This is a genomic window from Verrucosispora sioxanthis, from assembly GCF_010560025.1.
Taxonomy (GTDB): domain Bacteria; phylum Actinomycetota; class Actinomycetes; order Mycobacteriales; family Micromonosporaceae; genus Micromonospora; species Micromonospora palythoicola.
Genome location: NZ_SAIY01000005.1, coordinates 113,824 through 229,166 on the forward strand (window position 1 = coordinate 113,824; position 115,343 = coordinate 229,166).

The window sequence follows — 115,343 nt, forward strand, 5'->3', positions numbered from 1 at the left end:
CGGCTCCGACAGCAGGACGTCGAGCAGCATCTCCGGATCGCGCTGCTGGGTGGCGTCCGCGATGTAGAACCCGCCGCCTGCCCCGAGCAGGCCGAAGATGTCGAACACGGAAAGGTCGAAGTCCAGCGAGGTGACGCAGAGACTCACGTCGTCGGGGCCGAAGTCGAAGGTCCGGTAGCACCAGTTCAACAGGTTGTGCACCGGCCGGTGGGCCACCGTGACACCCTTGGGCTTCCCGGTGCTTCCCGAGGTGAAGATGATGTACGCCGTGTTGTCGGCACTCGCCACCGGCTCGGGGTTGATCTCGCCGTCGAGCGACAGGGCCAGGCCGGCCCGGCCGACGTCGAGGAGTTCCACGCCATCCGGTGGCGTCCACCTGTTGGTGTCCTCGGTGGTCAGCACCAGCGTCGCGGACGCGTCGGCCAGCATGCCGGCGACCCGGTCGGAGGGCAGGGTCGAGCCGATGGGCAGGTACGCTCCCCCGGCCTTGAGCACCCCGAGGACGGCGGCGACCATGAGCGGGCCGCGCCGCACGGCCACGCCCACCACGGTCTCCGGCCGCACGCCGCGGCGCTTGAGGGTCCAGGCGATCCGGTTGGCCTGCCGGTTCAGCTCGCGGTAGGTCATGGTGCCGCCCGACCAGCGCACAGCGATCGCGTCGGGACGCGCGGCGGCCTGCCGCTCGAACGGCAGGTGGATCGGTCCCGGGCAGGGAAAGCTGCGGTCGGTGTCGTTCCAGCGGTAAAGGATCTTCTCGCGTTCGCCGGCGTCGACCGTCCGCTCGCCGCGCGTCGCCGGCATCGCGGGTACGTCGAGGACACCGACGCCGAGGTCCGGGCTCTCCACCACCTGCTCCAGCACGCGCAGGTACCGTCCCGCGATCGCCTCGACGGTGGCGGGATCGAACAGGTCGGTGGCGTATTCCAGGTCGACGGTCACCGACCTGCGCGAATGGTTCGGCATCAGGTTGACGAACAGGTCGAACTTTGCCGTGCCGGTGGCGACCGGCTCCATCGAGGCCGTGACGCCGGGCAGGTCGAGTTCCTGGCGGACGCTGTTCTGCCAGGCGAGGGTGACCTGGAACAGGGGGTGATGCGCGACTGAGCGCCCGGGTCGCAGCAGCTCCACCAGCCGCTCGAACGGCAGGTCCTGGTGGTCGTACGCGGCGATGGCCTTCTGCCGGACCTGTTCCAGGACCTGCGCGAACGAGTCGCCGGTGCTCACCCCCACCCGCAGCACCCAGGTGTTGACGAAGAAGCCCACGAGGTTCTCGAGGGCCTGGTCGGTGCGGCCCGCGATCGGCGAGCCGAGCGTGATGTCGCGGTCGCCGCCGAGGCGGTGCAGCAGGACCACCAGCGCGGTCTGAAAGACCATGGGCACCGTCACGTTGTACGACTGGGCGAGGCGCTCGACCTTCTCGAACAGCGCCGCGGAGATCTCGAATCCGTGGTTGTCGCCGCGATAGCTGGCCCGGGCGGGGCGCGGCCGGTCGACGGGCAGCGCGACCGGCCGGGAGACGCCGTCCAGTTCCTTCCGCCAGTAGCGCAGCTGGGTCGAGAAGACGCTGTCCGGGTCGGACTCGTCGCCCAGCAGCTCACGCTGCCAGAGCGCGTAGTCGGAGTACTGCACCGGCAGCTCGTCCCAGGTGGGCGTCACCCCGGCCAGCCGGGCGCGGTAGGCGGCCGAGAGGTCCCGGGTGAAGGGGCCGAGCGAGCCGCCGTCGCCGGCGATGTGGTGGATCACCACCGCGAGCAGGGCCACGTCCGGCTCGGGACGCAGCAGGTACGCCCGGATCGGCAGGTCCACCGACAAATCGAAGCCCTCGCGGACCGACGCGGCGACGATGCTGTCCACCTGCTGGGGGGACACCCATCCCCAGTCGGTCCAGGGCAGGCTCAGCTCGGCCGGCTCGATGATCCGTTGCAGCGGCTGCCCGTCGAGCTCGTCGTAGACGGTACGCAGAATCTCGTGCCGGGACAGGACGTCCATGAACGCAGCCCGCAGCCCGTCTCGGTCGATCTGTCCGCGCATCCGGATCAGGATCGGGATGTTGTAGGTCGCGGTCTGGCCCTCGAACCGATTGATGAACCACATTCGTTGTTGCGCATACGAGACGGGCGCCATTCTCTGTTACCTTTCGGTCATCCTGCGCAGAGGCTTCCGGACGGAGGTCGACAGACCGCTCCACCGCCGGGCGAGTTCGGCGACTGTCGGTGCGGCGAAGATGGTGCGGATCGGGACCTCGACCCCCAGGTCGGACCGCAGCCGAGCGGCAAGCCGGGTGGCCAGCAGCGAGTGCCCGCCGAGCGCGAAGAAGTCGTCGTCGACGCCGACCCGCTCCGCGCCGAGGACTTCGGCGAAGATCCCGCAGAGGGCTACCTCCCGGGCGGATTCCGGCGCCCGGTACTTCGCGCTGCTCGCCTCGGGTCGGGGCAGTCGCGAACGGTCCAGCTTTCCGTTCGCCGTCAACGGAATGGCGGGCAGGGTGACCACCGCCGACGGGACCATGTAGTCGGGCAGCTGCTCCCGCACGAACTGCTGCAACTCCCGGGTCGGCGGGGTCTCGGCATCCTCGGCGACGACCACGTACCCGACGAGCCGCTTGTCGTCGGGCTGGTCCTCCCGGACCATCACGACGGCCTCGCGGACCGCGGGATGCCGGGTCAGGGCGTGTTCGACGTCGCCCGGCTCGATCCGGAATCCCCGGAGTTTGATCTGGAAGTCGGCCCGGCCGAGGAACTCGATCTTCCCGCTCTCCGACCAGCGAGCCAGGTCCCCGGTGCGGTACATCCGGGCACCCTGAGGGCCGAACGGGTTGGCCACGAAGCGGCAGGCGGTCAGCCCCGGTTGCCGGTGATAGCCGCGGGCCAGGCCGTCCCCTGCGATCCACAGGTCTCCACCGACCCCGGGTGGGACGGGCCGCAGTGCCGAGTCCAGGATCAGGACCTGGGTGTTGGCGATGGGCGTACCGATCGACGGCGGCTTGCAGGTCGCGACGTCCGCAAGGGTCGACCAGACGGTCGTCTCGGTCGGCCCGTACAGGTTGATCACCTGTGCGGCGTGCGCGCAGAGGCCCTCGGCGAGCGGCCGGGGCAGTGCCTCGCCGCCGGTCAGGACGCGTACGCCGGACAGGCGACGCACGTCGTGCGTCGCGAGCATCTGCCACAGCGCCGGGGTCGCCTGCATGACGGTGACGCCGGTCTGCTCGACGAGGTCCAGCATGGCCGGTGGATTCGCGACGTGCTCCCGGTTGGCGAGCACCACGCGCGCCCCGGTCGTGAGCGGCAGAAACAGCTCGAGCGCCGCGATATCGAAGGCGATCGTGGTGACGGCGGCGAAGCGGTCCTGCGCCGACAGGCGCAGCGTTCGCTGCATGCTGGCCAGAAAGTTGGTCAGGGCGTCGTGGCCGATGACCACGCCCTTCGGCTTGCCGGTCGAGCCGGAGGTGTAGATGGTGTAGGCGGCCTGGCCGGGCGCGACGGCGATCGCGGGGGCCTGTGCCGGGTAGCGCGACAGGTCGGTCCGGTCCAGCAGGTTCTCGTCCAGCACCAGCGTGGCCGCACAGTCGTCGATCACGGACCGCACCCGCGCGGCGGGATAGTCGGGATCCACGGGTACGTAGCACCCGCCGGCGTGCCAGACCGCCAGCAGCGCGGCCACCAGGTCCGCCGAGCGGGGCAGCAGGACCACGACCCGGTTCTCGGCGCCGATTCCCTGCGCGATCAGCCAGTGCGCCATCCGGTTGGCCCGCTCGCTCAACTCGGCGTAGGTGAGGTGCTGCTCCCCCACCACGACAGCCACCGCGTCCGGTGTCGCTGCCGCCTGCCGGGCGAACTGCTCGGGCACGAACTCGGGCGGCACCTCCAGCGCGGTGGCGTTCCAGTCGTGCACCACCAGCTGCCGCTCGGCCTCGGAGAGCACGTCGATGGCGGCGATGCGAGTCCGCGGGTCGGCCGCGAACTGCCGCAACACCCGGGCGAAACGGTCCGCGATCGCCTGCACGGTGCTCGGTGCAAGCGCGTCGGGGTGGTACTGGAGGGTCAGGCTCAACAGCGGATCCGCCGCCGCGAGCACGGTCAGCGGGTAGTGCGTCGGCGCGAACGGCCGGATGCCGGTGACGGTCAGTTCCGCCGACGCGCTGGCCTTCGACAACGCCGCCCGGTCCACCGGGAACGACTCGAAGATGACGATGGTGTCGAAAAGGGTGCTGAGTCCGGTCGCCCGCTGGATGTCGCCGAGCCCGACGTGGTAGTGATCCAACGTCCTGGCCTGGGCATCCTGTACCGCCTGGAGCATGCCTTCGAGGCTGTCGGCGGGCGCGCACCGTACCCGCACCGGCACGGTGTTGGTGAACATCCCGACGACCGTGTGCGCGCCCGGCAGTTCGGGCGGGCGTACGGTGACGGAGCTGCCGAAGAGGACGTCGGCGTTTCCGGTGAGCTGGGCGAGCACGACCGCCCAGGCGCCCTGCACGAGGACGTTCGGTGTGATGCCGCAATCCGCGGCCCGACGCACTGCGGATGCCGCCTCCTGGCGGGTGAGCAGGACGTCGACCTGGCCGATCTCGGTGCTCGTCCCAGCCTGCTCGGCGGGGGCGAACCCCGATGCCAGGAGCGTGGGCTGCGTCGCGTCGGCCAGTTCCTCGGTCCAGGCCGCGAGCGCCTCGTCCGCGTTCTGCCGCGCGTGCCAGCGCAGGAACTCGCGATAGCCGTGCTCGACCAGTTCCAGCGCGTCGGCCCCGCCGGCGTACAGGTGCATCAGCTGTTGTTCGATGAGCGGCAGCGACCAGCCGTCGAACAGCACGTGATGTGCGGTCAGCGCGAGTTCGGCCTGGGTCGGGGTGAGGGTGATGAGGCTGAACCGCAGCAGCGGTGCGCTGTCGTGGCGGAACTGGGCCTCCCGTTCCTCGGCCAGGATCCGGGCCAGTCGCTCCTCGGCCTGCGGTTGACCGGTGAGGTCGACGTGCGCGAAGGGCACCTCGACGCCGTCCACGACCACCTGCACCGGCTCGCCGGTGGACTTGGTCAGGAAGGCCACCCGCAGGTTGGGGTGCCGGTTCAGCAGGGTCTGTGCCGCGCCACGAAGACGCGCCGGATCCACCGGTCCCTTGATCCGGAAGACGAACTGGGTCTGGTACGACGCGGCGGCGCTGTCGCCCAGCAGGCTGTGGTAGAGCAGCCCGTGCTGGAGCGGAGTCAGCGGCCACACGTCGTCGACCCGCCCGAAACGGCTCTGCCAGTCGTCCAGGTCCTGCTGCCGCACCCGCACCAACGGCACGTCGGATGGGGTCAGGCCGCTCGCGCCCGTGGCCGCCTGTGCTCGGATGCCACGCAGCGCGGCCTGCCAGTCGTCGGCGAGGCGCCGGACCTCGTCGGTGGCGAGCACCCCGGTGGCGAACGTGAACAGCGCCTGTAGCTGTTCGCCGTGGTCGGTGTCGACGACCAGGGAGTTCAGTTCGAGTGCGGAGATCAGCGGCATGTCCGGATCCGGTGCCGCCACGAGTCCGGCGGATTCCGGCGCGGACGTCCACGCCATCTCCCGGCCCGCCCGGGAACGGTCGAAGGAGAACCGACCGAGGTAGTTGAAGCCGACCTCGTCGGCGGGGTGGTCGCGGAGCATAGCCCCGGTCGCCTGGTTGAGGTACCGCAGCAGCGAGTAGCCGATGCCCCGATCGGGCAGGACGCGCCGGCTTTCCTTGACCCGCCGGAGTGCCTCCGCGGCGGCCGGGCCACCGTTGATCGCGTCGGTGAGGTCGAGGCCGGACAGGTCGAACCGGACCGGGTGGACCGTGGTGAACCAGCCCACCGTACGGGTCAGGTCGGTGCCGGGAACGAGTTCCTCCTGACGTCCGTGCCCTTCCAGCCGGACGACTCCGGCCCTGTTGTGCCGACGGCTGGCCAACGCGAGCGCAAGGGCGGTGAGCAGCACATCGTCGACACCGCACCGGAAGGTGGCCGGCACCGAGGTGAGCAGGGCCCTGCTGAGTTCGGCGGGAACCTCGACCCGCAGCGTCTGCGCCGTCCTGGTCAGGTCGACCGCCGGATCGAGGGGTCGGGCACCCAGCGGATCGCCGGAGGGTGCGAGGATGCCGCGCCAGAGTTCCAGCTCGGCCACGCGCTCGGGCCGTACCGCTTCGGCCGCGAGTTCGTCCAGCCAGGACCGGAGCGAGGTGCCCACCGGGGCCAGTGCCGGCGTACGCCCGGATCGGATCTGTGCCGCGGCCTCGGCGAGGTCCGGGACGAGCACCCGCCACGACATTCCGTCCACGACCAGGTGGTGGGCGGCGATGAGCAGTCTCCCGGGTGCACCGCCCGGCGGCGCGAACCAGACCATGCGGATCACCTGCCCAGCCGAGGCGCTGAGCTGACCGACCGCCTTCGCGGCCTCGTCCGCCAGTAACGCCGGCCACGAGGGCCCGCTCCAGTCACCGGAACAGGGCACCCGCCGGATGAGCTTGTCGACGTCCACCGATCCCGGCGGCTGGATCAGCAGCTGACCGTCGGCCAGCCGGGAGCGCAGCACCTCGTGCCGGTCCAGGACCGCTCGGACCGCTCCGGTGAGCAGGTCGGGGCTCATCTCCGCCGGCAGCGTCAGCACCAGCCACTGGGCCAGCCGGTCCAGGCCCGGTCCACGTTCGGCGAAGAGCCGCGCCATCGGCGGAAGTGGATCGGGCCGGCGTCGCCGCGTCCGCCGTCGCCCTCGGCCGCAGCGGCGACCGCTGGTTCGTCGGCCGGCGCCGCCACGGCCGCCAGGGCGGCGACGGTGCGGCATTCGAAGACGGTACGCGCGGTGAGCGCGAGGCCGCCGGCACGGGCGAGGGCCACCACCCGCATCGCCGAGATGCTGTCGCCGCCCAGGGCGAAGAAGTCGTCGTCCAGACCGATGCGGCCGGCGCCCAGCACCTCGGCGAAGGCGTCCGCGAGGAGGCGTTCCTCGGCGGTCCGGGCCACCCGGTGGGCTCGTCGGGTGGCCTGGGGTTCGGGCAGCGCGGCGTGGTCCCGCTTGCCGTCGGCCGTGAGCGGCAGCCGGTCCAGTACGACGATGGTGGCGGGTACGAGGTGTTCGGGCAGCCGGGCAGCGACGAACCGCCGCAGCTCGACCACGTCCAGCCCGGCGCTGAAGTCCACGTCCAGACCGGCCGCACCCATCCGCCCGCCGGTCACGGGTACCACGTAGGCGATCAGCTGGGCGGCGCGGTCGGGGCCGTCGGGCCGCGCGATCACGGCGGCCTGGTCCACTCCCGGATGGGCGATCAGAACTGCTTCGATCTCGAAGAACGCGGCCCAGAAGCCGCGTATCCGCACCCGCTGGTCGGCGCTGCCGGCGTGCTCGAGTTCCCCGTCGTCGGTCCAGCGCGCCAGGTCACCGGTGCGGTACATGCGGGTGCCGGCGGGGCCGAACGGGCACGCGACGAAGTGGTCCGCGGTCGCGGCCGGGCGGTGCAGGTAGCCGCGGGCCAGACCCACGCCGGTGACGTACACCTCGCCGACCACTCCCGGCGGCGTCAGCTGGAGTTGGCTGTCCAGCACGTAGACGCCGGCGTTCGAGATCGGTCGTCCGAGCGGTACCGTGGGCGAGCCGGGTCGGTAGTCGGACGACGTGACGACCGGCATCGCCTCGATGGGCCCGTAGAGACTGTGCACCGGGACGTCGCAGCTCTCGTGGAACCGGGCCGCCAGGTCGGCCGGGAGCACTTCCCCGCTGCACATGACGTGCCGCAGACCCTTGCCGGCGGTGACAACGGCTTCGTCGCGGACCAGCTCGGCGAGCACGGACGGGACGACGTGCACGGTGGTGACACCCGTCCGCCGGATCATCGCCGCGAGCGCGGTCGCGTCCCCGTGGACGTCCTGGGTCGACATGACGACGGTGGCACCGGCGATCAGCGGCCAGAAGATCTCCCACCCGGAGGCATTGAGGGATGCCGGGGCCTTGTGCAGCACCCGGTCGGTGTCGTTCAACCGGTATCGCTGCTGCATCCAGAGCAGCTCGTTGACGAGAGCGGCGTGCGTCACCACGACGCCGGCCGTCGGACCGAATGGCCCCGACCGGTACCGCAGGTACGCGGCGTGCTCGCCGGTACCGCCAGCCTGCGACGTGGCCGCCGGTGACGCTGCGGTCGTCCGCTCGATGACGCTGGCCTCCCAGCGTGGCTGCGCTCCGTGCAGGGGCGTGATGGCCAGTCCGTCGGTCCCGGCGACCGTGAGCAGCAGCGTCGGCCGGGCGTCGCCGAGCATGAACTCCACGCGCTCCGCCGGAGAGTCCGGATCTATGGGCAGGTAGGCGGCGCCGGCCTTGAGGACCGCGCACAACGCGACCGCCAGTCCGATCGACCGGGGCACGGCGACCGCCACGAGACGTTCCGGTCCCGCGCCGCACTCGGCGAGTCTGCGGGCCAGGGCGTCGGACCTCGCGGCCAGCTCCCGGTAGGTCAGTACGGCGTTCTCGTGCACGACGGCGGCCGCATCCGGTGTGGCCAGCGCCTGCATGTCGAGCAGCACGGGCACCGTCACGCCGGCCAGCTCGACTACCGGACCGGCACAGCGGTCGAGGAGCGCGACTCTTTCCTGCTCCCCGATGGCGCTGATGTCACGGACCCGCGCCCGTGGGTCGGTCAGGGCCGCCCGGACGAAGGTCACGAACCTCTCGGCCAGCCCGGCGATGTCCTCGTGGGTGTACAGCCGTCCGGGCGCGTCGAAGCGGATGTACAGGTCGCTGTCCGGGCCACCGTCCACGTAGGTGGAGATACGGACCTCGTCGGGTAGCCCGAACGTGCCGCCCGCGAACCGTCCGACGGCGCCGGCGAGGTCGAGTTCCCGGAGGAAGGGAATGACGTTGACGACGGGGCCGAACGGGCTGCGTACGTCGCCCGCGTGACCGGCCGCGCGCTTGATCAGGGAGACGTTGTACTCGGCGTACCGCAGCACCCGCAGACGCTCGAGACGCACCGACTTCGCCAGGTCGACGAAGTCGCCTGCCGCCGGCACCTCGATCGCCAGCGGCAGGGCGTTCGAGTACAGGCCGCAGGCCTGTTTGATCTCGCCCCTGCGGTAGTTGACGGTGAAGGAGAGCATCGGTTTGGGCGTGTTGCAGAGGCGGTGGAGGAAGGCGGTGGCCGCCGAGGTGAGCAGGTCCGGGACGCTCGTTTCGGTCGAATCGGCAGCCGCCCGCCATCGGGCGACCTCGCTCGCCGCCACGCTGGCGGTGTAGCTGGCGACGCCCAGCGGTGCGGTCAGACCGTCCCAGAACCCGACGCTCGCCGTACGGGTCGCGCCCGCCCGCATCCCGGTCGGCAGGCGGGCAGCCGTGCCGCCAGCCGTGACGTAATCACGCCAGAACCGCGCCGCGTCCGTGAACCTTTCGGACGACCGGTACGTCGCCTCCCGTTCGCCGGCGATCTCGGCGGGCGTGTCCGGCCGGTCCGGCACAGGGGAATCGGCGCGCAGGGCGCGGTAGATCTCCGCGACGCGCTGGGAGAGCAGGGTGAACACGCCGAACGCGTCGGTCAGGATGTGATGCATGATCAGGCACAGCAGATGATGCCCGTCGCCCAGCCGGACCGTTCCGATCCGGAACAGCGCATCCGCACCGAGGTCGAACGGGCGGCGAATCTGTTCGGTGAGAAAATCCCTGGCCGCGGCCGCAGGGTCGGCGGCGTCGCTCGCGTCAATGCGGAAGGGCTCCCACGCGTCCGGCTTCCGGGGGACGATCCGCAGCTCATCGCTCTCCCGCCGGAAGTTCACCAGGAGTGCGCTCGTCTCGCCCAGGGCGGTCCGCAACGCGTCCTCGAGATCAGGCAGGTGCAGCTCGCCCCGCACATCCCAAATGGTCGTGGTGCTGTTCGGCACCTCAGGTGCAAGATTCTGTTCCAGCCACATTGCCTCCTGCGCCGACGAAACACCGCCGTAACCCATCCAGACTCCCGAATAAGTAACTCTCGATCGTCACTGACTCGCGGCGGAGCGCAGTTGGGTCCTCCCGTACGCAGCTCCCCAGCCACGGCCGGCGGAAGCCGCCGTCGTTCGTGAGCCCCACACTATGAACGGGTTGTTGAATCCTCAAACGGCCTGAAAGATGTCGGCCAGAACCAACCCGGGGGCCAGCAACCGTTGCACCACCAGCTATGTCTGACCAATTTCTTTCACGAATTACCTGAGTGACGCCAGAACGACGACCATCCAGTGCAAAGCGGAAACCAATCGGAAGGACGGATCGATGAGCTGGATGCGGAAGAAGGGCTGGATACGCACGCTGACCACGGTCGAGGAGCCCACCGGGCGCCTGGTGTGTTTTCCGCACTCAGGAGGCTCGGCGACCGCCTTCAGCGACTGGGCGAACGCGATGCCACCAGGGGTCGAACTCGTGGCCGTCCAGTACCCCGGACGCGGTGACCGGTTCGCCGAGCACCTCGTGGACGACGTGGCCGAGATGGCCGGGCACATCGTGGTGGAGTTGCTTGAGCTGCCCTGCCGCGACCAGGTGCTGTTCGGGCACAGCCTGGGCGCCATGGTGGCGTACGAGACCGCGATGTTGCTGCGGGATATGAGGGTGGAACCGAGGAGGCTCTGCGCCTCGGCCTGCCTCCCACCCGGCCAGATGAAGAATCGGGACGTTCACCTGAAGCCCGATGACGAGTTCTGGGCGGCCATCTGCGCTCTGGGCGGCATCGACCCCCGGGTCGCCGAGATCGCGGAGCTACGGGAGTTGTTCATGCCGACGCTGCGCTCGGACCTGCGCGCGCACGCCAACTACCGGCCCGGCTCCGGAACCACGCCGCTGTCGTGCCCGGTGAGTTGTTATCACGGCGTCGGCGACCCGCTGGTGGACGAGTCGAGGCTGACGGAGTGGGCGGACGTCACCACAGGCGAGTTCCGGCTGACGGTGCGACCAGGCGGCCACTTCCATGTGTCCATCGATGTCGACGGGCTGGTCTCGGACATCATGGGCCGGGAGTGGGCGTGAGCAACTTCCCTGATGGCCCTCGATCACCGGTGGGCTGCCCTGCTCGACCAGTCGGCCGAGCAGGGCAGGCACCTGTGCCACGTGACGGGCGGTGGGCCGGCCGCTACCGGTGATCATGGAGTCGGTCGTCTGAGGCCAGGCCCTGGCAGATGGCCGCGGCCAGCTCCGCCGGTCGGCCGAGGAGCAGGTTGTGGCCCCCCGCCAGCGACACGACCCGAAACGGCCCGATGGTGAGGGTCGACCAGGCATCGATGTGGACCGGGTCGATGGTGTGGTCGTCGCGACCGTAGATGGCCACCGTCGGCGCGGCGACAGCCTCGACGGGCCCACCCCCGAACAGGTCCAACTCGTAGGTCTCGACGAGCTCGTAATCGGCGCGTACGGCGGGCTCGTAGATGTCGAGCAGTTCCTCGTTGGCAATGATCTCGGGCGGCAGGTACCCGTCGGTCACGACCTGCTTGAGGAACTCCTGTCGCGGCAGTTCCCAGGTGGGCGCACGCCGAACGCTGCCGGGCGCCGGATGCGAGGAGACGGCGAGTCCCCGCAGCTGGGCGGGGTCCATGCGGCGCGCCACCTCGTAGGCGATCGCCGAGCCGGAGCAGTGGCCGTACAGCACCACCGGCCGCCCCTGGGCATGGCGGAGCAGTTCGCCGGCGAGTTCGTCGGCAAGCCGGGACATGATCGTCACCACCGGGTCGCCGAGCCGGGACTCCCGTCCCGGCAGGCGCACGCCGAACGTGTCGAACGCGTCGCCGAGTTCGACACAGAGACTGCGCACGGTGGCCACCCCGCCGCCGGCGTGCGGAATGGCGTACAAGGCACACTCCTTGAGCCGGCTGCGCGAGACCTCTACGAACCACCGATTCTTCGTTCTCGTTCCCATGCACGTGAGGATTGCCGCGCCGACGCCCATGAGCGCCAACCCTGACTGACCTCTGAAAGATCCGCAGACAACGGCGGACCACCGCGGTGAGACTGGCACCGGCCGGGCACGGTCGGGGACCGGGCGGCACCGGCCGGCAGTTGCAGAGGCAGGGCACCGGGAGAGGACCGGAAGCGAGTGGTGAACGACATCGGATCGGCCGAGGTGGCGAACCCGGATCGCGACGGCAACGACGGCTCGGCGCGAGGGTTGCTGCGCGCCCACGTACGGGCCGGGTGGGCAGCCGCACTCCAACACGAACGGTTCGACAACGACGACGACTTCTTCGCCATCGGCGGGCACTCCCTGCTGATCGCCGAGATCATGGCCGGGCTCGGTGCGCTGGCCGGGACCCGCTTGTCGCTCAAGCTCTTCTTCGACCATCCGACAGTCAACGAGCTGACCGACGCGCTGGCGGCCCACGAGGCGTTCGGGTCGCTGGCCCGATGAGCGCCCCGCCAGCCCTGTCTCCGGGCGTGCCCTGGAGCGTATGGAACCAGACCGCACGACACTTCCGCGCCGACGTCACGATCCCCGATCTGCTCGCTGAGGCCGCCGAACGGCACCCGGACCGCCCGGCGATCGTGACCTCCGACAAGCAGGTCCTGACCCACCGGGAGCTGCACCGGCGCGCCAACCGCCTGGCGCGGCTGCTGCGCGATCTCGGCGTGGGACGGGGCGACACCGTGGCGCTCTTCGGCGAGCGTGACGCACCGGCCCTCGTCGGGCTGCTGGCCGTGCTCAAGTGCGGTGCCGCCTACGTACCGATCGATCCGTCGTGGCCCGCCCGCCGGGTGGTCGGGCTGCTCGACCAGCTCGACGTGGCCGCGGTGCTGACCGACCGCACCCACCTGCGCTCCATGCAGGAGCTTCGGTGGCAGGTGCGCTCGCTGCGCCACGTGCTCTGCCCCGACATCGCCGAGGAGTTCTCGTGGTCGGCCACCTTCCGGCCCGACCTCGTGGTGAACTTCTTCGACTTCGTGTCGAGCGCCCCCGACCAGCTTGAGGCCGCCGGCTTCAACATGCGCCGTTCGGAGCGTCCCTTCGACGAGAACGATGTGCAGCAGTACCGCGACCATGTGGCTGCCTTCGCCTTCGCCGCGACGGCCGCGGCACGACCCTCGATCCTCGAGATCGGGTCCGGGTCCGGTCTGATCGTCGAAGCCCTGGCCCCGCGCGCGTCGCGCTACGTCGCCGTCGACCCCTCACCGGTGTCCGTGAAGCGCAGCCAGGAGGGCGGGTTCCGCGCCGGCGGCGAGGTCGACGGCGTAGTGTGCTTCGCCCACGAGGTAGCCGAGCGGGTCCAGGGTCCGTTCGACGTCATCCTGCTGGCCAGCACCGTGCAGTTCCTGCCGGACCTCGACTACCTGCTCAGCGTCCTCGGGTCGCTGCTCGGGCTGCTCGCCGACGACGGCGTCATCGTGCTCGCCGACCTGATCGACCCGGATCTCAGTGACTATCCCGGCATCCGGGTCGCACCGCACTTCATCGAACATCTCCCCGAGTTCCTGCCCGGGGTGAGCGGCGCCAGCGTCCACCGCCGCCAGGTCGAGACGTTCGCCGGCGAGCTGGCCCAGCGGTACGACGCCGTGATCCGCGTGGCGCCATCCGGCGATCGCCCGGCGTCGGGACGCGAGCCGCTGTGGACCGGCCATCACATCGAGCTGCGCCCGAGCGAGCCGCTCGCCACCGGCCCGACGGCCGACGACATCTGCTACACCATCTTCACTTCCGGCTCGACAGGCGCACCCAAGGGAGTCGTCGTCACCCACCGGTCGGCAGTGAACCTCATCGACTGGGTGAACCGCAGCTACCGGGTCGGGCCGACCGACCAGATCCTCTTTGTCACCTCGTTCTGCTTCGATCTCTCGGTCTACGACATCTTCGGGGTGCTGGCCGCCGGTGGGTCCGTACGGCTGGCGTCAGCGGCGGAACTGGACGAGCCGGACACCCTGGTGGACCTCCTCGAACAGGAGGAGATCACCATCTGGGACTCGGCACCCGCCGCCCTGGCCATGGTCATGCCCTTCGTCCAGGTCCGCGAGCCGGCCGGGCGTGGCACGCTCCGCCTGGTCCTCCTCAGCGGCGACTGGATTCCGGTGCCGCTGCCCGACCAGATCCGGGCCGCTTTCCCGAACGCCGAGGTGGTGGCCCTGGGCGGCGCGACGGAGTGCACCGTCTGGTCGAACCACTACCGGGTAGGCGACGTCGACCCCGGGTGGCCGAGCATTCCATACGGGAAGCCGATGCAGAACGCCCGCTACTACGTACTCGACCACGGCCTGCGGCCCTGCCCCTACGGCGCGGAGGGCGATCTGTACATCGCCGGTGAATGCGTCGCCCTGGGTTATGCCCGGTCCCCCGGCCTGACCGCCGCCAAATTCCTCCCCGACCCGTGGGCCCACCGCACCGGCGAGCGCATGTACCACACCGGTGACCGCGCCCGTTGGCTGCCAAGCGGCGACCTGGAGTTCCTGGGGCGCCTCGACGACCAGGTGAAGGTACGCGGCTACCGAATCGAGCTGGGCGAGGTGCAGAGCGCCCTCCTACAGTGTCCGGGCGTCCGGGCCGCCTCGGTGGTGGCTCCCTCGGGGCCGGGCGGACGGACGCTGGCCGCCTTCTACGTTCCGACGGCCGAGCCGCTTCCCAAGGCCGAGGTCGTCGGTGCCCTCCAGAGGATCCTGCCGTCGTACATGGTCCCCACGCGCATCGTCGCCCTCGACGAACTGCCCCTGACCAACACGGGGAAGGTCGACCGGGCGGCGCTGCTCAGCCGGCTCTGAACCCGCCTGTGGCTGAACCCGACCGGTCCCGAACCGAACCCCTCACCGAACCCCCGTCCCGTATCCGATGGAAAGGCATGGCGATGACGACAAGATCTACCGAACCGTCCCTATCCCCCCTGGTTCCGGGGCTCTCCCGACGCGGCCTGCTGATCGCCGCGGCCAGCACCGCAGCCGGCACCGCGGGCCTGTTGATCCTGCCCACCAAGGCCGAGGCCGCCACGGCGTCGCCCCGGCACGGTTCCCGCCCGGACGTCGTGGGCCCCTGGTTCGACGAGATGCTGGCGACCTTCGCGGCGGCACCGACGGCCGGGCTGCCCGAGCGGATGTGGGCGATGAGCTGGATTGCCGCGTGGGCGGCGCTCAGCGCACGGCGGGCGGCACCGGTGCGCGCACCAGGGCAGCGGGCGGTGTTCGAGGATGCCGCCACGGCAACGGCGGTGCACGGTGTGCTGAAGGCACTGGTCCCCGGCCAGGCGGACAAGCTCGACGGGGTGCTGGCCGACTCGCTGGCCGGCCTGGCCGCGAGCGAGGCCAAGAAGGCGGGCATCGCCGCCGGTCGGGAGGCCGCGGCGGCGATGGTCGCGGTGCGTACCGGTGACGGCCTCGACCTGGCGTCGGTGAACGTGCCCTTCACGCTGCCGCCCGAGGCACCGGGGGTCTACCGGCTCACGCCCGGGGCGACCCAGACGGTGGCGGCCGGTTACGGGCTGGCCCGCCCGTTCCTGCTCGGCCGGGCCGATCGGTTCCGCCCGCCACCACCGCCGGCCCTGGGCACCGCCCCTTACCGGCGGGCCCTGGACGAGGTACGCCGTCTCGGCGGGGAGGTCTCCGAGCGCACCGAGGCGCAGAGCGACCTGGCGTGGCTGGACCCCCTGTCGCAGTACGTGCCGGTGCTTCGCTTGCTGGTCGGCGATTCGGCCCGGTCCCGCAGGAGCAAGGTTCGGCTACTGGCGGCGCTCGGCGCGGTCATCGTCGATTCCAGCATCGCCACCTTCGACGCCAAGTACGCCCTCCTGCACTGGCGGCCGGTCACGGCCATCCGCGACGCCGACACCGACGGCGATCCCCGCACCGCCCCCGACCCCACCTGGAACTCGTTCCTGCCGACGCCGCCGCATCCCGAGTACCCCAGCGGCCACGCGGTCACCGCTGGGGCCGCCGAACAGGTGCTTTCGCAGCTGGTCGGACCCTGCACCCCGATGGCGTTCTCGATCACCTTCGCCCGCGGTGACGGCCGGGTGGTGACCCGCAACTACCGGCGTGGCACGCCGTGGTCGACGCTGACGAAGGAGAACATCGACGCCCGGGTCCTGGCGGGTGTCCACTTCCGCTACTCCGACGAGGTCGGCGCCGCGCTCGGCCGCCAGGTCGCCCGCTACGACCTGTACCTGTTGGCGCGCGGTGGCGTCGGACCGGTGCGGGTGACCTGGTGACGGGAGTCCGCACCCTGACGGTCGTCGCGATACTGGCACTGACGGCGACCGGCTGCTCGCATCAGGTGGAACCGGTCGCCGCGCCCGGCGACGTGCTGGGCGTCGCGACGCTTGCCAACACACAGACCACCCACGGCCTCATCGCGAACCCCCATCGCAGAGGCACCGGCAGCACGTCGTCCGGGCCGGGTGGCGCACCCGCCGAGGCGCTCAGCCGGTTCCACGACCTCGGGTCGCTCGCCGGACCCGGTACGCCGAGTGAGGCCACCGACCTCAACGACCGCGGCGACGTGGTCGGCGTGACGTCGCTCCCGGGCACCCAGACGGCCCACGCCTTCATCGCGAACCCGCGGCACAAGGGCGGCCACCTGATCGAAATCACGCCGTCGCAGGCGGGTAGCTCACGAGCGCAGGCGATCAACCGCTTCGGCGTCGTCGCTGGCACGCTCGGGCTGGGCATCGGGCCGCCGACGCCCGCGCCGGACGGCAGCCAGCCACTGCTTCAGCCTTTCGTCTGGGAAGCGCGCACCGGGCTCGACGTCCTGCCGCTGCCGCCCGGCGCGGGCGGTGCCCAGGCCGTCGACATCAACGACAAGGGCACGGTCCTCGTGGTCGGCACCAACGCCACGGGGGTCGGTCTTCCCGTGGGCTCGTACCTGTGGAACCCGGCCAGCCGCACGTACACCACGCTGCCGCCACCCACCACGTCGGTCACCGGACCGGTGGCCCTCGCGCACACGCTCGACGAGCGCGGCGGAGTGGCCGGTGGGCTGGTCACCCAGGTCGGCGAGCAGTCCTGGCACCACACGGCGGTGGTATGGCAGCCCGGCACCCTCGCCGTGCAGCAACTTCCCACCGGCGGCTCCGCCGACACGTATGCCACCGACCGCAACGAGAACGGGTTGATCGTCGGTTGGCGGATCAACGCACCCGGCCAGTCCACCACGGCCATCTACTGGCCCAGCGCGAACGCCCAACCGGTGGAGCTTCCCGGTCGGGTGGCGTACCGGGTCAACGACGCCGGCCAGATCGTCGGCATCCGCAACTTCACCGGCTCGTCGGCGTACCCGTTCAGCGCGGTTATGTGGGAGCCGCGCCGGGGACGCACGACCCGCCTCGGCGACAACGACCTGGGCTCGTACGTCATCGCGGTCAACGCCTCGGGCCGGTCCGCCGGCTTCGCGGTCGCGACGCGCAACGGAAACAACCACAACACCGCCGGTTGGTGGGACCCGCCCCGGCGTGGCGACTGCCCCAGGCACTGTAGCCCCAGGTAGCCGATGGATCCCCTTCGGGCGGTGCCGGTCCGGCACCGCCCGAAGGGGGTCTTTCCTGTGTGGCCGGAACGCTGGTTCGGTTCCTCGTCGGCGTCAGGGGCGCCCGGTGGGGATGGATTCGTTCGACGCCTGCACGACCAAGGCGAGCTCGGACAGGGTGGCCGCCTCGAACACCGCCCGGATCGGCACGGTGATTCCCCACTCGTCGCGGAGCCGTCCGGCGAGCCGGGTCGCCAGCACCGAGTGGCCGCCCAGTTTGAAGAAGTTGTCGCCCGGCCTGACGTCCGGCACCGCCAGAAGCTCCCTGACCAGCAGACATAGCCGGCTCTCCACCGAGGTCGGATCATCGCCGGGAGGACCGGCCGGGGCTGCTGCGTCGGGGTGCGCCGCCGACTCGGCGAGGTCCCGCAACGCCGCCCGGTCGATTTTGCCGTTGGCGGTGACCGGGAGCCGCTGTAGCACCTGCACCGATGACGGCACCATGTGTTCCGGCAGGGTCTCCGCCGAGTGTGCGCTCAGTTCGGCAGCCGAAACCCCGGCGCCGGCCACGGTGCTGACGAAGGCGGCCAGGCGGGCGCCCGCGAGGTCGCCGACCACGACCACGGCGGCGACATCCACCGCAGGGTGGGCCGCCAGCCGCGCCTCGACCTCGCCGAGCTCGACGCGGAAGCCACGGATCTTCACCTGGTCGTCGCCGCGGCTGGCGAAGACCAACTGCCCGTCCGCGCGGCGGTGGCCCCGGTCGCCGGAGCGGTACATCCGGCCGCCGGGTGGGCCGAAGGGGTCGAGCACGAACCGGCTCGCCGTCAGGCCCGGCCGGTTCAGGTAGCCGCGGGCTAGGCCGTTGCCGGCCAGGTACAGCTCGCCGTCGCGGCCGTTCGGAACCGGGCGCAGGCGCTCGTCGAGGACGTACACCCTGTTGCCCGACCACGGCGTACCGATGGTGATCTCGTCGGAGGTGGCGATGGGCCCGGCGATGGTCGACCCGACCGTGGTCTCGGTCGGCCCGTAGCCGTTGTACATCCGCCGTCCCGGCGCCCACTTGGCCACCAGCGCGCGGGTGCACGCATCGCCGGTCGACATCAGCGTGCCGCCGACGAGCACATCGTCGGGCTCGGTGACGCTCAGCGCGACCGGGGGCAGCACGGCGTGGGTGACCGCGTACCGGCGCAGGGTGTCGCGCAGCGGTTGGCCCGGGAGCAGTTCGTCGGCCGGGGCCATGATCAGTGTGGCACCGGACAGCAACGCCGCCGACCAGTCCCAGAACGCCGCGTCGAAGCTGACCGACGCCCACTGGAGCACGCGGTCGCCCGGCCGGGGCGCGATGGAAGCGGTCTGGGCGGCCACGATGTCGGCGACGCCGGTGTGGGTCACGGCGACGCCCTTGGGCGTACCCGTCGAGCCCGAGGTGTAGATGACGTACATCAGGTTGTCCGGGCGCAGCGGAGCGTTGCGACTCTCGTCGGTCAGCTGGTGATCTGGCCGCGACTCGATCTCCCGCGCCGTGTCGGGGTCGTCCACGACAAGTTCAGCGACCGGCACCCCGAGTTCCAGCGACACCTGCGCCATCCGGACCAGCAGCGTGGGCCGGGCGTCCTGCACCATGTACGCCAGTCGCTTGGCGGGGTACTGCGGGTCCAGCGGCAGGTAGGCGCCGCCGGCCTTGAGCACCGCCAGCAGCACTACCATCAGCTCGTCGCACTTCGGCATGGCCACCGCCACGGTGGTGTCGGGGCCGACGCCGCGCTCGACCAGCACCCGCGCCAACCGGTTTGCGCGGGCGTCGAGTTCGGCATAGCTGACGAGGCGGTCGCCGAAGATCACCGCCACGTGGTCGCCCGAGCGCGCAACAACGGACTCAAACAATTCCGCAACGGTGGGCACCTGCTCACTCCGTCCTCTCGGTACTGGGTACGAGGGCGCTGCACGGGGCCCGAACCTAGCTGCTCGCTCGCGCGCCGGTGCCCGGCCGCGAAAGGATTGCGACAGGGCAAGTGCCGCCACGGACGCTCCTTTCGCGTCCCTGTCGCCGTGCCGTCCGGGCCGCACGGCTTGGGTCACGCTGGGGCAATGGCGTCGAGACGCCGTGTCTGTTCAACTACCTCGACTCTGTTGGGTGGAAGCGATGCTCGATGGTTGTGTGCCCTGGCCCGAGGAACTTGCCGCGCTCTACCGCCGCGAGGGGTACTGGCAGGGACGGCCGCTGGGAGACCTGCTGACCGAGGCATGTGCCCGGCACGCCGACAAGACCGCACTCGTCTGCGGCGAGCGGCGGATGACCTACGCCGAGCTGTCGAGGGCTTCCGCGGACGTCGCGGGCGGGCTGTTGGACCTGGGCATCGAACCGTTGGACCGAGTCGTCGTCCAGCTGCCCAACGTGCCCGAGTTCGTGGTGGTGGTCTACGCGCTGCTGCGGATCGGCGCCATCCCCGTCATGGCCCTGCCGGGACACCGTAAGGTCGAGCTGACCCACCTGTGCGCACATTCGCAGGCGGTCGCTCTGGTCGTCGTCGACCAGGTCAAAGGCTTCGACCACCGCGCGCTGGCCCGCGAGGTACGGGCCGAGGTGCCCGCACTGAAGCATGTCGTGGTCGCCGGTGACGCCGAGGAGTTCACCGCGCTGGCGGACCTGTACCGGCGGGGGCGTGACCTGCCTGCCGTCGACCCCAGCGAACCCGCGCTGTTCCTGCTCTCCGGCGGCACGACCGGCCTGCCCAAGCTCATCCCACGCACGCACGACGACTACGCCTACAACATGCGCGCCACGGCTGATGCGCTGCGGTTCGGCGCGGAGGACGTGTACCTGGCGGTCAACCCGGTCGGCCACAATTCCGCGCTCGGGTGTCCCGGCGTCCTCGGCGCACTGCTGGTCGGCGGCACCGCAGTGCTCACCTCCAGCGTCCGGCCGGACGAGGTGTTCGAGCTGTTGGAGCGGGAGCGGGTGACGCTCACGACGCTCGTGCCGCCCGTGGTGCGGCTGTGGCTCGACGCCGCCCGCAAGTCGGACGTCCGGTTCCCCAACCTCATGCTCCAGGTGGGCAGCTCCAAGTTCGACCCCGCACGCGCCGCCGAGGTCCGGACCAGCCTCGGTGCCGTGCTGACACAGTGGTTCGGCGTCGGGGAAGGGCTGCTGACCTACACGCGCCTGGACGATCCGGAGGAGGTCGTTCTCGCCACCGAGGGACGTCCGCTGGCCGCGCACGACGAGATCCTCGTTGTCGACACCGACGGTCGGCCCGTACCCGATGGCGCCGAGGGCGAGCTGCTGGTGCGGGGTCCCTACACGATCCGCGGCTACTACCGCGCCGAGGAGCAGAACCGGCGCTCGTTCACCCCCGACGGCTACTTCCGCACCGGCGACATGGTCCGCCGGCGGCCGGACGGCAGCATCGTCGTGGTCGGGCGGATCAAGGACATCATCAACCGCGGCGGGGAGAAGGTACCCGCCGAGGAGATCGAGGAGCACCTTCTCACCCACGCCGCGATCCGCGACGCGGCGGTGGTCGGCGTGGCCGACCCGGTGCTGGGCGAGAAGACCGTCGCCTTCGTCATCCTCCGGGACGAGCCGATCAGTCCGGCGGCTGTCAAGTCCTTCCTCCGCGAGCGCGGTCTGGCCACCTACAAGATTCCGGATCGGGTGGTGTCGATCGAGGAGTTCCCCCGCACCGCCGTCGGCAAGGTCGACAAGGTCACCCTGCGCACATCGTGGTGAGGGCTTGGCCGGGTCAGCGACCCGTGAAGGCGACGGGCAGCGAGCTGTGGCCGTTGAGGAAGTTCGAGTAGACGCGCCGGGGCGACCCGGCGGACTCGATGCGCGAAACGGTTCCGACCAGCGCGGTGAGCAACGCCCGCAGCTCGGCGCGGCCGAGGTAGGCGCCGAGGCAGAAATGCGGGCCATGGCCGAACGACAGGTGCTTGTTCGGGGTACGCGCCACCTCGAACCGGTAGGGCCGGTCGAACTCCCGCTCGTCGAAGTTGGCCGAGAGGTTCCACAGGGTGACGATGTCTCCGGCCCGCACCTGCTGGCCCCGCAGCTCGAAGTCCGTGGTGGCGGTACGGGCGAAGTGCATGGCCGGCGTGGCCCACCGCAACACCTCCTCGACCGCGGTGTCGATCGCAACGTCACCGTCGCGTACGGCCCGCCACTGGTCGGGGAAGTCCACGAACGCCTTGACCGCGCAGATCGCCGACATCCGTGAGGACTCGTCACCGCCGAGGATCAAGCTGTAGCAGTTGAGCGCGACGTCGTCGATGGAGAGCGGCTCGCCGCCGACGGTGGCAGTGGCGATCATGCTGATCACGTCGTCGCTCGGACTGGCCCGCCGCTGCTCGGCCAGATCCATGAAATAGAGCAGGATCTGGTTGCGGGCCTCCAGCGCGGCATACAGGTTGGCGTCGGCCTCGTCGGAAGAGAGGGCGTTCTTGTTCCACCGCAACAGGTCCGGCCGGTCCGCCGGCGGGATCGACAGCAGGTCGCAGATCGTGCCCATCGGAATGCTCTCGGCCACCTCGGTGGCGAAGTCGAAGGCGCCGGTACCGGTGACCCGCCGGATCAGCTCGTCGGCGCGTCGATGGACCTGCTCGACGACCCGGCCGAGCACCCGGGGGGAGAACGCGCGGAGCATGACGTTGCGCAGTTCACGGTGGCGCGGCCGATCGGTGACCGCGAGCATCCGCCCGCCGGCGGAGTCCTCGCCCCGGAGCAGCACGTCCAGCACGGTGCCGCGCGCCGAGCTCAACCTCGCGGCGTCGGTGTAGGACGCGACCACGTCGACATATCGCGATACCACCCAGAAGCCGGGGCGGTCCTCGCGGCCCTGGTACCAGTAGACGGGATTGTGGTCACGCACCTCGGCCCAGAACACGTGCGGGTCGTAGCGCACGAACGTCGTCGGGTCGGTGAGGTCGAGCGCGCTGGTACTGGCCGTGGGCGAACTCATCGACAGAACCTTCCGTACGGGATCCGGAGATCCGGCGGCGAAGTCGTAACTGCCCGCATCGTCACAAGCCTCGGTAGGGCCGCGGGCGCATCTGGCTCAGTTCTGTCGGAATGGATGCCGATCCGCCTGCCAGGCGGGAGATTGGAGCTCGAACACCAGTCTGGTCGAGGCGGAGGCCATGTTCACAACCGCTCATCGCGTTACCGGATGCGGATATCGGCCGTGCACACCTCGGCGGCCGGCCGTCCCAGCCAGCCACGCCGTCGGTGTCCCCAACCGAAGCCGAGGCGTGGCCCGCCGTGGCTGAGCGGGGCGACGGCATCGCCGGTCGTACGGTGATCGTCACCGGGGCCGGCACGGGACTGGGACGGGCGATCGGCGAACGACTGCTGGCCCGCGACGCGAACGTGGTCGCGGTCGGGCGTCGCGAGGCGGCGTTGCGGGAGCTGACCGGAGACGGTGGCGGGCAGGTCGCGACCGTCGCCGCCGACATCACCGAGCCGGGCGCGGCGGAACACGTCGTCGCCGCCGCGACCACCCGCTTCGGTACGGTGCACGGTCTGGTCAACAACGCCGGGCTGGCCCGCTTCGCGACGCTCGACACAGCGTCGGACGAGGACTTCGACCGGCTGCTCGCCACCAACGTCCGCGCACCGGCCGCCCTGATCCGCGCGGCCCTACCCCACCTGCGTGAGCATCGGGGCGCGGTGGTGAACGTGTCGTCCGTCGGTGGCGTGCTGGCCATGCCGGGGCGGTCCTTCTACGGCGCCAGCAAGGCCGCGCTGAACAGTTTGACCCGATCGCTGGCCCGGGAACTGGCCCCGGACGTCAGGGTCAACGCCGTCCTACCCGGACCCGTGGACACACCGATGTGGGACGACATGGGCCTGGACTCCGTGAAGTCCGCGTCGCTGCGGTCGTCGCTGCTCGCGGCGACCCCTTTGGGCCGGTTCGGCCAGCCCGCCGAGATCGCCGGGTGGGTGTGCGGCCTGCTCGACCCGGAGTTCTCCGGCTGGATCACCGGAGCGCTGATTCCCGTCGACGGCGGTCGCACCTCCTGATGCCCTCCGCGTACCGCCGTCACGATCGAAACGGAGATTAGATGCCCCTGCCAAGCCCCTATCCCAACCTGCTCGACGGTCCCTCGGTCGCGTCGACGATTCCGTCGTCGGAGCTGCATCGCGTCTTCCGCGATGCCGGCGAGCGCGAGCGCATCAGCGGTGTCCCGGTGACCAAGCTGCATGTCGGCGAGCCCTACTTCACCCCGCCACCCGAGGTCGCGCAGGCGCTGGCGGAGGCGGTGACCGCAGGGCGCACCGACTACACGGCGGTCGAGGGGCTGCTGGAGCTCCGCGAGCGTCTGGTGGAGAAGCTCGCTGACCAGAACGGCGTGGACACCGATGTGTCCCGGCTCTTCGTCACCCCCGGCTCCTGTCAGGGCCTGGCCGCGCTGATGCAGGCCGTGGCCGAACCCGACGCGGAGATCCTGCTGCCGGAGCTGCACTGGCCCATCCACCTGCAGCAGGCGCTGCTCGCCGGTCTCCGTCCGGTGTTCTACCCGCTGGGACGCGACTACCGGACGGACCCCAAGTCGGTGCTGGCGGCCTCGACCGCGAACACCAGAGTGCTGTTGATCAACTCACCCGCCAACCCGACCGGGGCCGTCCTCGACACGGCGACCCTGAGCACGCTGATCGACATGGCGCGCGCCCGGGGCTGGCAGGTCATCAGCGACGAGGCGTACGAGCACTTCGTCTTCGACGACGAACACGTCTCGACCGCGTCACTGGAGTGGGATGTGCCGGTCTCCGAGCGGATCGTGCACAGCTCCTACTCCTTCTCGAAGAGCCTGGCGATGACCGGCTACCGATTGGGGTACGTCAGCACCGCCAACGACCGGACCGCGCACGCCTTCCGGATCGTGCAGGAGGCCAACCTCATCGCGATGTCGACCCCGGTGCAGTACGCGGGGCTGGAGGCGCTGCGGCTGGGACACGTGGTGCGCGAGAACCGTGCCATGGTGCTCAGCAACCGCGATGCGGTGCTGCCCGCCGTACGCGACGCCGGCCTGCTGCCCGAACTGCCCGCCGGTGGCTGGTACGCAGTGCTCGACGTCGCGCCGACCGGCCTGACCGCCGAGGAGTTCGCCACCGGGCTGCTGGAGACCCGGAACGTGGCGGTGGTTCCCGGCACCGGGTTCGCGCTGATGCCCCGCCTGGACGCCCGGGGCCGGGTCATCACGGTCGAACCGGCGCCCTGGTCGCGTCACCTCATCCGGATCGCCATGTGCGTAGCGCCGTCGGTGCTGCGCAGCGGCGTACGCGAGCTGCTGGAGTTCGCACGAGAACGCCCCGGGACCGCCCGATGACGACCCTGACCTACGCGGACTACCTGCAGGTCGACACGCTGCTGTCCCTCCAGGAGACCCGCGCCCCGGACACCGCGAGCCGGTCCGTGGTACTGGCTGAGCATTTCTTCATCGTCACCCATCAAGCCTGCGAGCTGTGGCTCAAGCAGGTGACGTACGACCTCGACGCCGCGGCGGACGCGATGACGCCGCCCTACGGACCCGAGGACGAGGAGCTGGCGCTGGAATTTCTCCAGCGCACCGCTGAGCTGCTCCGGGTACTGCACGAGCAGGTGGTCGCGCTGGAACGGTTGCCGCTGCGTCACTTCGCCGAGTTCCGCCCGTTCCTCGACGGGGCGAGCGGTGCGCAGTCGGCGCAGTTCCGCCTGCTCGCGCGGCTGCTCGGCGGCGAGCGTCAGGAGGGCCGCCTCTACCGGGCCTTCGAGCGGCTGACCGAGCACAACGGCATCAGCGTCACCGAGGTCTGCGCGCGGGGCCCCGGCGCCGGCGTGCTCAACCGCATCGCCGACAGCCTGCTCGACGTGGCCAACGGCTACTGGCGGTGGAAGATGACCCACCTGGCGCTGGTCTCGAAGATGGTGGGCAATCGCAACGGCACCGGCGGCAGCAGCGGCGTCGACTATCTGGCCCGCCGGATCACCCTGCCCTTCGCCCAGCTGCGGCAGCTTCGGGCGCAGGTTCACGACGCGTTGGTGTGGGAGCAGCCGACTGCCCGCACGCAGTGAGATCGGGGTGGGTGGAGTCGGTACGGCCCCACCCGCCCGGAACAGTCCCGGCGCAGCGGGTCACGGGAGGCGTCGGGCACCAGATCAGTTCTCCTCCATCGCCAGGTAGCTGGCGAGTTGTGCGGCGGCGTTCAGCATGGCCAGGCCGCGCGCGGTGACGCGCTGCCGCCAGTCCGCGAGGGCCGCGGCCAACGCCTGGGTGTCTCCGGCCGCCCGGACCTGCTGCACCACGGTGGCTATCAGCTCGAGCGGATAGCGACCGCGCCGCAGGAAGTGCGCCAGTTCCGCGTCGCGGACGTCGCTGGCGTCGTACATCCGGTGCCCGGTCTCCGGCCGGCGGACGGGCGCGAGTACGCCCGACGTCTCCCATTTCCGGATGGTCGCCACATTGACGCCGAGCCGGTGCGCCAACTCCCCGATGCTGTAGGGCTGAATGCTCTTCGGGGCACGCCAGGTGCCGGTCGAGCGTCCCGTCAGGTGACTCAGGACCTCGGCGACAGCGTCCAGGGTGCCTCGATCTCGCAGCAGTTCGGCATGACTGCGGTCGATGGTTGCTAATGCCTCGTTCAACCGTCCGGCAGTGATGTCCCGCATGATCGCGCCGCTTTCGGCGTACCCGTGCGCCGGGATGAGGGCGCGGTACGCCCGTAGCGCTGCGGCGTGCTTCTCGGTGTACCGCCGGTAGCCGCTCTCCGTACGCCGAGCGGGCGGGATGAGACCATCACGCTCGTAGTTGCGTACCGATTGCGGGGAAAGGCCGTGCTCATGGGCGAGATCAGCCGGACGGAAATACATCACGTTTGAGACTATAGCGACTCGTCGCCGCTCATTCTGCGGTCAAAGCTTCTAAAGGAAGTTCAGGGGTAGATTCCAGGATCAGCACGCCGACCTTCGTTGGCCCCTTTGAGAGGAATCCTGGAGATGCCAGCAGCGATTGAAGTAGCTGGACTGTGCAAGAGATTCGGCTCGGTGACCGCTCTCGATCACCTCGAACTAACCGTTCCGGAGGGTACGGTGCACGGTCTGCTCGGACCTAACGGTGCGGGCAAGACCACCACCGTTCGGGTTCTGACCACCCTTCTCAGGCCGGATGAGGGGAAGGCCGAGATATTCGGCTTCGACGTGCGGCGCAACGCGCTACAGGTGCGCTCCATCATCGGCCTGACCGGTCAGTACACCACCGTCGACGACATGCTGACCGGGCGGGAGAACCTGCACATGGTCGGCAAGCTGTTCCGGATGTCCACGCCGGACATCAAGGTGCGGGCGACCGAACTGCTGGAGCGCTTCGACCTGACCGAGGCGGCCGGCCGGCAGGCGAAGACGTACTCGGGCGGTATGCGCCGCCGGCTGGACATCGCCGCCACCCTGATGAGCCGGCCCCAGCTCATCTTCCTCGACGAACCTACCGCCGCCCTCGATCCGCGCAGTCGCATGGACGTGTGGCGCATCGTCAACGAGTTGGTCGAGGAGGGCACCACCGTTCTGCTCACGACCCAGTACCTCGAGGAGGCCGACCACCTCGCCGACTCGCTGTCCGTGATCGACAGCGGCAAGGTGATCGCCAGCGGGGCGCCGGACGAACTCAAGGCGGAGGTCGGCCAGGCGTGGGCTGACGTGACTCTCATCGACGCCGCCGCGGTCGAGAAGACCACCCAGATCCTGCGCGAGAGGTTGGGTACCGAGCCGGTCGGCGATCCGGAGGCCATGCAGGTGCACGCGCCCCTCCCCGAGGGCATGACGCTCAACGAGCTACTCAATCCGCTGCGCGATTCCGGCATCGCAATCGCCGACGTGGCCGTCCGCCGGCCCACGCTCGATGACGTGTTCCTCGCCCTCACCGGGCACACCGCCACGGCCCGGGCATCCGAAGACGTGAAGAGCAAGAAGAAGGGTGGTAAGCGGTGATGGTCTCCACGTCCCTGAAACCGCGGCTCGATGCCGCCGCCGCACGGCAGCAGACCGGCCTGTCCTGGTGGCTGTCCGACGCCTGGCAGATGGCGCTGCGCAATCTGCGGCACCTGACGCGCAGCCCTGAACTGGTGATGTTCTCGCTGGTTCAGCCCGTCATGTTCATCCTGCTGTTCGCCTACGTCTTCGGCGGGGCGATCAATGTTGAGGGCGGGAACTACCCCCAGTTCCTGCTGCCCGGCATCCTGGTGCAGATGGTGTTGTTCGGTTCGGTCGCCGGCACCACGATCGGCATCTCCACCGACATGGACCGCGGCCTGATGGACCGGTTCCGCTCGATGCCAATGAGCCGGTCCGCGGTCCTCGTCGGGCGTACGCTGTCGGAGATCCTTCGCAACGTCGTGTCGATGCTGGTCGTGGTGCTCATGGGCCTGCTGATCGGCTTCCGCTTCCAGGGCGGGGTCCTGTCTGCCCTCGGCGGACTCGCGCTGCTGTTGCTGTTCGGCTACGCGCTCACCTGGGTCGGCGCCATGATCGGCCTCTCGGTGCCCAACCCGGAGGCGGCGCAGTCGGCCGGCCTGATCTGGATCTTCCCGTTCAGCTTGATCTCGTCGGCGTTCGTACCGACCGAGTCGATGCCGACCTGGCTGCGGGTGTACGCCGATGCCAGTCCCATGACCGCGACCGTCAACGCGCTGCGCGACCTGTTCAACGGCAATCCGCCGGGGCTGGATGTGCTGCTGACGGTTGCCTGGTCGGTCCTGCTGATCACCATCTTCGCTCCGCTGGCGACCCGTAAGTACAGCCTGCGGTCGAGGTAACCGGAAACACCCGCAAGGCCGCCTTTGTCGGAAGGGCGGCCTTGCGGGTGGCATCCCGCGCGCGCCGATCACACATGCACGGCGCGAGACGGAAAAAGAAAGCAGAGATAGCGAATTACCCGACTGTCGGGGAGGTTGAGTGGGATGAGCGCGGGTAGCCGATCGTCACGCAATGCCGTAGCAGCGCTCCGGGTGGTCCCTGCAGCAACGGCTGGCGTTCCGAAGCAACGCCCAGCAGAGCCGGCCCAGGTGATGCTGACCAGGGTCGGTCTACGGTTGCCCGAACGAATGAGCTTCGAACACTGGGAACGAACCGGCGCCCAACTCTCCGGTATCGTCGACTCCTCGTCCTGGTGCCTGGGCGACTGGCTGGTGTACGGCAAGGAACAATACGCCGACCGCTATCGGCACGTCGTCCAGGCTGTAGGACTGGACTACCAGACCCTACGCAACTACGCCTGGGTCGCCGGCCGCTTCCCACTGGCCCGCCGTCGAAGCGGCCTCAGTTTCCAACACCACGCCGAAGTAGCCGCAATGTCTCCCGACGAGCAGGACCGTTGGCTCGACGAGGCCGAAACCCAGATCTGGTCGGTCAAACAACTTCGCGCGGCCATCAAAGCGACCCGCTCCGACCGCACAACAGAAACCATCAGGACCGCACTGATGCCCCGCATTCCCATACCCGACCGACGCCTTACCCGATGGCGCCAGGCCGCCCACCAATCTAGCGTCGAACTCGATCAGTGGATCGTCTCCACCCTCGACCGGGCCGCAGCAGAGACCCTCGACAAGACCACCCATGACGAAACTGAGTAGCCATCGGCCGGCGATGTCAGCAATGATCGACAGCCGAGGGCTTGCTGGCCACCGCGGCCCATGGGGACTTTTCTTCCAGCGCGTAGCCACGGCCCCAGGCCGTAACTATGTCCAGATCGAGCGGCGCGATCCGCTTCCTCATTCTCATGATGTGCAGATCGAGGGCGTTTCGCGTTGATGTCGAGTCGCGCTTCGTGAGGATGGCCATCAACTCCCAGCGGTAGACCACCTGGCCGAAGCGTTCGACGAACAAATCCATGAGTTCGAGGTGCGTACTGGACATGACGACGGACGCAGTCCTGAACGACAACGTCCCGGCCGGGTCGAGAACAGGCGTACGCCGGTCATGAGAACGCTGCCGGAGAGCGGCCACCCGAGCGTCAAGGTCGGATGGCGAGATCGGCGTACGAACCCAGTCCTCACGCGGATCACTGCAGACCGGCGGCTCTGCTCCGCCCTCGACCACCAGGAGGCACGGGATCCGCTCCTCACGGCACAGGTCGCGTAGGTGTCGCTCGGCCGGCCAACGGACGAACTTGACGTCTTCCCTGGCTGGCCGGGGCGAGCGACCCTGGGCACAACCACCCGAACGACGGTAGGAGCCTTCGCTCCGGCGGCTTCCGGAAACCGACATCAGCAACTCCACCAGAGTGCACAGAATTCATCGGAGCTGGTTGACAAATGTCACGGCGACGGCTGGCCGAGATTCGACGACATGGAGCTCCGCAGTCGGGAGACGCGCCGCAACCGCAATTAACCATGACGACCGTGGATACGTTGTCAACCAGCTAAAAGTGCAATGATATTCACACTGCCCAGTCCCGACGTTGGGTGAGATATCGGCGGAACAAACGCATCGCGACCAAAGCCCGCCGCTTCATGAGCAGGGTCATGGGGCTGAATATAATCAGCATCCCGCGGCGGCAACAGGTTTCTTCCTCCGGCGGCGGGCGCTCTGTCCCGTCGACGGGACAGGGCAGGGTCATTGCATAGTGGGGTAGCTGCTGTTCACGGTGGTGATGAGGTCGTGTGGGCGGCGGTTGGCGCGTCGGGTGGCCAGGCGATGTTCGTCTCGCCGTTGCCGCCACGCCGGCGCATCGAGATCGTTGGCCCAGTCGCCGATCGCGGCGAACGTGCTGGCCCCGGCCGTGACCGCGCAGACCGCGACCGCGAGCACGCTCGCCAGCTGATACCGGACCCCTCGCGGGTCACGCGGATCGGGAACCCGCGCCAGGGCCTCCAAGCGCCTCACGGCCAGCAGTCGGTGAGTCGGGCGGGGCGGGGGCCATGCTGACGGATTACGTCGATCAGCGACGATGACACGCGAGGATGTGGTCCTTCTCCGTCTCATGTTGTCTCAGCAACTCCGGTTCCGGGCAACAGGATCGGTACGGAATGGCGGATATCGGTCCTCGGCTTCTTCACCGAAGTCGTAAAGTTCGACGGGCGGCGACCTTCACCCGCCGGCGCGTCGCCCGACCCGGCGTCGACCGGGCCGACGCGCCCAGGCATCGATCGCGGCCATGGTCGCCACACCATCCCTACCGATTCCGGCAAGTCGTGCGCTGAATTATCGGCTCAATGGCTAGAATCTGCGGAATGCGAGAATTGACCGCAGCAAGCGGCGTATCCGCAGGTCGAAGCCGGAGCCTCGCACAGGTGTACCGGCACTTCGGTGAGGTCGACGCCGCCGAGACATCTCCGCTGTACCAGCGCGTCGCCGTCGCCCTCAGTGAGTCCGAAGAGGCACTACGCGCCATCGAGACGGCACCGGCGCGCAAGCGGCAACCTACGATGATCCTCGCCGCCTTGCACGACCTCGCCCTCGCCGGACGCGCACCGGCGCTTGCCGGGGCCTATGCCGCTGCGGACGGCGACGCTGCCGCTGACGCCGCCATCGACACCCTGTTGCGGATGACCGACGCGGTCGTGGCCATCGCCGCCCGCCGAAAGACGCAGATCGACGAGGTTGGGCGCTACGCCGTGTTGTATCCGGGCATCGCCGAGGCGGCGCGCCAGGTAGGTGTGGACGCGGTCGGCCTGATCGACGTGGGCCGTCCGGCCGGACTCAACCTCAATGTCGATCGCGTCGGCATTACATATAGCAACGGACAATCGCTGGGCGACCCGTCCTCACCGGTGCAACGGTCATGTTCTCTTGTGGGAGACCGGCCCGTCCCGTCGCGGGCGATACCCGAGGTCCGCACCCGGGTCGCCGTCCACCTCGATCCCATCGACGTGACCGACGCGGAGGACGTCCGGTGGTTGCGCGCCTGCCTCGGGCCGGACCAGCGGGAGCCGATGGCGAGGCTCGAAGCTGAGCTGCGGTTGGCGGCAACCGCCCCTCCCCTGCTGCTCCGGGGTGACCCGGTCGACGTGCTGCCCGAAGCCGTCTCCCGGGTGCCCGCAGCCGCCCTGCCGGTCGTCATCACGACGTGGGCGCTGTCGCGCTTCCCGCCCGAGCGTCGCCTGCGCTTCCTGCACCGTATTGAGGAAGCTGCAGCCGGCCGCCCGGTGGCGTGGGTGTCGGTGGAAGGGGTTGGAGTCGCGCCCACGATTCCAACCCTTGGCGATCGTCGTGCCTCAGGCCACAGCCTCATCGGCGTGGCGCTGTTCGGCCGGTCGTTGCCCGGCCCCCAGACCATTGGCCGTTGCTGGTCACGGGGCCGCGTACTGACCTGGCTGGCCGACTCCTAGAGGCAGCGTTTTCCCAGGCTCGCTGCCTACCTCGACAACAATCCGTGGATTGAGTGCCCGTGGGAACGCTCGGCCAGCTGACCACCGCACACAAGCACTCGCCTCAGCGGGATGAGCGGATCGTGGGATCCTCGGTTGCCGTACTCGTGGCGACGGCCGGCAAGATGTTGTGGTGGACACGGCAGGACAGTCCGACGACACCTATGAGGCTGTTGGACCACGGGAGTACCTCGATCGGCTCCTGGCGGAGTACGGCCTCCGTGAGGATGAACTCGGGGATCGAATCAGGGTACGCATGCCGGCGCGGGGTACGTCAGGGATGGTCTCTCCGCAGGAGTATCTGGTGCACGAGTCGGTGCTGCGCTCGCACGGCAGTTTCCCCTGCGCCGGTGACTCGGAGGCCCTGACCTTCTGCGAAGAGATCGCTGACGCGATGGCCCGCCGTTTCGACATCTCCCACAGCGAGGCTGTGGCACGCGTCAACCGCCAGTGGTCACAAGCTGGTGGCGCGGGCCGTGTCCCACGTGTCTGGATCGTCGGCCTCGACATCGTCTACCACGAGGATGCGGACTACTGGGCCGCGTCCATCTACTACGGCCCCGACTCGCGCTGGTGGGATCCAGGCGCGGACCTCCAGCCGCTGCCGCCGCCCTGATCGCTACGAGCTGCTACGTGCCAGAACGCTGCATGGACGGGTGGCAGCACCTGCTACTCGCCACTACGGCAGAGAAGAGGAATCCTCGCCGCTTGGTGGGCTGGGGAAACTCCCTGCGGCCAGATGAGTGCGGGCCTCCTCGTACTACTGAACCAGGCGCCGAACCTCGTACAGGCCCCGGGCGCTTCGTCGCGGCGAACGGCGCGGGCCATGTCTCAACTAAGCCTTGATCGGTGCGGCCGACCTGGCGGCCTGCTCGATCTTCGCGCAGTAGGCTGCACGGGCTTCCTCGTCAATCTGCATCTCGTGTTCGGCGCGCAACCCGGTCCGGCCGTCGAGGCCCTCGCGCAGGATATCGGCGTGCCCGCCATGCCGGATGGACTCACCGAGAACATGGACCATGATGGCGAACAGGTTCGTGTCGGCATAAGGCTCCGGCCACCACGGCACGTGGCCAGGAGCGTCGAGAGGAAGCTCGTTGATCGTCGCGTCCGAGTGTTCCCACGTGCGCCGGTAGAACCCGATGATCTGATCGCGGGTCTCGTCCTCAGTCGCCCACAGATCGCTGCCGTTGGCATCCTGCCACCGGGGCAGCGGTTCCGGGCAAGGGCGGTCGAAAACCTCACCGAAGTACCTGGCCTCGACGGTGGCCACGTGCTTGACCAGACCGATCAGGTCGGTCCCGGTCGCTGTCAAAGGTCGACGGACGTCGTACTCGGACAAGCCGTCGAGCTTCCAGAGCAGCGCCTCGCGGTCCCGCCGCAGCCTCCCGTGCAGGTTGACCTTCGCGAACTCATCGATCACGCGGCACGAGCCTGCCATGGGCTACTCGTATTCTCAACCGGCGCTCACCCCGGCAGCGCTCAGCCACCAGCGACCGAACCCGGAATCAGCTCTGCCGCCCGCGGTCACGTACGGTAAGCCCGATCGGTCGGATCGAGCGGATCGTGCGGTCGGCGCCGCGCCAGGCCGAGTAGGCGCGACCGCCCAAATCGTGGACCGGTTGCCCGTCGACGTTGCCAGTCGGCTGCGGGCCCTGGTCGCGGTCGCGGTGCCGTAGGACCGGCACCGGCGAGGAGTCGGTGCTGACGCTGGTCAAGCGTGCGCCGGGCCCCTGGCTCGGACAACCGGCCTGAGCACATTAACGTTCGTCTCAGATTCACTAGGTACGAAAGTCGGCGTCAGATAAGCGAGGTAACCCGCCGACAGGGGGCTAGTGATGACAGTGGATGCAGCGCCGTCAGGAAAAGCGCCGCCCGGGCGATTAAGGTTCGGGGCGGCCACCATGGCTCTGGCGACGGCATACCCGGTCGCCGCCTGCGGGTCGCACCCCCACAACAGTGCAGAGCCCGCCGCGGCCGGCCTGCACAGCACGCACGCGAGCGAGCGGTTCCTCGACCCCGGGCAGGACGCGAAAACCCGTGGTCCCGGCCGGCAGTGCCTCGGCGGGACCGGTGCCGAGGTCGCAGAGGGGGACGCGGCTCGGGTGGAGACCTGGGCAACGAAGGCTCGATCTGAAGCATCTCGCAGACGGATGCCGTACGGATACCACACCACACAAACACCTGAAGAGAGACTGGCATGAAGCCCATGGGACGCCGCAGCTTCCTGGCTGCCGCCACGGCACTCGGCATCGGCGCCGGTGTGTCCACGCATGCCATTGTCTCGGCAGCGAGCGATAACGAGGCTCCGGACCAGGCTTCGGACCAGAACGCGGACAAGACCGCGGAAATTTACGAACGAGACCGCGACCTGCCCTTCATCGGCACGGAGGAAACATTTTCAACTCCCACGTTGTTGAAGCTGAACTCCATCAATGAGGATCACATAGCGTTCCTTGAGGAGATTGGTCTTTCGGATCTAGACCAACGCCGCATCGGCGATATGGACGCGGGGGGACTCAACGTTCAAATCCTCTCTGCTCATACACCGGCCGTACAAAATGTCCCGGGAAAAAGAGGCATCGACCTTGCCTATCGCCTTAACCGGCAACTTGTAGACGGGCCAATCGCCAAATATCCGGGCCGCTTCAAGGCTTTCGCCACCTTGCCATTGCAGAGCCCGGAGGCGGCGGCGGACGAACTGGAACGCTCGGTTCGGGAAGATGGCTTCTTGGGCGCACTGACCAACGGACATATCACGAAGAAGTACCTCGATCATCCCGATTTCGAGCCCGTGCTGGCACGTGCCGTTGCTCTCGATGTGCCGATCTACCTGCATCCCGGCTATCCAGCTGACGAGGTCTTCGAAATCCTTTACAGCACCACACGATCTGAATACACGAAGGAATACCAACCTTACATTTTCAGCGGATCTGGATATGGCTGGCACCAGGAGGTGCTGACCCAATGCGTTAGGATGATCACGTACGGGGTTTTCGACAGGTTCCCCAAACTGAAGATCATTATCGGTCACATGGGCGAAGGCCTTCCCTTCTACTACGAGCGGATCGCCAATGACATGGGCGAGCCGACCGAAAACTCGCTTAAGAAGCCCTTCGAGCAATACTTCCAGGACAACTTCTGGGTCACAACCAGCGCATTCCCCCAGACCGAACTGCTCAATCTCCTGCTGAAGTACATAAGCGTGGATCGAGTGATGTTCGCGACCGACTACCCGTTCGCGGACATAAAGGCGCAGACCGACTGGTTCCGCGGAGTCGATTTGCCACGCGAAGACAAGGAAAAGATTGCGTTCCGAAATGCAGAGAAACTGTTCAGAATGAAAATGCCCGTGAAGTGACGCGCCGGCGTCGGCAGCAGTAGCGACTCTCCTGGCCTCCCCAGCGCGCCGGCCGGTCATCGACAGCGCGGTTCGCGAGGGTCTGCTACGGGACCCGTAGCAGACCCTCACCCCGCCCACGCCACCCCGACAACGACCACGTCATCGCCTGGTCACGCCTGGACGCAGTCCGGTGGCGAGCACAGCATTGCCACTGACGGCGAGAGCGAACCCAGTGCCGTTGCAGGAACGGGTGTTCTGCCCTACGGCTTGGAAGCGGGTCAGCTCGTTGGTCTTGCCGTCGACATCGACCCAAGGCGTGTTTCACAAGTCGTGGTGGCCGGTGTAGATCACGGCGTGGCGGTGATCGATAACTGAAGAGGTCTCCGGCAGATGGTTCAGCGACCAAGCTAGAACTTCACACCGGAGACTCCTTGGCACCCGAGCGGTGACGAGGCGGCTCGACCTCACCGACGTCCAGTGGCAGCGGCTCCCTGCGCTGCTGCCTGCCGCGTCGGGCAGTGGCCGGCCGCCGAAGTGGGACAGACGGCAGCTCTTTGACGGGATCCGGTGACGGATCCCGGATCGGGTCCCCCGTGGCGCGACGTCCCGGCTGAGTATGGGCCCTGGCAGACGGCCTACGGCCTGTTCCGCCGCTGGCAACGTGACGGAACGTGGGACAAGATCCTGTCCGCGTCGCAGGCCGCCAGTGACGCGGACCCTCGATGCCGAGGACCCGCCGTCGTCCTCGACGCCGATGAGTAGGACACCGCCCTCGGCGTTGAGGAATCCGCACACGGTCTTGACGAGGATCTGCCCGAGCTTCGGGTCGTACTGGTTGGTGTGGGGGTTCCATCGGCCGCTGGACTTGAACTCCGTCGTCTGGGATTCGCCTGCGGCAATGAGATCCGCGGTGGTCGTCGCTACGTACCTCTTGCGCTCGCCTGCGAGCGTGTTGAGGCGTCGCGGACGACTGCCAACCGCCGGCGCGGTCGCCGAAGTCGCCGACAGTTGCGATCGATGTAGAGGCTGGTGTCCTCGTCGCATCGCGGCGGATGGCGGCCTGCTGCTACAACGTCCTGTATGGGTGCGGAGCCGGACGTCGCGGGGGCCTGGGGCGGCCCGTCGGCACCCGGGTGGCGTGTTCTGGGGCAGCTCGGCGCGGTGTGGCTGCTCGGGTCGGCGCTGCTGACCACTGCCATCCCCGCGCTGGGCCCGCTGCTCTTCGTCGGCTGGCGCGCGGTGCTGGTCGGGCTGCTGGTCGTGGTGGTCCTCGCCATGGGGTTGCTGTGGCTGATTGCCCGGTCCACGGCGTCCGTCACGGTCCTCGGTGCCCGTCCCGGCCTCTGGGTGCTGCTGGTCTTCGTCGGTGGGCTGGCCCTGGCCCGGCTCGGCTGGCGCTGGACCGACGAGGTGGGGCTCGGCGTCAGCTCCGACAGGACGCTCACCATGCTCCTGGGCGGCGTGCCACACGTCCTCGTCGCTGGGCTGCTGCTGCGCGGGTGGCGGCCGCGGCTCGCCGCCGGGCTCACGCTGGTCGGCCTCCTGGGCCTCGGCGTGGTTGCGCTCGCCCGTTCCGGCCCGGGCGAGGTCGCCGAGCGGCTGCGGTACGCGGCCCAGGACCGCCGGGCCGCGTACGTGGTCGAGGTCCCCGGATACCGCCCCGTCGATTCCGCCTACGGCGGTGAACTGGGCGCCGGGGATTTCGTGCCCGCCGACCCGGCCGCGGTGCCGCCGGCGCGCCACGTCAACGTGATCGCTGGCCCGGTTGTCGGCGACGCGCGGGGGGAGTGCGGCCAGCCGTACCTCGATGCCGCCCCGGCGGTAGAGAGCTGCGCCACTGAACCGGGTGGGGCGGTCTATCTTCGCGGGGTTGTCGAGCACGGATACCAGGTGACCCGCGGCGACCGCGGTGTCGTCGTCCTCGGCTCGCTGGCCGTCGACCGCGACCTGCTGCGCCGCGCCACCCGCACGCTACGCCCGGCGACCGCCGTCGATTTGCCCACCGAGGAACGGCCGGCCGACCTGTTCGTGGTCGGCCTGCCGGGTTACCGGGCCCAGCCACTCGGCATCCCTCGGGGCGTGGGCTACGCACCCGCCGACCACACTGGCGGCGTCGCCAGTGTGCGCGTGGCGCTGCACGTCACGTTCGCCGGGCAGGACCCGTGCTTCCAGGCCGCCTGCACGTCCGAGGGCGCCGGGCTCACGTACGTCCGGCGCGAGGACAGCCACGGGTACGTGCTCCGCCGGGGGGATGTGGACGTCGGTGTCACCGGCGGCGTCGCCGTCGGCCGGTCGCTGCTGCGGGATGCGGCGTTGACGGCGCGTCCCGCGAGCGAGGACGAACTGCTCCGAGCCCTGCCGCCGCCGCCCAACCGGGACCTGCTGGACCGGCTCCGGGCCTGGCTGCAGACCCGCACCTGACGACTGTGCCGACCGCCCCGCATCCGTACCTGGCCGCGGGGCTCCAGAGGGCGGAGAGGGGCAGCACAGGCAGGCGCCCGGCCGTGACCCCACGTAATGCGCGACTCGCGGCTATGACGTGTTCAGTCCGGATCCGCCATCTCGCGACGGGGTTACCGTTCAACGTGGACGGCGAGGTTTGCCAGCGAGGACGCGAGCCCGGCCGCGTGATCCTCTGCGGAGACGCCAGAGGGCACGTCATCGGCTCGGATGTCCACCCGCGTCCCATCGCCGGTTGCCTCGACCTCCCAGGTCATCGTCTCGGGATCGTCGGCGACGAAGTTGACGGCGTGCACCACCCGGACACCGGGGACGATGTCAACGAAGCGCGCCTCGACGATGTCGGAGTCCGCGGTGGCCTTGCCCGACGCGGTCGAGGCGTCCGCGTAGGTAAGCACCATCCGGTACGACCCACCCGGCCGGGCATCGAACCGTTCGAACCTGCCGCTCATCCCCGCGGGCGGAAGCCACGCGACGAGGGCGTCTGGATCGACGAGCGCAGCGTAGACACGATCGGGAGGGGCCGCGATCACCCGCGAGGCTCTGTCCGTGCGTGGCATAGCCCCATCATGGCTCATCGTCCAGGCCCCACCTCGGCAGGACCGCACGCGGGCACCGGCCGGCTTCAATGCCGCCCTCGGTGACAAGCGGTTCGCGGCAGATCGGGACACCTGGCCGGCCGCTGGTAGCTGTAGGCGGCAGTGGCCTGCTCAGCGGGGCTGGGCGTCGTCTTGCAAGCCGGCCGCTCGGCGCCAGCGGGTGACTTCGGCCTCGTACGAACCGGTAGCGGTCGCGGCCACGACTGCCGCCGGATCCGCCCCGCCGACCAGTAGGGCCAGGGGCCAGGCCGGCACTCCCTGCGCGCCGTCATAAGCGGCCCAGGTCCACGGGCCATCGAAGCGCCATGCACGACCAGTGGCATCGGCAACATCATCGCCGACCTCCAGGAACGCATACGGTCTAAAGACCAGTTCGAGCGTGAACGGAACACCGCCATCGGGCTCGATGCTCGTGCCCTGGAACTCCGCTGCCGCATCCGGAGCCTCACCGGCGCAAAATCCTCATCGGTCGTCGCCGTGATCATCGTCGCCTGCCTCGGCCTGCCCGTACTCCTGCTCTCTGCCGTCACCGGTGGCGGCCCCGGCGGATGCGGTGTCGTGCCCGCCCTACGGCTCACCGGTCCCCCATCCGGCGCGTGGGACACCGAGCAGCTGGACATCGCCGCGACCATCATCGACGTCGGCGTCGCCAAAGGCGTACCCCGGTGGGGCTGGGTCATCGCCGTCGCCACCGCCATTCAGGAATCCGGCCTACGGAACCTGGCGCACCTCGGCGACCGCAACGACCACGACTCCATCGGCGTGTTCCAACAACGCCCTAGCCAAGGCTGGGGCACCACCACACACCTGTCGAACCCCGCCTACCAAGCCGCACAGTTCTACGACAAGCTCCTCACCGTCCCCGGGTGGGAGTCCATGCCGCTCAGCCGCGCCGCCCAGACGATCCAGGTCTCCGCCTTCCCGCACGCCTACGCCACATGGACCGACGAAGCGCTGCACCTGGTGGAGCACCTGACCGGCACCCTCACCACCTGCGCCACCGACGCACTCGGTCCCCTACCCGACCAGTTCACGCTACCCACGCACACCCCACCCGCCGTCACGACCGCCATCGGCTGGGCCATGCACCAGATCGGCACCCCGTACCACTTCGGCGGCGCCTGCACCGACCCGCACTCCGGCGACCCCGCCCAGCAGTGCGACTGCTCATCGCTGACGCAGGCCGCCTACCGGGCAGCCGGCATCACCATCCCCCGCATCACCACCGACCAAGCCCACACCGGCCACCAGGTCACCGACCCCGCACTCCTGCTGCCCAGCGACCTCATCCTCATCCCCGGCAGCCACGGCAGCATGACCAACCCACGCCACGTCGGCATGTACCTCGGCGACGGACTCATCATCCACGCCCCCGCACCGGCACCACCGTCACGATCATCCGCATCGACGGCTGGGCCAACCAGATCGCCACCATCCGACGAATCATCACCCGGTGACCAGGAGAACCCGTATCCTGACCCGCCCCGGATCTTGTAGAGACTTTGTCCACATCTCAGGGGAAGACCAGTAGGCGGTGATTCGGCTGGTCATGCGCCAGGCCAGTCCGAAATGACGGGCGTGGAAAGTGACCTCGTCGCCGAGGGCGAGTTGACGTCGTCCGCTGCTGGTCGTGGCCGTCTCACGGCTGGCAGGCAGGGACGCGGTGTGGACATCCAGGTCGAGGGTCAGGTCGAACACCACACTCGGCGTGGCGTTGATGACGGACACGACCTCGATGAGCGCCGGCACGTGACGAGCCTAACCCTGGGCGATCCCGCAGGCCGCCCGGCCATGACTGCGTCCGAACGCCACAGCGGTCGGGCACCAAACTGGTCTCCGCGGCGAGCGCTTTGCGCAAGGCCGTAGCCTCGGTAGATGGGCTCGCAGCGGGCGAGCCGAAGCGCAACGATGTGCCGTCGTAGTCGCGGTACATGCGGAACGGCACCCAGTCATGAACGGCGGTCACCCGTCAAAAAGATTTTCGCGTATGTCGCGAGCGGAGCGCGGGTCCAGAGTGGTCACCGGACGGTCGTGAACTTGGCCAGTGCCTCAGGGTCGTTCAGCCCTGGAAGGCCGATCTTGGGTGATTCAGCAATCGATGCGGCGAGCCGCCGCCGCAGGGTCCGCGTGGAGTGGGCGGCGCGGCCGAGCCGCCCGCCGGCGTAGCGCACGCCACCACAGAACACGCCCTGGGCGACCGCGAGCCAGCTGCACACGCCGCGCTCGATCAACCAGAGGGGCGCCAGCACCGCGGTTGCCGGCGGGAAGACCGCCGGACCGCCGGCCTTGCGCCGGCCGGTCTCGGCCACTCCGATGACCGCCGCCGCAGCCGCGGCCAGCAGCCCCGGACGCCGGGCGGCGACCGCCGCCGCCACCCCGGGTATTACGAGCAGCGCGGCCACCAGCCGCACCGGCTGGGCGAGTTCGTCGTACGCCTGGCGAACGCGCTGGGCGGCGAAGTGTCGCGTGGTGGGAGGCAGGCGCCGGACGTACAGCCCGGCGGGGGCCACCACGCTGCCGCCGAAGGCTCGCACGGTCCGGATCAGCTCGAGGTTCTCGAAAAGGACTTCGGGGTCGTAGCCACCGGCGGCGAGGAAGACGCTGCGCCGCACCGCGAGGGTTCCGGGAAAGTCCGCGCCGATCGCCCGGTTGAGCAGGATCCGCCCGGTGTCCCAGTAGGCGTGCCAGGTAAGCGGGTCGAAGTGGTTCTGGGGTTGCACCAGGTCCGCCCGTCGCAGGAGACGCCGGACCTCGCGCAGTCCGTCCTCGTCGTAGCGGACGTCGTCGTCGGCGATCACCACGTCCTCGTGCGTGGCCGCCGGCACACCGGTCAGCACGCCGAGCACCTTGCCGTTCCGGCCGGACAGGCTCGGGTCGGGCGGCAGGTGTCGGACCAGCGGATGCCACCGTCGGTGGTGGCGGGCGAAGACCTCGGGCGGCGACCCGTCCACCACGATCACCTCCACCCGGGCGGCGAGCCAGCGTAGGTAGTCGGTCAACTGCTCCGGGTCGCTGTCGTCCATCCGCCGGATCGGCAGCACGTACGACATCGGTATCGGTCGCAGCCGGGCGGCGCCGGTCATGCCGAATCCGCCCGGCGGTAGACGCTCACGTGTTCCCGGCTGTCGTCGCCGAACGGCAGGCGCGTCCAACCGGCCCACCGGTGTTCGCGGCGCAGCCCGGCCAGCTCGGCCATCAGGTCCAGCTCCGCCGGCCAGGCGTACCGGTGGTTCGCCGGCAACAGGTGGACCCCGCCCGCGGTCAGCCGAACCTTGGTGGTGGTCATCCTCTGCTCGGCGGGGTGCAGGAGCGCCGCCTCCAGCAGAACCTCGTCCTCCGCGACCCGTACCGGACGCAGTGCCGAGCCGTTGCGGAACGCCGCCGGGTCCGGCACCCAGGCCTCGACCACGAACCGACCTCCGGGACGCAGGTGAGCGGCCGCGTTGCGGAAGCAAGCCACCTGCGCGGCCTGGTCGGGCAGCGCGAAAACGGTGTTGAAGGCGAGGAGGACCAACGCGAAGTCGCCGGGTACGCGGGTGTGGGTGAAGTCCCCCACCGCCACGTCGATCCGGTCGCCGCCCGCCTTGCTCCGCAGGCCCGCCACCATGTCGGAGGAACCCTCGATGCCGGCGACCGTCAGGCCGCGTTCGACCAGCGGAAGCGCCAGGCGACCGGTGCCGATGCCGAACTCGCAGACCGGCCCGCCCTCGGCCAGCTCGGCCAGGACCTGCACGGCGCTGTCCGGAGTCAGATACGCGTAGGTCTCGTCATACACGTCGGCCACGTACCGCCCGTAGGCGCTCGCGTCAAACGACAACTCTGCCTCCCGCACGACGATGGTCCTGCCGGTGCCCGTTTCGTCGCGCTCGAAAGGGCCGGCACCGCTCGCGGCTCAACAGGCCAGGCCGGTCATCAGGCTCGCCGTCTCCGAGCCGGTGGCGCGATGCGGCTCCTCGACGTGGAAAGTGATCGGCGCGCCGGGACCGCGGGGACGCAGGGACCTGCGGCCGGCCTGCCAGCTGTCCAGAATCCAGGCGGCGAAGAGACGGTCCAGCGCCAGGGCGGCGGAAGCCCCAAAGAGCACGTCGGCGGCGAGGTGCGGCTCGACCCGGACCAGCCCGCCGCACATGTCGTGCGCGGCGATCTGCTCGTGCACCGCGTCCGCCTCGACGTGCTCGTCGTAGAAACGGGTGGCCGCCTCGTCGAAACCGAGGCGCCGCAGGCCCCGCCCGTAGCGACGGTTCGGCAGTGACGAGGTCATCTCGTAGGCGGCGAGGTGCCCGAGCAGCGCCCCGCGCAACCGGCGGTGCAGCCCGAACAGCGACATCAGGTTGTTGCCCGCCAGGGTCACCGCGGGCACCGCGTCCAGATAGGCCCCGTACCCGGTGTCCAGGCCGAGCCGCTCCAGGGTGACGCGGAACAGTTCGGCGTGCATGCGGTCGAGCCGGCCACCGCCGTACTCGTCGACCTGGATCTCGACCAGTGCGGCCTTTGCCGGGCCGCCCAGCCGAGGCAGAGCCCAGCTGTGCGGGTCCGCCTCTCGAAGGTGGTAGATCGAGCGGTGCGTGACGAACTCACGGAACTGCTCGCGGGTCGCCCGCCGTTGCAGGTACGCGGAGAGCGCCGGGCCGTCGTCGGCCGCCACCACAGCGGCGAGAGCGGAGGCCGTTGTTCGCCCGTCGAGGAGCGAGGGCTGCGGGCCGGCGAGCGCGCGCACGGCCGCTTCGAAGACCGCTTCGGCGCGGCTGCGCAGCGCGATCAGCGACGGCTGCCACTCCCACCGGTCGTCCACGCCGCGCCAACCGCGGTAGTGCAGCTCGTAGCAGAGGAACAGGGTGAGCTGAAGGTCCTCGTCATCGATCGGGTCCACCCCGTCGAACTCGGAGGCCAGGTCCGCGGACAGGTCGTGCGGGGCGGACATGAGCGCGTCGTGCAGCGCCGCGGAGACCGGCCCGCGTGGCTGCGGCAGCGGCGCCGGACCATAGCGACGGTCATCACCAGACTCAACCACGCTGGCCTCCCCGCACAGCCGCCCCGCCGCCTGTCCCCGCTCCCGATTGCCAGAAACCCGGTGTCCGGCGTCGATCGGTGCGGGCGCGTCCCGGGCGTCTCGGTGGGTTCATCGCGGCTTCTGGGTGTCACGATCGGCGCCGGCACGGAAGTTGATCACCTTGTGGGTGCCGTCGCAGAAGGGCTTGAGGGTCGACTTTCCGCACCGGCACAGGGCGATCGTCGCCCGGCCCGGTGCGATGGGCGTGCCGTCCGGTGTGCGTAACTCGAAGTCGCCGCGGACGATCAGCGGCCCATCCTCGTACGGGGTGATTGTCGACGTCATGCCGCCTGTGATCCCCCGGCTGCGGCGATCCAAACTGCCGTCAGGCCCGCGCGACACTGCTCCGGGTTCAGCCACCTCGGCCTCGACTGCCCAACGGACGGCCTGTCGTGATCAACGATTCGGCCCAGCCTCCGAGCGCCCTCCGCGCAGGTCTGTTCCCAGCAGAGGTGTCACCTAACGGCTCGGGTCTGGGCAGTTCAACGGACACGGGGGACAGCGGTGACAGGAGTGACACGGGTCTGCCCGTTTCGCGGATATCCGAGATCAGGACGCCTACCTCGCCGCCGCCAGCGAACCCACCGCCGGCGTCCTCTACGCCCTCGCCGTCGGCAACGTCATCGATTCGAAACCTTCTACGGAGCTCTCGGTTTTCGCACCACGTACAAGCAGCGCAAGCCCAACGCGTGTGTGGGGGTGCAGCGGGAAGACCTGCATCTGCAGTTCTTCGGGATCGCCGGGTTTGACCCGGAGCAGTCCTATGGATCCTGTCTCGTCCTCACCGCGGACATCGAGGGACTGCACTCGGCGTTTGCCGCCGGCATGCGCGCCGCGTACGGCAAGGTACTGGTGTCCGGAACGCCGCGGATGACCCGGCCTCGGGCGCGGAAAACGCCGGCGGGTTGGGCGGGTTTAGAGTTCCTAACGAAATGATGGTGGGCGTGTCCTCGGGACGTGAGGGTCGTTCTGTCTGAACGTGAGGAGGGGTGAGCAGCCGCCGTGGATCGTCTCGGACGAGTTGTGGGCCGAGATCGCGCCGCTGCTGCCGCCCCGAGCACCGCGTAGGCACCGGTTCCCGGGCCGAAAGCCTCTCGATGATCGGAAGGTGTTGTGCGGGATCCTGTTCGTGCTCTACACCGCGATCCCGTGGGAGTACCTGCCCCAGGAGCTTGGGTTCGGGTCGGGCATGACGTGCTGGCGCAGGTTGCGGGACTGGAATGATGCTGGTGTCTGGCAACGACTGCATGAGGTTCTGCTCGGCAGACTGCGGGCCGCTGGGCAGTTGGACATGTCTCGGGCGGTGATCGACGGCTCTCACGTTCGGGCGCTCAAGGGCGGCCCAAAACCGGTCCGAGCCCGGTCGACCGCCGCAAGCCAGGCTCGAAACACCACGTCATCACCGACGCGGGCGGCATCCCTCTCGCCGTCAGCCTGACCGGCGGCAACCGCCACGACGTCACCCAACTGCTGCCCCTGGTCGACAAGGTCCCACGGATCAAGGGCATCCGCGGCAGGCCCCGGCAACGGCCCGACCGGATCTACGCCGACCGTGGCTACGACTTCGACAAGTACCGCCGCGAGCTCCGCACGCGCGGCATCACACCCGTCATCGCCCGACGCGGCATCGGCCACGGCTCCGGCCTCGGCACCCGCCGCTTTGTCGTCGAGCAGACCATCGCCCTGCTGCACTGGTTCCGCCGCCTACGTATCCGCTGGGAGATCCGCGACGACATCCACGAAGCGTTCCTCACCCTCGCCTGCGCCATCGTGTGCTGGCGCCGGCTGCAGCGCTCAAAGAGTTAGGAGCTCTTAGTGTCATTGACCCGGGCGGCAACTGGATCCGCGTTCTTCGGGACGCCGCCACCGCGCCCGTGCCGGCCACCACGCCTGCCGGGCGGCTGGCCAAGGCCCTGGCGAATGCTGTTGTGCAGGCCGATTCCAGGGGAAGCGTCGGACAGGCCGTTCGGATCCTCGACAGCGCGTTGGCCCGGCCGCAAGCCGACGACGACCCGGTCGATCAGGTAGAGGTCCTGGTCTACCGCGCCGAACTCGCGATGGTGCTGCACGATCCAAAGACTGCGGCCGAGATGCTGGCCCGCGCCGGCTCGGTCGCGCTCACGCAAGAAGAATCAGAAAGGGCGGCACCCGCGTTCGACAACGCCGCCGACCTCGCAGCAGGACTGCGGTGACTCACCAGACGAACGCCTCCCTCATCTCGGCTACGTCCGGGCGTTCTCGTAGCTGCCAGGCCAGAGGTCGACGGCTACCGAAGGTTATGGACGTGCCGGGGACCGGCGCACGCCCGGCGGCGACAGAACTATCGGGTACCGGACGTGGGTGAACAATCGCGCTCCAGTCCGAGACCAACCAGGTATGACGACACAATTCGAGACACCCGCCACGACTCGCAGGACCGTACGATTTCGCCTGCACCGCCCGATCAGCACCGCCGCTGCCGGCGTAGCCGTGCTCGGCAGCCTCGCCGTCGGCGTCGCACCTGCCGCCTCCGCCGCCGCACCGCCAGCTACCACCCGAGTCAGCGTGGACAGCAAGGGCGGCCAGGCCACCGAGTACCGCAGCGAGCCCTTCGCGGCGAGCGCGGACGGCCGGTATGTCGCCTTCACCTCCGCCTCGCCGAACCTGACGCCTGACGACACCAACAACACCTGGGACGTGCTGGTCCGCGACCGCCGAATCGGCACCCGAGCCGCGTCAGCCAGTCCACTGAGGGATCTCCGGGCGACAGCTCCAGCTACGGCCACTCCCTGAGCCCGGACGGCCGATACGTCTCCTTCACCTCTGACGCCACCAATTTGGTGCCTGGCGACACCAACGGGTCCTCCGACGGCTTCGTCCACGACCGCCGCACGGGCAGCACCAGCCGGGTCACACTGACCAATGGCAGCACCCAGACCAATGCCCGCAGTTACGCACCCGCCATCAGCACCGACGCTCGATTCGTGGCGTTCGTCTCCGAAGCCACCAACGTGGTGCCGGGTGACACCAACGGAGTAGCCGACATCTTCCTGCGTGACCGGCGAGCCGGTACCACCGTCCGGGTCAGCGGCACGAACGCCGACGCGCCGTCGGACGCACCGTCGATCAGCGCCAACGGCCGGTACGTGACGTTCACCTCTGGGGCGCCGTTGGTTCCCGGCGACACCAACGGCGTAGCCGACGTTTTCATCCGTGATATACGTACCGGTAGCCTCCGGCGGGTGAACGTATCCACTACGGGCACACAGGCGAACGCGGTAACCGTCTCCCCGATGATGAGCGCGGACGGCCGGATCGTGGCGTTCACGTCCGACGCCACCAACCTGGTGCCCGGCGACACCAACGGAGTAGCCGACGTGTTCCTACGAGACCTGCGCGCCGGAACGACCGTCCGGGCCAGCCTGGCGGCCAACTGCGGACAGGGCAACGGCGGCAGCAGTTACGGCCCGATGATGAGCGCGGACGGCCGGATCGTGGCGTTCACGTCCGACGCCACCAACCTGGTGCCCGGCGACACCAACGGAGTAGCCGACGTGTTCCTACGAGACCTGCGCGCCGGAACGACCGTCCGGGCCAGCCTGGCGGCCAACTGCGGACAGGGCAACGGCGGCAGCAGTTACGGCCCGATGATGAGCGCGGACGGCCGGATCGTGGCGTTCACGTCCGACGCCACCAACCTGGTGCCCGGCGACACCAACGGAGTAGCCGACGTGTTCCTACGAGACCTGCGCGCCGGAACGACCGTCCGGGCCAGCCTGGCGGCCAACTGCGGACAGGGCAACGGCGGCAGCAGTTACGGCCCGATGATGAGCGCGGACGGCCGGATCGTGGCGTTCACGTCCGACGCCACCAACCTGGTGCCCGGCGACACCAACGGAGTAGCCGACGTGTTCCTACGAGACCTGCGCGCCGGAACGACCGTCCGGGCCAGCCTGGCGGCCGACGGCGGACAGGGCAACGGCGGCAGCTACAACGGGGTGGTCAGCTGGGACGGCCGACACGTCGCCTTCGCCTCGATGGCCACGAACCTGGTACCGGGCGACACCAACGGCGTGTCTGACGCGTTCCTGGGCGGTATGCCGCGCTGATCCACTCGACGTGGGGCAAGAGTGCCCCGGCTACCAGGAAGCCGGGGCACTCGGCACGCCACGGGTCGATCGAGAGCAGGGCGTCGAAGCCGCTGCCCAAGTCCATATCACCAGTGTGAAACTGTGCGGCCTACAGGCGGGACGAGTCTGCGGGATCACCAATCAGGAACAGCAGGAAGGCAGCTACATAGATCTGCTCGTACTCGTCAGCCTCGCCGCCGTCCGGACCCTCGCGCCAGGCCCTTTCGAGGTCGAAATCTTTCGCAGCATCCCGCGGCGGGGACGCGGGTCACCGACGTCCACCATCCGGAGTGCTTCCCGGCGCGAAGCCGAAGTCGACAGGTCCACAGACATGGGCACGCGTGCACAGTAGTCGAGCGCGAGTCATCCACCTGGGCCGTCTGGAAACGGGCTTGCCCTTTGCTACTGAGGGTGGCGGTACGTAGCGGACGGTTCGCGGCATGACAGTGAAAATGCGATCGAGCTCAGAGCGTCACGTGGATCCCGACCGGCGTCCTCGAACCGGCACCACATGTTCATCCTCAGGCAACGATGGCGGTGGTCACCGCAGTGATCGCGGCGGAGGTAGTGGCGACGGCCAGGGCAACGAGCCACCCCCGATAGTGGCCAGGGCGGCTGTGACGACCGCGCCGGCTGTGCAGGTCTGATGTCCGGACGAGGCGTTCGAGTTCGATGGTCGAGGTCATGGGTGTCAACCTATGAACCGGCCGCCGCCGGCCGCCTGAGCCGCCGTACTCAAGCGCACTTGAGCATCCTGCGCCCGGTCTACAGTGTTGCGGTGAGCGTACAGTCGGTACGGGATGCCTATTCGTCGATGTCAGAGCAGTACATCGCTCTGTTCGACGGCGGCTGGCAGGCCCACGTGGGCGACACGGCCCTCGTCGGGGGCCACCTCGCCGGCCTGGATGGCGCGGTGCTCGATCTCGGTTGCGGCCCCGGGCACTGGACCGCCTACCTGCATTCGCTCGGCGTCGACGTGACCGGCATCGACCTGGTCCGTGAGTTCATCGACCACGCCCGAGCGAACTTTCCCGGGCCGGCGTTCCGGCTCGGCTCGATGACCGAACTGGACGTCCCCGACCACTCGGTGGTCGGCATCCTCTCCTGGTACTCGACAATTCACCTGCCGCCACCGGAACTGGACCAGGTGCTCACCGAGTTCCGCCGGATGCTGACCCCTTCCGGGAGGTTGGTGATCGGGTTCTTCGACAGCGACGACGAGGTGGCCGCGTTCGACCACAAGGTCCTCACTGCGTACCGCTGGCCGGTGGACGAGTTCGCCGCCCTCCTGACGAAGGCCGGCTTCACCGAGCTTCAGCGCCTGCGACAGCAGTTCCCGGACCGCCCGGACCGCAGGTACGCGGCCATCGCCGCAAGCGCCACCTGAGCCCGCTGCACAGAATCCAACATCCGAAGGACACATTCGGTCTGACCGGTCTCGATCATGGTTAAGACCGAGACACGAGTCGAACCGACGGATAACCGGCAGTCACGGGCGACAGGCCAACGCGAGATTTGCGACCGGCATCACGTGAACTCAATCCGGCACGGCCGAGCGTTCGACCCACCCAGCCGCCGTCACGTAGCGTGACGATCGGTTTGCGGCAGAAGAGGATGCTCAGCGATAGGTCGCAGCGGAAGGATCAGCCGCCTGCTCGACTGATCAGCGCCTGTCTAAGTGCGTGGAGCAGACTTTGGCTGAAAGGGCTGTCCATGTCCGGCGTGACGAGAGTGACCAGCGACAAGCCGGCGGTGACCAACGTCGCCGGGTAGAGTTCGAAGCCAAATCCTCTTCGTTCGTAGGGATCGTCATTGAGCTGGATCTCGACCGCCAGCTGGCTGGCGGACTGGTAGAGCACTGCGAACGGTCCCTCGGCGTGCTCCATTAGCGAGTACCCGAGATCGTCCCAGCGCCGCTCCATCTCCGCATCGCGGGCGATGTACACCTCACCTGCGCCAGCCGGTACCTGCGCCCGCGTCGTCCGCCATGGAAGAAAGGGCCCGACGTGGTCCCCGCCCAGGGCGACCACCATATTTGGCCATCTGCCATGCAGATCGTCCAGCATCACTCGAATGCCAGCGTCGACCGGCGCGCCCGTGATGAGAACCGTGTCGTATCCCGTGATCATCAGCGCTCCGCTCCGCTACGGATCCATCCGCTGCAGCCAGCGAACGTGCCGCTCGATTGTCCACCCACACCACGGTCAGCGGGTCAAGACCGTGGTCCGCGCACCAGCGTGGCTCCTGTTGAGTCAGGAGCAGTCGAATCGGTGGTCGTGGGGACGCTGCGGGCATGATGTGCAGACGAAGATGTAGACGCCGCCGGCGTCGCCGAGCATCAATCCTGCAGGGTTCTGGAGTGACCGCCACGGATGCTCATCCGAACTGTCGAAGCCCCATCCGGCCATTGTGGGCCGGTCCTCCAGCGGGACCCAACGCCGCTCGTCGCCCCGGCTGAACTCCCAGCTGGCGATGGTGAGCAGGTGCTCCATCCGAAGCCCGCACGGGCAGACCGGCCAGTCAGGCGACTGCGTCCAGCCGGGGTAGCCGCCGACCTTGATCCCGGAAGCGACCGCCAGGTCGGTGTCGTACTCCCAGCCGTGGTCAGCCTCCACCCGACGCGCCACATCCGAGCCCTCCGGAACGGCAACTCGGGCACATCGTCGGCGAGCAGTTGCAGGACCGGCACGAGTGGCACCTCAGCCTCAGCGGGATGATCGTCCAGACCGTCACCGTCACCGTCACAGGTCGGCCAGGGCTCGTTCGCCGGCCACAACAGCGGCCCGCCCACGGAGCTCTGCTCGACCGACGGCGAACCCTTACGTGAATGCGGCCGAATGGTCGTCCGCGCGAACCCACGCAACTGCGGGAAGACCGCATCCATGTCGATCGGAGCCAGCGGGGTGGTATGCACGGCCGAGATCGTACGGGCAAGCAGCCTCCCGTCTCCCCGAAGCCTCGCCGGCTGGCGCGATCGGCGGATGCCAGACGAGGTTGTCGCCCACGCTCGGCACCGGGCTGGTTCGGTAACGACGGCTGGCTGTCCGACATCCTGATGTGGTGACAGATCCGGAGCCGTTCCTGAGGTTCGCACACGAGCGCCGCGACGGGCTGCACTGCTACGTGGCCCGTGCCGACGAGGCGGATATGCCTGACCCGCTGTGGCCGGGGCTGTGGGAGCAGGAATATTCCGACGATGCGGACCTGAACCCGTGGTGTCGATACGCGATCAACAACAGCGACGGTGAGGCCCTGGCGGTGTGGCGGGCGCTGGCCTGGGAGCTGACCGCGGGCCGCAGCCGGTTCGCCGTTCCCGCCTACTACCGCGACGAGGCAGCTCAGCTGCGGGGCATGAACCGTGAGGCGGTGCAGTTGGTCCGCTGGGAGTACGAGGTCGACGTCGAGCAGCCCGACTGGCTCACCGCGGATATCGGGTTTGTCCCGGCTCGCGCCTGCGTGCCCCTACGGCCGATGCTGGACCCGTGGCAACGAGAACACGCCGGCTTCGCCGGTCTGTTCAACGTCACCAGCTTCCGGCATCTCACCGACCTTGCCCTGGCCGTCGCCGGCGACGCCACCATGGAGATCACGCTGTTCGCCCTCCACGATCCAGGCCGGGCCACCGTGCTGGCCTCCACGCTGAATCAGGCGCACCGTCCGGACCTGACCGAGATACTGCAGCCGGGCGACATCTTCGTCGACCTGGCCGTCGTCCACGATCTTGGCGCCGGCGCTGCCAGCTACCTCACCATCAAGACACCCGAACCCACCGACGAGGTCGACCACCTAGCCGAGCACTTCAGCGAAGCCTTCCGCCGCTACACGAACCAAGCCAGCCGAATCCGCACCTTCAACGAGTTCCACAACGCCCTCGATCACCTCCTCGCCCCGCCCCCCCAGCATCGGCACCACCTGACGACGACCCGCTCAACCGCGCACTGCCACACCCGCACGGCGGCATGTCCGTGCGTTGTCGCCGCCCTACACTCCTTCCCGTTGCCGGCACATCGTCATCAAGGAGTGGCACGTGCGCTCGTCGCTGACCCTCACGGCGATCACGCTCGACTGCGCCGCCCCCCTGGAGTTGGCCGCGTTCTACCAGCAGGCCACCGGACTCGCATTGCATCCCAAGTCTGACGACGAGTTCGCCGGGCTCACCCGTGAAGACGGGTTGTTCATCGGCTTCCAGCGAGTCAGTGACTACCAGCCACCACGCTGGCCCGAACAGAGCGTGCCCCAGCAAATACATCTCGACTTCGCAGTCGACGACATCGACGCAGCTGAGGCCATGCTCCTGGAGCTAGGTGCGGCAAAGCCCGAGCACCAGCCGGACGGAGACCGATTCAGGGTACTCACCGACCCGGCCGGGCACCCCTTCTGCCTAGTCCCACGCCAGGACTGACGTCACCTTCAGCGACGAGCGCTTCGCGGCTAGATCCGGACGTCGCTCACGGCCGGCGTCAAAGCCGATCCACAGACTGCTGGACTGCGGCCACGCGGACCGGAAGCGGTCCTGCCGGAACGTCGATGAGATCGAATCCGGCCTCGCGGTAGGTAACCTCATGAACTTTCTCGAAGGCGAGGGAGTCCTCGAAACTGATCCGACGAGCGGCGGTGGCCTGGATGAAGCCCTGCTGCCGTACGAAGAAGGCGGTCGACCCGTACCACCGCTCAGCCACCATACGTTCGATCTCCACGAACAGATTAGGTGGTGCGGTCACATCGAGGTAGCGGCACAACGCCAGAGTGCAGACCGGTGAACGGTCGACGAAGACAACGCCACGCGTGACGGTCTCGGCCAAGAGCTGTCTCTTCCGCTGAAGATCCAGCACTCGGCCCGCGAAACCAGGCTCTCGCCACAGCTCCGTCCGGCCAAGGGCCTGCTGGAGCGCAATGACGTCGGTCGCGGCCTCCTCCACTACGGTATGGCCGTCGATCTCCAACTGGCGCAGGATGGCCGTCTTTCCGGATCCCGGTGCGCCGGTGAGGATGTACGCAGGCATGATCCCTCCCATGACGAAACAGGCATGAGAAAACCGCACGATCCGGACCAACCCGACGCACAACGGCAAACGCATTGCGGCCAGCCATCAAGAGCCGACAGCAGGGCTCCACCGGCGCGGTGCCACCGGGCAGGCTATCCGATCGGAAGCCCATGACCTCGGCACGACCGGACGCAGCAACGGTACCGACGTCACCGGCAAGCGACCAGCGGCCTGACCGGATATCAAGGTTGATCGAGGGCTTCGATGGGTGTGGGTCTCAGTCGATGGCGCCTTCGATCTTGTCGATCAGGTCGAGGATGTCAGGGACGGCGTCCACCACGGTGACCTCGACCAAGGCGCCATCGCGGCCATACCGGCGGCGGTACTCGGCGTAGGGGTATTCGGAGATCGGCAGCCAGGATCGATGCCCGCGCAGGGGGTGGTTCTTCTGCGTCACGGCCCCCGAGTTGAGCCGGCAGAGTTCGATGCGTGGTCCGTGTCGCTCGACGAGGGCGCGGGTGTCGACGTGCAGGACCACCTGGTCCTCGGTGCGGTACTCCTTCGCTTGACGCAGCCGGTCCAGTCGCTGAGCGCTGGCCCAGAAGAAGACCCGGGAGTTGATGGCCGCGAGGTACGCGGCCAGCGAGGAGTTCGGATCAATCTTCTCCGCGATGAACTTCATCGGCTTCTGATCGCGGATCACGGCAGGCGGCAGGCCAGGCGCGCGGAGAACGGTGGACCGCTGGCGAGGGGCGCTCAGGAGTCGGTCACGCTCGACGGCGTCGAGGTTGAACAGATCGATCAGTTGCTGCGTGGACAGGAGGCCGTGTCGTTGCACCGATGGCCACGCGGTCGCCGACATCGTGTGGAAGACCCGCGGATGATGCGCAATCAGTTCCTCGGCGTCCATGACGGTCACCATGCCGGACATCCGCGACCACCGGCAATCAGGAAATCGATCTCCTCCCACCACCTGGTTGACGGGTAGCCACCAGCGTTGGGGCTCCTCAGCGCCACGCCTACGCCTGTCGGGAAACCGCGACGCCCATAGAGACCCGATGGCGGCATGTGCGTGCATCTGATCAGGCGTGGTTCTCGAGTCGCTCAGGGGAGAAGGGTGCGCCCCTCCCAGGTTCCATGTTCGGACAATGGGCGGAACCGCATGAAGGTGGATTCGTGGTGGAAGTCCCGGCGATGCTGTTCAGCCATGGCGACGGTGTGTGTATGGGCCTGTGGGACGGCGCTGCGGCCGTGAACCATGTCGGTCATCTCGCGGACGCTGCGCCAGATCGTAAAGGTGGAGAATGTGTGGGGCGGGCGTACCGCTGCGGTGGCGAACGTGGTGCCGGGGTGGCCGGCGACCAAGCGTTCGACGGGCCGCCCCCACTTCAGGAACCGGGGTAGTTCGAGAACCTTGAGCCGGGCGAGGGTGACGGCCACAATTGGCTCCTGCGGATCCGACCGGCCGGCCTGCACCGGCAGGCCAGCGAGGGCGGCCACCTGGCCGTAACGCCGCAGGTACTGCAATCGCACATGCCATCCGCTGTCGAGCTGCCGCCCTAGATCGTCGTCTGCGAGGAACCGCTCCAACGCCGATTCGTCGTCCCATTCGGCGAACATCGCAAGGCGTCGCAGATGCATCCGTTCCACCGACAACGCCGGGGAGCCGAGTCGCATGAGCGCGAGGCACTCGGCGTGCCGCAACCCAGCAGCCCGAGGCCTGCGACGCAGTGTGCGCAAGGTCAAGACCGGCGGAAGCAGCGCGAGATGGAACGAATGCATCATCGGCCCATGATCCCAGTCGTCCGCACCCGCGTCCCCTCCCGCAACATGCGGGCTGGCGACGGCGGCAGACGGACGTTGCCTTCGCCGGCAGCCGCCCAGCACAGGAACGATGACAGCTCATCAGCACTGGCGCCGTCTGACGCAGGCTCAGTCCCCACAGACCGCGGATCGCGGCTAGATCCGTGCACCCGGTTCCATGGGTAATCCACCTGACCAAGGGACCACGGTAACGTCCGGGGCCGACTGCATCAGAAAGTTGCAGACGTGGCTCGCCACGATCACGCGACACCCATCGTTGCAGGGAGCAGGCCCATCGACGCCTCCGACACGATCACCCTGTGGCGGCCCACCGGGCAGGCCGAACTCGACCTTGTCGCGGCGTCCGGATGGCGGACTTGGCCACCACGCCTGCCGGACCAGCCGATCTTCTACCCGGTACTCAACCGTTGGTACGCCACAAAGATCACCCGCGAGTGGAATGTCCCTGCCGGTGGCGTCGGCTACGTGACCCGGTTCGAGGTCCAGCGTGCGTACCTGGACCGTTACGAGGTTCACCAGGCTGGTGGCCGTGACGTGCTGGAGTACTGGATCCCCGCCGAGGAGCTTGCCGACCTCAACGCTCACATCGCCGGCGTGATCAGGGAGGAGGCTGACTACCGTGGTCCCGTTAGCGATCAGGAGTTCACCGAGGCCCACGACGCGCTGGGCAGGGCGCTACCGGCCGCGTGGCGTGCCTACCTGCAAGGTGAGTCGTGGTTCCGGCGAGGGTGGATGACAGGCGATGCCTATGTTTGGCTCAACACGCCACGCGAGATGCTTGAGCTGCACCACGCCTGGGACGAGAGCACCTCCCTTCACCCCGGCATCGCGATCATCGGCGGTGACGGATCCCGTGAACAGCTCGTGCTCGACCTACGCAGCGACCCCGGACCGGTGATGCTGGTCGACATCGCCAGCAGCGGATGGGACAGCGCGATCCGACAAGCCGATGACGTCGGCGAGCTCATCGACCGCATCGAGGCGGGCACCTTTGCCTTCGACTTCGGGGATTCGCGGACACCAGTGAGCGGTCGAACGCGCCCGTCGCGGCGGATCCAGGCACTGTTGCACGACGCCCGCGCTGAACATTGCGACAGCTGTATCGACGTCCGACTGACCGGAAGGCGAACCGCCCCGGGCTCGGCACGAGCGACGGTTCGCGGGTTTGGGCTATGTATGCGATGTGAGCTGCCCGGTGCCTCAACATGCTGCGTAGATACGGGGCGATGAGAGCCCAGGCACCACTGCGCCCAGCGGCCCGAAGGGCGCGGTGACGGTCATACGGTCGGTCATCTGCGTGCGTACGCCGTTGACGTCCTGGAACTGGTGCTCGTGGCGCAGGGAACGGAAGGGGCCCTGCGTCTGCTCGTCAACGAAGCGGTACGGCCGTTCATAGGCGGTGACCCGGCTGGTCATGTGCCAGCGCAGTCCGAGATGGCGGGCATGAAAGGTGACCTCGTCGCCCAGTGCGAGTTGACGTCGTCCGGTGCTGGTCGTGGCCGTCTCCCCGCTGGCGGGTAGAGACGCGGCGTGGACGTCCACGTCGAGTGTCAGGTCGAACACCGCACTCGGGGCTGCATCGATGACGGACACGACCTCGATGAGCGCCGGCACATGGAGAGCCTAATCCTGGGCGCTGCCGCAGGCCAGCCCGTCATGACTACGTCCGGACGCCACCGCGGCCGGGTGCCGACGTCACCTTCTGCGACGAACGCTCGGCGGCAGATCAGTGCGTCAGATCATGCAGTGTTGGCAGCGAAGTGGTGAACCCCAGTCGTGCGCGGACTCACGGCTAGGCTCTCTCGGTGATGCGCCCTGCCGATGTCCTGCAGCAGCTTGATGCCGCCGCCGAGGAGTTCCTGTTTCCGGACCTTGACAACGGTTACTACTACGGGGTTGACGTCCGGCTGCATGCATATCATGACGCCCGCCGGTGGGCGCTCGTCGTTGAGGCGGTCGGGTATTCGCCACGAGCCGGCAATCTCACCGACGTGCTGCACGTCTTCGGCAACTGCCTGACCCAGGGCGCGCCTGGCTACGACAACGGCGACTTCCTTGATCGCGTCGACAACTGGGACGACATCGAGCACGACGAGCCCGAGATCTACCGGGGCGGCCCGATCGTGGTTCGTGGTCAGGCGATCTCGGTGGCTGCCGAGCCGGGCGAGGAACTGGTTGACGTCCTTCGCCGGCTCGTACCCGACTACCGCGAGTTGCTGCTCGCAAAGGACGCGGAACTGCGCCGGCGTATCCCGCCGACCTGCCTGAAGTGCTCCGACTTGACCAGTGGCACCACCCCGATCTCACCGACGGGATGCGGCCGAGTGCGTCGGAGACATTCCGCCAGATCGCGGACGTCCTGACGACCGGCGATGTAGCGCGGTACGCGCCCAGCAGGCCACCCAACACTCATTGGTCGAATTGGCCCGACTCGGGGAGTCTGTAGAGGCAGCCGCCAGCCGCAGCACGACAATGCCCAGCAACGTGGCTAGGTGCGTCTCCGACGGCACCCGGTCGAGATCGATGATCATGGCCTCCGGTCCGGCGCCCTACGCGCAACGGCATTCGAGTAGCGATCAGGGCCGGACTCCAACTGACCTGGCGTCACCACTTGTGATGAACACCAGTCCACTCGGAGCGGCAGATCAGGATGCCTAACGCACCTAACCGCCCTGCGCCTGCGGTCTGGCCGGCGCGTTCAGATGCTGTGTGCTGCGGCGTAGAGCACGTACCACAGCGCCGCACTCAGGGCACCGCTTGCGATGGCTGCGGTAAGCAGCGTCGGCCACACGCGCCAGAGGCGGTGCGCTGTACCCAGCCAGGCCAGGACGACGATCGGAAGCACGATCTTGACGAGTTCCCCGACCACAACGCCGCGGAAGAATTCTGCTTGGTACGGATCGGACACTGTCCACAGCTGCCAGGGTGGTGCCAATATCACGGCCTGCCAGCCCTCGCCAGGCCGTGGCAGCAGAACGGCCGACCAGGAACGCCGCCAAGCCCCAAGCGAAACCGCTGCTGGTCAGCGCGATCAAGACCTGCCCCACACCGCCCGCAACGGAGTCGGCCGCGAACGCGAGCAGGCCAAGCGCGACAGCGGCAGCCGCGACCACCGCCGCATGGCTACGACAGGATCCCCCAACAGCAACGTCGGTCACGCCCACCTCCTCCGAAGGGCGCCGACGTTACCAAGATTAAGCATTGCCACGGTTTCATCCCGACACCGAAGGAAGCATCCTCATCCCGGCTACGTCCGGACGAAAACCCGGGCCGGCTCAGCGGGACGCTGCGTAGCGCGGGGCTCGCGGCAGATCCGGATGCCCATCTTGAATCATGCCGGTTCTGGCCTACCGGTAGGCCTCGCGAGTCTCATCGTGCCGACACCCGACGGCGCCGAGCGACTTGGTACGGTCTGGCAGTGGAGCGGGCGGACTTCTGGCGCATCGTCGAAGGTGCCCGGGGTGAGGTCGGCAGTGACACCGAACGCGTCGCCCAGGCGCTCCTCCGTCGCCTCCGCGCGTTGCCCCCGGACCAGATCGAACAGTTCGAGGAACTCTGGTACCAGGCCCAAGACGAGCTCTACCGCTGGCCAATCCGGGACGCCGCGACACTGCTGCTGGGTACTGTCGACGATGACGACTTCCTCGCGGTGCAGGACTGGATCGTGTCACACGGGCGGTCAACCATGCAGCGCGTTCAAGACGACCCTGACAGCCTTGTCGAGTTGGCGCCCGACCGGCATAACGCTCGGACCGACTGGTTTTGCGGCCTCCCACTCGACGCGTACATCGCGGTAACCGGGGTTCCCTTCGCAATCGATGGGCCTTCCGGAACCGGCGCACCCGTCGGAACTCCGGTCGACCTGACCGACGAGACCACTACGAGGCAGCGTTTTCCCAGGCTCGCGGCCTACCTCGACAACAATCCGTGGATTGAGCGCCCGTGGGAACGCTCAGCCAGCTGACCACCGCACACAAGCACTCGCTCAGCGGCATGTGCGTGCATCTGATCAAGCGTGGTCCCCGCGCAAGAGGCGGTGGCCGTGTTCTTCGCCGAGGTCGCCGATGTTGAGCCGGTGCGGGCTGCGAGGATCGGCCGGTGGACGGCGATCTGATTGTGGCGGTAGCACGACTCCGGGATGCGTTCGTCCGGTACCCGGACAGGGCGGTGCTCGATGGCTGCCCGCATTGCCGGGGGCAGGTGCCGATCGACGGTCATGACTTGTTCTCTTTGGCCATCAGCCTCGGCAATACGGTCGGCAGCCGTGACGACCTGAAGAGTCTGCTGCCCCTGCTGCTGGGGCGCTTGGCCACCTCCACGGAACTCGACCCAGCGATCATGTTGGGCAAGCTGCGTCGCGAGCAGTGGCGCACGTGGCCCGGAGCCGAGCAGGACGCCATTGACGGCTACCTGAATGCGGTGTGGCGGTCATTGCTGGCGACGTACCCGTCGCAAGTCGGATCGTTCCTCGACCCGACCACCTTCCTCGACGCGGTCGTCGCCGGCGGTGAAAGCGTCACGCGATTCCTCGGTATCTGGGACGTCACGCACAGCTCGGCGGCAGACCGCCACCTGGCCGACACTGTGAACAGACTCAACCTCGCGGACCAGAGGCCGGCCACGCTGGCCGCCTGGCTGCGCAGCGAGACGGTCCGCGACCGACTGTATCGGGCGTTCGAGCGTGACCACGCCATGTCGTGGGGTGACGACCTGGCGCGGGCCTACGATCTCGTCCGCCTCGTAACGACACTCGGTCTGCGCGTGCCCGATCATGGCCGCCGATGCGATATGTGGGATCATCGCGTCGTCTGACCCGCTGGCGCGGGCTTTTCCGGGAGACAGGCGGCATGGGCTACTTCGGCGCGTTCTTGTTCGACGGGCAATCCTGGATTGACGCAGACTTTGACAGCATCGCCCCGCCGGATACGGAGTACTGGCTGCACGTCGACATCCACGACAGCGACATCGCCACGATCACGTACCACCCCAACGGGCCCGGCAGTGGCGTTGCCTACCTCGGCTTCACACCCCGCACATACTTTGAGAACCCGAACGCGTCGCTCCCGACAGACACGCACCCGGAGGCCGCAGGCCTCGCCGCCTGGTGGGCAGGCCAACAGGACGGCGCCACGGACGCGGGAGTTGCCCCCTGGTCTTGGACACTTGAGCCTTGGATCGTGATGGTCCGGGGAGATCAGGAGTCCCTGACAGATGGTGATGAAGCACTACCCCGCAGAGTTCAAGGCCGACGCGGTCGCGTTGTACCGGTCTCGGCCGGGGGCGACGATCGCGCAGGTCGCTGATGACCTTGGGATCAACCGGGAGACGTTGCGCAGTTGGGTCCGCGCCGATGATCAGCGCCGGGGAGCGTCGGGCGGACCGGCGGCGTCGCCGGCGGCTGGCTCGGTGGAGGACGAGAACGCGGCGTTGCGGCGGCGGGTCCGGGAGTTGGAGGAGGAGCGGGACATTCTGCGGAAGGCGGCCCGGTATTTCGCCGGGGAGACGCGCTGGTGAACCGCTTCCAGTTCGTCGCCGACCACCAGGCACGCTACGGCGTGAAGCGGTTGTGTCAGGTCATCGGGGTGTCCCGCTCGAGCTTCTACTACTGGCGATCGGCCGCCGACGCGCGGGCCGCCCGCCAGGCCGCGGATGTGGCTCTGGTGGGTCGGATCCGGGCGGTGCACGCCGAGCACGACGGCACTTATGGGGCGCCGCGGATCACCGCCGAACTCCGGGATGTCGGGCTGCCGGTCAACCGTAAGCGGGTCGCGCGGGTGATGCGCCGCTTCGGCGTGCAAGGACTACGGCTACGCCGACGAGTGCGGACGACGGTGCCGGATCCGGCTGCGGCGAAGGCCGTGGACCTGATCGGCCGGGACTTCACCGCCGGCCGGCCGAATCAACGCTACGTCGGTGACATCACCTACCTGCCGGTCGGAGATCGCGGTTTCCTCTATCTGGCTACCGTCTTGGACCTGCACTCCCGGCGCCTCGCGGGCTGGGCGATCGCCGATCACATGCGCACCGACCTGGTCATCGACGCCCTGAACGCCGCCCAGCGCACCCGGGGCAGTCTGCACGGGGCGATCATGCACACCGATCACGGAGCCCAGTACACCTCCCGGGCCTTCGCCGAGGCCTGCACCGCAGCCGGGGTCCGGCAGTCGATGAGCGCGGTCGGCAGCTCCGCCGACAACGCCGCCGCGGAGTCGTTCAACGCCACCTTCAAACGCGAAACCCTGCAAGGCCGCCGCGCCTTCACCGACGAACGCGAAGCACGACTGACCGCGTTCCGCTGGCTGCACCGCTACAACACCGTCCGACGCCACTCACGGCTCGGACAGCAATCACCGATCACCTACGAGAAGAGCACCCGGACGGCGCCAGCTACGCTGGCCGCGGCCGCATAACCCCGTGTCCAGGACCAGGGGTCAAGCCCCCGCGGACCGTGATGCCAAGACTGCCAGTCTTCGGTCATACCTCGCCGAAGACCTCGGCCCGGACGACAGCAACCCTGACGAGGAGGAAGACGAAGATCACGACGACGCGAACGTCTTCGTCGAACTCAAGACCGACCGCTTCCTCGCCATGCTGGGCCTTCCGCCGCTGCCGACCGCTGGCTGAGCGGACCAACCCCCAGCGTGGCGCTGAGCGTCGGTCACCGTTGCTCAGAAGCGACGACAGCCGACGCGCACGACGCGGCAGATCAGTGTGCCGGTGACCAGGTGCAGAATCATGTGCTCATGGATGTAGAACAGATCGTGGGCTCCTTCGTGGTGGAGATCGGAGTTCGGCAGACATGGCCGTTCGTCGGGCTCTGCGACAACCGATCCGCACCCGCCCAGGAGACTCGCCTGTACATCGACGCTTTCTGGACCATCGAGGCAACCACCTCCACCAGCGGCGGCGGCGTAGAGAACGACATCCGTTGGCTGACCACAGCCGCTGCACTCAACGACACAACGATCGACATCGCGTGGATCGACGAAGACGGCGGGCTGCACCTGACCACCGATTCCGGGCTTGCTCTGGCCGTATCAGGCGAGCCAGAGCCGTACACCACTGGCGAGCCATGGCGTCTGAGCCGCTGGCGTCCCGTTTGATCAGGCGCACGTTATCGCGGCAGATCCGGGCTCTCCATCGACCGCCGGACGTCAGGGGATACTGCCGCAATGATCAGGTTCCGGTTCGAGCTGTACCCACTGGACGAGGTGTCGCCGTGGGGCAGTGACCAGCCGAGGCTTCACTGGTTCGGGCTCACCGAGGGCTGGTACTGGCTCGAAGCGGGCAGGCAGGAGCTGCTGCGCCGTACCCGGCAAGTTCACCCGCATCCCTACATCGACTACTACCTGGCCCGGCTCTGGGAAGACGTCATTGTTCTTACTCCCGAAGTGCTGGAGCCGATACCCGACGATCTACAGCCGTTCATCGCCTCCGACGCCGCGCAGTGGACGTGTGACCCGCTCGAGTTCGTGGCCGAACCGGATGAGGAACGGTCTGACGACGGGAACGCGGACGCGCCCGACCATCCAGTCGTCACGGCCGCGGTTTGGCACGGCGAGCACAACCTGGACTTCGGTTACCTGCGCAATCCTCCCAAGATCCGGTTCTGGCGTACCATCCGCGGCGGTCGCGACGAGATCACCATGGATTGGCGGCACGAGGACGATGGCGAGATCGGTTTCACCGCCGACCCCACAGTCCGGCTCAGCGTCCCGACTACCGCGTACCTTGAGGCCGTGCACACCCTCAACCGCGAGCTGATGGACACCATGGGACAGCGGATCGAGGAGCTGGAACACCGCCGTGGACTACCTGGCGTGGACCTTAACCTCATCCAATTGCGGCGGGAACACGAAGACCGCCGGCACTGGTTTGCCAAGAACCTTGACCGCTCCCCAAAGACCGACTGGAGCGTTGTTCGCCACGTGCCCGCCTGCTGCTCGGTGACGTTCAACGGGCCGACACCCCGACGGGCTAAGCAATCCTGCGAGCACCTGACCGGGCCAGCATCCGCTCATCGGCCACGTCCGTAAGGAACCCGGGCTGACTCGTCGGGACGCTGCGTAGCGCCCGGCTCGCGGCAGAAGCGTGCATTTGCTGGCCGGAGGTGTGACCGTGTCGAAGCCGGGCAGGTCAGCAGAGACGCTTCTACGGTCGCTAATGTGGTGATCATGATTGATCGTTACGGTGGTGCCTGGACGCTGCAACGACGCGACGACGGCGGGGTACTTGCTGAGCTCGTGGTGAACGGTGGCGACTTCCCGTGGTTGAACGCTCGTGTCGAACCGAGAGACGGACTGGCGGAGCTTCGGCCGCTGTTCGCCGAGGAACTGCGGCTGCTCGATGGCATCGATGAGGATGTCGAGTCCTGGGAGCGCGCGTACGAGGCCGTCCGGAACGCCGTGACGCTTCGGTACCCGGATGGCCAGGAGGTTCCTGAGTTTCTTCTTCACCTCGATGGCGACGAGGCGTGGTGGCGGTGGAGTGACGAGCCGTTTGACGAGCAGAATGCCTAACCAGCGCCCCCGCTCGGCCGCTACTTGATCCGTACCGCTGACCATGAAGGTTCCTGCGGAACCGCTGAGGCTCGCCGGCGCGCGTCGAGCTATCGGGCTGTAGGCATATCATCCCGCGATGGCTTCCAAGACCTTGCTGGCACGCGGTGGACTTACCTATGTCGATCGTCGTGACTTCACCCGCGGCGATTCACTGCCCGTCGTCAAGCGGATGCGCTGGCCGTCAGTATGCCTCTGGGTCGAGGACAGCACATTGACTCTTTCGTCGCGGGCCGGCTCCGAGGTGCTGCAACACGCTGAGGTGACCGCATTGCCACACGGGCCGATCGTGGGCAGGCATTGGGCCCTTGCACTCGCGGTGTCCTTCAGGACCGCAGAACGTGATCACGTTCTGCTTTTCTGGACTCCTCGTGCGCGCGCAGTCCTTCGGGAACTGGCTCGGCTTGGATGGGATGCCGACCCGCGCGCAGACGACTTCGTAACATAGTCGAACACGTCCGAGTACACGCACCTCGACGTGACCGCGGCATGAGCGCGAAAGCCGTACCCGTCCGCATGTCGGCTCACCAGTTACGGCGTTGGCGGAGGCTCGGCCGGGCGGCTGCTGGCGTTGTATGAGTTCTTGGCGGCGACAACGGCCGGCTGGATGTGTTCGGGGGCGACGCCGTGGACGTTCAGCGGCGGGTGCATACGCCGGACGAGTTCGGTCTCGATGGTCGTCGGTTCCGGGTCCTGCGCCCACGTCAAGCGCAGGTGTGTGTGCATCCACGTGGTCAGCCGCGCCTCGTCCTCGGGGACCAGGACGACCCGGTCGGTCCAGGTCGTTCGGTATCTCTCGGACACCAGAAGCCCGGCCAGGGTACGGCGCAGCGTCGAGCTGCCCGAACGCCTCAGATGGTTGCGCAGAATCCGCCCTCGCAGGCTGGTCGCCCGTCCGAGATACAGCAGCCGTAACGACGGGACGTTCTCATTCGGCAGCCCGGGGAGATCGGGCAGGACCGACGGGGCAGCCCACCAGGCGTAGACACCGCTGCCCCGGCTGAGCCGCTTGACGGCAGCGTTGAGCTCGACCGGCACGCCGGAGAGCAGCCGCAGAGCCTCGTCGACGCGGGCTTCGTCGGTGGGCACGTCGTCGTGTCGCCGTTCGGGAATGGTCATCGAGACCATCGTAGGTTCCGGGCTGATGGTGGCCGGGGCCGGAAGGACCGAATGCCCCAGCATCGGCACCTGCACCACCCTGGCGGGGACGCTGCCATGCGCTCGGTGCGGCATGAGCGTGTAGCGCCGGAGATCGAGTGTGTCGTGGCCAGCCATGTCACGACGGCTGGCCACGGGGAGTCGATCCGCGACGTCAACACTGCTCGTAAGGACCGCACAATCGGCTCGCAGACGACGATCATCTCTCGTTAGTCTCCTCCAGTGACCGCAGATCTACCCACGTTCGAGTTCGCCTTCCCGGATCCGGAAGCGTCCCGAGCCTGGCAACTTGCACGGTCACGGGCGCTGATCGAGCCGGTAGGCGGGCAGGTGGTCGCCGAGTTCTTCGACATCGGACTGTCCCGCTCATTGCCATGGAAACGTCGCCCCGAAGCGGCTCGCCTGCTCGCCGCGCTACGCGACCCACGGCGCGGCTTCGACGCCGTAGTCATCGGTGAGCCACAACGCGCCTTCTACGGCAACCAGTTCGGGCTCACCTTCCCACTGTTCGAGCACTACCAGGTGGCGCTATGGGTGCCCGAGGTCGGCGGCGCAGTCGACCCGGGCAGCGACGCCCACGACCTCGTCATGGCCCTCTACGGCGGCATGAGCAAGGGCGAACGCAACCGCATCAAGCTACGTGTACGCAGCGCCATGGCCGCTCAGGCCGCCACCGAGGGACGGTTCCTCGGTGGACGCCCGCCCTACGGCTACCGGCTCGCCGATGCCGGTCCCCACCCGAACCCGAGCAAAGCGGCCGACGGGCGGCGACTGCACCGCCTGGAACCCGATCCGCTCACCGCGCCCGTCGTCGCACGCATCTACACCGAGTACCTCGCCGGTAACGGCCTCCTCGCCATCGCCGAAGGACTCACCCGCGACGGCGTCCTGTCCCCCTCGGCCTACGACCGACGACGCAACCCGCACCGCAACACCACCGCATGGAGCAAGAGCGCCATCCGGGTCATCCTGACCAACCCCCGCTACACCGGCCGCCAGGTCTGGAACAAACAACGCAAGACCGAGATCCTCCTCGACGTCGACGACGTCGCCCTCGGACACGAAACAAAGATGCGCTGGAACCCGGCCGAGGACTGGATCTACTCCGGCGCCCTGGCACACGAGCCACTGGTCGACGACGCGACCTTCGCCCGCGTACAAGCCCTCATCGCCACCGCCGGAAAACGCCCCGACGGGATCCGCAAGCCGCGGGCCAGCAAACGCAACTACCAACTGGCAGGCCTGCTGCACTGCGGCATCTGCCAACGACGCATGGTCGGCAGCTTCAACAACGACCGCAACAACTACCGCTGCACCTACCCCGCCGAGTACGCCGACACCAACCGCGTCGCGCACCCCCGCAGCATCTACGTCCGCGAGGACCACATCCTCGAACAACTCGACCCGTGGCTCGCCCGAGCCTTCACACCCACCCGACTCACCGAAACCATCCAGGCCATGGCCAACGCACAACACCACGACGCCGACCAACAAGCGATCAAAGCAGCCCGCGAGACCCTCGCCACCTGCACCACCCGCCTGGACCGCTACCGCGCCGCACTCGACAGCGGCACCGACCCCACCATCGTCAGCCGCTGGATCACCGATGTCCACGCCGAACAGGTCACCGCCGAAGCAACCCTGCGCCGACTCACCGGACGCCAGACCATGACCCCGGACGAGATCCGCCACACAGTGGAAACCCTGGGAAACATCCACCACCGTGCTCCGCGACGCCGACCCCACCGACAAGGCATTGATCTACCGCGAACTAGGGATCGCCCTGACCTACCGGCCGACGACCCGCACGGTGTCCGCTCAGGCGACCCCGAGTGGATCATGTACTAGATAGTGTCCGAGGGGTGATCGATACCGCGGCCCCACAGTCGCCGCGCATCGACGACGACGAGGTGATTATCGACCGCCGACGATAGCCGCAGCGCCTGTGCCCCGTATCGACGACTTGCGCGCTGTTCAGCCATGGATTCCAGTGGTGACTCACAAAGCAGTCTGGGAACATGTGTCGATCCAAGCTCAGGGGCGGCCAGGGTTGGGCGGGGTGGCCGGTCCAAACAGCCCGCAGTCTTCGAGGATCACGAGCAGTCGCTGTCTAAGAGGGCGGTCCGCAGTAACTTGATCTGGTCTAATGCATTGCGTCCGGTTGGCGGCCTTCCGGCGGGTTCGCTGTTGTTACAGCACCAGGTCGATCTATGGGATGTGAGTCTTGGTCGTGACTGTGAGGCGGCTGCGGCGTTAGCCCGGTCATGGGTGATCGAAAACCGTATCCCAGTGACGTCAGCGACGAGCAGTGGGAGCTGATTGGACCGTTTCTGCAGGCGTGGAAGGCCAAGCGGGTCGCGGTGTCGGTGTCTGGTCGTGAGGGTGACTACGACCTGCGGGAGATCGTGAACGCGATCTTCTACCAGAATCGGACCGGTTGTCAGTGGGCGTACCTGCCGCACGACCTGCCGCCGAAGTCGGCCACCTACTACTACTTCGCCCTGTGGCGTGACGACGGCACTGACCAGGTGATCCACGATCTGCTGCGCTGCCAGGCCAGGGAAAAAGTCGGTCGTCGGGAGGATCCGAGCGCGGTCGTGTTGGACACCCAGTCGATCAGGGCGGCGAACCACATTCCGGCCGCGACGACCGGCAAGGACGCGGCCAAGAAGGTGTCCGGGCGTAAGCGGGGCCTGGCAGTGGACGCGTTGGGGCTGGTCATCGCGGTCGTGGTCACCGCGGCGTCGGTCACCGACAACACCATCGGCATCCGGCTGCTCGACAAAGTCGTCGCACACACCCCGACGGTGAGCCGCGCCTGGGTCGACGCCGGGTTCAAACAGGACCTCGCCCTGCACGGCGCCGTCCTCGGGGTCGACGTCGAGGTCGTCAAACGCTCCGACACCCGGCCCGGGTTCGTGCCGATCCGTAAGCGGTGGATCGTCGAGCAGGTCAACGGCACGCTGATGCTGCACCGCCGCCTCGTGCGCGAGTACGAGAGCCGCCCAGAGTCCTCGGTGTCACGAACCCTGTGGGCGTCGACGGCGAACATCGTGCGGCGGCTGACCGGGACCAGCACACCCTCCTGGCGGCACCGGTGAACCTTCCCACCGTCCTCGACCTGATCACCGACCGGGAGACCACCGCACGCCAACGCGCCGACCGGCTCCGCGAGCAGATCACCGCACTGACCGGCGAACTCGCCCGCCTCGACGGCGAACTGGCCGACCTCGCGACCACCCGCACCACCCTGCGCACTCTCGCCGCCGACGAGTTCACCGCCGACGACCCGACGATCGCCAGCGGGCCCTACCAGCAGATCCTGCACATCCTTGGCACCGCGCCCGCCGGCATGCGCGCCAAAGGCATCTGCCTCGCCCTCGGCGTCGAACCCTCACCGAAGAACGTCGAAGGCACCCGCGCCAAGCTGAAACGCATGGTCAACCGCCACGTCCTCACCGAAGACGAACCCGGAGTATTCACCCTCAGCCAGAAACGGACCTAACACTCCGAACCGCCCTCTAACAGATCGGAGATACCGCTGCAGACTCGCCCTGCAACCAACTTCCGACGGCGATCTCGACTTCCGTGTAGGTCACCTTCTCAACGACGAGCCAGTCGAGTTTGGCGATGAACGGCCGTCAGGTCAGCTTTCTGATCGATTCCGCGACCACGTCAAGCGCCTCGACCACCATTTCCGACGACCCACTCAGATCCACGGGATGGGTGTGCAGGCGCTGGTTGCCCCCGACCACTGTGATGACTCGGTCCGGAGCGAGGTCAGCACGGCAGTAAATCAGCATCCCGCGCGGTAGTCGCAGGGCTGTGGTGTAGGCCAGCAGCTGGTAGTAGTCGCTGGTACGCGCTAGGCCTCCCCCCGTCAGCTTGTACTTGACGTCCGCAACGAAAACGGCCTCCGCGCCCCGCAGGAAGAGCAGGTCGGGGTTCATGGTGACGCGTGGTGAGACACTCAAGGGAACGGCCAACTGCTCGAGGACCTCGATCGTGGGGTAGAGCCTTGCGCGTAGCTCGTCCCCGATCCACTTCTCGAATAGCTTGTTCATGTCGACTAGGAAGCTGTGCGCTGTCAGTCCACCCGCGCCCTGGGTGAGGCCGAAGCCCTCGAGGACCAGTCGAGCAAGGGCAAGAGCCGGTTGGTAGTGCTCATTGAGTGGTGTTCGCCGGATCAGGTCGTACTCGGTCAGCGCGACCGGCGAGTCACCCACTCCTTCGAGGCGCTGGAGCAGCTCACCGGCCATGCGACGCAGGACGGGGCCTACTGGCCACCGCACGACATGCCGAACGGCCGCCAGCAGAATCCTGTTCTCGGGGATATCCTCAGTGAAGTCGTCGAAGCGGCACGGCACTGGCCAGGAGTCCCACGGCCGTGCGGCCAACTGCTGGACATCCATGCGTCCGCGGATCACCGGGAGTCGCTGGTCGACAGCACGGTAGCCGTGGACGAGGCCTCGGCGGGTCGCCCCGTTGATCGCCCGTAGTACCAGTTCCGCGACGCCTTCGACGAAGTCACTCCGGTTGTACGCCGCAGCGTCGGTTCCCCACTCGACCAGGCCTGCGCCGGAGGTGAACATGGTCAGAACGGTCCGCAGGTCCCGCACCTTGGGCAGGATCTGGATGGTCAGCCGAGGTAAGACCACGGCGCCCACCCAGGAGGTGGCCTGGAGGAAGTACGAACCGGGCTCGTCCGACGGGGTGAGTTCGAGGCGGCCGCCGGGGAGACCGCGGAGCAGGGACACCTCCGCGGCGTCGAGAGCTACGGGCCGCGGCGAGGTCTCGTACTCGCGAAGCCTTACTACGCCGGCGACCTGAGATTCAGAAGGAAGACTCATCGGAATCGTCCGAGGTGGGATCTACGGCCGCGTTCCCCGAGGCGGCGGACCGCCCGTACGCGGCATGCACCTTTGCCCAAGCGAACTGCTCCAGCTGGTCGGGCCGCCCGTACAACTGGTCCTCGATGAAGGGGTAGACGTCGTACTCCCAGATGCGTGCGAGTCGCTCGTCGGTGAGGCCTTGTCTCATGAAGTGGCTGTGACCGACCTGGAGGTGCGGCCCCTTCAGCAGGACCCGGAGCCGCTCGTTTACCTGATCCACCAGTCCGGCGACCCACACCGGCTCCCCGTTCTTCTTCAACCAGTCGGCGAGCAGCGACCGCATCGCTCCCTCGTGCGGCATGAACGGGATGAAATGGAACCGTCGGCGCAGGGCTGCATCCACCATCGCGATCGACCTGTCAGCGGTGTTCATGGTCCCGATGAAGAAGAGATTGCGTGGCAACTCGAATGGTTCGTCGGGCCGGTAGGCGGTGCGTACGGCCTTGTTCCGGTATTCCAGCAGGAACAGCAGTTCGCCGAAGACACGCGGCAGGTTGGCGCGATTGATTTCATCGATGATCAGGTAGTGCGGCACGCCCGGGTTGCTCTCCGCCTTCTCCGCCATCAGGGCGAGCGGCCCAGAGCGAAGCTCGTAGGTCAACTGCCCCCGTTCATCGGTGCGTGGCCGGTAACCCTCGAAGAAGTCCTCATAAGAGGTGGACGGATGGAATTGGACGAGCATCCGCCTTTCCGGGTCCTGCTGCAAGGCGCCGGCGAGCCGGTCCGCCAGGTAGGTCTTGCCGGTGCCCGGAGGGCCGTAGAAGATGAGTTGCCCCTTCTCGTGGAGCAGCTCAGCGAGCTCGCGCAGGAACAGCTCGGGTAAAAGGAGATCCTGCGCGGTCCGGGCGATGCGGTCTTCCTCCTCGACCGGCTCCACGGCGTCATGGTTGAGCATCCAGTAGGCGAACTGGCCCTGCCCCCAGGGATCGCCGGACAGCGACTGCTCGAGGGTTGCCCGCAGCCGATCGTTCGCCTCGACGTGCTGCTGACCGCGGCTCAGCGCGCCGTCCGGCTCCGCAAGCCCGAACCGGCGAAGCACGGCGATCTTCCCCATCGGACCCGTCAGCGGGAAGATCGGCAGGAACCGCCGGGGGTCGGTGACGGCGAACAGCTTCAGCAGCACGCTCTCGCCCAGCCCTTTCGTGCCGAGGTCTTTCCAATCCAGGCCTCGGTCGATGCGGGTGGCGACATCCCCATCACCGAAGAGGATCTCACGCAGTTTGTTGGCGAAGGCGTCGAGAGCGACCGAGTCCATGCCCGAAAGGCTGGCGTTGAGTACCGACTGGGGACCCGGGTTGCCGTAGCGCTTGCCGTTGACGAGCAGCCGGAACCGGTCCAGGTCAAAGATGGTCAGGTTCTCGGGTGAGAGGGCCTCAGCGAACTGATGTCGCTGTTCGGCATGCCACTCGTCCTTGTCGTTCGGATAAGGACGCTCAGCTTTGAACCTGGCGAGCGCCGCCGCCAGGTTCTCCCCCTGGGGGGTCTTCGCCGGCGCGGCCTCTCCCTGGCCGGCGACCAGCCTCACCAGAGGCTTGAGCCGACCCACCTCCTCGAGTATCACGTCCCTCAGAGCGACGCCCTGGGGAACCTCGGACCAAGGCCACCACTTCCCCACGAACGTGCTCCCACCCGGATCGGCGTCGACCGGAACGAGCCGGTCTCCGGTGAGGTGGGGCCGGATCTCGAAGAACCGGTGACCGGCTGGGAGCGGACCCGTGGCAAGCTCCGCGCCGGCGCCCTGGTTCCGCCAGTCATATAGGCCGAACGCGAGCCCCGAACGCGTGGCCCACAGCCGTAGGCCGGCCGCGGATACCGCCCCGGGCAGCGACCAAGTGGCGTAGGCGTCCGCGCGATACGCAGCCGCCTTGTCAGAGGCTATCCGGTCCTGCGGTTGCGAGGTCTCCAGCTCGAGTCCCGTGGCGGCCCGTAAGTCCGCCAGAAGGCCCGTGGCGGCGACGTGCAGCTCGCCCTTGAGTTGGGCGGCGAGAGCGGCTGCTCGACTCGAACGTTCCTCGTCCGGGTAGCGCGCGCCCATTTCGTAGGTGGCCATGATGCCGGCGGCCTCGTCGCACATCTCCCGCACGGCGGGGTTGACTCCTACGAACCCTTGGCGCTCGGATAGGAACCACATCAATCGCTCGAACCGGTGGACATCGTCGGGATAGAACGCGCGTGCCGCATCAACCACCGCCAGGTAGCGGTCGGCGTTCTCCCACGTCCGTAGCCAACCCAGCGCCCACATCCGCTCCGGCGCGCTCTTCCACATCACCGGCCAGCCCGGCTGCACATCGTCGGTCGACCAGAACACCGACAAGACGTACGGGATCCGCCCGACGGCCGGTTGCCCCTTGCTCGCCAGGTCCCGGGTCACCCGCTCGACCTCGGCAAACCGGGAGCGCGCCTCACCCATGGTGGCCGGCGTGGTGAAGGCGCGGACCAGCACGTTCAGCGCTTCGGGGTCATCGGGCAGGTTGTTGGCGACCTGGTTGAGCCACATCTGACCGAATCCCGAGAAGGCGTTGTACGGACCCTCCTGGCGCGACCACTTGTCCGAGCCTGCCCGGAACGCCGCGAAATCCCGGGTGGCGATGAGCTCCGAAACCAGATTGCGGGCCTCGGCATCCCGGGTGGGCCGCAGCTCGTCCGCCTTGGCCCAGCGCTGCTTCACTTCCTCGTCGAGGTCCACGGCCGCCTCGATCTGATCGAGCTTACGCCGCCACCGGGGCAGGTCGTCGGGATGGATCACCAGAGTTCACTCGTCCCTGTCATCGGCTCCATGCCGCAACCACGGCGTACGACAGCATCCCACGATTGTTCCGCCAGCTAACAGAAGAACCGACCGAGTATGGAAGGGCCGTGCGGAACCAGCAACAGCTAAAGACCGCCAAAGGGCTAGCTCCCTGGCTGCCCGGGATCAGCGTGGCGGCAGCACGCCCAACGCCCTCGATACAGTCCGTTGGTTGTCGGGATACCGACACAGTCCATTTCGGCAGGATCGGGATATTGACCTGTCGGAAGGCCCCTGAGAGCCTGACTGGCTCGGTCGCGCGACGAGCACCCGTACAGAGCGGTTTTGGAGAGGAGCCGGTGTAGTGACGCCGGAGAACCTGACGGCATATGGCTCAACCCTCGACGTCGAACAGCAGGTGTTGGCGAACCAATCGCGACGTCCGCCTCGGCCGATGCCAGTGATCGTTCTCGCCGACATCAGCGGAAGCATGGACGGCGAGAAGATTCACGTGCTCAATCGCAGTATCCGGAGCATGCTGCACGCGTTCGCCGCAGAGGACTCCACGCGGGGAGAGATCCACGTAGCGGTGATCGCCTTCGGCGGGGACGAGGCCGTCGTGCACCAGCCGCTGGTCCGCGCCTCGCAGGCACAGTGGGCCGAGCTGACACCGCGGGGCAGGACCCCGATGGGTGGTGCGTTCGACCTGGCCCGGATGCTGCTCGATGACCCGACCGCCGTGCCGAAGCGGTCCTTCCCGCCCACCCTGGTCCTGGTCTCCGACGGGCTACCCACAGACGACTGGCAGGGTCCGCTGACCGCATTGCTCGGCACCCGGTGGGGTGCCCGGGCGCTGCGGCTGGCCATCGGGATCGGCGTCGATCGGACCTCGGAGGCCGACGAGGTGTTGGCCCAGTTCAGCACTCCCGGCACCGACGTGCTGCGGAGCGACCAGGTGCACGAGATCCCGGCGCAGTTCCGGTGGGTGACCGCGACGGTGACCGAACAGCTGCACCAGCGCACCGCACCGAGAGCCGTCCGGTTGGAGGATCTGGATTGAGCATGCAAGGCGCTGCGTGGCCGAGCAGTGTCCGGGCCGCGAGCAACAACCTGCACCTCGATCTCCTGCTCGACAACCAGTTGGGAAGCGGCAGCGAAGGGGCGGTCTTCCGCACCCGGTACGGCGGCCTGGCTGTGAAGCTGTGCGCCTCCGACGAATCCAGCCGGGATCGGATGGCCGAGCTCTTCGCCCGCCTCCGGTGGCTGCCACTGGACGGCATTCCCCTCTGCCGCCCGCTGGAGCAACTGGCGCCGCCGCATGTCGGCTACGTCATGGAGCTGTTGGAGGACATGGTTCCGCTGCGGGAGCTGTGCGACCCGCCGCAGCAGGACGAAGACGCATGGTACCTGGGCGGTGGTGGCCTACGCCGCCGGCTCGTCCTGCTCGCCCGGTGCGCCGGTGTCCTCGCCACCCTGCACGATCGGGGAATCGTCTACAGCGATGTCTCTCCGGGAAACGTGCTGGTCTCCTCCGACCTCGGATACGACGAAGTCCGGCTGATCGACGCGGACAACCTGCAGACCGAGAGCAGTACGGCGGCCCGCCGGCTCGGAACGCCCTTCTACACCGCACCGGAGCTCCTGCGCGGGCAGAGCGGCAACACCGTCTTCAGCGACGTCTACTCGTTCGCCGTGCTCGCGTACGAGGTCCTGACCATGAATCACCCGCTGATCGGCGACTACGTCAACGAGGGCGAGGTCGAGCTGGAGGACGACGCCCAGCGCGGGCTGGTGCCGTGGATCGACCACTGCACCGACGATCGCAACAGGACCCGGTTCGGCTACCCGGCCGACCGGGTGCTCACCCGGCGCCTGCGAGATCTGTTCCGACGTACCTTCGAGGATGGGATGACCGACCCGTGGGCACGCCCCGGCGCCGGGGAGTGGGCGGCGGCCCTGCACGCCGCCGCCGACCGCTGCCTGGTCTGCCCGTGCGGCCAGAGCTTCCTCGCCGCGCACCCCACCTGCCCGTGGTGCTCGGCCGCCCGCCCGCCCGCGCTGACGGTCACCGTGCTCGAACAGTTCTCACGCCTGACTGAAGGGCCACCACCGTTGCTCCCCCAGAACGACCTGACGCTGGTGCTGCAGGCGCACCGGCCGCTCCTGGTCACGAACCGCACGGCGGTACGACACCCGGAGGACCCAACCGTGGCGCTGCTCCGGATGGAGTGGGACGGTGGCGCCGAGGTCCGGGTGCGCAATTGTGGACGGTCGATGGTGCGCCGCGTGCCGCCGCAGGGCGGCAACGGCCTCCAGCTCATTCCCGGCTCCGCCGCGGTGGAGCACCTGCGCGCTCCGTGGTGGATCCACTTCGACACCGAATTACGGCCACACCGGATCCTGGTCCTGCAGTCGGTCGAGGCGCCCGATGCGCGCTGACGAACTGACCGTGGGCGACACCCGGCTGATCCGCGTCCACCCGGTGATGGGCGCCGTGGTACCGCCCTGGCTGAAGGCGCTCGCGGAGAAGGACCGCCAGGATCGCGAGATCGAGGTGCGCCTGCCCGCGGCGACGGCCGCTTACGACCTGGCGCTGCACCAAAGCCGCCAGCACGGCCCCCTCCGGGCCCAAGTGACGAATCCGGACGCCCGGGACTGGCTCGCCGCGGCCGGACAGACCGTCGTGGCCTGGGTCGCCCACGCAACCGACCGCGAGGCGCACCTCCAGTGCCACGGCTTCGCCACTGCCGACCTCGGCCCGCAGGTGGAGATCGGCATCGACGATCGAGTCGCCGGGCAAGTCCGCGTCGCCGCCCGAGCGCGCACCGCCGGCTTCAACGAGGTGCGGGACTGGCTGCGACAAGAGTTCTGCCTGCCCCCGCCGGCCGGGGGCGCGCGGGACCGGATCGTGCACAGCGGCGGGCCCCGCGACCAGCCCGCCGGGAGCGCGTTCACGCTGCACGGCACCCGCTGGATCGCCGACGTCGCGCTGGTCGGGAACGTACTCCGGATCACCCGCATGACCGGCGCGGACACCCGGAGGCGCGGCCGCTGGCACCGGCTGAGCGAGGTGGACGTACGGTTCGTCGACCGTGGCGCGGAAGCGGACGCATCGGAGGCGATCCGGGCCGCACTGCTCGGCCTCGAGTCCGACGGACGCACCTACCTCGACCTATGGCAGGCGTACAACAACATCGAGCGGGAGGCCCTGGTCGAGGAGGCCACTCGGCTGCGGTGGGCGAAGTTCCAGTCGTGCAAGGTCACCGCCCGAGGCGACTGGCGATTCGAGCTCCATCCCGGCGACCGGGCCGCACGGTTCCTCGGCGCGGTGGACGCGTACCCGGGTCGGCTGGAACTGGAAGCGGCGGGCGACCTTCCCCCGGAGCTGGCGGAGGGACGCGGTCGCGCCGCCGTGGGAGTGCACGGCGAGGTCCGGGGTGTGGCGGTGGGAAACTGGACGGTGGACCTCGACGTCACCGGAGACGAGCCGCCGCCCGTGACGGGCTACCTATTCCGCTCGCTGTCCGGCGACCGGTCCCGGTTACGGCGCCGGGACACCGCACGGGAGCGAATCGAGAGCGACCAGGCCGAACTGCCCGGCCTGCGGCTGCTCATCGAGGGACGCCCGCGGCCCGGCGCGCAGCCGCGCGTCGACCCGGCACACGACCGGGCGGTAGACCGCGTCATCGGCGCGGCCGCCGGCGAGCGACCGACGGAGGTGCAGCGGGCCGCTCTCCGGATGGCACTGCGCACCCCCGACGTCCTCCTCGTGCAGGGACCACCCGGCACCGGCAAGACCCGCTTCATCACCGATCTCCTGCGCTGCCTCGACGAGCTGGGCGACCGGGCGGTGGCGGTGAACCGGACGCTGCTCTCCAGCGTCCAACACGACGCGGTGGACAACGTGGCCCGCCGGGCCCGGCGGCTGGGCCTGCCGCCGACCCGGGTGAGCAACAAACCAGAACGGGACCGGCAGAACACCCGACAGTGGCGGGACGAGACGGTGGCCGCGGTCGACCGCCACCTCGACCGGCACCGTCCCGAGGTGGCCGACTGGGACCGGGTGGTGCGGCTGCGTCAGCTCGCGGCCGCGTACAGCCAGCACCCCGTCGCCGGGCCCGATCTGACGAACCTGCTGACCGAGACGAAGCGGCTGGCCGGGGCGGAGTTGCCAGCCCGATTGCGGAGCCGGCTGGACCGGACGCTGGCGGAGCTGCAGGTGACCGGCACGCTCGGCCGGACGCTGACGGACGAGGAACGGGCCGCGGTGGCTCGGGTCGTCCGGTCGATCCGCGTCACCCCGGTCTCCTTCGCCGACGACGGCCCGGAGCGCGCGCGCAGCGCGCTCCGGCTGCTGACCGACGTGCTGGACGAGCCGGCCCGGGTCCTCCTGGAGCGGGCCGCCACCGAGGACGCGAACCAGCTGGCCCTCCTCCCCGATCTGGCGGACCTGCGGTTGGCGCTGCTCGACCGGCTGGCAGCGGCCACCGGCCTGCTCCACGCCCCACAGCACGACCCGGCCGTCGAGGATCTGCTGATCGAGGTCGCGGACGCGGTTCACCAGGTCCATGCCGCGTCCACCGACAGCACCGTCGAGGTGCTTCGCGCGTACCAAGACGACCTGCGGGAGGACCTCGACCTGGTGGAGCGGACCCTAGCCCGGTATAACGCGGTGCTCGCCTCGACCGTGCAGCACGCCGACTCCCGCGAGATGTCCCGGGTGCTCGACGCGCCGTTGCCGGTCTTCGACACCGTCGTCGTCGACGAAGCAGCCCGCGCCAACCCGCTCGACCTGATGATCCCGATGGCCTTCGCCCGCCGGCGGATCATCCTGGTCGGCGACCACAAGCAGCTCCCGCACATGCTGGAGCAGAAGGTGGAGCGGGAGCTGCGCCGCAATCGTTCACTCGACGGATCCGAGCTGTCCCAGAGCCTCTTCGAACGCTGGTTCGACCTCTTCGCGAGCGAGCGGCCCGCGGTGCGGACGGTCCGGCTCGACACCCAGTTCCGCATGCACCCCGCCCTGGGGCGGTTCGTCAGCTCGGTGTTCTACGGCGGCCCGGACGTGGTCCAGTCCCACCCCTCCACCCAGGAGCTGACCCACGACCTCAGACCCTGGTCCGGGAAGGTCGCGGGCTGGATCGACGTCCCGCTGAGGGCGGGTGCCGAGGAACGGACCGGATTCAGCCGGACCCGGCGGGTGGAGGCGACCCGGCTGGTGCGGGAGCTGCGGGAGCTGGCCCACCGGGACCGGTCCCGGCAGCTCACCTTCGGCGTGATCACGTTCTACCGCGAGCAGCAGGTCCTGCTGGAGACCGAACTGGTCGACGCGGGCCTGGCCGTCCTGGACGACGAGGGAGGGTTCGCACCGGTACCGGCGATGGCCTACACCGCCGAGCCCGTCCCCCGACAGCGGCTCCGGGTGGGCACCGTCGACGCCTTTCAGGGCATGGAGTTCGACGTCGTTCTGCTGTCGGTGACCCGGAGCAGCCCTCCACCGAGGTCCGCCCTCGACCCCGCCGAGGCCGTCCGGCGGTACGGGCACCTGCTTAGCGACAGCCGCATGTGCGTGGCGATGAGCCGACAACGCCGGTTGCTCATCGCGGTGGGTGATGCCGCGATGGCGGAACGTTCGGCGACGCCGGAGGCGCCGGGACGTCCAGGCCGGTCGGTGGCCGAGGGGCTGGTGGCGTTCCGGGAACTCTGCGAGGGGGTGGACGGTGGCGGGATTCGGCGTTGACAGCCCAGTGGTCCTGCCGGACCACGTCCGGTACCGGGGCGACCAGCTCTGGCTGCTGTGGCCGGCCCTGCGGTACCGGGTGGTCGCACCGCTCGTGCACGAGGATCGGCTGAACGTCTTCCAGTCGGCGGTGCTCGGGCTGGCCCGGTCCGGGTACCGGGAGGCAGGCGAGATGGCGGCGCTGCTCGGTCTGCAGGGTGACCTGGTGGAGATGGTCCGGTCGGACCTGCGTGCGCTGTCCTACCTGGATCGGTACGGCGCGGTGACCGGCACCGGGCTGCAGGCCTTGCGGGACGGCTTCCCCGACCCGACCCGCACCATCACCACGTACGTCTACCAGGACGTCACCACCGGATCGCTCTGGCCGGCGTCGACCCTGCAACCCCGGCTGGCGCAGGCCGACTGGCGGGCCCGACATCATGTCTCCCTGCAGCTGCGGACCGCCGGCGCGCCATTGCGGGTGACAGCCTTCCCGGTGCCGCCGGAGGGCTGGACGGATACCGACCCGCCCAGCCACGAGGAGGTCGTCGAGGCTGTCTCGCGTGGTGAGCGGGCCAAGCAGGAGCGGGGTCGGGCCCGGCGATGGGACCGCGCCGCACCGGAGCGGGTGGCCTCCCGCGTGGCGTTGATGACCTCGGGAGTGCCGGTGTGGATCCCGGTTCCACTCGTGTCGCACCAGCACGACGCGGCAAGTACGGAGACCGTGAGCTGGGACGCGTTCAGCCCGTTCACCGGCCGGTCCAGCACCTATCTGCGACGCCTAGTGGCGACCAGGTTGCAACAGGTCCCGGCGCTGCGCGAGCAGGTCGAACGGTTCGTCGGCCGGCGCAGCGAAGCGGTGGTGCTGGAGTACGACCGGCTCGACATCGCCCTGCGCCGGCGGATCGGTGAACTCCTGGAGGACCGCTTCACCGGTCTGGTCCGGGAGCACCGCGATCTCTTCGAACTGCTGACCCTGCTGGAACGGGACATCGGCCGGGCCCGGCTGGCTGGGGACGGCTGCACCGAACTGGGCGATGCCGTCCGCAATGCCTGGCGCCTGCACGAGGTCGTCCTGCGCGACATCGTGGCCCGGCATCCGCCACCGGCGAACGCACCCGAGCTGGACCGGTCCCTGTCCCAGTTCTCCGGTCAGCTCGGACGCTGCTGCCGTCGGCTCGGAATGCCCTTCGGTGAGCACCTCCGGGTGAGCAAGACCAAGCCGGACGACCTCCGCAACGCGATCCGTAGGCCGGAGCGGGCCAACACGCCCGCGTTGCTCGCCGCAGTGCTGGTCTCGGGCGCTCACGGTGGGCCGGACCATCCCGTCCGACGACTGGCCGAGGTCCGCCCGAACCTGCTCACAGAGCTGACCCGCCTGTCGGCCGACCGGAACAGGGGCGGCGCGCACGCCGAGGTGGTGCCGCTCAATCTCGACACCGGCGAGGCGGCCTGGGGGCTCGCCCAGCACACCTCGGCAGCGTACCTGGGCGTCGCCCTGCCCAATCTGTCCCGGCCTCCGCGAAAGGACAACCAAACCCATGGGGAAGAGCAAGTCCCGGTCGACGCCGTACCGCAACCTCGGGGCCCGGTCCCGGCCCCGCGCTGACGAGGTCCAAGCCGATCTGGCGCTCGCCGCGCGCCGCGCGGAGGACGGCTCCGAACTCGTCGAGGCGCTGACCACCGAGGCCCTGACGCCCACGCAGCGGTCCCCGGAGGAGGTGCTGACCACCTACGACAAACTCACCCTGCAGATCGAGGAGTACCGGCGCTGTGCCCTGGCCGCCACGGCGCGGGAGGAGGCGGCACGGACCCGCGAGGAAGCGGCACGGGCGCGGGAGGAGGCGGCACGGGCGCGGGAGGAGGCGGTCGAGGCGGACCGGCAGCGCATCCGGACAGACCTGAACCTCGCGGCACAGGCCCAGGCCGAGGCGGAGGAGATCCGTGGCCAGCTGGCCCAGGCGGAGGCCCGGCTCGACGAACGGGATGCGCATCTGCGGGACCAGGAAAAGGCGGCCGAGGCGGGCTTCGTGGCGGAGGCGGAGCGAGCCCGGGCGGCGCTCGACGCGGAACTGGCGGAGCTGCGACGGGCCGCGTCGGCGGAGGTGGCCGCCGAGCGCGAGCGGTGGATGACGGAGCGGACCGAGGCGCTTGCCGAAATCGAGCAGACCCGGCGGGAACGGCTGGCCGACGCGGAACGCGTCCACGCCGAACTCGCCCAGGAACGCCAGCAGCTCACGACCCGAGCACAACAGCTCGACTACGACCAGGGCGCCCTGCGGGAACAGGAGATCCAGCTCGAGCGGCGGGAGCGCGACCTGGAGAGGGAAGTGACCGCGCGGGCCGCCGCGGAGGTGACCGCACTCGACCGGGACCTGCAGATCCTCCGGATCCAGTACGCGGCGGCCCAGGAGGCGGTCGCCGACCTGCACCGCCGGCTGGCCGAACGGGAGCAGGTGCTACTCAAGATCGGCTCTTCGGATCCCGCTCACGTGCTGGACGAGATGGAACGGCTCCGCGTCCAGAACGCCGAACTGCGGGACAAGCTCGCCGCCCGGATCGGCGACGAGGACCTAGATCGGCTCCGCTGGTTGGAGCAGCAGAACCGCGAGCTGAACACCGCACGCGAACAGCTCAGCTACGAACTCCAAGAACTCCGGGGCGCGGCCCTCGCCGACCGGATCAACAACTTGCAGGTGAAGCAACTCGCGGACGCCGAACGGCACTTCGAGGTCCTCACACGCGGGTACGAGGGGCGGATCGCGGAGTTGCGGTCGGCCATCGACGCCCTGTACCAGGACCGCCCCGACCCGGGTACGCCGCTTTTCCCCCGGTGCGTGGCGATGGACGACGACCCGGCGCTCGACGAGCCGGGCGAGGTGTCCGGCGACCTACCGGACCTGGCAGGGTTCGCCCGCTCGCTGCAGACGACGATGTTCGCCGAGCACGACCGCGCGTATCGCCTGAACGACATCTGCGTACTGCTCGGCGGGCTGGCGATGAGCCGCCTGCATCTGTTGGAGGGGATGAGCGGCATCGGCAAGACGTCCCTGCCGAGGGCGCTGGCCGGCGCGCTCGGCACCGACTGCGCGGTGATCGAGGTGCAGGCCGGCTGGCGTGACCGCACCGACCTCTTCGGCCACCACAACACCTTTGAGCGACGGTTCGAGGAGACGGAGTTCCTGCAGGCGCTCTATCGAGCACAGACACCTCGGCACCGGGACCGGCCGTTCTTCATCGTGCTGGACGAGATGAACCTGTCCCGGCCCGAGCAGTACTTCTCGGTGCTCCTGTCGAAGCTGGAGAATGACGACGGGGTGCCGATCCAGCTGGTTACCCGCGGGGACGGCCGGGCGCCGCGCCAGCTGGTCGGCGGCACGAGCATCGTCTTGCCGCCCAATGTGTGGTTCATCGGCACCGCCAACCAGGACGAGTCCACGTTGGAGTTCGCCGACAAGACGTACAACCGGGCGCACCTGATGGAGTTGCCGGCGCAGCGGCCCCGGCTAGACCGGAGGCCGGTGCCCGCCCTGCCGCCGTACGGGACGGACGCCCTGCGGCGGGCCTTTAAGCAGGCGCGACGGGCACATCGCGAGGACGAGAAGGCCGTCCTGGCGTTCGTCGAGTACCTCACCGGCGACCTCCAGGAGCACGGCCGGGCCCTCCTCGGCCCTCGCGTGGAGAAGCAGCTGCGCACGTTCACGCCGGTGGTGGTGGCGGCCCGGCAGGGTGACCCGACAGGCGAGCAGCCCGAGTACGGCGACGCCGACCAGGACGGGCGGTCCCTTGCAGCCGACCACTTCCTGGCGATGAAGGTGCTCCGCACCGTCCGGGGCCGGTACGACGTCACTGTGACGGGCCTCGGCAAGCTGCGGGAGGCGATCCGCACGGCGTGGGACCTGCACAAGATGGCGGGTGAGCCGGTTCGCTGCGTCCGGTTGCTCGACGACGAAGTGCACCGCCGGGAGAGCTGACGTGGCCGATCGGACGAGTGCTACCGACCCCCTGGTTGTGGGATCGATCATCGACACCTCGCGGGTTCTCGCCCGGGCCTGCGACGTCAGCGCCTGGATGGCGACGAACATGTTCGTCCCGGACACCGTCGAGCGGGCTTCGCTGCGGGACTTCGACCGGGAGGTCCAGCGCGGCCTGGACAGCCTCGCGCACGTCTGCCTCCGTCCGCACGACCGCCTCGCGCGGACGGAGGAGGTGGTGCGGGCGGACGTTGCCCGCCGGGTGCCACCGGCCGGACTGGCGCGACTCGCCGGGCATCCGGAGGAATGGGCCGGGGTCGAGCACGGACGCATCCATCCGCTGCGAGTGCTGTCCCTTCGCTACGTCGAGGACGTCGACTTCTACGAGAATCAGGTCGCGGCGCAACTGGTGGACCGGTTGGACGAGTATCTGACCAGGCGGATCCACGAACTGACCCTGCTCGGCGCGGGCCTCGCCGACATGAGCGCGTTCGTGGGCGCGCTGCATGGCACCAGCTCCTGGCGGCGGCGCGAGCGGATCGCCGAGCTGGTGGCGGTGGCGGTGGCGGACAAGGCGGCGTCGGCCGCCGCCATCGAGGCGACCCACGCGGCACTGGCGAACGCGCGGGGCCGGCTACGTGCCCTGCGCCACTCCCCCGCACTCACCCACGCCGACCGGCGGGCGCGGGTACCGATGCGGCTCAGGTGGACGAACCTGTTCACCAACGACCGTCGGTACCGGCGCGTCGGGAAGCTCTGGGAGCGCTGGGCGGTGCAGCAGGCGGCGGATACGGACCAGGCACGGGCCGACAGCCGGGAATTCCCCGCCGCCTACCGAGTGTACGTCGCCGCGCTGTCGCTGCGTGCCCTGGCGCTGCTGGGGTACCGGCCGGACGACCCGGATGCCCCGGCTCCGCCAGCGGGCAACCAGCTCCGGCTGCGCGGCCCGGCGGAGGAGTTGACGTGGTCGATGAGCGAGGACGGTTCGGTCGGCGTTCACTCCGGCGGGACGGAAGTGACCCGAATCGTGACCGACCCGCGAGACCTCGGCGCGGAGGTCCCCGAACCGGTCCGGCAGGGCTGGCTCGCCGATCTGGCGGCACTTCCCGGTCCGGTCGTTGTGGTCTATCCCGGCCTGCGGGCCACCCGGTCATCGCTGCCCCGTCCGGTACGTCGGGGCTTGCATCCGGCGGGTTTCGGGACGACGGCCTGCCTCGTGCCGATCAGCCCGCTCGAGGTCGAGGGCGAGGAGCGGCTGGGGCGGGCCCTCCGGTGGACGTTGCAGGGCCGGTGGTTCAGCCACGGATACCCCCTGCCGGTGGCGCTGCCCGCTGGGGTGCCGACGCTGCCGGCGAGGAACTGGCTGCGCCCGGTGGGCGGCGGGCGGGTGCTGCTGCTCCGCCGACCCACCCCCGAGGAGCGGTCGCACTTGCTCCGGGAGGCGGTGGACCGGCACCAGGGCCCGAGCCGGGACAGTCAGCTTCTGCCGGCAGAGCTGACGGCCGCCCTGGATGCGGCGGGGGCGGCCTTCGGCCGGTTCGACACCTGCCCGCTCTGCCAAGAGCCCGGAGCGCGGCTGCACATGCGGGACCGCGACACCTTCCACGCCCGGTGCGGCAACTGCGAGGCCATCTGGGGCAGCCGGGTCTGCTCCTGCGGTGCTCGGTACCCGGTGCTGTGGCCGCACAATGCCATCATCGACACCACCAACGGGGATCGCGTCGACCGGACAGCCGGCGCGGATGTGCTGGCGATGCCGTGCACCGCCGCAGAAAGCGTTCCCGGATCGCGGTTTCGATGTCCCGAGTGCCGGGAGTGTGCGGGCCGATCGGGATGCACCTGCCAGGACGGCTGACTCCGGCGAGCGTCACAACGAAAGGTGGCCGATCTCGTCCGCTGGCGATCCTCGTCCTACGTAACCGCAGGGTCCGGTGAAGTTCCCCGAGGGCGTGGCCTTTGCGCTTCGCCTATGCGGAGCTGCTGTACGAACGGGCGGCCCGCTCGGGCCGGAGCGTTGCCAATGAAGCTCGGGCTCCGGCTCTGGGTGGCGCAGGGGCGGCTCGCGGACGTCAAGGTGCTGGCCGCGGGCGGTGACCTGAACGCGCACCACGGCGCTGGCCCCGACTGTGGCAGCGGTTGAGGTGCTGCGTGCGGCCGTTGACGCAGGCTGTATGGACCTGGCCGGCGATCTCGGCGATGCACGGTGGGAGGCACGTAGCGCGAGGCATGGCGCTGTTAGGGTGTCAGCCGCCGGCGAGTAGGGCCGCGCGGGCGACGTCAGATCAGTCCATTCGAGCGAGCAGGGCCCGGTATGCGGCCAGGATCATCTGTCGTACGCATGGCGGCGACGCTGAGTGCCGGGGTCAGGTCGGTGATCAGCGCGTCCAGGCGGGCCTCCTCGTACACACCGTCGGCGTCCGTGAGCCATTCGGTGGCGCCGGGGAGAGAGAGCATTTCCGTGAGGAACCGATGGCCGGCGTCGTCCCTGTCCGCAGTTACCAGCAGCCGCACGCCGGCGCCGGCCAGGCCGCGCAGGAGTGTCCAGGCCGCCGACGATGGCCGGCCGTAGATGCACACCAGCGGCAGACAGGTCTGGCCGAGACGCTCGGCAGCGGCTTCCGCTACTGCCGGGTTCTCGCAGACCCGGACCATGTCCACGTCCGGGCAGGGTGCCCATTCGCCGCGTAGTGACCGGCTGGTCAGCCACACTGGCTCGCCGCACCCGGCGGCCGCATCCGCGATCCTCGTTGCCGGCGCGGTCCCGGTGAGCGGGAGGTTGAGGACCAGGACGGTGGCGGACACTTCGTCGCAGCTGACCCCGTGTCCGGCCCACACCTGCCGCCACCGGGCTGCGCCGAGCGCCGTGTCAGCGGCGGCTGCGGCGTCGGCGGGTAGGGCGGTGGCGGCCGCGAGCAGGCGGGCGGCGATCCGGCCCAGGTCGGTGTCGCGGTCCAGTCGGTGAGGGTCGGCGAAGAGGCTGTTCGCCACCTCCGCCAGGGGTCGGCCGGTGCCGGGCAGCGTCTGCCACAGCCGTGTGAGGTCAGCGGCTCGGCTGGTGGCCAGGTCCAGGTTAGGGCGTTCAAGCCATCGCCGGGTTCGGGCCAGTTCCACTGCGTGCGTGGGCAGCCCGGCTTTGTCGAGGGTGGTATAGGCGGATTCGACGGTGGCGGCCGCCAGCGCGGCGGCCTGCTCCCTGCGGCCGCGGACGTCGACGATTGGGCCGCCGGTGCGGGTCAGTAGGTCGAGCAGGTCGTCACCGGCGCGGGTCAGCGCGGCCCGCAGCTTGCCGAGGGTGATCGGTCCGCCGGATGTTTCCCAGTCCAGGCCGAGGATCCGACCGACCTGCGCCCGTTCGGGCTCGGTCAGGGCTACACGGACGGCGACCCCGGTTCCTGTGCGGTGCTCTTCCAACAGCTTACGGACTGCCGCGAGTACCTTCTGCGGGCCGGCCTCAGCCGCCCATCGATCCGTTGCGGCGGTCATGCCGGCCCGCCCGTGTCCACGGCGACGATGCTCGCTGGCACGCCCACGTCGTTGCCGGTGTGGTTCGGCCCGGCTGGGCCGCCTGTTTCGGCAATGGTGGTGAACAAGTCCGGACCGGCGTCGTCGGTTGGGCGACGCGGCGTGAGGATTCGGGTTGCGTAGTCGCCGACCGGAACCTGTTCCAGGGTTTTCCCGGCCCACAGCATCAGGGACAGGTCAACGCCGTCGGCCGGTGCTGGGGCGCGGGTGATGATCCATAGCGCGGCTGTCGGGACCTGCGCGACCGCGACGAGCGGCGCCGGTCCGGCGAGGAGGAAGTCCAAGTCGAAGTCAGTGAGCATTCGCATCATCGTGGCCCGGTTGCTCGGGTCGACGCCTTCGAACGCCTCATCGAGCCACAACGGCCGCGGCGCGTCCTCCGATTCGGAGTACAAGGCGACCAGCGTCGCCAGCAGCGGCTGGAGGAGAGTGACCACCTTTCCGCCGCCGGAGTCGACGCCGTGGACCTTCCTCGTCAAGTCTTTCCAGCGGGTCTCGTCGTCGCCGTCACCCACCTTGTATTGGGCGACGATGTCGAACCAGGCCCGGTAGTCGAGGAGTTCCGCGAGACGGTCGGTCCAGTCTTCGGTGCCGACCAGGCCGGCGTCCTGCGCCTCGCGCAGCCGGGCGCCGAGGAACAGTTGGATTTGCTGCTGTGCGCTTTCGGATTCGATCGATCCTTCCTGCAATGCCTTGAGGATCTTGAATCCAGGCTCCTGCCCTTCGGCTGGAACGCGGCGCAGCCGCAGCGTGGTCTTGTTCGCCCCGGTCGGATGCTTTCTGAGTACGTCGTTGACGACGTCGAGGAGCTTGATGACTTTCTTCATCCGGTCGGCGAGATGGTCGATGAAAGTCGATGACAGCAGCTCGGTGTACATCTGGTGCAGCTTCTCGTCGTGGGTGCGCGACAGATCCTCGACCAGAATCTGCAGATGCCGGATTGCATCAGCGGGATCGAGCTGGGTGCCGGAGGCGTCCACGATCAGAGTGACCGATGGCAGGGGGTGCTGCTCGTCGGCCTCTGTGGTGATCACCGACCGGCCGCCAGACGTTTCCAGGACTGTGCGAAGGTCGACTAGCGACGAGCCGAGCATGCGCGACAACGCCGCCTCGGCTCGCCTGGCCTTCTCGTCGAGCAGCTCCGGCCACATTTGAGGTCGTAGCTGGTCGGCAGCCGTGCGAGCATGCGCGAGCGCGGCATCCAGATCCCGGCTGTCCGGAACGGTGAGGTTGCGGGCTGCGGCCAGGCCGGCGTCGACCGGCACCCACCATGCCGCAGCTGCGATGTCCCGACGTTCGAGAGCAGCGGTGAGGTCGTTGCAGCGCTGCTGCCAGCTGGAGTTCGCCTCCCCGGCCGCCGCCGAGCGGGCGAGGCCTTCGCGTTTGCTCGCCGAGATCGACGGCCCGTACTCCTCAACCTGGCGTTCCAGGCGTTCAGCCTGGGCGAACAGTTGCTGGGCGTCAGCGTCTACGGACTTTTCGGCCAGCGTCGCGTTCACGTCTGCGGTCTGCGCTGCTTGCGCCTCGTCCTCGGCGGTGCTGGCGGCCTCATGGACTCGGCTGTCCTCGATCGCGACCCGTCCGGCTGCGGCCATGACCGCCGACATGGCCGCCTTCTGGGCGGAGAGTGCGAGACGAAGACCGCCGGAGGCGGTCGCAGCCGCATCGAGGGCCCCCGCGAGGTTGTCGAGTTGCTCCTCGCCGGTCGTCAGCAGGTTTTCGGCGGCGTACCTGGTCACCTCTCCGGTCGCCGTGTCCGAGACACGTCGGGCTTCCTGTTCGCGGCCGCGAGCATCACGGTAAGCGTTGGAGGCCTTGTCCGCCTCGCCAGCCGCAGCAGTGTGTGCAGCAGCGGCTGCAACGACATCCACGTCGGTAGGCGCTTGATCCGCTGCCGCCCGCAAGCTCGTAATCTGCTCACCGACCTGGTCCGCATCACCGGCCAGTTGCCCAAATTCGGCCCGGAACCCGGTCGCCTGCGCACGCAACTCGGTGATCTTGCGGCGGCGGGCGGCAGCCCGAGCGGCGGTGCCGATGAGCTCGGCACCATGCGTCGCGGTTCCAGCCCGGCCCGCCGCAGCGGGGGCCTGCCAGCGTCCGTCGGCGGCCAGGCAGGTCGGTGCGGTCAACGGCCCGTCGGTGGTGTACCCGATGCCGGCGAGGATCCGCAGTACCGCGGCGGACAGGTTGCCGGCGTCCTCGGCCGGTTGCAGCACCTGCGCAAGGTTTCCCGTGCCGGCCGGGACGGTGCCGGGGACGATGATGAGTTCGTCCCCGTCGCGGTCCGGTGCCCAGACACCGTCGGGAGTCACCCAGGCGTCCAGCAAACCCGCGGCCGACAAGCTGGCCTCCACCTGGTCGAGGACTACTGGGTCGAGACCGTCGACCGGGTCGACCAGACGCCACAGCGGGGCGCCTGCACCGGACGGGAATGATGGCCGGTCACGACGGATCCACAGCACTGGCGAATCGGGCGTCGGGTCGCCGGCGCTTTCGAGTGTGTCAGCGTCGCGTTCGGCTTCGGCGGCGCGGGCGGCTGCAGTTTTTGCCGCGGCCCGTAGTTCAGCGACGCGGGTGGTGAGGGGCTCGGTTGCTGGGTCGAGCCACTCCCGGGTCAGCAGGCCGGTCAGTACCTCCCGTGGCCGGAGCGTTCCCGTCTGGGCCGTAACGGCGGTGATCCACGCGTCGCGGACCTCGACCGGCGGGCACACATCGCCGAGTGTTGTTGCCCACCGCTCCAGCTGGTCGGACAGGATTTGCAACGCCTGCGCCAGGGCGTGTTCGGTGGCCTCCGCTGCCTCGGTGCGTTCGTCGAGCTGCTCCTGCGCCTTCTGAGCCACGTCGTCGCGGACCTGCCATGCCGAGGACGCTTTGCTGGCGGCGCGGATCAGTTTCCGCAACGTGCCGACCTGGGCGCGGCGGGCGGCAATCGCTGCGTCGAACCGGTCGACGTCGCCGGATGCTGCCCACTGCGGAACCTGGTCGCCGAGCCTGGCAACCGCCGCTGTCTCGACCGCACGGCGGAGGGCGACGTTCAGCTCCTGCTCAACGTTTCCGTGTTCTTCGTCGGCTTTCTCCTGCTCGGACTTGGCCGCTTCGAGGTCAGCGCGGGTCCGTTCAAGGCGAGCGACGGCTTTCTCCGCGCGGCGTTTCGCCGCATTCGCTTCCGTGCGCAACCGCTTGGCATCGTTGGCCCGCTCTACCGCGGTCGTGTACGCCGCGGAGCGCAACAACTGCATCAGTTCCGTGCGCGTACGGTCGCGAGCTTCTTCGAGGTGCTGGGTGTTTCTCGCCTCCTCGTCCAGGCGTTTGCGGGCGTCGTCCAGGTCGGCCTTCGCGGCCCCGACCTGCGCACGTGCCTCTGTGACACAGTTGTCGGCGGCGATCAGGGTGTCGGCGTGCAGACGAAGGACGGCGTCAGCCCACGGTCGCCATGCCCTCGTGAGGTAGACGGCGATTGCTTTGCGGGCCTCCTCGGCCGAGTCCCGATCGCGGGCCAGCTGTTCGAGCTCCTGCCAGCCGTGGGCGAGTTCGGTCACCTCGCTCTTTGCAACCGGTGGCAGCGCCGAGCGGATCTGGGAGGTGAACCAATCGGGGTCGAGTTTCTGCCCCAGGTGTGGAGTGCGCAGCACCTTCAGCATCTCGATCACGGTCGCGTACCGGTCGGTGTCGTCGAACCCGAACAGGTCAGTGGCGAGCCGCTCGGCGTAGGTCTGGCCCTTTGGGTACACAGTGACGCCGTCCACGGCTTCGAGGGCTTTGGGTTCGGTGACCGCCTGGCCTGCGGCCAGGTCTAGGCCGGCGCGGACCCGGGCGGTGCCGTGGCAGACGACCCAAGCGCGGGTCATCTGCGCCACGCCGCGTTTGGTCTGGGTATACAGCATGGTGGTAAAGAACTCCGGTGTGCCGAACGGGCCAATTCGGCCGTATTCGACCCACGCCCAGCCGCGGTTCGTGGAGGCGGAGGCATCCCGCCGGTCGCGGTCGTCGGCGACCGGTTCGACGTAGTACCGGTACTCCTTGTCGGACTGGCCGAACGTGTCCACGTATTTGCGGTCGAGACTGCCGGCGAGCATGAGCAGGGTCGTCAGCGCCATCAGCGTCGACTTGCCAGACTGGTTCTGCCCGACGAACTGGGCGCGGCCGTCGGCGAACCAGTACTCGGCCACATCAAATTCCCACAGGCCGACCACCCCGGCGCGCAGTACCTGCCATCGAGGGCGGGCCGGGTCGGGCAGGCCGGCGGTGGTGACCGCGTCGCGCCACGCGGCCAGCTGCCCGTCGGTGGCGGCCGGGCCTGGGGTCGGCAGGTCGGTCGTGGTCATCGGGTCGTCTCCGATGGGTCGATGAGGGTGACGTCGGGGTCGCGATACCTGCCCGCGGCCGGAGACAAAGTCCATGACTGGCCTGGTCCGACACGCAGCAAACCAAGCTCGGTCAGGATCGTTTCCGCGTCGACGCGGACCGTGCCGGGAACGGTCTTCTGGTCCTTGGACATGTACTCGCCGCGCCAGCCGATCAGGTCTTCGACGACCTCGTCCACCTGCCTGTCGGTGAGTACCACCGTGCCGGACGCGGTACGGGTGCCATGCCGTCCAGCAAGGTCAGCCATCAACAGGGCCACCCAATCAGCCGCTCGCGCGCGCGGCCAGTCGGCCACGGTCGGCGACCGATCGGGGTCTTCGGGCAGCACGAGGACGAGACCTTCGGCGCGGGCCTCGACCGTCCCGCCGGTCATCTGCGCGAGGTCGGCGGTGCGCAGCCCGCGGGCCTTACGCAACGCGTCCGCGTCCTGCTCGTCAAAATCCGCGTAGATGACGACTGGAGTTTCCAGCAGGGCACGCAACTGCCGGACTGTACGGGTTGCGGCGATCTGCTCGGCATCGGTGTCGGTGTCCTGCGGTTGCACGGCAGCGGCGAGCACATCAGGGCTGGTCAACAGCAGCAGCGCGTCCCGGTCAACCTCGTAGCCGGCACCAGGCCCGGCCCCGTCTTCGGTCCAGTCGTAGAGCATCTTCTCGTCGCTGGTCCGGCGGCGCAGCACACCCCACCTGGCGAGCAGGGCAGCCGCGTCACGCAGCAGCCGACGCTGCGGTTTCTGCTCCGGGTCGTAGCCGGTGACGGTGACCCCGGGCGCGGAGGTCAAGTCCCGGACCATGTCGGACAGCCGCTGCAGCGTCACCGTCCCGGAGATCTCCTCGCAGCATGCGGCTAGGCAGCAGGCGAGCGAGAGCAGCCGTCGGCCAGGTGCATCCGCAGGGCGGGGTGGGGCCGTAACGGTCCCGGCGATCGGAACCCGGATCAGGCGTACGGCCCGGCCGACCCGCTGGATCCGGTACCCGGCCCGACGGGCATGCTCGGTGATCTGTCGCTGGTGGCGCAGGACGTGTCGGTGCAGGACCCGGTTCGTGGCCGGAGTAACCAGTGGCTGGGCGAGCAGGCCGAGGAACGCCTGCTGCGCCTCCCGCACGGACGCGGAGGTAGATGTGTTCACGGCCGGCTCCCGGCTGGGGTGATGTGCAGGACGATGTCGGGGTGTACCAGCCGGCCGTCCGGCGTGTGCACGACTGCGGCCGGCGCACCGTCCTCCGGCGGGTCGGCGCGCAGGAGCCACCGGGCGTCTCCGGTGGTCGCAGATCGCCGGCCGGTGCCGTCCGGTTGGGCGGCGGCGACCGTGCCGAGCAGGACCAGCAGCATCTGCAGTTCGGCGGCGGTCAGGTCCTGCCACTGCGACAGCCGTTGCCCGGAGCGGGCGAGAATTGCCGATTCGGTGATCGCGGCCTGCGCGGCAGCCTGTGCGGCCCGTTCGCGGGCAGCGCGTTTCGCGCCGGTCCGGTCGGGAATCCGCGCTGCGGTCCCGGTCGTTGCTTTCGGGCCCTGCTTGCGCAGGCGGGCCTCCACGGGGACCGGATCGGCATCCCAGAACGACACGGCGCCGGGGTTGCCCGCCGGTGGGTCCCCCGCGCCGGGCAGATGCCGGGCGGAGAATAGCCCGGTCGAGCTGCACCACAGCCGCCAGGCGGCGTCGTCGTCCGCGGTCGATTCCAGGCGGGTCGCCAGATCGATGAGTTCCGCTCGGCGAGAGACGTGCCCGCCGACGGCGGCTAAGGTCCGCTGCCCGCGCAACAGCGGCCCGATCGTGTCGCGCATCTGTCGGCGTAGTTTACGGGCCTGGCAGTCCGGTCCGTCGAACCAGCGACGCAGCGTTTCTAGGGTGAGCAGGTGGGCGTTGACGAGCGCTTCGATCGCTGGCTCGTCCGCGTTCGCGCCGAGGGTGTGCACAGCGATGCGCCGCCACGCCGGTATCGACAGCGACGCGAGCCTCGCCGCGAGATTGGTGATCGCTTCTGAATGCGTGTCGACGCCGGCGCCCCACATATCCACGTAACGGCGCAGGGTCTCCTGGACCGTGGTGATCTTCTCCAGTGTCGGCGGGCCAGCGAGCGCACCGGCGAGCCGTGCCTGCCAGCCTGCGGCGGCCTTCACCATTGACTGGTGCGTCGTCGCGATCACGGACCAGGCAGCCGCCGCCCCTGCCGGGTCCGCCTCTGCGCTTTCATACAGCAGGGTCAGGTTGGCCATCAGGATCCCGGGGGCAAGGGTTGCAGCGGCGGCTGCGGCGGTGTCGTCGCCGAGGGACGTGATCGCCCGGTGTAGTTCGGCGACGGTCTCGGTCAGCTGGTACCGGTCCCGGTCGAGAACGAACTCCGCGTCTCGGACCGCTTTATCCTGGAACCGGTAGACGACACCCCACCGTTCGAGACGGCCCATCCGATCCTTTAGCTTGAACGCCGGGTCGTCGAGGAGCCCCGGATCGACACCCAGCACCTGCAGACGGCGGCGCAGTAGCCCGGGCAGTTCAGTGGCCGCGACCCCGGTCAGGGTGTGCTCCTGCTCGGCGAGCAGCACATCGACGATCAGCCGGTACTGGGCCGAGAACCGGCTCGTCAGATAGCTGGCCTGCAGCAACCCGCCGGGCAGCCCGGCCAGCTGCCACAGATCCGGGCCGTCAGCCGACCGTTCCTCATCGTCGTCGAGCTCTGCGCCGTCCGGCCGCACACACATCCCCTCCCACACCACATCGCAGGGCTCGCGCTCGGGCCAGCCACGAGACGCGCTTGCCAGGCCGAACACGAGCCGCTACGCGATCATAAGGTTGCGCACCGTCACATCCGGCTCGACAAGGGCCTCCGGTGACCTACGCGAGCCTCGTCAACTGATCACTCGTAGCACCAGCCGGACAGCTGACCAGTGCAGCATCCCCGCGCTCGAGGTTTTGTCGGGTCACCGACACTCGCAACTTGAACAAAGCGCGGGACACTTGGCGTTCCTCACGGCCCGGAGACGCGGCCCGCGGGGATCGTTGTTTGGTGGTAGTGGCTTGACCAACCGGAGTCGTTAAAGCCCTGGTAGCTGAGCTTGACCGGGAGTAACAGGCGTAGACAAAGTGTCCTCAGTCGATTGCTTGGGTTTCGACGGCCACGGTGGAGCCGGTGGCTGTCTTACGGACGTAGAGGCGGGATGGAATCCGCCGACGTAGTTCCGCGACGTGGCTGACCAGTCCGACGGTACGGCCACCTGAGCGCAGGCCGTCGAGGGCGTCGAGTACCTGGTCGAGTGCCTCTTGGTCGAGAGTCCCGAAGCCTTCGTCGACGAAGAGGCTGCCGAGTTGGGTGCCGCCAGCCTCAGCCAGGACGACATCGCTGAGGCCGAGCGCCAGGCACAGCGAGACCAGAAAGGTTTCCCCGCCGGAGAGGGTGGCCGGGCGGCGTTCCTGGCCGGTCCAGGCGTCGACGACGGACAAGCCGAGCCCATTGCGGCCGGCGCGGCGGCCGGTGTCCGACTCGGTGACATGGCGCAGCAGGTAGCGGTTGTGGGTGACCTGCCCGAGTCGGGTGTTCGCCGACGTGACGACGTGCCGGAACCGGTGGGTCAGCACATAGGTGGAGAGGGTCATCCGGGTACCGCTGTCGCTGCTCTTGCCCTCGACGAGTTGGGCGAGGCGGTTGGCGATCTCGTACTCAGCGCGGATGGGTCTCCACTGAGCGAGGGCGTTGACCAGATCCGGGCCCAGCTGCTTCAGCCGGTCGTGTTGCTCGACGGCGAGGCCATGCTGGGCGTGCAGCTCCGTGGCCCGCAGTCGGGCGGCTTGGTAGGTCTGTTCGCTGCCCTCAACGTCCGGTGATGGTTGGTGTGCGGCGGCGAGCAGGGTGGGGTCCTGTGCTCGTCCTGCGGCCTGGTGGTACTCGCCGTCGAAAGCGTCGATACGCTTCTGCAGGTCGACGATCTCGGGGTCGGTCAGGGCTGCGGCCCGCGCTGCCACGGTGTCGGCGAACTCCGACAGGTGCAGGTGGTGCTGCGCCTCCCGGTGGGCGTCGGCGAGTTCCCTTCCTGCCTGTAGCCACTGCCCCAGGTTGGTCGCTGCGGTCCTGACCTCGGCGATTTCCCCGGTCAGGCGGGTCACCCGCACCCGCAGGGTCTTGTCCTGGCCGCGGACGGCGTCGATGGTCTCGTCGAGTTCGTTGATCTGCGCGGTCAGGGCGGCCTGCTGGGCGTTCGCCACCGCTTCGTCGCGGCCGATGTCGGCGGCTTCGCGGTGCTGATCGGCCAGCATCACGTCGAGGGTTTCCAGGTGGGTGCCGAGTTCGTCGGCCAGTTTCGTCGCCTCGGTCGCCGCCCGCACCGCCTTGCGTGCCTCGGTGACCGTCGACTTCGCATGGGCTGCGGTCAGGTCACCGACCGTCTCGGTGACTTCGTTGAGCTGGGCTTTGATGCGCTCGACGGTGATCTCGGCGCTGCGACGTTCGTCGAGCAGTTCGCCCGCCTCCGTCTTGGCGTGGTCCTCGTCGGCGGCGGAGACGGCGTCGGCGGCTGCCTGCGCGGGTTCGGGGTGTTCCGGGGAGCCACAGACCCCGCAGGGCTGACCGGGCCGCAGTTCACCGGCGAGCTCCGCGGCCATGCCGGCCAGCCGACGCTGCCGTACGTCGAGGTGCCGGGCCTCGGCGGCTTGGTGGCGGTCGACGGCAGTACGCCGTTCCTCCTCGGCGGTCGCAAGCTGCGCGGTGAGGTCGTCGCGGCGCTTGCACGCCTTGGCCTGCTTCTGCGCCTCGTCCAGCCGCAGCTCGGCGGCCTCCCGGTCGGCGGCCACCGCCAGGGCCTGCTCGCGCCGGCCAGTGATTTCGGCATGCTCGACCGGCAGCTCGACCAGGCGGGCGTTGACCTTCTCGCTCCGGCTGGCCAGATCTTCGAGCTTCTTGCCGACCGCCGTCCGCTGCCCTCGCAGCGTGGTCCGTCGCGCCTCGCTGTCGATCGCGGCCTCGGCGGCACGCAGCTGCGTGGTGCGGGTCTGTTCCGCCCGACTCAGCGCGTCGACGTCGAGGTCGGCCACGTCGACGGCGTCCCCACCGTCCGGGACAGTCAGCGCAATACGGTCCGGCAGCACCGCCACGTCAGCGGGCAGCGAGGCGAGGTGTTCGATCGTCGTGCGGCGGAGCAGGTCGAGGTCGGTGTGCCGCCGGTCGACCTGGTCGAGGTACGGCTTCAGCGTCGCTGCCGCGCGGGCGGAGTCGAGCTGGCGCTTCCAGCGGTCACGCTCCGGCTTGCGTGTCGTCAGCTCATCGCGCTGCTGCACCGCCGCCTGATACTCCCGTTGCTGCCCGGCGAGGGTCGCGGCGGCCTGCCGAACCTGGTCGAGGCGCTGCTCCTCCGCCGTACCCACGGCCATGTTCTGGGCCAGGGCCTCCACCAGGTCAGCGGCCCGGTTTCGGTGCACGGCGGCCCAGGCGTCCAGCTCACTCAAGGTGTCAGGCTTGTCGAGATCGGCGGGCACCTCGACCTTGACCACCTCGGCGAAGCGCTGCGTCAGGTCGCGGATCGTGCCAAGGGCCGCGCGTTCCTGCTGGCCGAGTTGCGTCCGGTGCTCCGCCAGCCATCCCTCGGCGCGGGTGAAGATCTCGATGTCGAAGAGGCGCCGCAGGAGCCCCTGACGGTCGTCGGCAGACGCCTGCAGGAACCTGGCGAACCCGCCCTGGGGCAGCAGGACCACCTGGCAGAACTGCTGGACGTCAAGGCCGGTCTCCGCCCTGATCAGGTCGGCGGCTTCCCGGTGGTCCCTGGTGACGAACTCGGTCCGGTCCGGGAGCTGTTCGACGATCTCGATAAGGGCCTGTTGCCGGGTGGTCCCGCTGCCGCGTCTACGGGGACGCATCCACTCCGGGCTGCGGCTGATCAACAGCCGTCGGTTGGTCAGGGTGACGTCCAGTTCGACCCGGGGGCCGACACCAACGGCGGCATGCTGCGAGTGCAGCGACTTGGCATCGTCCCGGAAACCGGGCACGGACCCGTACAGGGCGAAGCAGATCCCGTCCAGGATCGTGGTCTTCCCCGCGCCGGTATCCCCGTGGATCAGGAACAGACCGTCGGCCGTGAGCGCCTCGAAGTCCACGCTCACCGTGTGAGGAAACGGCCCGAAGGCGGTCATGGTCAGCCGGTGCAGTCGCATCAGCGGGTCACCTCCACCCGGCGCAGCTCGTCGAAGGTCCGCTGCAGCAGCGCGACCTCGTCGTTGTCCGCCGGCCGACCACGCACCTCGGTCACGAAGTCAAGCGCCACCTCCACCGGTGACAGCCGATCCAAATCGGCGAGATCCCGGCCGCCCACCTCGACGGCCAGGCTCGGCACCACGAGCTTCAGCAGATGTGGGAACCGACGCTTGAGCCGCTCGTGCGGCGACAACGGACGCACCGCATCGGTCAACGTCGCCTCGACCCAACACTGCTCATACGCGCTGTAGGCAGGGCTGTTCAACAATTCCTCCACGGTGCCGGTGAGCCGGGCCATCCGCCTCGGCACCGGAGCAGGAACCTCCTCCACACCGCGCAGCCCGTCGACGCCAAAATCCACCAGATAGGACGACTTGACGTGCGCGGCCTCGGAAAAGCTGAACGCCAGCGGTGAACCGCTGTACCGCAACCCGTCGGCCAGACGCTGACGCCCGTGCAAGTGACCCAACGCCACATAGTCGACGCCCTCGAACACCGCACCGGGCACATGCTGCACCCCACCCACGCTGATGTCCCGCTCAGTGTCACAACCCTGACCGCCGGACACGAAGGCGTGCGCCATGACAACGGACCGATAGCCGGGACGAAGGGCCAGATCCGACCGAACCCTACCCGTCGCGGCACGCAGCGCCGCCGCGTGACTCCGATCCTCGACCCCCCAGGCGGCCACCGCCGACGCCGGTTCGAGGAACGGCACCGGGTAGCAAGCGACCCTCGCGTCCTCATCCTCCAGCAGCACCGGCGTACCCACCGCACCCGTGCCCACCCGCACGTGCACACCGGCCCGCTCCAGCAACCGGGAACTGACACCCAACCGCGCCGGCGAATCATGGTTCCCGGCGATGACGACCACCTGGGTTCCCGCCTCCAGCACGAGCCGTGTCTGCGCCTGATCCCACAGACCGACCGCGTCCGGCGGCGGCACCGCCCGGTCGTAGAGATCACCCGCGATGAGCACCGCATCGACCCGCTCGCTCCGAGCGCATTCGACGAGGTGGTCGATGAACGCCTGATGCGCGTCGTGCAGGCTGATGCCGTGCAGATGGCGGCCCAGATGCCAGTCCGAGGTGTGAAGAAAACGCACGAGCCGAGACGCTAGAACATCCATTGACCGCAGCACATCGCCCCAGCCGACCACACTTCCAGACGAAGATCGGGTGTGTCCCGGCAGTCCGTACGGGAAACCTTTGCTATGGCATGGCTGGAGGACCGGCGGGGCAGTCCACTTGGCACCGTCGGCGCCACTGGCCTTGGAGGGCCCCGTGCCATACCACCACAGCCGACCCGTCGCACTGTCTTACACTCCGGCGGGGAAACCTCGGGTGAAGGGTCGCCCGGTGTAGACCATGCGGTGAGCTATCCCCACTTTGGCGGAGAGAGGACTCCAGCAAGTTCGGGCGGGGATACCGACACACGGCCGACACTGGCACCGCGCCAGGCGAGTAATAGCCTTACCCCTCCTCCGCGCCGACGGGTGCGGTGAGTGGCCGAGTCCAACAAACCACTACATCGTTGTCCATCCATACCGAGGCCTGACCGTAAGCCTCGGTATGGGAGGTCCTGATGCAGTACACGCCGGAACTCGACGGCCCTGACCTGCTCGGCTGGTGGATACGGCAGCCGCCCCGGCGGGGCCGCCCCCGGACGCGGTACCAGGCAACATCAAAGCCGCTGGGTATCCCATTCGCGTTCTACGGCCGGATGTCGACGCGGGAGTTCCAGGACCGGTTGTCGTCGGCGCGGTGGCAACGCGACTTCGCCGAGGACGTGATCGACGGCCGGGGCGTAATCGTCGCCGAGTTCTTCGACGTCGGCGAGTCCCGTCAGGTGCCCTGGACGCGCCGCCCGCAAGCCGCACGGCTACTGGCAGCTCTCGCGGACCCTGGCCGGGGGTTCGACGCGGTGGTCGTGGGCGAGTTCGAGCGAGCGTTCTACGGCAACCAGTTCCGCGACCTCGCGCCGCTGTTCAACCTGTACGGCGTGCAGCTGTGGCTGCCCGAACTCAACGGACCGGTCGACGCCAGCAACGAGTTCCACCTGTCGCTGCTGGCCCTGCTCGGCGTGCACTCGAAACGAGAGGTCCAACGCTCCCGGTTTCGGGCCAAGGCGGCGATGCGCGCCCAGGTGGTCGAGCAAGGCCGGCATCTCGGTGGCCGACCGCCCTACGGCTACCGGCTGGCCGACGCGGGCCCGCACCCGAACCGGGCACACGCCAAATGGGGACGCATGGCCCACCGGCTGGAACCTGACCCGTCCACTGCACCGCATGTGCACTGGATGTTCGCCCAGCGCCTCGCCGGCCGCAGCATCGCCGGAATCGCCCGCGACCTCAACGATCGGCATGTACCCTGCCCGTCCCGCGTCGATCCCGGCCGCAACCCGCACCGCAGCGGCACGGGATGGACGCTACGCACGGTGGCGGCGATCCTCGCCAACCCTCGCTACACCGGCCGGCAGGTCTGGAACCGGCAGCACACCGACCGCGGCCCACTCGACGCCGCCGATGATCTCCTCGGCCAGTCGGAGGCACGCCGCTGGAACCTAATGCAGCAATGGGTGATTTCCCGGGACATCGCGCATCCGCCGCTGGTCAGCGAGCACGACTTCGTCGCCGCCCAACAGGCCAACGCCCTGCCCGCACCGGCCGACGGCGCGAGCGGGCGCTACCTGCTCACCGGGCTGATCCGCTGCCAGGAATGCGGACGGTTCCTCGACGCCCACTGGGTCAACAAGCACGCCGCCTACCGCTGCCGCCACGGCCACCGCACCGCCTCAACAGGTGACGCGCCCCGGCCGCGCAACGTCTACATCCACGAAGCCAAAGCGATCACACAACTCGCCGAATGGATCGGCATCCCGGCCGCCGACCCCCACACGGTCACCGACGCGCTACTCGAACACGAGCTCCACGTCACCTGCGCGATCGGCGGGACACTGACCATCACAAAGATCTCCGACGCGGCCACCGCGCATCGACTACCCGCGATCCCGCACCAGCGCAGGACAGCAGAAACCCCCACCGAGACGCTCCATCTACCGTGAAGACCATCCGTGGGGGTTAACGTGTCCGAGTCTGCGCATTTTCGGCGCCATCGCGCTCGTCCGTGCCTAGCTGGGCCGGGCGGGGACGTTCTCGGGCGGCGGGGTGGTTCGCTTGGACGGGCCCGAAAGTCTGTTGCCGGCGACTATGAGTTCCGGGACGCTGGGGGCATGACGTTCTGAGGGAGCACCTTCGTCGCCGCCACGCCTTCGCGATCGGTGGCCGTCCATCCCCCCTTTGGCGAGAAGCGAGCGTCCTTGTCCGTTAAGCCTTTCCGGCAGGAGTCCCTGCCGGCACCTACTCCTGCCACCGTTACCGTCTTCGCCTCTTCGGCCAGCTGGGTCGAGTCCGACGCCGTCGACCAGTGCCACCAGGTGGCCACCCTCGACGGCATGGTCCATGTCGCCGGCATGCCGGACCTGCACCCCGGCAAGGGTGCCCCTATCGGCGCCGCCATGACCTCGACGGTGCTTTACCCGCACCTGATCGGCTCGGACATCGGCTGCGGCATCGCCGTCTTCCCGATCGCGCTGAAGCGGGTCGTGCCGGAGCGGCTCGCCGCCCGCTTTCCCGACCTGGACCGCCCGCTCGACCCGAATCGGGACGCCGACGACCCGGCCTGGTCCGTGCTGGACGGTAACGTCCCCGCCGGCTACCTCGACGGTCTCGGTACCGTCGGGCGGGGCAACCACTTCGTCGAGCTGGCCCGCGTCGGCGAGATTCTCGACCCGGGCAACGCCGCGCGGCTCCAACTCGCCACCGGCGACACCGTTCTCGTCGTGCACAGCGGGTCGCGCGGCCTCGGCGAGCGGATCCTGCGTGAGCACACTGAGCTGCGAGGCGCCGGTCCCGCCGACGACCCGGCCGGGTACCTGGCCCGACACGACGACGCTGTGCGCTGGGGTTCGCTCAACCGGCGGCTGCTGGCCGCCCGGACCGCGATCGCGCTGGGCGCCAAGCCGACAGCACCGATCGTCGACCAGTGCCACAACCTGGTCGAGGTACGCGACGGGCACTACCTGCACCGCAAGGGCGCGGCCCCGGGCGACGGCCGAGACGTGCTCGTCGCCGGCACCCGCGGCACCCCGTCGTACCTGGTGGCCGCGCACGCGGGCGCGCAGGCCAACCACTCGGTGGCACACGGGGCGGGCCGCAAGATGTCCCGGGCCGACGCGCTGCGCCGGGGCCGGGCCAAGCACACGGTCGACGAGCTGCGCCGCACCCCGGTGGGTTCGCTGGTGGTCTGCGGCGATCGGCAGCTGCTGTTCGAGGAGGCCCCGACCGCGTACAAGCGAATCGAGCAGGTGATCGCCGACCTGGTCGGCCACGGGCTGGCGACCCCGGTGGCGACCACGGTCCCACTGGTCACCTACAAAACGCCGGACGTGGGGCCGCGGCCCGCAGCGACCGGCGACCCGAGCGCCGGCAGGCCGAGCACCGGCGGCGGGGGCGGCGGTGATCCCGCACCTGCTGCTGTCGGCGGGCCGCGGCCCGCAGGAGTGCGCATGGGCGCTGGCTCAGCTGCTGCGCCGACTGGACGCCGACGCCACCCAGCACGATGTGGGCGTAGTACGGCTGGAAAGCGTCGCCGGCGACCGGCCCGGCACCTACCGGTCAGTCCTGATCCGGCTCACCGGCGCGGGTGCGGAGACGTTCGCCGCCGCCTGGACCGGGACGTTGTGCTGGCAGGCGCCCAGCCCCTACCGTGCCGGCCACGGCCGGAAAAACTGGTACGTCGCCTCCCGGCGCTGCGAGGTCGACGCCGCGGTCAATCCGTTCACCGAGGCCGACGTGAAGGTGGTGGCCGTACGCACCGGCGGGCCCGGCGGCCAGCACCGCAACAAGGCCAGCACCGCAGTGCGGGCCACCCACCGCCCGACCGGCACCGTCGTGGTGGTCGACACCGAGCGGCAGTTCGGCCTCAACCGGAGCATCGCGCTGCGGCTACTGCGGCAACGGCTCGCGGCCGGTGACGAGGCGGCCGGGCGGGCGGTCGTTGCCGCCCGGTGGCGCGTCCACGACGAGCTGGTCCGCGGCGATCCCGTGCGCATCGAACGCCCCTGACCGCCCTTCGCGCCTCCGCCCACGGGTCGACACACAGAGGCGTCCTGAGCCTCTCCCGAGTTGAGGCAACGCGCGTCGCTCTCACTGTCATCGCCACCACCCTCCGTAACCCGCTCCAGGAACACCCCGTTACCTTTTTGATCGTCCCCAGCCTGGGACCCTCGGTCGCCCAGCCCGGTATGACTTAAGACCAACAGCAGCACTGACCGCCAGGCCGGGCCGCGCTGAGACGACACCCACTGCGGACGTCCGCGTCCCCGACGCGGTGAAGGTCAGCCGATGACGGACCGGTCGAGGTGGTAGTGGTGCCACCAGTCCGGGCGGTAGGTGCGGATGACACCGTCGGTGCGGGTCAGCAGAAGGTAGTTGCCGTCCTGCACCAACGCCGCGTCCTCGTGACGGCCGGCGAGGACTCTCTTGACTGCCGCCACCATGTTGGGGATCCCCTTTTCGGCGATGTCGTCGGCGCGCATGGAGAAGGTGACGGACACGTACGTCGCGGGTTCCCATTCCCACCGGGCCTCGTCGTCGGTTTCGGCTTCCCAGTAGCCGTTCGTTCCGGCGCGGACGGTGATGGCGTAGCCGCGTTGGTCGTACAGGCGGGCGGAGAGCAGGGCAGGGTTCGAGGTGGGGCGTGGGACTTCGCCGGGGTCGGCAGCGGTCAGGGCAGCTACCTCGGCGACGGGCGGGTCACCGGCCAGGACCAGGCGGAACTCCACGGCCATCAGGGGCGCCCTCTCAGTCTCGCCGGACGATCTGACGGATCGTACCGTCGCGGGTGACCACCGCCAGTTCCTTCAGCCCATCGATCGGCCACTGGTCGAACTGAACCCGTAACGCCACCACGTCACCTTCCCAATCCTTGAGGTTGAGCACCACCCGCTGGGTCTGCTCATCGTCGATCTTCTCCCGGACCTGGCTCCACACGTTGCGCACCGACGTTCGGGCCTGCGGCGAGTAGCAGTCGAAGACGTGCCCTTCGATCAGATAGTCCGGGTCCTTGTCCGGGCTACCACGGTCACCGGTCCGGTCACGGGCGTCGCCGACCTGCTGTCCCGTGGGATTCTGATGCACCCGGTAACCCTTGCCGGCGACGGTGTCGGCGCACTCGTTCTCCAACTCCAAAGCACGTCGGCTGCTGTCGTCGATCCTGGCGCCGACTCGGGTCCGCGGACCCGTCGGCGTGCCGTTCTCGACCCCCGTGGCTCTTCTCCCCCACGCCGGAAGGTCGTCCTGTTGCTGCTCGGACACGACGCGAGGCGTGTCGCCGCGGGTCATGGGCGCAGGGCTGGCCGGCGTGGGAAGACCAGCCCCGATCAGTTTCCCGACGACCCCAATCCCCGCGCCTGCCCGATCGCCGCTTCCGCAGCCTGCTGCACCGCGCCACAACGCTGCACCACCAGCACCAGGACCTGCTTCACGCCGTCAAGAGACTGCAGAAGCGGGCCCGGCTGCCCGCCCCGCAGCACCGTACCGACGAGTTGCCGGGCCTGATCGACATGACCGATCGTCGCAGCTGTGGCTTCACGGGCACCAGCGATCGCCTGCTGCACCTGCGCCAACCCGGAGAGGGTCTCCTGCGGAGTGGCAGCCTCCCGAGGCACACTCGCGGCAGCGGTAGCCGCCTCACCCACCGTCCCAGCGGCCCCACCCAGCCCCGCCTGAACAGCGGAAATCGAGGCACGAACCCGCGCCATCCCCGCCGCGACCGCCGCGAACCCCGCACCCACAGCCCGGGCAGCGACCTGCTGAACCTGATGATCAGCCGCCGCAGTGAGACTCCGCGCCCGCTCCAAACCCGCAGTCACCGCCCGCAACTCGCCAGAGATCTCCTCCACACTCGACACGAATCAACCACCCCGACCGAGAACCGACTCCGAACCCAGCAACCTACCCGGCAACACCACTCCCGGCGATACACCGCCATCGAACTACAGGCCTTCTTGCAGCCGGGCCTCTGGCCATTACGAACTACTGGCCTCATGGCAGTAATTGTGATAATTGGTACGGATCGAACCCGGGTGGACCACTCTGGGATCGAACCCGGGTGGACCACTCTGGGATCGAACCCGGGTGGACCACTCTGGGATCGAACCCGGGTGGACCACTCTGGGATCGAACCCGGGTGGACCACTCTGGGATCGAACCCGGGTGGACCACTCTGGGATCGAACCCGGGTGGACCACTCTGGGATCGAACCCGGGTGGACCATACTTGGCAGAAACCGAACCACATTCCCGCAGCTCACGGGCCTGCAGTCGCCGTCGCGCCGGTTCGTCGTCGCGCTCGGCTAACCGGATGACGGGACTCTCGTAGGGACAAGCCAGGACTGCCGCCTACTCCACGACGACGATCGACCCGGCCGCTTCGGCGCTGGCAGCAACGGCTCCAGGCCCGCCCACTGCCCGTTGTTGGCGTTGTCGACGCCGGCTCCACCTTGGCTCCGGCACACCATTTTGGGCCGATACTCCAGCGTCACTGGGGCTGTCTGTGCTGATAGTGGGATCGGCGGTCTAGGTGGCAGCAGCAGTCGATCTCAGCCCGGAGTTTGTCCGACACGATCCACGGAGGCTACTCGCTCCTCCTCCCGTTCAGACAGAACCATCCTCACCCCCCGAAGACACGCCCACCAGCAATTCATGAGGAGCTCTTGGCACCAGCCAACCGGAGAACCGCTCCGTCCAGACCCAACGACTGCAGCAACGGCGCTCGTGCCAGTCGCACGCGAAGGTAAACAAAGCGCCGATTGCTCGTTCTTACCAGTCGTCGTCAACATCGAGTACGCGAGCCACTCGTTCCCGCGACATCAGCTGTTTGCCTGCATTAACGATCTGGTCGAGAAATTCAAGTTCGTCGCAGTGGACTGTCCTCGCGAAGTCGGGACCATAACGCGAGGAGAGAGCGAGTCGCATCTCGTCGTTTAGCGCAGCGGTAAGAGCCAGGTCCCGACGCTCGCCGTAGATGCTCTCGATGGCTGATTCTGCGGCCTCGCGGCCCTTTGCGGCAATATCTAATTCCGCCGACCCACACGTCGCCTGCTCATAGTCCTCGGTAAATCTACCTGTATGCACCAGACTATCGCGGTTAATTTCTGCGTATGGCGAACCCGTTACAGGGACAAAACTAGCGATTGTCACTGAGTGAAGAGCCGGCTCCGATAGAATGAACCGCACCGTCCGCTCCTCCGCCTCGGCCGAGGAGCCGGGATAGCCAAACAAGGTGTATACATAGACGTGAACTCCAGCTCGCGCGCAATTGCTGAAGATCTCCGAGTAGTGTCTCACCTGGTTAATGCGCTTGCCCATCGATGCTATCGCCGCTTCGTCAGCAGACTCCAATCCAAAGTAGGCTTGGCGACAGCCAGCCGCGCCCAACTCCGATACAAATGCCTCGTTGCGGAAACGGGCTTCCGCTATAGCGTAGACCTCAAATTCAATCCCCATCTCTTTTAGGCGCGGGAGCATGCTCCGGATCAGGTCCGGAGGTATCGCCTCATCAACAAATCGGAAATAACGTACGCCGTATTTTGAAACAAGCGATGATATCTCGTCACAGACCGCACTAGCGGCTCGGGTGCGAAAACGCGGGTCCCACGACTCATGTATAGTGCAAAATTTGCAGCGCCCCCAGTAACACTTGCGACTTGCCAGTACTGGCAATATCGGAACGAGTGAGACGTAATTTTCGACTTGATAGTCTGAGTACTCACCATCTCCCGTTTCATCAATAGCAGTCACGGCATTCGTGACGAACGGCGCCACCATCACCGCGCCGCCCGCCGAACTCTTCGTAACGATACGGTCATCACTTCGAGTAAGAGGTCGCCCGTTCTCCACGGAGTCGAGGATCGCCAACAGCGGCTCTTCACCTTCTCGACGTACAAGATAATCCCAGACATCGCCAAAGGCGCCTTCAACGATAGGGTAAAGACGCGACAGAAGGGAGCCGCCCCAAACGACAACTGCATCGGGAAAGTGACGCTTCACCAAGGTCGCTAGCCTAAAAGCAGGAAGGATTTGATCCTCTACACTCAAGTTTATTCCAACCGCCCGTCCCTCGAGCGAATTTAGCAGCCTATCAAAAAGCCCATCAAATGGCGTCGATCCAACATCCATGAACTCCCTGATTTGCTGGATATCTCTGCGATCGTACGGCGTACCTAGGCTGCGCAGCGTGAGAGCATAGCCCGGGTTTACCACTGCCCACGATTTGAAGCACGCCTTTAGCCAGCGATCAAACTCAAACGCCACTTTTATCCCGGCTGCGGCATCGGGCGCGCTGTGGAGTCTTTTCCGAAACCGAGCAAGATCCGGACCCAACGACGAACCTATGACCAAATCCCTGAAGAACTCGATGTTCAAATCGTGGCAGGTCACACTGTGCTGGGAGTGCCTCGTGATATAGCCCTTGAGAAGCGGAAGCGCGCTATGCGGCATAGCCGGATCGTGTGCGGGAGGAAAAACTAGATCTATATGCATTCGTCACCACTCTGCCAATTGGGTAGTCGACGGAATGTTTCGCAGAATCTCGACTTGCTCCAGCACTTTCCGACCGAACTCGGTGCGGGTTGAGGACCGAAGGTAAGCACGATTTAGAAGCTCCGTGGCTCCAGCACCTGGATCCATGAAGAAGTTGATACCCCAAAATGCCTCGTCATCCGCTATAATGCAGTGCAGAACCGGGCCGATCCGAGTCTCATAGTATTTAAAACGACAGGCGACATCAGGCTTCAGAGAACCATCACGAAGGCGCTCCTGCACAACCTCTACCATGACATCGCGATAGTGCTGTTGCTCACGACGCATCACGACGCTATTTCCCAGAGTAAGCATCTTTGACATGCTTTGATAGGTCTGCTCTTCGGCATCACAAGCGACGGCTAACACGTGAACTTCCAAGCTGGCGTGACGTTGTAGCTGACGAAAGGCTGCCTCCAGAAACCCCACGGCGAGTGCACGCGAGTTTCGCCACGTAACAATGTACAGACGTCGGCTCACTCGTCGAATGGCGTCGTCCGCAAACGCGTCTGTCCAATACCCGTCACGTAGAAGCTGTGCTCCCGGAATACCTTCGTCAGCAGACACTTCCGGGACTAATATTCTGGTTGCCGCATCAAGCTCGGCACTGAGGCGTAGGAGGTCTGCCTTTACGATCTCCTGCTGCCTCGGAGTTGCCGTGCCATCGAGCGTTTCAGCGTCGGCAGCAAGGGCACTATTGAGATCCTGCAGCCGCAAGGCTTTCGACAACAGTTCGCGCTCAGATTTTCGCGCCCTTGCGATGCGTTGCACTCTTAGCAAAGTAGCGATGGCGACAGCTGCGCTGATTATGCCGAGAAGATCGGCGGCCCGATTTATGCCCGACCAATAGCCCTCAGACGCAGCTGCGCCAAACATCATCACGTCACCTCAGTTCCTACTGGCTAAATCTGCGAGTCGATCAATAAGCTCATTGTCCAATCGGGCATCGGACTCTACGGTCAGACCAGCGACGTGCGGCGTAAAGACGCAACTTGGGTGGTTAAGGAGCCGTCCGTTCGCATCGTCGTAATCGCCAGCGTAACCGGCCAATCGCCCACCCTCAAGAGCTGCCAACACTTCATTCTCGTCGACAACACCAGCCCGTGATGTATTAATCAGGAATGCAGATGGACGCATCTGCGCTAAGAACGCCCGGTCGACGATCCGCCTCGTTGAATTCGTCAATGGAATACTGAGAGAGACAATGTCGCTAGAGGCAGCCAAATCTTGGAGGCTCATGAACTGGGCAACCTCGTCCCTGCCGGCATCCCGAGAGGCCCTAGTGGCAATCACATTCATTCCCAGACTCTTGGCCATCTTGCCGACCAGGCTACCAATGTTCCCGTACCCAACCAGCCCGAGCGTTTTTCCATTTATCTCTATTGGTAGACCAGCGAGGTCTGACCTACCTCCGCCTGAGCGAACAACCTGGTCTCCACGCTTCAACTTTTTTACTAGACACAGCATAAACGCGATGATGTGCTCGGCGACTGAACGAACGTTGGCAGTCGGCGAGTTAACGACCTCAATTCCTACTTCTCTCAAGGCGTTAAGATCAAGATGATCAAAACCCACTGACAGCGAACCTATAACCTTAGTCCTGACATTATGATTTGCCAGCAATTCCGAAGTAATCTTCTCGCGAGCTCCGATAATTACAACGTCAAAATTTGTAAGAACCTCGCCAAGCTCCTCTTGGTTTGGACGGTTATCGAGATACACGACTTCGTCGAATATCGCGTTCGCGCGCTCTGCGAAATACTGGTTATCTTGCATGCTCTTGATGACGACGACTGCACGCACTTACGGGCTCTTCTCTAGATCAATAACACGGACCGCCCAGTAGCCGGCGGCCACCAGGGTCTTTCGTCTGAAGCAGACAGGGATACATGTGGACGGAGCAGTCAGAATCTCCGTGTCGCCGGCGCGGCCCTGTACAACGAGTATTGGCTTTCCTCTCTCGACGATCGACCCTGGCTCACACATAATGATTGATGCACCCGACGTTCTCGGAACGAGATCAGTCATCTGTCCGCTCGAGATGGGCCCTACCTCGCTCGCACCTGCTTTACACCATGCCTCCACCTCCGTTAGCAAACGGTCACTCCAGTAGTCGACGTAACTATCATTGGGGATCTCGTGGCTCGGAAGCTCCAGTGTGACTGAGGCCAGGGGGGCTTGCCCGACCGCTTTCCTCAGATGACACTCATCGAATGGGCCTGCTGAAGGGGCCCCGTAGAATACATGCGGGATATCGTCGAATGTGCGAAGCCGCGTTGCCGGACAGGATGCGTAAACATGCGCCCAGCCAAATTCAGGGGTGTGAACGTCGATAATGACGTCTCGATCCTGCGACAATCGCCAGAGCCGGTGCGCAAGTACCTCGTCAATCGTTTTCGGCTCACGACCCGGATGTCCGAAAATTCGGTTCCAGTTCATACCGTCTGCCGATGTCCGTCCTTCGCCTGTCTCAAGGTACCGAGACCATCCGATCGGATTTGAGTTCGGAACTATCCGGATCGGGATTGACGACGGTTCACCTTCCAACTTTCTGCGCAGAGCATGGAGGACTATCATAGAGGCGGATTCATTCGCGTGTAGTTGCCCCTGCAGATAAACCGACCTCGAACCTTGACCTACTTCAGGACCATAATCAAAGAACGGAATGTCGAGCCGGTCGTCGATGTCGCTGAAAGGCCGTGTGGTCACGAATGCTGTCCTCTTCTAATCCAGTAGCTAGAAAGGATAACTCGTGGAGCAACCCGTAGCGGCATTATCTTGTGCAACCCGCGGGCGTCGAATAGGACGAGGGTACCCGCCCTTCCGGTTGCCACCACTGGTCGAGTATTCAACATCTCACAAATACTCTTATGCTGATGGGGCCAATAGCATCCGACGTAGGCAGAATCTTCGTCGTGAATTAGGGTGTCCGGGCCGGCGCGGAATACATTGAAGATCTCTTCGTCCATTCTTTTCCGCCACGCGCCATAGTGCGTACGCGGCGTGTAAACGAACGGGCCATTCAACTCGTCTACGTCAACCATATATAGGAAGGCTTTGTAGCGCGGCCGCCAGGTATCAATGTGGAAAAAGTGTTCAAATGCGCCAGTATTTCCAACTACTGTTCGATACTGCACCGTCGCCCTATGCATTGTTGCGGTCGAGCCAAGGGCGCTTTCCATAGCGTCTCGTATATAATTATTAGAGAAGAATGGCGCAAGCGCCGGAATGCTGTCAGCGTTTAGCTTAAAGCGCGTTTGTGTACCCTCGGGTGAGAGCATGCACGTGTCGATTGCAGGCAACGATTCTCGCATGGATGTGATATCGCTTGTCGTCATGAAGTCGTTGATCACCTGTATGCCATCGGTAAGCAAGGAAGCCCATGGATGGCGCTTCGAGGCTGCGGCTGACCTGAGCTGGGCATACTCCTTGGCAAGAGCCGAGTACTCGACTCCGAAGGAGCCTTCCGTTCGAGGTGTCATATTTCCGACACTTCCGCTCGACGTGTTGGGCGGGGATTCGCAAGGCGGTTCTAGCGAGAGGAACAAGATATCCGCAGTGAATGATCAAGACAACGTTCTCGTCGTCCATCGTGCACGACGACTCATACGACGGTCGGGGGCATGGTGACCAGGTCGAGTTCGCCAGGCCCTTTCACCTGCGGCCAGCAGCGACTTGAACTGGGGCGATGCGAGCTGCCACGCCTTCGCGGAGATGGACTGGAAAACTGACACGCGCCAGACGGCGATGGAAGTTCTAACGCCGTAGTGGCTGTCACCGCGGTCGGGAGCCGTGTGAGGTGAAAGGCTCCGGGAGAAGGCGAGCCGTTTCATCGTGGTCGAGGGGACCCGAGCAGGTAGGCAAGGGCGTGTCGCTGCGCCAGCTAGGACGAAGCTCCTGCAGTCGACCAAGACGCACGGCCTAGCACAGGAATTCGTTGCTGACCTATCCTGCCAGCATCCCGCTGTCCACCCGCAGTCTGACCCGCCTGACCGAGTTGACCCGCTGTCGGGGTACAAGATCGTCTACACAGGCGCGTACGGCTACGTGTGTAGAGCCTGTCGTACCCGCTCTCCTGGGTTGATCAACAACCCGGATGGCCAGCCGAGTTGCTCGTGACCTTGCAGTGGCGCTTGCACCGGAGTGCTGATAGCGGCGGGCGATAGGCGTTGAGGAACTTCGGTGCACGGCTCCAGCCAGGCGCTGTCATCGGTAGCAAGCCGATCCGCAGCAGCCGCGAAGCGGCGAGGAGCGGAAGCGGCGCGGTAGTACACGGTGCCGACGGCGATGAGTTCTTCGTGGAGATAGGGCGACTCGGGCCAGTTGATCATTCTAATTCCGCTGTCCGATTGCGGCAGACCTGTGCAAGATCAGCCGTACCCAGCTGTGTACTCCAACGAGTACCCCGAGACCCGCGACCGATGCCGCATGCTCGGCGGCCGCAGGCGCTGATGGCCTTGGCCCATCTGCGCAACGGTGACACCCCTCACCCGGCTGGCCGCCGGCTTCGAGGTGTCGGTGGCCACCGTCTGGCGCTACCTGTGCGAGGCCGGGGATCTGCTCGCCGGCTGCGCCGACGACCTTGCCGCCGCGATGCGCCGTGCCGCCGAGGCTGGCGTACGCCAGCCTCGGCGGCGCGCTGACCTCGATCGACCGGGTCGCCGATTAGCGCCCCTGCTACTCGGGCTTTGAAGATCTGAGTGCGCCGCTGCGCAGTTCGGTCTGACTCGTACTCTGGATGGCCCTCCGGGTGCACTTTGTTTGGGCTGTCGGCCGGGTCCGTGGCGCTGCTGTCGCTGCTAGACCGGGACAGGCTGTCCCGAATGGAGGGCCTTGCTGCAAGAAGGCACCGTCGCGGTCCTGACCGTGAGGCGCCAGCCCGGCTGCGGGTTGCCATCCCGTTCTAGTAGGGAGGACAGCCGTGACGTTCATGTCGCTGGAGGGCCCGCATGAGACTCCGACCGCGGAAGTGTCGGACCCCGGGTGGTAAGACTGTCGGACAAGTCCAGCGATCCACGCTGACACCAGCCACTATAGAGTGCGGCAGTGAGAGACAGCTCGCAGGATCTGGTTAACCTCATCTGGTCCGCCGCCGACCTTCTGCGAGGCGAGTTCCGAGCGAGTGAATATAGTTCGGTTCTCCTCCCCTTCGCCGTGCTCCGCCGCCTTGAGTGCCGCAATCTGCTCGGCGGCCGGAGCCTCGTCTTCCAGGTGCACGCCCGCACCGACCCACTTGATGCGCTCCGCGTCATGCATGACAGCGCCCCGGCGGAGCTGGCCGACCTACTGGCCGGGCTCGACTTGCACGCCATCGCCTCGCGACTCGCCGAGGCTGGTCTCCTGACCCTGGTGATCGCTCGGTTCGCCGCGCTCGACCTCAGCGAGCAGGCCGTCTCGGACGCCGAGATGGGCTCGGTCTTCGATTCGCTGGTCCGCCGTTCCGCCGAGACCACGGCAGGCTTCGCCGGAGAGCACTTCACCCCGCCGGATGTGATCGCCCTGCTCGCCATGATGATCGTTGCGCCCGACGCCGCTCGACTGGCTCGCCGCACCGCACCAATCCGTGTCTACGACCCGGTCTGCGGAGCTGGCGGCTCCCTCATGGCGCTCTGGGCCGCCGCCGGTCAGCTGAGCCCGGTGGAGTTGTTTGGCCAGGATCTCAACTACGCGTCATCCGCGCTGACCTCTGCCACCCTGCTGATGCACGGGCTCGACCCCGGTGGCATCGCCCTCGGTGACACTCTGAGCAATGACGCCCACCCCGAGGCCACCTTCGACTACATGGTTGCTGCCCCGCCCTTCGGCGTGGAGTGGAAGAAGGTCGCGGGGGAGGTCAAGAAGGAGGCCGCGCTCGGCGATGCCGGCCGCTTCGGTGCTGGCCTTCCGCGCATCACCGACTCCTCACTGCTTTTCCTTCAACATATGCTGGCCAAGATGCGCCCGCCGGAAGACGGCGGCAGTCGCCTCGCCGTCCACTTCAACAGCAGCCCGCTGTTCACGGGGGCGGCTGGCAGCGGCGAGTCCGAGATCCGCCGTTGGATCCTCGAGAACGACCTTCTCGAAACCGTGGTGGCCCTGCCTGAGCGGCTCCTCTACAACACACGCATCCCTCTTACATTTGGGTTCTAACCAATCGCAAGGAGCCCAGCCGCGCCGGCAACGTCATCTTGATGGACTGCCGCCGGCACTTCGCGGCGATGCGCCGCTCGATCGCCGACAAGAGTAGATATCTGACGACCGAGCAGATCTCCGAGATCACCGCAATCCGGCGGTCGGCCACCGCCACCAAATCGGCGCTCACCCCGTGCGCCGCCGGTGACGTCGTCGGCAGCCCCGGCGACTGGCACCTGCTGCCACCCGGGTTCGGCGAGGCCTTCACCCGTATGTCCGTACTCCGGCCGCTTCGCCGCACCGGCCGCGCGCTGTGCGAGTTCCTCAACGCCCCACATAACGCCGGGTACGACCACCGCCTCCACCCACTCACCGATCTGCCGGTGCCAGCCGAGATCCTCAACGACGAGACGTTCAGCGACCACCTTGAGGACCTCCGCCAGTCCCGCGCTGACCTCGCCCGCCCGGATCACCGCCGGCATCCTGCCCAACGCGTTCGAGGGGACCCGCGCAGACCTGGCCACGACCCGGCGCGCGGTCAGCGTCTCGCTCGCCGACGCGGCCCTCACCACGGAACTGCTCCAACCGCTAGAGGACCCGTTCTGGCGCGCCGAGTACGCGTACCCGTTCCCCATCGCCGCCCTGGCTCGCCACTATCGGATCGCCGCCTCACCCGCCCAGAGCAAGGAAGCGCTGCTCAAGTTGGGCGAGTCGGTCGCCCGTACGATCGGTGGTCTTGCTCTTGCCGTGCTGGTCGGTCGCAACGACAACCGGATGTCGTCCGAGCTGCGCCGCAAGTTCGAGCGCAGCGCCACCTGGGGCACCTGGAACTGGATGATCAAGGACTTGCGCACGGCCGGTTCGGTGCCCGAGCTCCCCGAACTCGACAGCATCCTCGACGAGAACGGCACCCACACCCTGCTCACCCAGGCCCTCAGGTTCCGCAACAACTCGGGGCATTCCTTCGGCGTCCAGCCGGCGCACGAGTTGGAGGAGGAGATCGCCCAGATCGAGCCGGTCGTCCAGCTCATCCTCGAGTCCGCCAGCTGGCTCGCCCAACTTCAGTACGACCTGGTCGACCGCTGCGAGTACACCGGCACCGGCTTTCGCCTGATCGGCCGGCGGCTGCGCGGCAGCCACCCCGACTGGGAGCCGTTCGATCGCCTGGACTCCGGCCCGGTCACCCCGCACCGCGTCGACGTCAACGGCCCCTCCAACGCAGCGGCGATCGAACTGTGGCCGACCGCTGGCGCCGAACTGTGCCCGAAGTGCCGCCAGTGGGAGTTCTTCGTCATCAATGAGGTCCACCGGTACACCGCCACCCTGCGCAGCGGCCGCGACCACGAGATCGACCGCCAGCTGACCTGAACAGCGGCAGTCTGGGGTCGCACGGATCCGGTGCGCGAGCAGCGACAGAACGCTCGGCTGCCGCCGTTCCTCGACGTCGACCACCCCCTGGGCGAACGCCGCATCCTGGCACTCGGCGAATCCCGGCGTCCCGCCACCCTCCCACCGGACGAAGGCCGACGGCAGGCCGGGGGCGGCTGTGTGCAGCCGGAACTGAGCCTCCGTCAGTACACTCCGGCCCGAGATCCTGTTAACCCCTTACGACATCGCCTCTATGCGCGCGTCTAGGACAAGCTGGGAGCGTTGGATGCAACCCGATGAGGCCCTCGTGCGTTCCTGGCTGCAATCTGCTGTTGAGGACGCCTACGAGGGTGAACGTCAGCTATTTCAGGAGCGGGCCCACGAGCGGTCGGTCGTCTTCCACATCGCCCGGCGCCTGGCTACCCGCGTCGAGGCATGGGCGTGCGATGCGAACTCGGCGGGGTGGTCGGTGGACGTCGAGTACGACAGATGGCATCCCGGGGATGTCGAGTGGTTGAAGAAGCGGCTCCGCGGACTCGATGGGCATGACGAGAGTGACGTCTATCCCGACCTGATCCTTCACCGCCGATCGGGCTCATCGGCTGAACACAACCTGCTTGTGGTCGAGGTCAAAAAGGAGGGTGCGCGCGGTCGCGAACATGACTTGGAGAAACTACGCGGTTTTGTGGCACACCCATTCTCCTACCGGCTGGCCGCATTTATCACGCTGTCCGCGGACGGTGGAGAGCCGCTGTGGCACTGGATAGCGGACTGATCAGGTGAGTCGATCGAGTACGTGCCGCGTCTACCCAAGTTCCGCCGCTGGCCAATCAAACCGGGGCGGTTCAGAGGAGGTTGTTGGTTCGGCCGCCTCGTCCCCTGCGATGGATCACCAGATCGGGACGCATGTGGGTGCCGTCCGCCGGGTTCCGGGTCTTGCGGCGCGCTGCCGTGCCCTCGCGGTCATACTCCGCATCGACGTCCCAGGGGCCGTCCACACGGTTGGCAAGGTGATGGCCCAAGCGGAAGCACAGCGAGTTCTCACCCACGCCGAGGTCGAACAGCTGCCGGTCCTGTTCGTAGAGATCCCGCAGGGCCTGCTTGAGCCAGCTGAGCGCCGCCGTCACGCGTTGACCCTACGTGAGCATGCAGGCGCGCCTCCCCCGACCCCACGTTGCTCGACGAGCAGCGGCCGAGCTTACCGGCCACTCGCTCGACCACTGCGTATCGTTGACAAGAGTCGACAATTTACGCTCCTCGAACCCTGTGATCATGGCTTCGTCATCGACTGTCAGTATTTGCGCTGAGCTGCGCAAACGACCAGGCGGAGTGATCAACAGTTGTCGCCATTGTTCAACCGTTGGCAGGGGTTCTCGGAGGGTAAACGGGGGCCGCAACCAGGCGCGGCGCATCGCTGTCGCCAACGCCTAATTCGAGAAGCCGGCAGGTGAGCGCCAGCCTCATCGATTATTGCGGGGCGACCGGGTTGGCCGTGAGCCGCTCGCGCACCTGTTCAGGCAGCAGACCCTCTTGACTGAAGTGGTTGGCGACCAGCGCCCGGAGTTGGTTGTCATCGAGACCAGGACGCTGAGCCATCAGGTCGCCCCATGCGCGTGCCGCTGCTTCCGCGAGTCCGAGTACGACGTCCGGGTGGACAACATGGACGTGAGCCTCAGCGCCTGCCGCACCGGTGGGGTCAACGGCCGGTTTGGGAGAGACGATCACGGTGGCACTGTCCGGCGGGATGTCGGGGACCGCACGATCGGACTTGAGCAGACGAAGTTGATCGCCGGCCTGACGAATGTCCTTCTGTGGCACGAGGCCGGACGGCTCGTGGTCACTCTTCGCGTCGATGGCCAGCCAGAGGTGATGATCCCAGCACCACGTGGAGTCGCATCGACCGAAGCCAGGCGGCTTCTGCGCATCGGCCCCCAAGAGGTAGCCGAGCCTGGTCAGGGCAGGCTCGTACACGGTCGGCTTGCGTTCCTTGAGGGCAGCGAGCATCTCCTCGGCCACTGCCGTGACCTTGGGAATGGAGGTGCTTCTCAGTCGGGTTGCGACCGACGCAACTGCGGTTGCGGAAGGGGACGAGAGTGCAGACGCCCCAACGGTCGGTATCGGAGCGAGTTCCCGGATCCACATCGAGGGTTTGGCTGCGGCTTCGGCCTGGGCGACAAGAGCGACCGCGTTCTGCCGAAGTGCCTGGTTGGCCGTGGTGACTCCGGCTTGGTCGGCCCAGGTAGCCCCCAGATAGAGCCAGAATGAGCGGTAGCCGCGTAGGGCGTCGCCGCCCTTGCCCAGTTCCAATGCGGCCTCGTTGGCGCGGGCGCTGGCCTCCTGCCATTCACCCATGCCGGCCAACGACCATGCTTCGACCTCGCATTTGACCGCGGCGGCTAGCGCTGCGCTGGCCGGCGGAGGTGTCATCGTGGCCTCATTGCGTAGCTCAGTGATGATCGGCTCGGCATCGGTGCGCCACGCGTCGTCCTGGCGCAGGAACGTCGCTACGTTGTCGAGGATATCGGCGGCTGATGACCGTTGGCTGTTCTGAATCCCGAAGTCGATCTCCGCCTGAAGCTCGGGATCGAGAGTCTGTTGGATCTCGGGTCTGACCATGTACGTCGTCAGATCGGCACCCAACACGATCACGACGGCCCAATCATTCGGGCCGCGTGTGCAACGACCAACTCCTTGCACGACGCGCGTACGGACACGTTCGGCCAGGGCGGCGCCTGCGCGGACGTTCTGCGACAGGAAGCGTTCTTGGAGGTTGTCCGTGTCCGGTTTGCCGTTCAGGACGACGACGCGGCAGTCGTCGCCGGGAAGATCGAGCCCGTCATACCGAGCCGCGAGGCCGCAGACGGCGTTTGGTAACGCGGCGAACTGCTCCATCCCGCCTTCGACGTCGTTGATGCCGAGCACAGGCCAGCCGGGTTGGGCTAGGTCACTCGCGGTGCTGATGGCGGTCTTGGTATCTGGGGCGAGGACCAGGGCCTTGCCCGCTGCTGCCACAATGGACCGGGCAAGTTGCTGAGTATCGGTGACCTCAGCCAGCTCGGGGAAGAC

General features: G+C 67.9%; 88 protein-coding genes and 8 pseudogenes (2 of these 96 only partly in view). 52 read left to right on the forward strand and 44 right to left on the reverse strand.

Features of this window, described 5'->3' with window-relative positions; genetic code table 11:
* The 3 genes in view from ENC19_RS16335 to ENC19_RS16345 are tightly spaced (at most 6 nt apart) and all read right to left on the reverse strand, a layout consistent with a single transcriptional unit that may run on beyond the window.
* Positions 1-2,124, reverse strand: partial view of a non-ribosomal peptide synthetase gene (locus tag ENC19_RS16335; RefSeq protein ID WP_268968041.1) — the start only. It extends 7,299 nt beyond the left edge of the window; 2,124 of the gene's 9,423 nt are visible here — the first part of the coding sequence; it begins with the start codon at positions 2,122-2,124; its stop codon lies off the left edge, out of view.
* Between the two features lie 6 nt (positions 2,125-2,130).
* Entirely contained in the window at positions 2,131-6,654 is a 4,524-nt protein-coding gene (locus ENC19_RS16340; RefSeq protein ID WP_164448041.1) for a non-ribosomal peptide synthetase, read from the reverse strand.
* Positions 6,591-9,914, reverse strand: a complete 3,324-nt coding sequence (locus ENC19_RS16345) for a non-ribosomal peptide synthetase (protein ID WP_164448042.1) — start codon at positions 9,912-9,914, stop codon at positions 6,591-6,593. Before ENC19_RS16345 ends, ENC19_RS16340 begins: the two co-directional genes overlap by 64 nt.
* Before the next feature lie 301 nt (positions 9,915-10,215).
* On the opposite strand from ENC19_RS16345, the gene ENC19_RS16350 reads away from it, so the two are divergent.
* On the forward strand, positions 10,216-10,962 hold the full coding sequence (locus ENC19_RS16350; RefSeq protein ID WP_164448043.1) for a thioesterase II family protein: 747 nt from the start codon (positions 10,216-10,218) through the stop codon (positions 10,960-10,962).
* A 103-nt stretch (positions 10,963-11,065) separates the two neighbouring features.
* On the opposite strand, the gene ENC19_RS16355 is transcribed toward ENC19_RS16350, so the two are convergent.
* Entirely contained in the window at positions 11,066-11,845 is a 780-nt protein-coding gene (locus ENC19_RS16355; protein WP_164448044.1) for a thioesterase II family protein, read from the reverse strand.
* A gap of 180 nt (positions 11,846-12,025) precedes the next feature.
* Here ENC19_RS16355 and ENC19_RS16360 point away from each other — a divergent pair, with 180 nt between their 5' ends.
* The 4 genes from ENC19_RS16360 (at position 12,026) to ENC19_RS16375 (ending at position 17,380) form a co-directional block, all read left to right on the forward strand.
* Entirely contained in the window at positions 12,026-12,334 is a 309-nt protein-coding gene (locus ENC19_RS16360) for an acyl carrier protein (RefSeq protein WP_208020924.1), read from the forward strand.
* Positions 12,331-14,667, forward strand: a complete 2,337-nt coding sequence (locus ENC19_RS16365; protein WP_164448046.1) for an amino acid adenylation domain-containing protein — start codon at positions 12,331-12,333, stop codon at positions 14,665-14,667. The genes ENC19_RS16360 and ENC19_RS16365 overlap by 4 nt, the downstream gene beginning before the upstream one ends.
* Positions 14,668-14,750: 83 nt before the next feature.
* On the forward strand, positions 14,751-16,103 hold the full coding sequence (locus tag ENC19_RS16370) for a vanadium-dependent haloperoxidase (RefSeq protein ID WP_164448047.1): 1,353 nt from the start codon (positions 14,751-14,753) through the stop codon (positions 16,101-16,103).
* Complete coding sequence (locus ENC19_RS16375) at positions 16,100-17,380, forward strand: hypothetical protein (RefSeq protein WP_164448048.1); 1,281 nt, start codon at positions 16,100-16,102, stop codon at positions 17,378-17,380. Before ENC19_RS16370 ends, ENC19_RS16375 begins: the two co-directional genes overlap by 4 nt.
* A 93-nt stretch (positions 17,381-17,473) precedes the next feature.
* Here the strand turns inward: ENC19_RS16375 and ENC19_RS16380 are convergent, their stop codons facing one another.
* Positions 17,474-19,246, reverse strand: a complete 1,773-nt coding sequence (locus ENC19_RS16380; RefSeq protein WP_208020925.1) for an amino acid adenylation domain-containing protein — start codon at positions 19,244-19,246, stop codon at positions 17,474-17,476.
* 259 nt (positions 19,247-19,505) lie between these two features.
* Here ENC19_RS16380 and ENC19_RS16385 point away from each other — a divergent pair, with 259 nt between their 5' ends.
* The gene (locus ENC19_RS16385) at positions 19,506-21,092 is read left to right on the forward strand and encodes a (2,3-dihydroxybenzoyl)adenylate synthase (RefSeq protein WP_164448362.1); all 1,587 of its coding nucleotides are present in this window, start codon (positions 19,506-19,508) and stop codon (positions 21,090-21,092) included.
* 13 nt (positions 21,093-21,105) lie between these two features.
* Here the strand turns inward: ENC19_RS16385 and ENC19_RS16390 are convergent, their stop codons facing one another.
* Positions 21,106-22,320: a cytochrome P450 gene (locus ENC19_RS16390; protein ID WP_164448050.1), complete on the reverse strand. Its 1,215-nt coding sequence runs from the start codon at positions 22,318-22,320 to the stop codon at positions 21,106-21,108.
* Between the two features lie 299 nt (positions 22,321-22,619).
* Here ENC19_RS16390 and ENC19_RS16395 point away from each other — a divergent pair, with 299 nt between their 5' ends.
* From ENC19_RS16395 to ENC19_RS16405, 3 genes are read left to right on the forward strand one after another with little or no spacing between them, the layout of a single operon-like run.
* Complete coding sequence (locus ENC19_RS16395; RefSeq protein ID WP_208020926.1) at positions 22,620-23,381, forward strand: SDR family NAD(P)-dependent oxidoreductase; 762 nt, start codon at positions 22,620-22,622, stop codon at positions 23,379-23,381.
* 41 nt (positions 23,382-23,422) lie between these two features.
* Positions 23,423-24,688, forward strand: a complete 1,266-nt coding sequence (locus tag ENC19_RS16400; RefSeq protein ID WP_164448052.1) for a pyridoxal phosphate-dependent aminotransferase — start codon at positions 23,423-23,425, stop codon at positions 24,686-24,688.
* Entirely contained in the window at positions 24,685-25,413 is a 729-nt protein-coding gene (locus tag ENC19_RS16405; protein WP_164448053.1) for a tryptophan 2,3-dioxygenase family protein, read from the forward strand. Before ENC19_RS16400 ends, ENC19_RS16405 begins: the two co-directional genes overlap by 4 nt.
* 84 nt (positions 25,414-25,497) lie before the next feature.
* Here ENC19_RS16405 and ENC19_RS16410 read toward each other — a convergent pair whose 3' ends face one another.
* The gene (locus ENC19_RS16410) at positions 25,498-26,208 is read right to left on the reverse strand and encodes a MerR family transcriptional regulator (RefSeq protein ID WP_166458699.1); all 711 of its coding nucleotides are present in this window, start codon (positions 26,206-26,208) and stop codon (positions 25,498-25,500) included.
* Between the two features lie 126 nt (positions 26,209-26,334).
* On the opposite strand from ENC19_RS16410, the gene ENC19_RS16415 reads away from it, so the two are divergent.
* From ENC19_RS16415 to ENC19_RS16425, 3 genes are all read left to right on the forward strand, one after another.
* Complete coding sequence (locus ENC19_RS16415; protein ID WP_164448055.1) at positions 26,335-27,321, forward strand: ATP-binding cassette domain-containing protein; 987 nt, start codon at positions 26,335-26,337, stop codon at positions 27,319-27,321.
* Complete coding sequence (locus tag ENC19_RS16420; RefSeq protein WP_164448056.1) at positions 27,321-28,145, forward strand: ABC transporter permease; 825 nt, start codon at positions 27,321-27,323, stop codon at positions 28,143-28,145. The genes ENC19_RS16415 and ENC19_RS16420 overlap by 1 nt, the downstream gene beginning before the upstream one ends.
* A gap of 252 nt (positions 28,146-28,397) precedes the next feature.
* Entirely contained in the window at positions 28,398-28,961 is a 564-nt protein-coding gene (locus tag ENC19_RS16425; RefSeq protein ID WP_208020940.1) for an LmbU family transcriptional regulator, read from the forward strand.
* A 16-nt stretch (positions 28,962-28,977) separates the two neighbouring features.
* On the opposite strand, the gene ENC19_RS16430 is transcribed toward ENC19_RS16425, so the two are convergent.
* The gene (locus tag ENC19_RS16430; RefSeq protein WP_208020927.1) at positions 28,978-29,607 is read right to left on the reverse strand and encodes a helix-turn-helix domain-containing protein; all 630 of its coding nucleotides are present in this window, start codon (positions 29,605-29,607) and stop codon (positions 28,978-28,980) included.
* A 336-nt stretch (positions 29,608-29,943) separates the two neighbouring features.
* The gene (locus tag ENC19_RS30300) at positions 29,944-30,213 is read right to left on the reverse strand and encodes a transposase family protein (RefSeq protein WP_281603593.1); all 270 of its coding nucleotides are present in this window, start codon (positions 30,211-30,213) and stop codon (positions 29,944-29,946) included.
* Positions 30,214-30,620: 407 nt separating this feature from the next.
* Between ENC19_RS30300 and ENC19_RS16440 the strand changes: the two genes are divergently transcribed.
* Together ENC19_RS16440 and ENC19_RS16445 are read left to right on the forward strand one after the other, a co-directional pair.
* Entirely contained in the window at positions 30,621-31,658 is a 1,038-nt protein-coding gene (locus ENC19_RS16440; protein ID WP_208020928.1) for a DUF2332 domain-containing protein, read from the forward strand.
* Positions 31,659-31,977: 319 nt separating this feature from the next.
* Positions 31,978-32,313, forward strand: a complete 336-nt coding sequence (locus ENC19_RS16445) for a hypothetical protein (protein ID WP_164448059.1) — start codon at positions 31,978-31,980, stop codon at positions 32,311-32,313.
* Between the two features lie 219 nt (positions 32,314-32,532).
* On the opposite strand, the gene ENC19_RS16450 is transcribed toward ENC19_RS16445, so the two are convergent.
* Positions 32,533-33,117, reverse strand: coding sequence for a DinB family protein (locus ENC19_RS16450; RefSeq protein ID WP_164448060.1), 585 nt, complete (start codon positions 33,115-33,117; stop codon positions 32,533-32,535).
* Positions 33,118-33,894: 777 nt separating this feature from the next.
* On the opposite strand from ENC19_RS16450, the gene ENC19_RS16455 reads away from it, so the two are divergent.
* Together ENC19_RS16455 and ENC19_RS16460 are read left to right on the forward strand one after the other, a co-directional pair.
* Positions 33,895-35,055 (forward strand): amidohydrolase family protein, encoded by a 1,161-nt coding sequence (locus ENC19_RS16455; RefSeq protein WP_164448061.1) that lies wholly within the window; start codon positions 33,895-33,897, stop codon positions 35,053-35,055.
* A gap of 427 nt (positions 35,056-35,482) precedes the next feature.
* Positions 35,483-35,760: pseudogene (locus ENC19_RS16460) on the forward strand (transposase); the annotation flags it as partial.
* On the opposite strand, the pseudogene ENC19_RS16465 reads toward ENC19_RS16460, so the two are convergent.
* Positions 35,753-36,014 (reverse strand): annotated as a pseudogene (locus tag ENC19_RS16465) (AlbA family DNA-binding domain-containing protein); the annotation flags it as partial. The pseudogenes ENC19_RS16460 and ENC19_RS16465 sit on opposite strands and share 8 nt — an antisense overlap.
* 103 nt (positions 36,015-36,117) lie before the next feature.
* Here ENC19_RS16465 and ENC19_RS16470 point away from each other — a divergent pair.
* A complete protein-coding gene (locus ENC19_RS16470; protein WP_164448062.1) occupies positions 36,118-37,458 on the forward strand; it encodes a hypothetical protein in 1,341 nt (446 codons plus the stop codon).
* Between the two features lie 152 nt (positions 37,459-37,610).
* Here the strand turns inward: ENC19_RS16470 and ENC19_RS16475 are convergent, their stop codons facing one another.
* Positions 37,611-38,057: an SRPBCC domain-containing protein gene (locus tag ENC19_RS16475; RefSeq protein WP_164448063.1), complete on the reverse strand. Its 447-nt coding sequence runs from the start codon at positions 38,055-38,057 to the stop codon at positions 37,611-37,613.
* 516 nt (positions 38,058-38,573) lie between these two features.
* Between ENC19_RS16475 and ENC19_RS16480 the strand changes: the two genes are divergently transcribed.
* A complete protein-coding gene (locus tag ENC19_RS16480; RefSeq protein WP_309245959.1) occupies positions 38,574-39,593 on the forward strand; it encodes a C40 family peptidase in 1,020 nt (339 codons plus the stop codon).
* On the opposite strand, the gene ENC19_RS16485 is transcribed toward ENC19_RS16480, so the two are convergent.
* The 5 genes from ENC19_RS16485 to ENC19_RS16505 form a co-directional block, all read right to left on the reverse strand.
* Positions 39,543-39,845: an SRPBCC family protein gene (locus ENC19_RS16485; RefSeq protein WP_208020929.1), complete on the reverse strand. Its 303-nt coding sequence runs from the start codon at positions 39,843-39,845 to the stop codon at positions 39,543-39,545. The two genes, ENC19_RS16480 and ENC19_RS16485, sit on opposite strands and share 51 nt — an antisense overlap.
* Before the next feature lie 269 nt (positions 39,846-40,114).
* Positions 40,115-41,179 carry a glycosyltransferase gene (locus tag ENC19_RS16490; RefSeq protein WP_164448064.1) on the reverse strand — a complete coding sequence of 355 codons (1,065 nt, stop codon included), beginning with the start codon at positions 41,177-41,179 and terminating at the stop codon, positions 40,115-40,117.
* Positions 41,176-41,913, reverse strand: a complete 738-nt coding sequence (locus ENC19_RS16495; protein WP_166458701.1) for a class I SAM-dependent DNA methyltransferase — start codon at positions 41,911-41,913, stop codon at positions 41,176-41,178. The genes ENC19_RS16490 and ENC19_RS16495 overlap by 4 nt, the downstream gene beginning before the upstream one ends.
* A 75-nt stretch (positions 41,914-41,988) precedes the next feature.
* Positions 41,989-43,125: an iron-containing redox enzyme family protein gene (locus ENC19_RS16500; RefSeq protein WP_164448365.1), complete on the reverse strand. Its 1,137-nt coding sequence runs from the start codon at positions 43,123-43,125 to the stop codon at positions 41,989-41,991.
* Positions 43,126-43,215: 90 nt separating this feature from the next.
* Complete coding sequence (locus ENC19_RS16505) at positions 43,216-43,431, reverse strand: CDGSH iron-sulfur domain-containing protein (RefSeq protein ID WP_164448065.1); 216 nt, start codon at positions 43,429-43,431, stop codon at positions 43,216-43,218.
* 345 nt (positions 43,432-43,776) lie between these two features.
* Between ENC19_RS16505 and ENC19_RS16510 the strand changes: the two are divergent.
* The 5 genes and pseudogenes from ENC19_RS16510 to ENC19_RS16530 all read left to right on the forward strand — a co-directional run.
* Positions 43,777-44,069: pseudogene (locus ENC19_RS16510) on the forward strand (VOC family protein); the annotation flags it as partial.
* A gap of 83 nt (positions 44,070-44,152) precedes the next feature.
* Positions 44,153-44,952 (forward strand): IS5 family transposase gene (locus tag ENC19_RS16515; RefSeq protein ID WP_164447377.1). Its coding sequence is split into 2 segments (ribosomal slippage): positions 44,153-44,489 and positions 44,489-44,952, totalling 801 coding nucleotides; the frame shifts between segments, so codons are not numbered across the junction.
* Positions 44,949-45,338: pseudogene (locus ENC19_RS16520) on the forward strand (VOC family protein); the annotation flags it as partial. The gene ENC19_RS16515 and the pseudogene ENC19_RS16520, both read left to right, overlap by 4 nt.
* A gap of 184 nt (positions 45,339-45,522) precedes the next feature.
* Positions 45,523-45,918, forward strand: coding sequence for a hypothetical protein (locus ENC19_RS16525; RefSeq protein WP_164448066.1), 396 nt, complete (start codon positions 45,523-45,525; stop codon positions 45,916-45,918).
* A 191-nt stretch (positions 45,919-46,109) separates the two neighbouring features.
* Entirely contained in the window at positions 46,110-47,234 is a 1,125-nt protein-coding gene (locus ENC19_RS16530) for a TolB family protein (RefSeq protein WP_164448067.1), read from the forward strand.
* 542 nt (positions 47,235-47,776) lie between these two features.
* On the opposite strand, the gene ENC19_RS16535 is transcribed toward ENC19_RS16530, so the two are convergent.
* Positions 47,777-47,941, reverse strand: coding sequence for a hypothetical protein (locus tag ENC19_RS16535; RefSeq protein ID WP_164447947.1), 165 nt, complete (start codon positions 47,939-47,941; stop codon positions 47,777-47,779).
* Between the two features lie 92 nt (positions 47,942-48,033).
* Between ENC19_RS16535 and ENC19_RS16540 the strand changes: the two genes are divergently transcribed.
* Entirely contained in the window at positions 48,034-48,642 is a 609-nt protein-coding gene (locus ENC19_RS16540; protein WP_309245958.1) for a class I SAM-dependent methyltransferase, read from the forward strand.
* A gap of 256 nt (positions 48,643-48,898) precedes the next feature.
* Here the strand turns inward: ENC19_RS16540 and ENC19_RS16545 are convergent, their stop codons facing one another.
* Positions 48,899-49,384, reverse strand: coding sequence for a hypothetical protein (locus tag ENC19_RS16545; protein ID WP_164448069.1), 486 nt, complete (start codon positions 49,382-49,384; stop codon positions 48,899-48,901).
* A gap of 123 nt (positions 49,385-49,507) precedes the next feature.
* A complete protein-coding gene (locus ENC19_RS29550) occupies positions 49,508-49,870 on the reverse strand; it encodes a hypothetical protein (protein WP_208020930.1) in 363 nt (120 codons plus the stop codon).
* Between the two features lie 445 nt (positions 49,871-50,315).
* Between ENC19_RS29550 and ENC19_RS16555 the strand changes: the two genes are divergently transcribed.
* Together ENC19_RS16555 and ENC19_RS16560 are read left to right on the forward strand one after the other, a co-directional pair.
* Positions 50,316-51,392 (forward strand): hypothetical protein, encoded by a 1,077-nt coding sequence (locus ENC19_RS16555; protein ID WP_235944839.1) that lies wholly within the window; start codon positions 50,316-50,318, stop codon positions 51,390-51,392.
* Positions 51,283-51,657 (forward strand): VOC family protein, encoded by a 375-nt coding sequence (locus ENC19_RS16560; protein ID WP_164448070.1) that lies wholly within the window; start codon positions 51,283-51,285, stop codon positions 51,655-51,657. Before ENC19_RS16555 ends, ENC19_RS16560 begins: the two co-directional genes overlap by 110 nt.
* A 58-nt stretch (positions 51,658-51,715) precedes the next feature.
* On the opposite strand, the gene ENC19_RS16565 is transcribed toward ENC19_RS16560, so the two are convergent.
* The 3 genes from ENC19_RS16565 to ENC19_RS16575 all read right to left on the reverse strand — a co-directional run bounded on the left by ENC19_RS16565 (position 51,716) and on the right by ENC19_RS16575 (position 53,881).
* Positions 51,716-52,258 (reverse strand): AAA family ATPase, encoded by a 543-nt coding sequence (locus ENC19_RS16565; protein WP_164448071.1) that lies wholly within the window; start codon positions 52,256-52,258, stop codon positions 51,716-51,718.
* A 259-nt stretch (positions 52,259-52,517) separates the two neighbouring features.
* On the reverse strand, positions 52,518-53,150 hold the full coding sequence (locus tag ENC19_RS16570; RefSeq protein ID WP_164448072.1) for a DUF7002 family protein: 633 nt from the start codon (positions 53,148-53,150) through the stop codon (positions 52,518-52,520).
* Positions 53,151-53,344: 194 nt separating this feature from the next.
* Complete coding sequence (locus tag ENC19_RS16575) at positions 53,345-53,881, reverse strand: hypothetical protein (RefSeq protein WP_235944841.1); 537 nt, start codon at positions 53,879-53,881, stop codon at positions 53,345-53,347.
* 456 nt (positions 53,882-54,337) lie between these two features.
* Here ENC19_RS16575 and ENC19_RS16580 point away from each other — a divergent pair.
* A pseudogene (locus ENC19_RS16580) lies at positions 54,338-54,685 on the forward strand (ADP-ribosylation/crystallin J1); the annotation flags it as partial.
* Between the two features lie 579 nt (positions 54,686-55,264).
* Here ENC19_RS16580 and ENC19_RS29555 read toward each other — a convergent pair.
* Positions 55,265-55,678 (reverse strand): SRPBCC family protein, encoded by a 414-nt coding sequence (locus ENC19_RS29555; protein WP_208020931.1) that lies wholly within the window; start codon positions 55,676-55,678, stop codon positions 55,265-55,267.
* Positions 55,679-55,872: 194 nt separating this feature from the next.
* Here ENC19_RS29555 and ENC19_RS16590 point away from each other — a divergent pair.
* Positions 55,873-56,510: pseudogene (locus ENC19_RS16590) on the forward strand (DUF7003 family protein).
* A gap of 252 nt (positions 56,511-56,762) precedes the next feature.
* On the opposite strand, the gene ENC19_RS30305 reads toward ENC19_RS16590, so the two are convergent.
* A complete protein-coding gene (locus ENC19_RS30305; RefSeq protein ID WP_235944843.1) occupies positions 56,763-56,972 on the reverse strand; it encodes a hypothetical protein in 210 nt (69 codons plus the stop codon).
* A gap of 510 nt (positions 56,973-57,482) precedes the next feature.
* Between ENC19_RS30305 and ENC19_RS30310 the strand changes: the two genes are divergently transcribed.
* The 8 genes from ENC19_RS30310 to ENC19_RS16630 all read left to right on the forward strand — a co-directional run bounded on the left by ENC19_RS30310 (position 57,483) and on the right by ENC19_RS16630 (position 63,070).
* Positions 57,483-58,028 carry a DUF4240 domain-containing protein gene (locus ENC19_RS30310; RefSeq protein ID WP_309245957.1) on the forward strand — a complete coding sequence of 182 codons (546 nt, stop codon included), beginning with the start codon at positions 57,483-57,485 and terminating at the stop codon, positions 58,026-58,028.
* A 134-nt stretch (positions 58,029-58,162) separates the two neighbouring features.
* The gene (locus ENC19_RS16600) at positions 58,163-58,876 is read left to right on the forward strand and encodes a hypothetical protein (protein WP_164448074.1); all 714 of its coding nucleotides are present in this window, start codon (positions 58,163-58,165) and stop codon (positions 58,874-58,876) included.
* Between the two features lie 399 nt (positions 58,877-59,275).
* Positions 59,276-60,474, forward strand: a protein-coding gene (locus tag ENC19_RS16605; protein WP_164448075.1) for an IS3 family transposase whose coding sequence is annotated in 2 segments (ribosomal slippage) — positions 59,276-59,564 and positions 59,564-60,474 — 1,200 coding nt in all. Because the reading frame shifts where the segments join, the coding sequence is not laid out codon by codon here.
* Between the two features lie 4 nt (positions 60,475-60,478).
* Positions 60,479-60,688: a hypothetical protein gene (locus ENC19_RS16610; RefSeq protein ID WP_164448076.1), complete on the forward strand. Its 210-nt coding sequence runs from the start codon at positions 60,479-60,481 to the stop codon at positions 60,686-60,688.
* 17 nt (positions 60,689-60,705) lie between these two features.
* Positions 60,706-61,167 carry a hypothetical protein gene (locus ENC19_RS16615; protein WP_164448077.1) on the forward strand — a complete coding sequence of 154 codons (462 nt, stop codon included), beginning with the start codon at positions 60,706-60,708 and terminating at the stop codon, positions 61,165-61,167.
* A gap of 69 nt (positions 61,168-61,236) precedes the next feature.
* Positions 61,237-62,100, forward strand: a complete 864-nt coding sequence (locus tag ENC19_RS16620; protein ID WP_164448078.1) for a DUF5984 family protein — start codon at positions 61,237-61,239, stop codon at positions 62,098-62,100.
* A gap of 138 nt (positions 62,101-62,238) precedes the next feature.
* The gene (locus ENC19_RS16625) at positions 62,239-62,583 is read left to right on the forward strand and encodes a hypothetical protein (RefSeq protein ID WP_164448367.1); all 345 of its coding nucleotides are present in this window, start codon (positions 62,239-62,241) and stop codon (positions 62,581-62,583) included.
* Positions 62,584-62,701: 118 nt separating this feature from the next.
* Positions 62,702-63,070 (forward strand): hypothetical protein, encoded by a 369-nt coding sequence (locus ENC19_RS16630; RefSeq protein WP_164448079.1) that lies wholly within the window; start codon positions 62,702-62,704, stop codon positions 63,068-63,070.
* Positions 63,071-63,153: 83 nt separating this feature from the next.
* Here the strand turns inward: ENC19_RS16630 and ENC19_RS16635 are convergent, their stop codons facing one another.
* Positions 63,154-63,897: a GIY-YIG nuclease family protein gene (locus ENC19_RS16635; protein ID WP_235944844.1), complete on the reverse strand. Its 744-nt coding sequence runs from the start codon at positions 63,895-63,897 to the stop codon at positions 63,154-63,156.
* Between the two features lie 105 nt (positions 63,898-64,002).
* Between ENC19_RS16635 and ENC19_RS16640 the strand changes: the two genes are divergently transcribed.
* The 3 genes from ENC19_RS16640 (at position 64,003) to ENC19_RS16650 (ending at position 67,285) form a co-directional block, all read left to right on the forward strand.
* Positions 64,003-65,628, forward strand: a complete 1,626-nt coding sequence (locus ENC19_RS16640; RefSeq protein WP_208020932.1) for a recombinase family protein — start codon at positions 64,003-64,005, stop codon at positions 65,626-65,628.
* A gap of 416 nt (positions 65,629-66,044) precedes the next feature.
* Entirely contained in the window at positions 66,045-66,881 is an 837-nt protein-coding gene (locus ENC19_RS16645; RefSeq protein WP_164448035.1) for an IS5 family transposase, read from the forward strand.
* Entirely contained in the window at positions 66,878-67,285 is a 408-nt protein-coding gene (locus ENC19_RS16650) for a hypothetical protein (RefSeq protein ID WP_164446304.1), read from the forward strand. The genes ENC19_RS16645 and ENC19_RS16650 overlap by 4 nt, the downstream gene beginning before the upstream one ends.
* Positions 67,286-67,421: 136 nt before the next feature.
* On the opposite strand, the gene ENC19_RS16655 is transcribed toward ENC19_RS16650, so the two are convergent.
* Both ENC19_RS16655 and ENC19_RS31435 read right to left on the reverse strand, forming a co-directional pair.
* Positions 67,422-68,630, reverse strand: coding sequence for an McrC family protein (locus ENC19_RS16655; protein WP_164448080.1), 1,209 nt, complete (start codon positions 68,628-68,630; stop codon positions 67,422-67,424).
* Positions 68,614-71,418 carry an McrB family protein gene (locus ENC19_RS31435; protein ID WP_208020933.1) on the reverse strand — a complete coding sequence of 935 codons (2,805 nt, stop codon included), beginning with the start codon at positions 71,416-71,418 and terminating at the stop codon, positions 68,614-68,616. Before ENC19_RS31435 ends, ENC19_RS16655 begins: the two co-directional genes overlap by 17 nt.
* Positions 71,419-71,854: 436 nt before the next feature.
* Here ENC19_RS31435 and ENC19_RS16665 point away from each other — a divergent pair, with 436 nt between their 5' ends.
* From ENC19_RS16665 to ENC19_RS16690, 6 genes are read left to right on the forward strand one after another with little or no spacing between them, the layout of a single operon-like run.
* Complete coding sequence (locus ENC19_RS16665) at positions 71,855-72,460, forward strand: vWA domain-containing protein (protein WP_164448081.1); 606 nt, start codon at positions 71,855-71,857, stop codon at positions 72,458-72,460.
* A 2-nt stretch (positions 72,461-72,462) separates the two neighbouring features.
* Complete coding sequence (locus ENC19_RS16670) at positions 72,463-73,839, forward strand: protein kinase domain-containing protein (RefSeq protein WP_164448082.1); 1,377 nt, start codon at positions 72,463-72,465, stop codon at positions 73,837-73,839.
* Complete coding sequence (locus ENC19_RS16675) at positions 73,829-77,140, forward strand: DEAD/DEAH box helicase (RefSeq protein WP_164448083.1); 3,312 nt, start codon at positions 73,829-73,831, stop codon at positions 77,138-77,140. The genes ENC19_RS16670 and ENC19_RS16675 overlap by 11 nt, the downstream gene beginning before the upstream one ends.
* Positions 77,141-77,147: 7 nt before the next feature.
* The gene (locus ENC19_RS16680; RefSeq protein WP_164448084.1) at positions 77,148-78,728 is read left to right on the forward strand and encodes a hypothetical protein; all 1,581 of its coding nucleotides are present in this window, start codon (positions 77,148-77,150) and stop codon (positions 78,726-78,728) included.
* Entirely contained in the window at positions 78,661-81,093 is a 2,433-nt protein-coding gene (locus ENC19_RS16685; protein ID WP_164448085.1) for an AAA family ATPase, read from the forward strand. Before ENC19_RS16680 ends, ENC19_RS16685 begins: the two co-directional genes overlap by 68 nt.
* Positions 81,094-81,130: 37 nt before the next feature.
* Positions 81,131-82,948 carry a DUF2357 domain-containing protein gene (locus ENC19_RS16690; protein WP_164448086.1) on the forward strand — a complete coding sequence of 606 codons (1,818 nt, stop codon included), beginning with the start codon at positions 81,131-81,133 and terminating at the stop codon, positions 82,946-82,948.
* Between the two features lie 422 nt (positions 82,949-83,370).
* Here the strand turns inward: ENC19_RS16690 and ENC19_RS16695 are convergent, their stop codons facing one another.
* The 6 genes from ENC19_RS16695 to ENC19_RS16720 form a co-directional block, all read right to left on the reverse strand.
* Positions 83,371-84,576, reverse strand: a complete 1,206-nt coding sequence (locus ENC19_RS16695) for a TIGR02679 domain-containing protein (protein WP_164448087.1) — start codon at positions 84,574-84,576, stop codon at positions 83,371-83,373.
* A complete protein-coding gene (locus ENC19_RS16700) occupies positions 84,573-88,940 on the reverse strand; it encodes an SbcC/MukB-like Walker B domain-containing protein (RefSeq protein ID WP_164448088.1) in 4,368 nt (1,455 codons plus the stop codon). The genes ENC19_RS16695 and ENC19_RS16700 overlap by 4 nt, the downstream gene beginning before the upstream one ends.
* The gene (locus ENC19_RS16705; RefSeq protein WP_164448089.1) at positions 88,937-90,109 is read right to left on the reverse strand and encodes a TIGR02678 family protein; all 1,173 of its coding nucleotides are present in this window, start codon (positions 90,107-90,109) and stop codon (positions 88,937-88,939) included. Before ENC19_RS16705 ends, ENC19_RS16700 begins: the two co-directional genes overlap by 4 nt.
* A complete protein-coding gene (locus ENC19_RS16710) occupies positions 90,106-91,749 on the reverse strand; it encodes a DUF2397 domain-containing protein (protein WP_309245954.1) in 1,644 nt (547 codons plus the stop codon). The genes ENC19_RS16705 and ENC19_RS16710 overlap by 4 nt, the downstream gene beginning before the upstream one ends.
* Before the next feature lie 319 nt (positions 91,750-92,068).
* Entirely contained in the window at positions 92,069-95,116 is a 3,048-nt protein-coding gene (locus ENC19_RS16715; RefSeq protein WP_164448090.1) for an AAA family ATPase, read from the reverse strand.
* The gene (locus ENC19_RS16720; RefSeq protein ID WP_164448091.1) at positions 95,116-96,261 is read right to left on the reverse strand and encodes an exonuclease SbcCD subunit D; all 1,146 of its coding nucleotides are present in this window, start codon (positions 96,259-96,261) and stop codon (positions 95,116-95,118) included. Before ENC19_RS16720 ends, ENC19_RS16715 begins: the two co-directional genes overlap by 1 nt.
* 479 nt (positions 96,262-96,740) lie before the next feature.
* Between ENC19_RS16720 and ENC19_RS16725 the strand changes: the two genes are divergently transcribed.
* The 3 genes and pseudogenes from ENC19_RS16725 (at position 96,741) to prfH (ending at position 100,281) form a co-directional block, all read left to right on the forward strand.
* Entirely contained in the window at positions 96,741-98,219 is a 1,479-nt protein-coding gene (locus tag ENC19_RS16725; RefSeq protein ID WP_164448092.1) for a recombinase family protein, read from the forward strand.
* A gap of 255 nt (positions 98,220-98,474) precedes the next feature.
* Positions 98,475-99,676, forward strand: a pseudogene (locus tag ENC19_RS16730) (RNA ligase RtcB family protein).
* Positions 99,673-100,281, forward strand: coding sequence for a peptide chain release factor H (prfH, locus tag ENC19_RS16735; protein WP_164448093.1), 609 nt, complete (start codon positions 99,673-99,675; stop codon positions 100,279-100,281). Before ENC19_RS16730 ends, prfH begins: the two are co-directional and overlap by 4 nt.
* Positions 100,282-100,553: 272 nt before the next feature.
* Here prfH and ENC19_RS16740 read toward each other — a convergent pair whose 3' ends face one another.
* The 7 genes from ENC19_RS16740 to ENC19_RS31850 all read right to left on the reverse strand — a co-directional run bounded on the left by ENC19_RS16740 (position 100,554) and on the right by ENC19_RS31850 (position 107,507).
* Positions 100,554-101,006 (reverse strand): SitI3 family protein, encoded by a 453-nt coding sequence (locus tag ENC19_RS16740; protein ID WP_164448094.1) that lies wholly within the window; start codon positions 101,004-101,006, stop codon positions 100,554-100,556.
* A gap of 13 nt (positions 101,007-101,019) precedes the next feature.
* Complete coding sequence (locus ENC19_RS16745) at positions 101,020-101,430, reverse strand: CdiA C-terminal domain-containing protein (RefSeq protein ID WP_164448371.1); 411 nt, start codon at positions 101,428-101,430, stop codon at positions 101,020-101,022.
* A 167-nt stretch (positions 101,431-101,597) separates the two neighbouring features.
* Complete coding sequence (locus tag ENC19_RS16750; protein WP_164448095.1) at positions 101,598-102,128, reverse strand: DUF6244 family protein; 531 nt, start codon at positions 102,126-102,128, stop codon at positions 101,598-101,600.
* A 909-nt stretch (positions 102,129-103,037) separates the two neighbouring features.
* Positions 103,038-104,717: a B12-binding domain-containing radical SAM protein gene (locus ENC19_RS16755; RefSeq protein WP_164448096.1), complete on the reverse strand. Its 1,680-nt coding sequence runs from the start codon at positions 104,715-104,717 to the stop codon at positions 103,038-103,040.
* Between the two features lie 45 nt (positions 104,718-104,762).
* Positions 104,763-105,677 carry a hypothetical protein gene (locus ENC19_RS16760; RefSeq protein ID WP_164448097.1) on the reverse strand — a complete coding sequence of 305 codons (915 nt, stop codon included), beginning with the start codon at positions 105,675-105,677 and terminating at the stop codon, positions 104,763-104,765.
* A gap of 9 nt (positions 105,678-105,686) precedes the next feature.
* Entirely contained in the window at positions 105,687-106,601 is a 915-nt protein-coding gene (locus ENC19_RS16765; RefSeq protein ID WP_164448098.1) for a 2-hydroxyacid dehydrogenase, read from the reverse strand.
* Positions 106,602-107,507 (reverse strand): M14 family metallopeptidase, encoded by a 906-nt coding sequence (locus ENC19_RS31850; protein WP_164448099.1) that lies wholly within the window; start codon positions 107,505-107,507, stop codon positions 106,602-106,604. It lies immediately after the preceding gene.
* Positions 107,508-109,240: 1,733 nt separating this feature from the next.
* On the opposite strand from ENC19_RS31850, the pseudogene ENC19_RS16775 reads away from it, so the two are divergent.
* Together ENC19_RS16775 and ENC19_RS16780 are read left to right on the forward strand one after the other, a co-directional pair.
* Positions 109,241-109,464 (forward strand): annotated as a pseudogene (locus tag ENC19_RS16775) (helix-turn-helix domain-containing protein); the annotation flags it as partial.
* 380 nt (positions 109,465-109,844) lie between these two features.
* Positions 109,845-110,927 carry a class I SAM-dependent DNA methyltransferase gene (locus ENC19_RS16780; RefSeq protein ID WP_164448100.1) on the forward strand — a complete coding sequence of 361 codons (1,083 nt, stop codon included), beginning with the start codon at positions 109,845-109,847 and terminating at the stop codon, positions 110,925-110,927.
* On the opposite strand, the gene ENC19_RS16785 is transcribed toward ENC19_RS16780, so the two are convergent.
* Positions 110,924-111,334 carry a hypothetical protein gene (locus tag ENC19_RS16785; protein ID WP_164448101.1) on the reverse strand — a complete coding sequence of 137 codons (411 nt, stop codon included), beginning with the start codon at positions 111,332-111,334 and terminating at the stop codon, positions 110,924-110,926. The genes ENC19_RS16780 and ENC19_RS16785 overlap by 4 nt on opposite strands.
* A gap of 1 nt (position 111,335) precedes the next feature.
* On the opposite strand from ENC19_RS16785, the gene ENC19_RS16790 reads away from it, so the two are divergent.
* Positions 111,336-112,277 carry a hypothetical protein gene (locus ENC19_RS16790; protein WP_164448102.1) on the forward strand — a complete coding sequence of 314 codons (942 nt, stop codon included), beginning with the start codon at positions 111,336-111,338 and terminating at the stop codon, positions 112,275-112,277.
* A 286-nt stretch (positions 112,278-112,563) separates the two neighbouring features.
* Positions 112,564-113,052: a hypothetical protein gene (locus ENC19_RS16795; RefSeq protein ID WP_164448103.1), complete on the forward strand. Its 489-nt coding sequence runs from the start codon at positions 112,564-112,566 to the stop codon at positions 113,050-113,052.
* A 70-nt stretch (positions 113,053-113,122) separates the two neighbouring features.
* Here ENC19_RS16795 and ENC19_RS16800 read toward each other — a convergent pair whose 3' ends face one another.
* Positions 113,123-113,404 carry a hypothetical protein gene (locus tag ENC19_RS16800; protein ID WP_164448104.1) on the reverse strand — a complete coding sequence of 94 codons (282 nt, stop codon included), beginning with the start codon at positions 113,402-113,404 and terminating at the stop codon, positions 113,123-113,125.
* A gap of 340 nt (positions 113,405-113,744) precedes the next feature.
* Positions 113,745-115,343: the 3' portion of a DEAD/DEAH box helicase gene (locus tag ENC19_RS16805; RefSeq protein WP_208020934.1), read on the reverse strand. It continues 972 nt past the right edge of the window; only the last 1,599 of its 2,571 coding nucleotides appear in the window; the start codon falls outside the window, past its right edge — the gene reads right to left on this strand; it ends in the stop codon at positions 113,745-113,747.

Excerpts from the sequence above, each read along its gene's own strand:
- ENC19_RS16340 (WP_164448041.1), bottom strand. The coding sequence starts at position 6,654 with ATGGCGCGGCTCTTCGCCGAACGTGGACCGGGCCTGGACCGGCTGGCC.
- ENC19_RS16345 (WP_164448042.1), bottom strand. The coding sequence starts at position 9,914 with ATGGGTTACGGCGGTGTTTCGTCGGCGCAGGAGGCAATGTGGCTGGAA.
- ENC19_RS16350 (WP_164448043.1), top strand. The coding sequence starts at position 10,216 with ATGAGCTGGATGCGGAAGAAGGGCTGGATACGCACGCTGACCACGGTC.
- ENC19_RS16355 (WP_164448044.1), bottom strand. The coding sequence starts at position 11,845 with ATGGGAACGAGAACGAAGAATCGGTGGTTCGTAGAGGTCTCGCGCAGC.
- ENC19_RS16365 (WP_164448046.1), top strand. The coding sequence starts at position 12,331 with ATGAGCGCCCCGCCAGCCCTGTCTCCGGGCGTGCCCTGGAGCGTATGG.
- ENC19_RS16370 (WP_164448047.1), top strand. The coding sequence starts at position 14,751 with ATGACGACAAGATCTACCGAACCGTCCCTATCCCCCCTGGTTCCGGGG.
- ENC19_RS16385 (WP_164448362.1), top strand. The coding sequence starts at position 19,506 with ATGCTCGATGGTTGTGTGCCCTGGCCCGAGGAACTTGCCGCGCTCTAC.
- ENC19_RS16390 (WP_164448050.1), bottom strand. The coding sequence starts at position 22,320 with ATGAGTTCGCCCACGGCCAGTACCAGCGCGCTCGACCTCACCGACCCG.
- ENC19_RS16400 (WP_164448052.1), top strand. The coding sequence starts at position 23,423 with ATGCCCCTGCCAAGCCCCTATCCCAACCTGCTCGACGGTCCCTCGGTC.
- ENC19_RS16405 (WP_164448053.1), top strand. The coding sequence starts at position 24,685 with ATGACGACCCTGACCTACGCGGACTACCTGCAGGTCGACACGCTGCTG.
- ENC19_RS16410 (WP_166458699.1), bottom strand. The coding sequence starts at position 26,208 with ATGTATTTCCGTCCGGCTGATCTCGCCCATGAGCACGGCCTTTCCCCG.
- ENC19_RS16415 (WP_164448055.1), top strand. The coding sequence starts at position 26,335 with ATGCCAGCAGCGATTGAAGTAGCTGGACTGTGCAAGAGATTCGGCTCG.
- ENC19_RS16420 (WP_164448056.1), top strand. The coding sequence starts at position 27,321 with ATGGTCTCCACGTCCCTGAAACCGCGGCTCGATGCCGCCGCCGCACGG.
- ENC19_RS16425 (WP_208020940.1), top strand. The coding sequence starts at position 28,398 with ATGCTGACCAGGGTCGGTCTACGGTTGCCCGAACGAATGAGCTTCGAA.
- ENC19_RS16445 (WP_164448059.1), top strand. The coding sequence starts at position 31,978 with ATGGTCTCTCCGCAGGAGTATCTGGTGCACGAGTCGGTGCTGCGCTCG.
- ENC19_RS16455 (WP_164448061.1), top strand. The coding sequence starts at position 33,895 with ATGAAGCCCATGGGACGCCGCAGCTTCCTGGCTGCCGCCACGGCACTC.
- ENC19_RS16470 (WP_164448062.1), top strand. The coding sequence starts at position 36,118 with ATGGGTGCGGAGCCGGACGTCGCGGGGGCCTGGGGCGGCCCGTCGGCA.
- ENC19_RS16475 (WP_164448063.1), bottom strand. The coding sequence starts at position 38,057 with ATGCCACGCACGGACAGAGCCTCGCGGGTGATCGCGGCCCCTCCCGAT.
- ENC19_RS16490 (WP_164448064.1), bottom strand. The coding sequence starts at position 41,179 with ATGACCGGCGCCGCCCGGCTGCGACCGATACCGATGTCGTACGTGCTG.
- ENC19_RS16505 (WP_164448065.1), bottom strand. The coding sequence starts at position 43,431 with ATGACGTCGACAATCACCCCGTACGAGGATGGGCCGCTGATCGTCCGC.
- ENC19_RS16525 (WP_164448066.1), top strand. The coding sequence starts at position 45,523 with ATGACGACACAATTCGAGACACCCGCCACGACTCGCAGGACCGTACGA.
- ENC19_RS16535 (WP_164447947.1), bottom strand. The coding sequence starts at position 47,941 with ATGACCTCGACCATCGAACTCGAACGCCTCGTCCGGACATCAGACCTG.
- ENC19_RS16545 (WP_164448069.1), bottom strand. The coding sequence starts at position 49,384 with ATGATCACGGGATACGACACGGTTCTCATCACGGGCGCGCCGGTCGAC.
- ENC19_RS16565 (WP_164448071.1), bottom strand. The coding sequence starts at position 52,258 with ATGCCTGCGTACATCCTCACCGGCGCACCGGGATCCGGAAAGACGGCC.
- ENC19_RS16570 (WP_164448072.1), bottom strand. The coding sequence starts at position 53,150 with ATGGACGCCGAGGAACTGATTGCGCATCATCCGCGGGTCTTCCACACG.
- ENC19_RS16575 (WP_235944841.1), bottom strand. The coding sequence starts at position 53,881 with ATGCATCTGCGACGCCTTGCGATGTTCGCCGAATGGGACGACGAATCG.
- ENC19_RS16620 (WP_164448078.1), top strand. The coding sequence starts at position 61,237 with ATGATCAGGTTCCGGTTCGAGCTGTACCCACTGGACGAGGTGTCGCCG.
- ENC19_RS16625 (WP_164448367.1), top strand. The coding sequence starts at position 62,239 with ATGATTGATCGTTACGGTGGTGCCTGGACGCTGCAACGACGCGACGAC.
- ENC19_RS16630 (WP_164448079.1), top strand. The coding sequence starts at position 62,702 with ATGGCTTCCAAGACCTTGCTGGCACGCGGTGGACTTACCTATGTCGAT.
- ENC19_RS16635 (WP_235944844.1), bottom strand. The coding sequence starts at position 63,897 with ATGGCTGGCCACGACACACTCGATCTCCGGCGCTACACGCTCATGCCG.
- ENC19_RS16645 (WP_164448035.1), top strand. The coding sequence starts at position 66,045 with ATGGGTGATCGAAAACCGTATCCCAGTGACGTCAGCGACGAGCAGTGG.
- ENC19_RS16655 (WP_164448080.1), bottom strand. The coding sequence starts at position 68,630 with ATGAGTCTTCCTTCTGAATCTCAGGTCGCCGGCGTAGTAAGGCTTCGC.
- ENC19_RS16665 (WP_164448081.1), top strand. The coding sequence starts at position 71,855 with ATGCCAGTGATCGTTCTCGCCGACATCAGCGGAAGCATGGACGGCGAG.
- ENC19_RS16670 (WP_164448082.1), top strand. The coding sequence starts at position 72,463 with ATGCAAGGCGCTGCGTGGCCGAGCAGTGTCCGGGCCGCGAGCAACAAC.
- ENC19_RS16675 (WP_164448083.1), top strand. The coding sequence starts at position 73,829 with ATGCGCGCTGACGAACTGACCGTGGGCGACACCCGGCTGATCCGCGTC.
- ENC19_RS16685 (WP_164448085.1), top strand. The coding sequence starts at position 78,661 with ATGGGGAAGAGCAAGTCCCGGTCGACGCCGTACCGCAACCTCGGGGCC.
- ENC19_RS16695 (WP_164448087.1), bottom strand. The coding sequence starts at position 84,576 with ATGACCGCCGCAACGGATCGATGGGCGGCTGAGGCCGGCCCGCAGAAG.
- ENC19_RS16700 (WP_164448088.1), bottom strand. The coding sequence starts at position 88,940 with ATGACCACGACCGACCTGCCGACCCCAGGCCCGGCCGCCACCGACGGG.
- ENC19_RS16715 (WP_164448090.1), bottom strand. The coding sequence starts at position 95,116 with ATGCGACTGCACCGGCTGACCATGACCGCCTTCGGGCCGTTTCCTCAC.
- ENC19_RS16725 (WP_164448092.1), top strand. The coding sequence starts at position 96,741 with ATGCAGTACACGCCGGAACTCGACGGCCCTGACCTGCTCGGCTGGTGG.
- ENC19_RS16740 (WP_164448094.1), bottom strand. The coding sequence starts at position 101,006 with ATGGCCGTGGAGTTCCGCCTGGTCCTGGCCGGTGACCCGCCCGTCGCC.
- ENC19_RS16755 (WP_164448096.1), bottom strand. The coding sequence starts at position 104,717 with ATGCCGCATAGCGCGCTTCCGCTTCTCAAGGGCTATATCACGAGGCAC.
- ENC19_RS16760 (WP_164448097.1), bottom strand. The coding sequence starts at position 105,677 with ATGATGTTTGGCGCAGCTGCGTCTGAGGGCTATTGGTCGGGCATAAAT.
- ENC19_RS16795 (WP_164448103.1), top strand. The coding sequence starts at position 112,564 with ATGCAACCCGATGAGGCCCTCGTGCGTTCCTGGCTGCAATCTGCTGTT.